A 115,343-nucleotide genomic window follows, 5' to 3' on the forward strand; every position below is an offset into this window, starting at 1 on the left:
TTCGGTAGACAACAGTTTTCCGTGCGTTTCGAGTAACGACATGGTTAGCAGTTCGGCATTGCTGAACTCTGAACTTACGTTCTGCCGGCGCAACTGGCGGGTTAAACGCGTAACGGTGCTTCTTAATTTGGCTGCAATCTCTTGTGTTTGAGTAGGCATATTAATGGTAAATAAACTTTACAAATATAAGCTTTTATTTTTATTTGTTATTTGCTGATTTTTTATGAATTGTGTTTTTTATGATTTTAAAGTGATAAAAGCAAGTGTTTTGAGTTTTTTCATTTAAGCTAATTTTTCTAATTTTGTAAAGTTACTTTACTAATTTTAAACACATGAGTATTTTTAGGTCACTAAGGCATTATAATTACAGGTTATTTTTTACAGGTCAGGCTATTTCGCTAATCGGCACATGGATGCAGCGTGTAGCCATCAGCTGGTTGGTTTATCGTTTAACAGGATCTGCTTTTTTGTTGGGTTTAATCACTTTTTTAAGTTTAATCCCTTCTTTGGTGCTGGCGCCGTATGCCGGGAGCTACGTAGACAGGCATAACAAGTATAAAATTTTGTTGATCACCCAGGTAATACTCATGTTGCAGGCTGGTGCACTGGCTTTGATGATTTGGTTTAAAGTGTACGATATGTTCTGGATTGCAGCACTTTCGTTAGTACAGGGACTGGTCAATGCTTTTGATGTAACCGCCCGCCAATCGTTAATGGTAAATTTAATTGATGATAAAGAAGATCTGCCTAATGCCATTGCACTTAACTCTTCGATGTTTAATGCCGCAAGGTTAATAGGGCCTGCCTTGGCCGGTGTAATTTTGAGTGCCTGGGGCGAGGATATCTGTTTCCTGATTAATTTTATAAGCTTTATTGCCGTATTGGGCTGCTTGTTAATGATGAAACTTAAGCTCACTGCGCATGAAAAAGCCACAGAAAATATCTGGACTGACCTGAAAAAAGGGTACGATTACCTTAAATCATCGCCAGATTTAGCTTCTATGGTTTTAATGATGGCTGCTTCGAGTTTATTGGTTATCCCTTTTACCACTTTATTACCCGTTTTTGCGAAAGATATATTTAATGGAAATGCCACAACCTTTGGCTGGTTCGAAAGTGCAGCAGGCTTTGGTGCTTTCCTGGGCGCAATTTATATGGCAACTTTAAAAGCAGACCGTAACCTGCAAAAGATTGTAATGTCTGCTGGTATTTTATTGGCCCTTTCAGTTGTGGCATTGGCCATATCACCATCACTTATTGTGGCTTTATTCTGTACAGGGCTTGCTGCCCTGGGTTTAATGGCCCAAACATCTTCTATCAATACCTATTTACAAACGCATGCCGATGATGTAATGAGGGGAAGAACCTTAAGTTATTACATTATGGCTTATCAGGGGGTATTACCAATAGGAAGTTTGTTGATGGGCTATCTGGCACATCTTTTCGGAACGCAGGTGGTAGTGGCTTTTGAAGGGGTGGCAGGCTTATTGATTGTGGCCGCCTTTGTATACCATGAAAAACACAGAAATCAATTGAAAAATAAGTTTTCCCTGTTTGGAAATTAGGTGATAAATGATTGTTAATTGCCTTTACTTCTTAATGCAGGATAATGATCATTGGTTACCATTAAGGCGTTAAGGAATATTAAGGTTTAGTGCAATTTGTTTCCTGCAGATTGCAGATGATAAACACAGATTTTAGTGTAAAAATGCCAGCTGCTAAATGCCAGCCATTACCCGTGCACAATCAGCTTACAATCTACCATTATCTTCTGGTAGTTCCTGATGTCAATTTCCCGATTGATTAACTGAAGCAATAATTTTATTGCATTTGTGCCTACCGATTCCGGATTTTCTTCAATAGAGGCAATAGGAGGGCTACTGAGATAACTGATAAATGAGTTATTTCCAAATCCTATGCACTCAATTTCGTTAACATTTGGGTAGTTTATCGATTTCAGGTATTTTATGGCATCAAACAGGATTGGCTCTTTAAAAGCCACAAGTGCCGTAGGTACATTTTCCGTATCGGTAAATAATTTCTTGATTGCCGAGATGGTATTTTCGGGATCAAAATCGGTATAAGCAACCAGTTGCGATGAAAAAGGCAATTGGTTATCTTTTAATGCATTGATGTAACCATTAAAGCGATCGTGGGTAAAATTAATCATTTTTGGCCCACCTAAATAAGCGATCTTTTGATGTCCCCTGTCTATTAAAAATTTTGTCGCCTGATAACAGCCCTGAAAAGTATTGCCCAAAACTTTATGGCAGTTTAAATTAAAACTCGGGTTCCGGGTATAATATACCACCGGAATGCCCATGTTTTCGAACTGGTTTAAATGTGCAAAATCTTGGGTGTTTTTTGAAATAGCCACAATTAAACCATCAACGCGGTTACGCAGTAACCTATTTGCCGATTGAATTTCTCTTTCTAGGTCGTCGTGCGATTGGCTAATGATGACATTGTATCCGTTCTGTGTGGCAAATTGCTCTACGCCATAAATACTGCGCGTAAAAAAGTGATCTAACAGGTTGGGTAAAATAATGCCGATCAGGTGCGATTTCTTTTCCTTTAAATTAATGGCCGATTTATTGGGCAAGAAGTGCAGCTCGCGGGCCAGTTCCTGAACACGTTGTTTCGTGTATTCGTTTATAGTTGGATAATTATTAAGGGCTTTTGATACTGTTGAAACGGACATCTTTAACTTTTCAGCCAAGAATTTTAGTGTAACAGGGGTGTTGTTCATCATCTTTTCCAATCTCCATGCATAGTTAAGAAAAAAACGTAATTATTTCAAACGTTTGAAATGGAGTTGAAGTGTATTTTGCATCGTTTTGATTTATTTAAAACGTTTTAATGTTTGAAGCTTTTCTAAATTCGTTATACCAATATAAACTAACCAAATAAAATATGATGAAATCATTACTCACTTCCTTCGGCTTTAAAAGGGTATTTACAGAAGTATCAGGCCTAGTTGCGGGCACTAACCTCATTTTGTCTCAAAAGTATTACGTTTTAAAGACAGAATCATACCATTCTCAAGACGCTTAAACGCAACGTTCAGGCATTTTCCTGACCGCTTGATTTAGCACATGGCGGGCAATTTTTATACTGAATTAGCTGGATTTGTCTCATGCAAATCTATTTAATAAGGACCGGCTGCGCACTGAATTTTAACAATATAGATAATATTTATTGTAATTATGGATAAACTTTACAATTTAAAAAGCACTTTACCATCTGTTGGCTTTGAAAAAATCCAATGGTTAAAAACGCTTTATACCTTCACTTTTCTTTTCCTGATCAGTTACTCTTTTACAGCCTTCGCACAAACTTCGGTAACCGGTACGGTAAAAGATAACAAAGGCATTACTTTACCGGGAGTAAGTGTGCGGATAAAAGGAACACAGATTGGTACAGTGACCGATGATAATGGAAAATACACTATTAAAGGTACTAATGGAAATTCTGTACTGGTTTTTGTTTATGTAGGGTATGCTACAAAAGAAATAGCAGTTGCCGGTAAAACCGTAATCAATGTTACCATAGAAGACGATGCGCAGGGGTTAGACGAAGTAATGGTGGTGGGTTATGGCACACAGAAAAAATCAACATTAACAGGCGCGGTTGCACAGATCAATTCGGAAGATATTATGAAATCGCCAACGCCAAACCCAACCAATAGTTTAATTGGCAGGTTACCAGGTTTGCAGGCCGTTCAAACCAGCGGGCAACCAGGGGCCGATGCTTCTACACTTAAAGTACGCGGCGTAGCAACTTACAATAATTCTTCGGCTATTGTTGTGGTAGACGGAATTGAAAGACCAAGTTTTGCCGATGTAGATCCAAATGAAATTGAAACAGTAACCGTGTTGAAAGATGCTGCTTCTACCTCAATTTACGGTATCAGGGGAGCAAATGGTGTAATTGTAATTACCACGAAGCAGGGAAAAATTGGTAAACCACGCATTACCTATACCGGTAACGTGGCTTTACAGACTTATACAGGTTTGGCCGTTGGCTTAAATGCTTATGACAATGCACGTTTGCTCAACCAGGCTTATAAGAACGATGGCCAGGCAGCACCTTTCGCCGACGACGAATTACAAAAGTTTAAAGACGGTTCTGATCCGATCGGTTATCCGGATGTGCAGTGGTTTGATTATTTGACACGCAAATTTTATCCTCAAACTGCTCACAATATCAATATTAGTGGCGGAACAAAAATTGCCAAATATTTTGTTTCTGCTGGCTATTCCTTTCAGGATGGAATTTTTAAAAAATTCGACTCACCTTATGGCATCAATACGGTGCCTAATTTTAGCCGTTACAATTTTCGTTCTAATGTTGATTTACAGTTGAATAAAGATTTTACAGTCGGGATTAAGCTGGGCGGGCGTTTCTCTAACCGCTATCAGCCGTCTGGCCTGTTGTCGTCGTCAGCATTCTCTTACGACACAATTGAAGGGATGATCTCGCGTATCCTGCAGGTTCCGGCTTATGCCTATCCGGTTACCTTACCTGATGGCAGGATTACGGCAAACCCAAACGTGGGTACCAACATCTGGAATCCTTATGCCATTTTAACCCGTTACGGAACACGTAATGATGATAGTAATACTATTGAAAGTACTTTTAACCTCGAATATAAATTAGGGTTTATTACCAAAGGTTTATCTTTTAAAACCAATTTTGGTTACGATTCTTATTTTGTAAACCAGCAGCGTAGAAATGCCAACTGGGCAGCTTATGTTTACGACCGTAAATCGGGCGCGGTTACGCTTTCTACTGATACCAGGAACCGTGATGAACCTTTAAGTTCCATTATCAGTGTAACGCAGGGAAGTACGAATTATAACCTGCAAACAGGTTTTTATTACGACCGCGATTTCGGTAAAAGCAATGTATCCGGTTTAATTTTGGGTACCCGCCAACTGGTGCGTACCAATGGTGGCGATATTTATACTGCGCCGCCAAGAGCCGCACAGGGCTTGGTTGGCAGGGTTACCTATAACTATGCACAACGGTATTTTGCAGAATTTAATGCCGCTTATAATGGATCCGAAAACTTTGCCTTTGACGGTTTCTTAGGTTTTCCAAGTCAGCAGTATGGGTTTTTCCCGTCATTTTCTGCCGGATGGACCGTTTCTAACGAGCCCTTCTGGAAAAAGAACAATGCCATCACTTATTTAAAATTCAGGGGAAGTTATGGTTTGGTAGGTAACGATCAGGGAATTGGCAGGTTTTTATTCCTAACCAGTTATACCTCCATTCCAACAAGTGTTTTTCCGGCACTTCAATTTGGTTCACCCAATTCGCCAACCACTTATCCAACCATCTATATCCCCGATAATGGTTTGGGTAACCCGAAAATTACCTGGGAAACCGGAACAAAACGGAATCTGGGTATGGAGGCCCGTTTCTTAAAAGATGCCTTAAAATTAAATGTAGATGTATTTGATGAAACCCGTAAGGATATTTTAACCTCTCCAAAAGATCAGTTTTTATCATTTGGCCATATCTATCCATCATTAAATGTTGGTGTGGTTTACAATAAAGGTTATGAAGTGGAGCTGGATTACCAGGGTAAAATCGATCAGTTTTCTTTCGGATTGAACGGGCAGTTGAGTTATGCTAAGAATATAGTTAAAAACGCATCAGAACCAGCCGGAACACCTGATGCCCAAAAAACGGAAGGGAAACCAGTAGGCCAGTTTATTGGTTATCTGAATGATGGTTTTTACACTTCAGCGGCTGATGTTGCAGCTTCTGTTAAACCGCAGGGGGTTACACCGATTCCGGGCGACCTGAAATTTAAAGATTTAAACGGGGATGGGGTGATCACGCCCGATGATCGGACCTCGATCGGCTATTCGCCAAATCCTGAATATATTTTTAGCCTTACGCCTAGGCTGGCCTATAAAGGTATCACGCTATCGGTAATGTTCCAGGGAGTGGCCCATGTAAGTTCGAACGTTATTTTAACCGAACAAAATAACGGGCAGCAGATGTATCCGTTCATGCTCAATGCCTGGACACCTGAAAATGCTGCTACTGCAACATGGCCTGCGCTACACGCAAGGGGATATACCGGGTTAAATTACTCGCTTAACGATTTCATCCTTCAAAATGCAGCCTACATTAAATTAAGGAACGTAGAGCTGGCCTGGACTTTACCGCAAGCCTGGACAAGTGCTTTGAAAATCGGAAGCATCAGGGTGTTTGCCAACGGACAAAATTTATATACATGGACGAAGTTTAAAATGTACGTAGATCCTGAAAACTTAAACACCGTAAACCAAACTTTCCCGCTGCAATCACTTTATCCATCATCTAAAGTTTTCAATCTTGGTGTTAACGTTAATTTTTAATCAGATGAAAAATTATAAAATATACTCTTTAGTTTTTTTACTCACACTCCTTATAATTTCCTGTAAAAAAGATTTCTTAAACAGGACCCCTGAAATTGCTTTAGATGATAATGGGGTATTTGCCGATCCGCTTAGGGCAGCAAGTTATGCTGATGCGGCATACAATTATATGATTAATGATTATGCGAGGTTTAATGATCACCGCGGATCGACTGCCCAGGCTTCTGATGAGGCGGTATCAGGCAACTCCGAATCCAGTGTTACCACATTAAACAGGGGATTATACCACGATCATTCCAATTCGGCATCTTTAAACGATATGCGCGATGTCTGGACCAGGTGTTATGCCGGTATCGCTATTAATAATAAAGTATTAGCCAGAATGGCCGGCGTACCCGCTGCCGCAGTTTTTCCAAAACAGCGAATTGAAGGTGAAATGCGGTTTTTACGTGCTTTTTCTTATTTCGAACTCATCAAAAGATTTGGAGGTGTACCGATAATGGATAAGGAATATGGCGTAAACGATGATATTAATTTTCCAAGAGCCTCTTATCAGGCCTGTGTCGATTTTATTATTGCCGATTTAGATAAAGCCGTTACCTTACTCAACAACGATGCCGATAATGGCGCTTCAAATTATGGAAGAGCAACTAAAGGCGGCGCATTAGCCCTTAAATCGCGGGTGCTTTTATATGCAGCAAGTCCGCTTAATAATCCCAATAACGACAAAGCCAAATGGCAACTGGCAGCAGATGCGGCCAGTAAGTTAATGGATGGTATCAGTGCCGGTCAGACTTATGCTTTGCAGCCCACTTATGCTGACATATTAAATATGGCTTCCTCTTCTGAATACATTATGATCAAAATCAGGGGCCCAAGGGCAATTGACGGAATTTTGGCAGATTATGCCATGTCTCCGGGCTCTGGTGGGGCACAGGGCCAGATGAATCCCACCCAGAATCATGTGAATATGTACGAAATGGCAAATGGCAAAGCGATTACAGATGCAACTTCCGGCTATAATCCTCAGCAACCATACCTCAACAGAGATCCCCGTTTTTACGCCAATATTCTGTATAATGATCAGGCCTGGCAAGGTAAAAAGATCGAAATGTGGTCTTCCACTTCATCAACGGGTGTAGTTACTTATGGTAAAGATTGGAACCCAACCAACATTATCTATACCGCTACCCGGTATTACTGCAAAAAATACTGGCCTGAAACCTATGTGCGTTTGGGTGGTACTTCGGGTACAGCTTTAATTAATTATATTTTCTTTCGTTATGCCGAGATCATGTTAAACTATGCCGAAGCCCAGAATGAAGCAAATGGTCCGGATGCCTCAGTTTACAAACAATTGACGGATATCCGTGCCCGCGCAGGAATTGCTGCTGGTGCCGACAATCTGTATGGTTTAAAAGCCAATATGACCCAGGACGAGATGAGGGCAGCCATCCGCCACGAACGTGCGGTAGAACTGGCTTTCGAAGATCACCGCTGGTACGACATTATGCGCTGGAAAATCGGTCCTGAAGTTATTGCTACCCCAATGTATGGAATGAACGTAGTTAAAAACAGCAATGGTTCATTTACTTACACACCGGTGGTGCTGGGGCCAAATTTTCAAAAAACATATACTGCTAAACAAGATCGTTACCCTATTCCAAGATCTGAGATTTATAAGAGTAATGGGGTGTTAATTCAAAATCCGGGATGGGAATAAACCATATGTTTAATATCACGCAAAACAGATTTTATTCAGTTATGAAATTATCAAAATCAAAATATATAGTTTGCTTTCTTTTTTTGTTGATGGCAGTACTAAAAGTTAGTGGTCAAACACCCGATGAGGCGCTGACTGTTACCAGCAAGGTTTTAGACCAGAATAAAGCACCACTTCCGGGAGTGGTAATTACCATACAGGAAGATAAAAGCAAGCGGTCGGTAACAACCGGTATGGATGGGTCTTTTACCCTTCAAACTACATCAAGTGATGTGCTTGTTTTTAAAATGATCGGTTATGGTTTGGTACTTAGACCTGCATTGGAAGTAAACCAGGCACCGGTTATCTTAAGCAAAACACTCGTAGATGCCGGAGATGACGACAATGTGTACATTCCGTTTGGTGTAAGGAAAAGAAGAGAGATTACCGCAACCATCAGTACCTTAAAAGCTGATGATCTTCCCCAGATTCCTTCATCTTCCTTGAACAATGTATTTTCGGGCCGCTTATCAGGCTTGGCCATTATTCCAAATGGTTCACAGCAGCCTGGTTATGATGTATCGAGTTTTCTGATCCGTGGACGTTCATCCTACAACAATAACCAGGAGCCATTGGTATTGGTTGATGGTGTGGAGCGCGATTTTAAATCGATGGACTTGGGCGAAATTGAAAGTATAAGCGTATTAAAAGATGCCGGAACCATCGCCTGGTATGGCATGTATGGTGCAAACGGCGTTATTTATGTAAAAACCCGCCGGGGTAGTGCCACTTCAACCAAAGTTACTTTTGATGCACAGGCCGGTATACAACAGCCGCTGAATATTGCCAGTCCGCTTGATGCCTATTCTTATGCAACACTTTATAACGAAGCGCTCGTAAACGGAGGTGCCGCACCAGCCTATAATGCTACGGCCTTACAGGCTTATCAAACCGGTTCTGATCCTTACCGGTACCCAAACAATAATTTTGTTAAAGATTATATCAGGCAGGTGGCGCCTACACAACGTTATGTAGCCACAGTTACGGGCGGTAACGCTTTTATTAAATATTATACACTGGTAAGTGCTTACAATCAGTCTGGTATCTATAAAGGTGGTAATAACCCTACTTATGATGGCAATACCAATTTTAACCGTTATAACCTGCGCACCAATATCGATCTGCATGTAAGCAAATCATTGGATGTATCTCTTGATATTGGCGGGCGTATTACCAATCTACGCTTTCCGAATATTGGAACAGGCACCTTCTTAAACACGGTGTACGGTACTCCGGCAAATGCTTTTCCGGTGCTGAATGCCGATGGAAGTTATGGCGGAAATTCGATCTTTCCGGCCAATAACCCTTTGGCAATGTTGGAATCGAGAGGGGTAAGTACCGATTTAACCAGGAATTTATTGGCTACGATAACTGCAACCCAGAAACTGGAAAGCATTACCAAAGGCTTATCTTTCAATGTATTTTATTCTTATGATGTAGCCGGAACATACCGTTATGGCTTTAACCAGACTTACGCTACTGTTGATCCATTTGCTCCGGGTGGTCCTGCTACCTACGGCACGGCGTCTATTGTGAGTTATGCTGCTAACTCTTTTATGGGTAATCTGCGCAGGAACGAGTTATGGTTAGGTTTCGATTACGATCGTACTTTTGGTAAACATGGCATCAAGTTTACTACACGTGGCTCCAGAGCTAATTATTCAACCTTTACTGCTTTAGATCAGCGGAGAGAAGGCTGGTCTAACCGCCTGTCGTATAACTATAACCAACGTTATTACCTGGACCTGATCGGAACGGTTTCTGGTTCTGAAAGTTTTGCCCCAGGAAAACGTTACGGTTTCTTTCCGGCGGCTTCGGCAGGGTGGATATTGTCTGACGAAAGTTTTATGAAGGGTGCCTCAGGATTTCTTGATCTGTTAAAAATAAGGGGTTCATATGGCTTGGTTGGTAACGATGCTACCGATAATTTACGCCGTTTCGCTTTTAACGATTATTTTAACAGAAGTGGTGCCGGGTACAATTTCGGCACCAGTTACACCGGGGTAGGCGGTACCGAGCAAAGGCCTTTGGCCAACCCTAATTTAACCTGGGAAAAGGCTTATAAAGGCAGCATAGGTTTTGATGCAAAATTGTTTAAACAAACGCTTTCAGTCAGTGCTGATTATTTCTCTGAAGATCGTAAAAATTTGTTAACCAATTCATTACTTCCAAATGTGCTTGGCCAAACACTCCTGCAGGTAAATGAAGGGGAGGCATCTTACAAAGGTTTTGAAACCAACCTTAATTTTTACAAAAAAATCGGTGCTGTAGATCTGAATCTGTTTGCAAACTATACCTATACCAAAAGTAAAATCATCTCGATAAACGAAGGCGCCGGTATTCCGGCTTATCAATCGAGGGTTGGCCACGAAGTTTCCAGTGTGATTCAGGGTACAGGTTATGTAAGCAGCATGTTAGAAGCTATCGGAATTTTCCAGTCGCAGGCAGAAGTAGATGCCTCACCCATACAACGTTTTTCAAGAACAGTTGGGCCTGGCGATATTAAATATAAGGACCAGAACAATGACGGTGTAATCGACAACCTCGACTTTGTAAACACCGATTTTAACTTCGTTCCAAAATCTTTCTACGGTTTTGGTGCAAGTGTGGCCATGAAAGGTTTTGACCTGAACTTCCTTTTTCAGGGTATGGGTGGCCGAAGCATCAGCATTCACGATTTGGTTATATCAGGTAACTCTACAACAGGTTATATTAACCAGTTTAGTGTAGACAGGTGGACCCCAACCAACCCTGATGCAAGCTATCCAAGGTTATTGGTGGCCGATCGCGGTAACAATACGCAGAATTCTGATTTCTGGGTGCGCTCCGGCGATTACCTGAGGCTGAAAAATATTGAGTTAGGTTATTCCCTTCCTGCATCGTTTGTGAAGCGGTTAAAACTATCTCAGTTAAGGTTTTATGTAAGCGGATTAAACTTGTTGACGTTTGATAAACTCGGTAACTTACCCATCGATCCGGAATTACCTGAATCTGGTTATGCTTACGGAACAGCATCATCGGGAGCTTACTACCCTTATATGAAAATCTATTCATTTGGATTGAACTTGAAATTTTAACTAAACTGTAATCTTAACAAGATGAAAAAAAATATATGCTACGTACTTCTTGCCGCATCAGCAATTTATCTGGCAGGTTGTAAAAAAGATGGTTTTTTGCAAGATGGTGCAGTTACGCCAAACGGCGATGTTTCAGAAGCCCAGGTTTGGGCAAATCCTGATTTTGCCCGGAACTTTTTAAACAATATTTATGCTACACTTTCTGATCGCTATAGTCTCGATAATGATGGGGCTATGTTGGCTTCCGGTAGTGATGAGGCAGTAAATTCCAATCTTAATTCAAACATTAATATTTTGAATAACGGTACCTGGGGCCCTGTTAGGGTAGTAGATGATGTGTACACCGCAATGTATACCGGCATCCGTAAAACCAATATGTTTTTGGTTAATGCGCCAAAAAGTGCCATTATCCCTTCTGATGGTTTAACCTTTGCCCAGGATATTGCGCGATTGCGTGGCGAAGCGTTCTTTTTAAGGGCATTCTTTCACTTCGAACTGGTAAAACGCTATGGTAGTGCCGTATTGGTTACCAGGGTTTTAAATGCCGATGAGAATTTAGATTTGCCACGAAACACTTTTGATGAGTGTGTGGCGCAGATTTCTTCAGATTGCGATTCGGCAATTGCCCGGCTACCATTAGGACCAACTGATTGGGCGGTGGCCAGCAGGGGCAGGGCAACTCAAACGGCCGCAATGGCGTTAAAAGCGAGGTTGTTACTGTATGCGGCAAGCCCACAATACAACCCCAATGGCGATGCAGCTAAATGGCAGGCTGCTGCCGATGCCGCCAAGCGGGTAATGGATACGGGCAAACATGCCATTTATTCTTCTTATCCGAATATCTGGTTGTGGAACGTATCAGGAGCGGCCTATAATACCGAAGTTATTTTTGCTACACAAACCCTTAATACCAATAGCATCGAAACCAATAATGCACCCATTAGTTATGATGGGGCAAACGGTCGCACCAACCCTACGCAGGAACTGGTTGATGCCTTTGAAATGAAAACAACCGGGCGTCCAATTAGCGACGCTGCTTCGGGTTATAATGCATCAAATCCGTATGCAAACAGAGATCCGCGATTGAATTTTGCCATTATGTATAATGGCTCTACTTTTAAAAGTAAACCCGTTGAAACATTTGTTGGCGGTAAAGATGGTTTGGGTTTAAATGTGAACGCCACAAAAACCGGATACTATTTACGTAAGTTTTTAAGTGAAAGCGCCGTATGGAATAACTCTTCCAATACCAATGTGCGCAGGCCGTGGATTTTCTTCCGCTATGCCGAAGTGTTGTTAAACTATGCCGAAGCACTAAACGAAGCACAGGGTACAGCAGCCTTACCACAGATTTTATCCAGTTTAAATGCACTGCGTAACCGGTCAGGGGTAGCCATGCCAGCTTTACAAACAACCAATCCGGCCGGAAACGGTTACGTGGCGCCAACAAAAGAAGAACTCCGTAAGCGGATCCGTAACGAACGCAGGGTAGAGTTATGTTTCGAAGAACACCGTTTTTACGATGTGAGAAGATGGAAAGAAGGCGAAACAAGTTTCAACAAAAATGTAACCGGTATGCGAATCAGCCTGGTTTCTCCAGGCGTTTATAGCTACCAGCCCTTTGTGGTCGAAAACAGGGTTTTCACCGCAAAAAATTATCTGTATCCAATTTCACAAAACGAATTAAACAGGGCGCCATCGCTCAAACAAAATGCAGGATATTAATAAAAAACTAAATTCCACAAATTTAGGCCGATGGTGGGAACATCGTCCGTTAATTAATTGTTAGTTTTGGGAACGATCAATTAATTTATTAAAACTTAAGTTATGCTGAAAACAACCTATAGCGCATTTTTAATCTGCTTTTCGCTTCTTTCATCAATCAGTTACGGTCAGGTTACCGCTATACAAAACATTCAGGGCCGGAAAATCCAGAGCCTTAATGGTAAATGGAATTATATTATAGATCCTTACGAAAATGGGTATTACGATTACCGTCATGATCCGTTTGATCAATCGAAAACGGGAACAGGGGGGTATTTTGACGATAGGGTTCAGAAAGATAAATCGGAGCTGATCGAATACGATTTTGACCATTCACCCCAAATGAATGTTCCGGGAGATTGGAACTCGCAATCCGAAAAATTAGAACTTTACGAAGGCAATGTCTGGCTCCGCAAAAAGTTCGATGCCAAACCCGAAAAGGGGAAAAGGTATTTCGTATATTTCGGTGCGGTAAATTACGAAGCGCACGTTTACCTGAACGGTAAAAAATTAGGGGTGCACAAAGGTGGTTTTACCCCCTTCCAGTTCGAAGTAACCAATAACTTAAAAGCTGGCGAAAACTCCATTGTACTTAAAGTAGATAATATTCGCAAACAGGATGAAATTCCAACGGTAAACACTGATTGGTGGAATTACGGGGGCATTACGCGCGACGTTTTTTTAGCCGAATTTCCTGAGCATTTTATCAGCGATTATAAACTTCAACTGGTTAAAGGCAACAATAACCTGTTAAATTTTTCGGTAAAACTTGCAGATGCCACCGCCGGACAGGAAATAACGCTTTCTATTCCTGAGCTGAAGCTGGAAAAGAAATACAAAACAGATGGCGAGGGTAAAGTTGCAGATGAGTTTATCTGGAATAATTTAAGCCTGTGGTCGCCGGAAACGCCAAAATTATATGCCGTAAATATTAAAACCGATAAGGAAAATATTAACGATAAAATTGGTTTCAGAACCATCCGTGTTGAAGGCGATAGCATCCTGTTAAATGGTAAATCTGTTTTTTTAAGGGGAATATCGCTACATGATGAGAACCCTCTTTTGGCTGGCCGTTTACGTGGCGAGGGCGATATGCGCATGATGTTGCAATGGGCAAAAGACATGAACTGTAACTACGTTCGCCTGGCGCATTATCCGCACAACGAAGAAATGATTCGCCTTGCTGATGAAATGGGGTTATTGGTTTGGGCCGAAGTACCGGTTTACTGGACCATCAGCTGGACCAACCCGGCAACCTATGCCAATGCAAAACAGCAATTAACTGATTTAATTGTACGCGATAAAAACAGGGCAAGTGTAATAGTTTGGTCAATCGGCAATGAGACCCCGCTTAGCGATGCCCGTTTGAGTTTTATGAGCAACCTGGCCGAAACCGCCCGCTCACTGGATGATACCCGTTTGGTAGCCGCCGCTTTAGAGGTACACCGCGAAGGGAACAACATCATTTTAAACGATCCACTGGGCGAAAAAATTGACCTGGTTAGTTTTAATGAATATGCCGGCTGGTACTGGGGTGGCAATCCATCCGAAATTACCAAGTACAATTTCGACATCAAATATAAAAAACCAGTGGTGATTACCGAGTTTGGCGGCGATGCGCTGGGAGGTTTCCATGCTGATGAAAATACCCGCTGGAGTGAAGAGTACCAGGAAGCATTGTATAAAAACCAGATTACCATGCTCACCAAAATTGGCGCTTTACGCGGCATGACGCCATGGATCTTAACCGATTTCAGGTCGCCAAGAAGACAACACCCCATTTACCAGAATTTCTGGAACCGTAAAGGCTTAATCAGCGAAACAGGCAAGAAAAAGAAGGCTTTTTATGTGCTGAAAGACTTTTACGACCAAATGCAGCTTAAATACAAATAATGATGAACAGATTAAAGAAAATTAGTTTCGCTTCGAAAGTCGTGATTCCGGTGGCGCTGTTAGCCATTTCCTGTGCCAAATACAAAAGCACCAGTATCGATCCCGGAACGGTAACACCAACGCAATCAACAGCAGAAGTTACGTTAAAAAGTATGCCTTTCCCTATGGGCGCTGCTGTTAATGTAAGTCTGTTAAAAAGCAATACTAATTACCGCAATCTGGTTATTAAAGAGTTTAATAGTGTTACGGCAGAAAATGCCATGAAATTTGCATCCGTACATCCGTCAAAAGATACCTACACCTGGAGCGATGCCGATTACCTGGTTGATTTTGCCGTAGCCAATGGCAAAAGAGTACATGGCCACACGTTGAACTGGTATAAATCATTACCAGATTGGGTAAATAATTTCCAGGGTACCACGGCCGAATGGGAAAATCTCTTAAAAACCCATATCCAAACCGTTGTAGGGCATTTTAAAGGTAAAGTAGCCTCATGGGATGTGGTAAACGAAGCCGTTAACGAAGATGGCACCATGCGGCCAAGCATCTGGTTACAAAAATTAGGTGTCGATTATATTGGCAGGGCATTTCAATACGCACATGAAGCCGATCCAAACGCGCTACTGTTTTACAATGATTATGGTCACGAATTTGGCCCTACCAAACGTACCGCAATCCTGAACCTGGTTACAGATTTGAAAAATAAGGGCATTCCCATTGATGGTATCGGCCTCCAGATGCATACCCGCGTTACGCAGAGCGATGCCAATCTAAGTGCCGCTATTACTACAGCAGCGGCAACAGGTTTAAAAATCCACATTTCAGAGATCGATATTTCTTTAAATCCTGATAACCTGCAATCCATGACCTATACCACTGCATTGGGCGAGCAACAGGCCGCAAAATATAAAACCATTGTTAAAGCCTATAATGCCATCCCTAAAAGTCAGCAATATGGCATTACGCAATGGAATGTTACCGATGCCGATAGCTGGATCCCATCAAATTATAACCGTCCTGATTGGCCATTGCCTTTTGATGCGCAATACCAGCGAAAGGCAGCTTATCAGGGAATTTTAGACGGCGTTAAATAAGGCGAACAGGAAAATTTTCCGTGGCCTCCGTGTCTCCGTGACAAAAAAAGGGATTTAGCCAAGGAGAAATAAACCACAACAACCTGGCGCCTTTGTGGTCAAAAAAAACATAGTAACACGAGCCCAATAAAGCGAATTGAAAAACTAAACGAATGTTAAAAGCGAAATCACTTTTTTTACTACTTATTGCAGCAACTACAGGCTTAACGGGTTTTGCCCAGGATGGTGGACGGAAAATTATCAGTTTAAACGATCAGTGGGAGTTTAACAAAGAGAACGGGCCGGTAGAGCGGGTAGATCTTCCTCATACCTGGAACGATAAAGATGTATTAGATGATGTGCCTGGTTATTACCGTGGCTTGGGCATTTATAAACGCAAACTAAAGCTCGATGAAAGCGTAAAAGGCAAAGCTGTATTTTTGGTTTTTAACGGTGTGGCGCAGGAAGCAGAAGTTTTGGTAAATGGCCGTTCTGCAGCCAAACACATCGGCAGTTACACCCGTTTTATCGTACCCATTTCTGCCTATCTCAATTATAAGGATGATGTAATCGAAGTAAGGGCCAATAACCGTTTCAACGAAGACATTCCCCCTTTAACGGCCGATTTCACTTTTTTTGGTGGTTTATACCGTAACGTAAGCTTATTAATAGCCAATCCGGTGCATTTTTCACAGAAAGACCATGGAAGCAGTGGTGTTTTTATCACTACGCCACAGGTTTCGGCTTTAACTGCAAATGTACAGGTTAAAAGCACTATTGATAACACTTTGGCTGTTGTACAAAAGGTACAGGTTACAACCACTATTTTTGATGCAAAAGGCAGTGTAGTTAACAAGCAAACCAGTGCGGTAACGATCAATAAAAACGAAAATAAAACGGTCATTCAGGACATTAAATCGGTTCAAAAGCCCGAATTATGGTCGCCGGAAAACCCTTACTTATACCGCGTGGTTACCCAAATTATAGATGTTAAAACCAAAGCTGTAATCGATCAGGTAGCTAATCCACTCGGTTTCCGCTGGTTTAGATTTGATGCCGAGCAAGGATTTTTCTTAAATGATAAACCCCTGAAAATCATCGGTGCAAGTCGTCATCAGGATTACGAAAACCGGGGTAATGCCACACCCGATGCGTTGCAGATCAGGGATATTGAGCTGCTTAAGGCCATGGGCGGGAATTTTTTAAGGGTAGCGCATTATCCGCATGATCCACAGATTTTAGAAGCCTGCGACCGCCTGGGCATTTTGGCCTCTGTAGAAATTCCGGTGGTAAATACCATTACCGAAACAGAAGCTTTTACAAGCAACTGTTTAAATATGCAAACGGAAATGATCAGGCAGCATTTCAACCACCCCAGTGTGATCATTTGGGCATACATGAACGAGATTTTGCTTCGCTTAAAGTTTTCGAATGATAAAGCCCGTCAGCAGGTTTATTTTACACACGTACGCGAGCTTGCACAAAAACTCGACAGTTTAACCCGTAAGCTGGACCCATCACGTTATACCCTTTTGGTTAACCACGGCGCCTGGGATATTTATAATAAAGTAGGTTTAACTAAAATCCCAATGATTGTGGGCTGGAACCTGTATTCTGGCTGGTATTCGGGTATTCCGGAAGATTTCGGCAAATTTTTAGACCGCCACCATAAAGAGTTGCCCAATACCCCCTTTATGGTAACCGAATACGGGGCTGATGCCGATCCGAGGATCCGGTCTTTTTCGCCCATCCGTTTCGATAAAAGTGTAGAGTATGGCCTCAAATTTAACCAGGTATATTTAAATGCCATGCTGAGCCGGCCTTTTGTAGCGGGCGGAATAGCCTGGAACCTGGCCGACTTTAACTCCGAAACACGCGAAGAAACGATGCCGCACATCAACAATAAAGGTTTGTTAATGATTGGGCGGCAACCAAAAGATACGTATTTCCTATATCAGGCTTATCTATTGGGCCAGCCTTACCTTAAAATTACCTCTGCGGCATGGCAAGACCGCACAGGTATAGCCGATTCAGCTGCTTTAACCAGCACCCAGCCAGTTCAAATCGCTACGAACTTAAAATCTGCCGAACTTTTCGTTAATGGTAAAAGTTTGGGTATAAAAGATGCTGTTGATCACCTGATCGACTGGCAGGTACCTTTTACCAACGGGAAAAATCAACTACGCGTGGTTTCGGGCGATCAGAACGATCAGGCAGAGATTTATTTCCAGCTGCAGCCTTTTACCTTTAACGATAACCGGGTTCCTTTTAAAAACATCAACATCCTTTTAGGAGCCAAACGCTTTTATATCGACGAGAAAGAACATCAGGTTTGGATACCCGGCCAAACTTATAAACCGGGTGCCTGGGGTTGGATAGGGGGCGAGCCTTACAAAGGAACCAATAACCGGATTACCTATGGCAGCGATAAAAATATTTTGGGTACCGGTAACGATCCGGTTTATCAAACGCAGCAGGTAAACATTAAACAGTTTAAATTCGATGTGCCTGATGGCGAGTACGACCTTGCACTTCATTTTGCCGAATTGGTTGGTGGCGAAACCAAAGAAGCCTTGGCTTACAATTTAGATAATAACCACAAAAAAGAGGTGGAGGAGCAACGTGTTTTTGATGTTTCCATTAATGGAACGGCATTTTTGCCCAAACTAAACCTGGCCGCAGATTTTGGTTATACCACAGCAGTGAAGAAAACCACCCGGATTACCGTACAAAATGGAAAAGGCATTTCGATTGATTTTAAACCCATAGCCGGTAAACCCGTGTTAAATGCCATTCAGCTTAGAAAAATCTATTAATCCATAAAATAATGAACCCTTTTTTATCGATTGACGTTTAAAAATTTAATATCCATCCCACATGTTAAAGCAAATTGCCCGTATATCTTTATTCATTACGCTCTTCACCGGTCAGTTGTTGTTTGCGCAGCAATCAGTTCGTTTAAATAACAATTGGGAATTTTTAAAGCAGGATTTGGGCGGAATCTGGGAAGCCGTTCGCCCTGTTGGTATGGGCAATCCGGAGGCGGTACCCCTTTGGCAGAAAGTAAGTTTGCCACATTGTGTAAATGCAGAAGATGCGGTCGATCCTGATGTAAACTATTACCAGGGGCCGGCCTGGTACCGTACACAACTTAACATCTCTAACCCCTATCAAAACGGCAGAACGATCCTGCATTTTGAAGGTGCAGGGCAAAAAACAGAGGTTTATGTGTATACCACCAAAGTGGCTACGCATGTTGGAGGCTACGACGAATGGAAGGTTGATATTACCGATGCGGTAACTGCTTTTAAAAAGACCGATGTTTATCAGAAACAGTTTAAAGGCAAGGTTCCGGTCTCAGTAAGGACTGATAATTCCAGAGACCTCGAAATGATCCCTTCCAACCTGTCTGATTTTAATGTTTACGGCGGTATTTACCGCTACCTTAACCTGGTTTACACACCGCCGCTTTCAGTTGATCAGCTATTTGCAAAAGCAGAGGTAGATGGGCAGGGCAAATTGGGTAAGTTAAGTGTTAAAGCCAGGTTTTATAATCCCGGTCATGTTGGCAGTGCAGGTATTAAATTAAAATTGGTTGCGCCGAATGGCAAAGTTGTAAAGGAAACAGATAAAAAAATAGAAATTTCCAATGATTTAACACTCTGGGATATCGAAATTAAAAAGCCTGTTTTATGGAGTACTGATGAGCCACTGCAGTATACCTTGCAATATGAAGTAACCGCCACAGCAGGCAATTACAAAGGAGAAGAAAAAATCGGTTTCCGTCATATCGAATTTGTAGAGAAAGGACCTTTTAAGCTGAACGGAAAACGTTTATTGTTGCGTGGCACACACCGCCATGAAGATCATGCAGGTGTGGCAGCAGCCATGACTGAGGGGATGATCCGCCAGGAAATGCAGATGATGAAAGATATGGGGGTTAATTTTATCCGTTTGGGCCATTACCAGCAATCGCGCATTGTATTAAACCTTTGCGATAGCTTGGGGATTGTGGTCTGGGAAGAAATCCCCTGGTGCCGTGGCGGTTTAGGTGGCGATATTTACAAACAACAGGCCAAAAGAATGCTCACCAATATGGTAGAGCAACACTATAACCATCCGGCCATTATTATCTGGGGCATGGGCAACGAAAACGACTGGCCGGGCGATTTTCCTGAATTTGATAAGGAAAAAATCAGGGCTTTTATGAAAGAACTGAACGACCTTTCACACCAGCTCGATCCATCCCGTTACACAGCCATCCGCCGTTGCGATTTTTGCAGCGATATTGTAGACGTGTATTCGCCTTCCATTTGGGCCGGTTGGTACCGTGGTGCTTATACTGATTATAAAAAAGCTTCGGAAGACGAGTTTGCCAAGGTGAAACGTTTTTTACATGTAGAGTGGGGTGGCGATAGTCATGCACTGCGTCATTCCGAAAATCCTGATAAAGCCTTAAGTAAAATAAAGACCGGAGGCAGTGCCGATGAAAGGGCTGGCGATGCCTCGTTATACGGTGGTGCCGCCAGGGTTTCCAAAGATGGCGACTGGAGCGAATCCTACATCACCAACTTAATCGACTGGCATTTAAAAGAACAGGAAAATATGCCCTGGTTAAGTGGAACTGCCTACTGGCCCTTTAAAGATTTTTCTACGCCTGTACGTCCTGATAACCCTGTGCCCTACGTCAATCAGAAAGGGGTAGTAGAGCGCGATTTCACCAAAAAAGAAGCCTATTATGTTTTCCAATCCTACTGGACAGAAAAACCGATGGCACACATTTACGGGCATACCTGGCCGGTACGCTGGGGTAATGAAGGAGAGCAAAAAATGGTTAAGGTTTATTCGAACTGTAGCGAAGCAGAGATCTTCTTAAATGGTAAAAGCTATGGCATCAAAAAACGCAACAGCCAGGATTTTCCTGCTGCCGGCCTGCGCTGGAACCTGCCTTTCGCTAAAGGCGAAAATACGGTAAAAGTCATTGCCAAAAAAGGTAAAGAGACGGTCACTGATGAAATTAATTTTACTTATCAGACCGAAAAATGGACCAAACCGGCTGCATTGGTGTTGAAGAAAATCGAACAGCAAGGTGATGTGGCCACCGTTGAAGTGAAGCTTTTTGATGAGCAAGGCCGGTTATGTTCAGATGCCATCAACTGGATAACATTTGGTTTAACTGGCGATGGTAAATTAATTGATAATCAGGGAACTTCTTCAGGGTCACGGAAAGTACAGGCTTATAATGGCAGGGCCATAATCAAGGTGAAATTAAACCAGGGGCAGAGTGTGGTAGCCGTACATGCCGAAGGATTGAAAACTGTTTTTACAACATTATAATCGTTAACCCATGAAAAAACTTATCCCATATACGTTCATCGCACTGCTCTTTTTCACCGGAACGGTATATGCCTCCCAAAAGCCAGATCCGAAAGGAACTGAATTCGAAAAAAAGGCGGCGGCACTGCTAAAAAAGCAGATCCTGGCCGAGGCTGCCTGGGCCATGCAACAAAAGCCAATAACGGTAACCGCTTCATCTTCCGCACGAAGTGCAGGCGGGAAACATGATTTTTTCTCCGAAGCCGATTATTTCTGGCCCGATCCTCAAAACCCTAACGGACCCTACATCAACAGGGACGGATTAACCAATCCCGATAACTTTCTTGACCACCGTAAAGCCATGGTGCGTTTCAGCAAGATTATCGGCGCTTTGGCTTCTGCCTATAAAATTACCGGCGATGAAAAATATGTTCGGGTAGCAGTTAAACATTTTCAGGCCTGGTTTATCAATGCCGAAACGTTAATGAACCCCAACCTGCTTTTTGCGCAGGCCGTAAAAGGTAAATTTACCGGCCGTAATTATGGCATTATCGATACCATTCATTTAATGGAAGTGGCGCAAGGTGCTTATGTGATGCAAAAAGCTAAAGCTTTTGACCCAAATACGGCCAGGGGTGTTAAAAAATGGTTTGCCGATTACACCTTATGGTTAAATACGAGTAAACCGGGCATCCAGGAGAAAACCGTCAAAAACAACCATGCTACCTGTTGGGCCATGCAGGTGGCCTCATTTGCCAAACTTTGTGGCGACGAAAATATGCTCGATTCCTTACGTAACCGTTATAAAACCATTTTGCTGCCCAGCCAGATGGAAACTGACGGCAGTTTTCCGTTGGAAATGGCCAGAACAAAGCCTTATGGTTATTCAATCTTTAACCTCGATGCCATGACCATGCTCTGCCAAATCCTGTCAAGCCCAAAAGATAACCTTTGGAACTTTGAAACTGCCGATGGCAAGTCAATCAAAAAAGGAATCAATTACCTGTATCCATTTATCGCTGATAAAAGCAAGTGGACCTTAAAGCCTGATGTGATGTACTGGAATAACTGGCCGGTTGCACAACCTTTTTTATTGTTTGGTGCGGTAGAGTTTAATCAGTCCAGCTGGTACCAAACCTGGGCAAAATTAGACCACCAGCCACAGGTAGAAGAAGTCATCAGGAATTTACCCATCCGCAACCCATTAATCTGGTTATAATATGAAGCTAAAATTAATAATAACAGCCTTAAGTATATTGTCTTTCAGTACGGTAAAGGCACAACAGGTAAATGTGGCCAGGGCTTTTGCATCGGCCGCTCAACAAACCGAGGTATTGATCAAAAATGTAGATTCGGCAAGAAAAATTAAACCTAACCTGGTTTCGCCGCGTACTGTTGAAAACGGACAGTTTAAAATGGTGGCCTCAAAAGACTGGACCAGTGGATTTTTCCCGGCAGAGCTTTGGTATTTCTATCAATATACTAAAGATAAAAAATGGCTCAACCTGGCTAAAAAATATACCGAAGACATTAAAAAAGAGCAGTTTAACAGAGGAACGCACGATCTGGGTTTTATGATTTACTGCCCCTTCGGTAACGGATACCGCTTAACCGGCGATACTGCTTATAAAACCGTCATTATACAGGCAGCAAAATCACTCTCCACCAGGTTTAATGCCACGGCAGGTGTAATCAAATCGTGGGACCACAATGGCGATAAATGGAAATACCCTGTAATTATCGATAACATGATGAATCTTGAACTCCTGTTCGAAACCACCCGCTTAACCGGCGATTCATCTTTTTATAAAATTGCGGTAAAACATGCCAATACCACCATGAAAAACCATTTCAGGCCCGATTACAGTTCTTATCATGTGGTCGATTACGATACTTTAACCGGTAATGTGCGCCAGAAAGTAACCGCACAGGGTTATGCAAGCGAATCGGCCTGGGCAAGGGGGCAGGCCTGGGCGTTATATGGGTATACCATGTGTTACCGCGAAACTAAAAATAAAGCATATCTGGCTCAGGCCGATGGTATTGCAAGCTTTATCTTAAACAATAAAATTACCCCGGCCGATGGGATCCCTTACTGGGATTACAACGATCCAAAAATCCCCGATGCCTCAAGAGATGCCTCTGCAGCATCCATTACGGCTTCTGCACTTTACGAACTGGCAAAATACAGTAGCCATGGTCAAAAATATAAAGCTGCGGCCAACAAGATCTTAAATTCGCTCAGTACCAACTATACCAGTAAAATTGGTACAAACTACGGCTTCATCTTAGAACATAGCACCGGGCACCGTCCGGCGAAATCCGAAATCGATGTGCCCATCAATTATGCTGATTATTATTACCTGGAAGCTTTACTTAGAAGTAAAAAGTAAAAGTGCAGCCCGGGAAGCAAATACGCGTCCCGGTGGCAAAAATTAAATCAATACCTCATCATGAAACGAAGTTTAAGCATTCTGTTCATTTTGGCCACGGCATTTAATGTGTCGGCCCAGAAGAAAAAAACGATAAAGCCCCTGCAGCCTTATACTGTTGCCAATAAAAAGGTAACGGTTTACACCACGGCAGAAAAATCGGCCTACCGCATCAGTAAAACCGAAACCTTAAGTTTTACTGAAAATAAGCAACCATTTGAAACCGAGCCCTGTATTTTTGTAGATCCCACCATCACCTATCAAACCATAGTGGGTATTGGGGGTGCCTTAACCGATGCTTCGGCAGAAACATTTGCAAAGTTATCAAAGAAAAACCAGCAGGAGCTTTTAACAGCTTATTATAACCGTGACAAAGGTATCGGCTATACTTTGGCACGCACCAATATTGCCAGTTGCGATTTTTCCAGTGGAAGTTATTCCTATGTGCAGGAACACGATCAAGATCTTAAAACTTTCAGCGTAGCGCACGATGAGCAATATAAAATTCCGTTAATTAAACAGGCCATTGCGGCATCAGGCGGCAAACTGCCTTTGTTTGTAAGCCCGTGGTCGCCACCGGCATGGATGAAAGATAACAACAGTTTAATCCAGGGCGGACATTTATTGCCTGCCTACCGCCAAAGCTGGGCCAACCACTATGTAAAATTCATTAAAACTTACGAAGCAATGGGGATTCCGGTTTGGGGCTTAAGTGTGCAGAACGAGCCCATGGCCAAACAGAAATGGGAATCGTGTGTGTTCACTGCCGAAGAGGAACGCGATTTTATCAAAAATTTCCTGGGCCCAACCTTACAAAAATCGGGGCTCGCATCAAAAAAACTAATTGCCTGGGATCATAACCGCGACCAGATTTTCCAAAGGGCCAGCACCATTTTAAACGATAAAGATGCTGCTAAATATGTTTGGGGCATTGGCTTTCACTGGTACGAAACCTGGACAGGCAGTGGCATGCAGTTTGGCAATGTGAAGCAAACACACGAAGCTTATCCCGATAAAGCGCTCATTTTTACCGAAGGATGTAAAGAAAAATACGATGTAAATAAACTAGACGACTGGAGCTTGGGCGAGCGCTACGGCTACTCCATGATTAACGATTTTAATGCCGGAACGGCCGCATGGACAGACTGGAATATCCTGCTGGATGAAAAAGGTGGCCCCAATCATGTCGGTAACTTCTGTTTTGCGCCCGTACATGCCGATACGAAAAATGATAAATTGATTTATACCAATGCCTATTATTATATGGGACATTTTTCTAAATTTATCCGCCCGGGAGCCAAAAGAATAGGAACAGCATCCAGCCGCGATCAATTGCAGGCAACGGCATTTTTAAATGCAGATGGAAAGGTGGTTGTAGTGGTTATGAATCAATCTGATAATCAATTAAAATACAGTTTATGGGTAAAGGGCGAGGCTGCAACAACAACCAGTTTGCCGCACTCCATTACCACACTGGTAGTAGAATAAAATAAATAGAATAAAAAAATGTTAAAAGAAGTAGAAAGCTTATTTTCGCTAAAAAACAAGGTAGTGGCAGTTACCGGTGCCACGGGTGTTTTGGGCGAGGCTTTTATTAAGGGCTTGTGCGCCGCAGGTGCTACAATCGTTGTTATCGGGCGGAACGAAGAAATAGCTAAACAAAGGGTTGCCGAAGTGGCTGAGGCCGGCGGCAAAGCCATTTACATTATTGCCGATGTATTAAATGAAGAAGACCTGGTTGCAGCAAATGCCACCATTATTGAGGAATTTGGGCGGATTGATGGCTTGGTCAATGCTGCAGGCGGAAATGTGGCCGAAGCAGTAATCCAGCCAGGTAGCGATATTTTCGACCTCAATGTTCCGGCTTTAAAACAGGCTTTTGATTTAAACCTCTTCGGAACCATTATGCCCACGCAGATTTTTGGTGCAGCAATAGCCAAAAATGGGGGTAGTATTGTTAATATCTCGTCTGTTTCGGCTACGCAGGCGCTCACCCGCGTACTGGGTTATTCGCTGGCCAAAGCAGCTATTGATAGTTATACCAAATGGATGGCTGTTGAACTGGCCAACCGTTACCAGGATAAAATCAGGATGAATGCCATTGTGCCGGGCTTTTTTATCACCAACCAGAACCGGGCCTTATTAACCAACCAGGATGGTTCTTTAACAGCAAGGGGGCAGGCCATTATTGCCAAAACACCATTTAAACGGTTTGGTGCGCCTGAGGAATTAATTGGGGCTTTGGTGTATTTGTTAAGTGATGCCTCTAAATTTGTAAACGGAGAATCGGTTAAAGTAGATGGTGGATTTACGGCCTTCTCGGGCGTCTAAAAATTATCCATATTAGCATAATCAATTTGTACAATCATATATAATGAAATATAAAAAATTAGAACAAACCTGGCGTTGGTATGGCCCGAACGATCCGGTAAGCTTACAAGATGTTAAACAGGCAGGTGCAACCGGCATTGTAACGGCACTGCATCATATCCCACACGGCGAAGTATGGCCATTGCACGATATCCAGGAAAGAAAAGCCATTATAGAGGCTGCCGGTTTAACCTGGTCGGTAGTAGAAAGCGTTCCTGTACACGAAGCCATTAAAACCCGCCGGGCAGATGCCGGGCAGTACATCGAAAATTATAAAACCTCTCTGCGTAACCTGTCGGCATGCGGCATTAAGACGGTATGTTATAATTTTATGCCGGTTTTAGACTGGACACGCACACAACTCGACCTGGAAATGACCGATGGATCGAAAGCGCTTTATTTTAACTGGATCGACCTGGCCATTTTTGACCTTTATATCCTGAAGCGAGAAGGTGCAGAAGCCGATTATTCGCAATCGGTTCTGGATAGGGCCGTGGCTAAATATGCTACGCTAACCGAACAGGATTTAACTGATCTCCGCATTAATGTGCTCATGGGCATCCCGAATGAAAAGGAAATAGAACTGGAAACCTTGCGCAACAGCATTAACGAATACAAAGCCATCGGAACGCAGGGCTTAAAAGAAAACCTTAAATTTTTTCTTTTATCGATCGCTGAGGTTTGTACCGAAGAAGGCATTAAAATGACCATTCACCCAGACGATCCGCCTTATGCCATTTTAGGCTTGCCAAGGATAGCCAGCACACTAGAAGATTTTAATTATATCATCAAAGAAGTAGACCAGGCTTTTAATGGGGTTTGTTTCTGTACAGGCTCTTTAGGTGCGGGTATGGGCAATAATACCTTAGAAATTTTTAATGCAGTTAAAGAGCGTGTGTATTTTGCTCATTTGCGTAACGTTAAAAAAGATGAAGACGGCAGTTTTTACGAAGCAGACCATTTAGGTGGCGATGTGAACATGTACGAAATCATGAAAGCCCTATCCGAAGAAAATGCACTGCGCTATCAGTCCATTCCTTTCCGTCCTGATCATGGCCACCAAATGCTGGATGATTTAGCCAAAGTAACCAACCCGGGTTATTCAGCCATTGGCCGGTTAAGGGGCTTAGCCGAATTAAGAGGCTTAGAAATAGGGGTAACGGGAAATTACTAAACACTTTGGTTTTTGTTGCCCGGAGCGTAATATGTTTCCTGCGCCTAGTCATATTATGCTGAGCGTAGTTAATGTCATCCTGAGCGTAGCCGAAGGATATTTCCATAATTAATTTACCACAGATACGCACAAATAAACACTGGTTTATTTGTGCGTTTTTATTCACAGATTCATAGTTAATGAGAAAGGTTATCTTGCATTTCCTTTCTTATATGTTATCCTGAGCATAGTCGAAAGACCTTTCCATAGTTAATTTACCACAAACGCACACAGGTGGTTTATTGTGCACTTTTTCCTGTCGCTAACCGCTAAACACTCATCGCTAACCGACACAACCGATCCGGAATTTAACTCACCTCTACTTGTGGCTTGAAATTTGAGCCGCTTAACATTATGGAGAACAGTACAAATCAAACCAAAAAAATCTTAACCCCCTCAGTGGTACACGATGATTTACCGGAGGTTAAAAAGCCCGAGCATTTAAGGAAAGTGTCTGCAGATCAAGACAGTGCCCTGCCCGAAAATCCTGAACGAAATTACCATCATGATGAATTAAAGAGTGTAAGCGCTATCCGCGGGGAGATTAGGCAGGCGGATGACGATATCTGGAACGGGGAAGACGCTTAATCTTGTATTTAAGTCTGTTTTTTTGATTTGCTATTATGCCTGGTGCATAAGAGCGAACAAGCTTTTTTATACCTAAAAACCGGAGAGGTGCGGCTGATATCCATTTTAAGGGCTTCGTTCTTAAATACTTATTTAAAATGGAAAAATTACGTTCTAAATAGTTTGAAATATATTTTTACATATTAAATAGAACTTCTATATTTGCAGCTCATTAAAAAATGGGCCTCGGTAGCTCAGTTGGATAGAGCAACGGTTTTCTAAACCGTGGGTCAGGGGTTCGAATCCCTTCCGGGGTACAACCGCACTTTGAATATTTTAAAGTGCGGTTTTTTTATGTCAAAACTTTTTTTTAACACATCCCAGCCTTGTTTAAAATATTGCTGCTCTTGGTTCAGGCCAGTACGAGGGAATAACAGATGAGTTTAGAACTGTTTTTCGATAGCCCCTTTGACTTTAATTTATTTCGTGTGTGCCTCTCTTTATATATAAATTGGTTCGATTGGTGCAAAAATTAGCCATAATTACTTATAGCACCTTCTCCTGCTTTTAATTAATTACCAAATCAATAGTAAAAGATAGCATTTATATAATATTTTTTTATGCTAGTTCGCGAATAGTGTAATAAATTCCATAATGAGTACAGCAGACTTGTTGTCTGCTTTGGCGCTAAATGGATACCATTGAGCTAACAGATACGGTAAAAAGCATGCTGCAAAGTATAACTTACCCATCGTCAATTTTTTACTCGTTATTTATCAATAGATTTGAAAATTGTAATTCAATGGCAAAGGTATTGTAACGATAGCCGTACTTCAAGATAAATAAAGAACTATTGAATAAAACATGCATCACCGAACATATATAAAATTGAGATCTGTTAATGAATACCACCATTAAAACCTTAGTATACCTTTATGTTCTTCTTACTCCGGTTCTAGTTTTTTCACAAAGTCTGCTTAGTCTGAATGGTGAAATTACAGATACCGTAAAATCTCCGATTCTGCATAAAGATCAGCAAATTATTGTCAGGTTACCCAAGAGCTACGATAAGCATTCAGCTCCATGTCCGGTGGTTTACTACTTTGATGCCCAGTATGAAACCTTAAGAAACCTGGTATCTGCCAATGTAGATCGGTTGATGTGGACAAAAGATATCCCCGATGTAATTACGGTTGGAATTGTGCAATGGGACAGGGCGCACCTAAGTATCGAACGTGAAGGAGAGAAAGCAAAACTCTTTCTTAATTATATAGTTGATGAATTGATACCGTATATAAAACAGAAATATCAAACAGCAGATTACCGTGTTTTTATCGGTCATTCGCTTGGAGGCCAGTTTGTAACTTATGGCATGACACAATTCCCAAATCTATTTAATGGAGTAATTGCGATAAGCCCGGCATTGTTTTACCCAGAATCAGAAAAGTGGTTTAAAAACGCAACCCTGAAAGCGGTCGAAAATTTTAGGAAAAGCACATTATCGAAACCGATTCGTTTTTATTATTGTGTTGGAGATTCAGGATTTCAGGATAATCAATTCAAAACAGGTTCTTTCAATTTACAGGCTCTTTTTAAACAAAACTCCCAACAGAATTTTTTCTGGCATTTCGATTATCTCAACAGGTTTTCCCATAGTAATAGCCCCAATGCAGGTATCCCTATGGGTTGGGTCGATATCTTCAATGATTGGCACTTTCCGGAATTGACAGCTGTTGATATTCTTCTCCATAATAAAGGAAATGCCCTAAGAGCACTTTCAGAGCATAAACTGAAGATTAAAAACAGCTATGGGACCACCGATTTGCTTATCCCCAAACAGTTTTTTTGGCAGTCCGGAAAATACTGCCTTGAAAAAAGAAATGATGAAGATGCCGGAACCATCATCCAAAAATTTATCAAAAGAGACCCCAAAGATCCGATGCCCTACAGCATGATGGGCGATCTGCCGGGAAAACCAGCACAACTTTAACAAATCGATTGAATATTACGAAATGGCCCTGGCCAGGTTGGGAGAAGATGATGCAAAAAAGGAACAGGATTACATAAATAAAATCAAATCGCTCCGGGAAAAATTTTTAAAAAAATGATTTACCTGTAATAATTCCCGAAATATTATACACTGAAATTTCTGAAAGAATAAATAAAAAATAACCTGTATATGATGAACTATATTGTTAAATCTTTTTCATTGATTTTGTTAAGCCTTGGCTTTGCTAATTTATCTTTTGCACAAAAGTTTGAACAGCCTTTTGTTTCAAAAGATATTGATCACTTTTGGGCTGCGTATGACCGGATTGTGTTAACCAAAGACAGTACGGAACAATACAGGCTTTTAAAAGACCTCTATATCAATAAGGGAACAGAAGGATTAAAAAGCCTGATCGAGGTCCGTCACTACTCTGAAAAAGAATTTATGGGCTGGATATTGAAATATCCAAAATTCTGGAATTCCATAAGACCTAATACGTATAAAGTAAAAGATCTTTATCCCAAAATAAGCGCAAATATCCGTAAGCTGAAAAAAGCCTATCCCGAACTTAAGCCCGCAACGATCTATTTTGCTGTCGGGGCCTTCAGAACAGGTGGCACCACACAGGGAAATAAAGTACTCATCGGGAGTGAATTATCTTTGGCTGACCAAAATACAGTAACCGATGAACTACCGGATTGGAGAAAAGCTTTCTACCAAACACAGCACCCATATCAGGAACTTCCGCTGTTATGTACCCACGAATATGTGCATACTCAACAAAAGGAGTTGGTAGAAAACCTGCTTACCATGTGCTTATACGAAGGCGTTGCCGAGTTTATTTCCTGCAAGGTTACCGCTACAAAATCAAACACCCCTGCCATTGAATTTGGTAAGGCTAATGAAAAAAAGGTTATTGATAAATTTGTGTCCGACCTGTTTATCATCAGCAATAACTACAACTGGCTTTGGGGTGAAAACAGGAACGAGCTGAAAGTGAGAGATTTGGGGTATTACATCGGCTATGAGATCTGCGAACGTTATTACAATCTTTCAAAAAACAAGACAAAGGCCATAAAAGAACTCGTTGAACTTGATTATACCAATGAAAAAGAAGTGCAACGTATTGTTGATCTCACCAGGCTGTTACCGAAAACAGTGCAGGAACTCAATAATGATTACGAGAAGCAGAGACCAGCGGTAGTGAAGCTGGCTCCGTTTGAGAATGGCAGCCAGACTGTAAAACCCGGACTTACAAAAATTACGGTTCAATTTTCCGAACCGCTGGTAAAAAACAGGGCCGGTTTGGATTTTGGTCCGCTGGGAAAAGACTTTTGCCCTCAGATTAAACCAGAAAGATCCTTTAGTGAAGATGGCAGGTCGTGGACATTTGAAGCAGACCTGAAACCTGGCCAGCACTACCAGATAGTGGTCTCAAGCAACTTCAGAACGGAACATGGAATAAGACTAAAGCCCTATCTGATTGATTTTAAAACAACAGACTAAAAAGTTTCAAATACAAGTAATTATATAGTCAATAAGCTTTTAGAATTATAATTATACCTTGAGTCATAATAAAAAGAGTATTAAATAGTATTCCCATCTTTAAGACAAATTGCATTTTCAAACAAATGAAAATAAAACTTCAATTCATTTTGACCTTCATGATAACCTGTGGTTTAAATGCTCAAACTATTTCAGATAAGATTGACGGTATCAGAATTAGATATCAAATTCCTGCTTTAGAAATTGCTGTAATATCTTCTAATTCAATCTTAAAAATGAAGGCTTTTGGAACAAATAAAATTAATTCAATCGCCCAGCTGATAGATGATCATTACCACAGCAGCGGCCGTCATTAATAAAAATGTAAGTACACCGAGAATATTCGATTTGAGATTGTTTGTGAATTTTCCCATGATTTTTTTGTTGTTCGAGATCAGCAATATAAGGATAATTAATACCGGAGCAGTTAGACCATACAATACGGCCGAATAGATCAAAGCATCAATTGGCGATACCCCAATGTAGCTCATCGCCAGGCCGATGAGTAGCGAAAGGATAATAATGAGATAAAATGCCTTTGCCTCTTGAAACTTGTTGTCCAGTCCTTCTTTCCAGCCGAAAGTTTCACAGATAATGTAGGATAATGAACCACTTAAAACGGGTATGGCGAGCATTCCGGTTCCGATAACACCCAACGAAAAAAGCCAATATGCCTGTCTTCCTGCTAACGGACGCAGTGCTTCTGCGGCTTCTTCAACGGTATTGATCTGATGTATCCCTCCGTTAAATAAAACAGTTCCTGCGGTTAAGATGATGAACCACATAACCACGTTTGAAAAAAACATGCCGAGGTTAACATCCTGCTTCATCCCGTGAATGAGATTTTTGTTGACCATGAGATGGCTCTTGCGGTGCTTCATTTCCTCTACTTCCATGTTAGCCTGCCAAAAAAACAGGTAAGGAGAAATTGTAGTGCCCAGGAGGGCGACGAGTATCGTAATAAAGCTTTTATTAAACCTGATGGCTGGGATAAAGGTATGATATAGGATCGACCCGAAATCCTGCTTTACCAAAAAAGGTACAATCAGGTAGACCAGTAAGCCAATGCAGAGGTAACGAAGTATTTTTGCGATGTTCGCGTATGGAAGATAAATGATCAGTACGAGTAGCAGCCCCGTAAACAGTACAGAAAAAAAGGAGGAGAGGATGTTTGGAAATAAAAGGTTTGCAACGGCCCCCATGCCTGCTATATCTGCCCCGATATTCAGAACAATTGCAGGGAAGCTGAAGATCAGCATCATGTATACGATTGATTTGGGATAGTGCAATTTCAATGTGGTTGTGATTCCTGTTCCGGTAACTATTCCAATCCTGGCGCACATCTCCTGGATGGCCGCCATAAGCGGAAATGTAAGCAGGGCAGTCCAGAGTGTAAGCATACCGAACTGTGCTCCGGCCTGTGAGTAAGTTGCAATTCCGGAAGGGTCATCATCACTGGCACCGGTTACGATACCGGGGCCAAATGAATACCAAAATGATTTTTTACCTGCCATGGTGTTTAGAAGATTTATTGAGGCCTGCATTCCGATACATGGCCCTTGCCGCCCAGGTGGTGGTTTGGCGATAAAAACGGGATTCCAAGCTCGGCAGCACGCAAGATGAACATTGCTCCGAGAAAGAACACCAGCCACGGGACCAGTTTATTTGGCCTGAAGTGAATATATTTACCCAGGTAGATCCCTCCCAATGATATAAGCATCATTAACGGGGCAGTACCCAGGCCAAACAAGAACATAAAGCTCGCTGCTGCTCTTATGGAGTTTGAATTGAGGGCAGTGGCCATAGCGAGGTATACCATTCCACAGGGAATGAGGCCGTTTAGCATACCAGCAAAGAAACCCCATAACGGCCTGCCGTGTATCCGTCCCATTAATTTACTGATCGGCTGTATTAACATTTTTTGGAAGCCATCAAAATAGGGTAGGAATCGGCCGGAAAAATGCATGAGCGTAAAACCTATTAGCATAATACCTACAATAAAGCTTAAGGTCTCCTGGCTGGTAAATAGGGCTATACTGCTTCCTATGGCTCCAACCAGGCCCCCAAGGAGCGTATACACCAATATCCTGCCTGATTGGTAAAGCAATAATTGAACCGCAGACTTTAAATAGTTTTTACCGGGTGCCTGTAAGCCCAGCATTAGTGGTCCGCACATTACTGCACAGTGCAGGCTGCCGAGCAGGCCCATTAAAAAAGCAAGAGGTAGGTTACTCACAATAAAATTGTTTGGTTGTACAGATACTCTTTGTTATTACTGGTCCACCTGAGTTCAAGAAGCCACAAACCCCTCTGCATGTTTGTTGAATTTAGCCGGATGAACTTGCCCGATGTTTTTGCCCTGATCTGGAAATCATCTTTTGCTGTTGAAGGGCGCTGGAGTTTCAATTCATACGCAGCACTATCTTTCAGTTCGATAATCAGCATTGATTTGCTGATGCTGATTGCCGGCTGTGCATTTTCTTCTTCAACATTTTGCTTGGCCTTGTACTGCTGGTCATAGTTGATCCCTTTTTGATAGTAATCTTCATCAACAAGTGCATCATTACCATGTGTGCTAAACATGTATATGACCATTGTAATAATAAACAGCATGAATGCGGTCATGCCTGTAACTATTTTTGCTCCCCAGTTCATAAAACTATTTTATTGTTACTGTCTTTAATTGTCTAAGGTTGAGAAAAAAAAGAAGAGGATGCGGTGCTGATCACCTTTCCATTAGCGCTCACCTCAAACACGACTTCTGATTTAAAATCTCTGAGTTGATCCTTTTTTCGGACAAGGAAAAAGGTAAGATGCGTTGTGCCTTCCTGTGGCAAAATTTCCGGTTTTTGGATAAAATTAATCACATCTCCTTTATTTTGGGAACGAAACGTGAACCTGATTGGCTGATTGGTCTTATTGATCAGTTCTGCATTATAAAGGTTGCTCACCGTACCGTCGTTACCCAATTGGTACAAGGTTCCACTGGCCCTTAATACGGTTGTTTCTACATCCTGCCTTTTATAAATCAGGCTGGAAAAGACAAGCATCACGATTAACAGTACCGCTGTATAGCCATAAGCTTTTAAGCCCAGTTTAAAAGGTTTTTTTTGCTGTATAAAATCCTGGGTGTAGAAGCCGATTAAGTTTGCAGGACGTTTAATTTTTGCCATCACTTCGTTACAACCATCAATACATGCTGTACAGTTTACACATTCTAGCTGTGTCCCATTTCTGATATCAATGCCAGTAGGGCATACCTGTACACATAAGCCACAGTCTATACAATCGCCCCTTACAGGGGCCACATTGCTTTTCTGGAGGAATGCCCTGGGCTCGCCCCTTTGTTCATTATAGGCAACAATCAGGCTCTGGTTATCCAATAGTACGCCCTGCAGGCGGCCATAAGGACAGATAACTGTGCAGACCACCTCCCTTACATAAGCAAACACTGCGTAGAAGATCAGGGTAAAAAGCCATATGGATAAAAATCCGCTAATGTGTTGATCAACCGGTTCGGTTATGATATGGTAAAGTACATCAGACCCAATCAAATAGGCTAAAAATGTATTGGCGATGCCAAAGGATATCAACAGAAAAAGAAAGTGCTTGCTGCCTTTTTTGAGTATTTTCTCTTTGTTCCATGGCTGTTGATCCAGTTTTTTCTGATGGTTTGCGTCTCCTTCGATCCAAAACTCTATTCTTCTAAACACCATCTCCATAAAAATTGTCTGAGGGCAGGCCCAACCACACCAAAGTCTTCCAAATATGACGGTAAAACATATCACGAAGATGATAAAGATCAGCATCGCCAGCGCAAAGAGATAAAAATCCTGGGGGGTAAAGATCAGCCCAAAGAAGACAAACTTCCTTTCCAGAAAATTGAGCAATAGCAGTTGCTCACCTCCGAGTTTAATAAATGGAAATGAAAACAGGCCTATCAATAGTACATAGCTGAACCATTTTCGGTAGGAATAAAGCTTCCCCGCAGGTTTTTTGGGGTAGATAAATGCCCTGCCAAAAATTTTTAGCTTTTTATTTTTTTGTGATGCTTTCATGGGTCAAGGTATCTTTTGCACTTTTAGGCTCGTACTTTTCTCCTTGTGGTGCCTTCGCATTGGCTGGCCTGGTTCCTTGTAACGACATGATGAAATTGACCACCTCGGCAATATTTTTGGCACTCAGGGTTTTCTCCCAGCTCGCCATTCCCTTGGCAGGTACTCCATATTTTACCGTTTTGAAGACATCGTTGATACTACCTCCATGAAGCCAGAATTCGTCGGTGAGATTGGGCCCAACAATGCCTTGTCCGTGTTCCCCATGGCAGGCAATGCAGTTGGCCATAAATATGGTTTTTCCCTTTGCGATCAGTGAAGGGTCAGGCTTAATCGAATTCTCGTCAAATTTTTCTGCAGCAGTAGCAAGAAAAGCCTTTTTATCTGCTGCCGCCCTGGTCATTTCGGCAATGTATTCTTCGTCCTGTCCGGGCCCGTCACTGATGTGATAATAATAGAGATAACATGCAGCAAAGATCATTGTTCCGTAAAACAATACATTGAACCACCTGGGCACCGGGTTATTCAGCTCATGGATTCCGTCATAAGCATGTGGAATAACCAGGGCCTCCTCTTCTTCAATCGGTTTCAGGCTCAATAATTTGCTCCAAATATTTGGCTTTTGCTTTTTTTGCTGCTGCCAGGTTTCATAATCAAGTGGTTTTGGAGCTTCATATTTTATAAAAGGCTTTGGATGGAGGCGTTCGTTAACGATCACTTTTAGGGCCTTTAGCATTACAACCGTGGCAAATAGTGCCACAAGGGCCAGCAGAAATGCTGCCAGCACCAGTAGTTCGGAGGTACTTAAGCCAATAGTTGGTGTTGCTGAGTCAGTTGGAACAGCTTCTGCCGGAGCAGCCAGAACTTTAAAACTAAGTATTGGCGAGAAAAGGAATAGGCTAAATTTCTTCATGGCTTTGGGTTTCTTGGTCTTCGATTGGCATATTGCTCATCAGTGTAATATGACCTTTGTTAAGCTTCAGCAGGTATACCCCAACGAGGATAAAAAATACCATAAATATCAGCAGGGAAGTAATGAGGTACATTTCGCCTCCTGCAAGGTCTTTGATCTGTTTAAACATGATTAGTTTTGATTTGGAGGAATTGTTGATTTATTGGCTTTTATATCGGTACCCAGACGCTGCAGGTAGGCGATAATGGCAATGATTTCCCTATTGCTGGTTACTCTGATATTGTCTTTGGCCAGATTTTTTGCAATGGAGTTGGCCTGTAGCATCAGATCTGCATTGGCCTTCCGATCATATCCGGCCTCATATGGTACGCCCAAACGCTGCATTGCCCTGATCTTGCTAGCCGTTGTAGAGGTGTCTAGTTTTTGGCTGATAAGCCATTTATAGGATGGCATAATACTACCTGGCGACATAGAAGTTGGATCTAACAAATGGTTGAAGTGCCATGCATTGCTGTACTTTCCGCCTACGCGGTGCAGGTCTGGTCCGGTACGCTTGCTGCCCCATAAAAAAGGATGATCATATACAAACTCTCCGGCCTTACTGTATTCCCCATACCGCTCTGTCTCCGAACGGAAAGGCCTTACCGTTTGGGAGTGGCAGTTTACACAGCCTTCGCGGATATATAAGTCTCTTCCCTGAAGCTCTAGTGCCGAGTATGGTTTTACGCTTTTTATTGTTGGCACATTGGATTGGATAGTAAAGGTTGGCATCATTTCCACCATCCCGCCGATCAAAATGATGATGAGGGCAAAAACCATGAACTTAATCGGTTTGCGCTCCAGCCTGCGGTGCCATTTTTTATCAGCAGCATCCTCAACAATAACATCTTGCAAGGGCATTGCTTCTGCAGATTCATTGGCCACCAGCCTGGCACGCATCATGGTTTTGGCCAAATTAATCGTCATCACGATTACACCGGCCAGGTAAAAGGTTCCGCCAATGGCACGAAGTACATGCATGGGGATAATCTGCAGGGTGGTAGACAAAAAGTTCGGGTATTTCAACAGTCCTTCCGGAGTGAATTCTTTCCACATTAACCCCTGCGTAAATCCTGCCCAATACATTGGAACTGCGTAAAAAAGGATACCAAGTGTACCGATCCAGAAATGGAACGAGGCCATCTTTTTAGAATAAAGCTCTGTTTTATAAATTCTCGGGATTAACCAATATAAAATTCCAAAGGTTAAGAAACCGTTCCATCCCAATGCGCCAACATGTACGTGTGCAACAATCCAGTCAGTAAAATGTGCCACGCCGTTGATCTGTTTTAGTGATAACATCGGCCCCTCAAAGGTGGCCATTCCGTAGGCTGTCAGTGCAACGACCATAAATTTGAGGGTCACATCTTCACGTACCTTATCCCAGGCGCCACGCAGGGTTAAAAGGCCATTGATCATCCCGCCCCAGCTCGGCGCGATTAACATGATTGAAAAGGCCACCCCCAAAGACTGGGCCCATCCGGGTAAGGAAGTGTACAACAAGTGGTGCGGCCCGGCCCAGATATAGATAAAAATTAACGACCAAAAGTGAAGGATACTCAGCTTGTAAGAGTATACTGGCCTGCCAGCCATTTTGGGCAGAAAATAATACATCATTCCCAGATATGGTGTAGTGAGGAAAAATGCCACGGCATTGTGGCCGTACCACCACTGTACAAGTGCATCCTGAACTCCGGCATACAAGTAATAACTCTTTAAAAATGAGACCGGAAGCTCAAAAGAGTTTACGATATGCAGTACGGCAATGGTTACGAAAGTGGCAATATAAAACCAAATGGCAACATATAAATGCCTTTCCCTACGTTTAATAATTGTTCCGAACATATTGATACCGAACACCACCCAGATCAAAGTAATGGCAATATCTATCGGCCATTCCAGTTCTGCATATTCATGTGATGTGGTAAAGCCCAGTGGTAAGGTAGCCACCGCCGAAACGATAATCAGTTGCCAGCCCCAAAAGTGAATCTTGCTCAAAACATCACTGAACATCCTGGCCTTGAGCAGGCGCTGGAGAGAGTAATAAACACCCATAAATATGGCATTGCCTACAAAGGCAAAAATGACTGCATTGGTGTGCAAAGGTCTGATCCTGCCGAAAGTAGTGTACTGGTTGCCCAGGTTCATGGCCGGTTTGAACAACTGCATGGCAACGAGTAGCCCAACGGTCATCCCAATAATGCCCCAGATAAGTGTTGCGAGACCAAAATTGCGTACAATCTTATTGTCGTAAGTAAATTTTTCCAACTGCATAAATAAATAGAATTGTTGTTGTTAATAGTCCAAAAGTATTTACAGGACACTGATTGTTGGCTGATGCTTGTTAGCTAAAAAAGTGATCCTTATCACTATTCATCTTTTCCCTCTTCATCATCGAAAAGAACCCTTATGCCGGGTGTCACGACGTCATCATGCTGCCCATTTCTAAGCGACCACACAAATGCAGCTAAAAAAATGAGTGCCATTACTACGCTGCATCCAATTAAAAAATAAAGGATGTTCATAGCAGGTTATTTTTACGGGCAAAAAATCTGGTGGCTACCGAAGTAAAGCTGATAATAGTGATTGTACTGACCGGCATCAGGACGGCCGCAACAAGCGGATAAAGGGTTCCCTGAACAGCATAGTATAAACCGATACAGTTGTAGGCAATGGCAATGCCAAAGCTAATGCTAATGATTTTTAACCCGTCTTTACTCAACTGGTGGAAGTTGGGCAGGTAGGCAAGCGAATTTCCTTTCAGTATCGCATCGCAGCCGGGTGTGAAATTATTGATGTTGTCTGTGATCGCAATTCCAAAATCACTCTGTTTTAATGCACCTGCATCATTGAGGCCATCGCCAATCATCATCACTTTTTCACCATTTTTCTGTTTCGTTAAAATGGCTTTAAGTTTATCATGCGGACTTTGCTCAAAGTTAATACCTGCTTTTTCCTGAAAGATTCTTTTTAGTGCTTCCTGATCACCTGCTGTATCCCCTGATAGTACAGTTAATAGAAAATTATGCTGAAGTATTGAAACCAGCTCCTTCAATCCTTTACGCCATTGCTGTTCGATTATAAAAGTCCCCTTATAGGCAGTATCAATTACAATATGTACACCGCTTTGTTGATTGCTTTTAAGATCAATAGGAAGGATAGATTTATTGCCGGCATATACCATCTGGTTGCACACCTGGCCGCTGATGCCTTTACCTGGTATCTCTTTATATTTTGAAATGGGATAGAAGCTGCCATACCCCAGGCTTTTAAGTATCTGCCTGCTCAGCGGGTGGGGAGAATTTGTTAAAAGTGAGGCCACAAGTTTATGATCTTCATCACCCAGCGTACCGGTGAATGTGAGCTTTGCCTGCTCAGTTGTCGTCAATGTTCCTGTTTTATCAAAAACAATAGAATTGCACGAGGCCATGTCTTCAACCGCATCTGTGTTTTTTACATAAAAACCTTTTTTATCGAATACGGATAAAATGGCCGATAAAGTGAAGGGGGTACTGAGCGTAAGCACGCAGGGGCAGGCCACAATGATTACGGCCGTAAATGCGGCCCATGCTTTGTTACTGTTACCGTAGCTGAGCCAATAACCCATTGCCGAAAAAGCAATTACAAATACGGCAATGGTAAAATATTTGGCTACCCTGTCGTTAAAATGGTGTTTGACATCATGGCTATAGTGTTCCTTGTTCCACAATCCAGTAAGGTAGCTTTGCGATGGTAATTTTACTACTTCGAGCTCTATTCCTTCTCCCATCTGCCTGCCGCCCGCATAGGCAATTTCTCCGAGCACCTTTTCTTGCGGTTCGGTTTCACCGGTAACAAAACTCATGTCGAGCCATGCATTGCCTTTCATCACTATCGAGTCTGCGGGTATCAGTTCACCATTTCGTATCCATAGCCGGTCACCAACTAATAGCTCATTAATGGCCTTTGGTGTTTGCCTGCCCCCTATGAGGGTGGTAACAGCAATTGGAAAGTAGGAACGGTAATCCCGGTCGAACGAAATATGATGGTAGGTTCGTTGTTTAACCCATTTACCCATCAGAAGCAGGAATACCAGCCCGGTTAAGGTATCTGCAAAACCAGGACCAGAGCTGAATACTACAGCATAACTGGTACGAAGGAAGAGCACAGCAATGATCAATGCCAGTGGCGTATCCAAATTAATATGTTTATGTTTCAGGCTATTCCATGCTGATACAAAATATTCGCGGCCACAATAAAAAACTACCGGAATGGAGAGGGTAAGATTTAACCAGCCGAAGAGGGCCTGAAACTGGCTTTCCAAACCGGAAAGACCAAAATATTCCGGAAAGCTGAAAAGCATTACATTGCCCATGCAGAAGCCAGCAACTGCAATTTTTAAGATGAGACTTTTGTTTACCGAATGGCTTTTTTCTTTAACAACATCTTGTAAGTTGATAGCAGGTTCATATCCAATCTCCACTAATGTCTCAACAAGGCGCCTTAAGCTCATTTCTTTATGTTGATAGCTTATGGTAACCTGTTTCTTCAGGAAATCAATCCTTGAATTATAGATGGCCGGGTTAATCTTATACAGGTGTTCCAAAAGCCAGATACAGGAACTGCAGTGTATAGCGGGGATGTAAAATGTTACAATCGTACTTTTATCATCCTGATAATCGATCAGTTGCTTGATTATAGTGGGTTCATCAAGGTATTCGAAATGAGCATTTGATACGGATCTTTTGCCGGGAGCAGGGTTGTATGAGTAATAGGCACACAGGTGGTTCGATGATAAGATCTGGTATACCCCAAGGCATCCTGCACAGCAGAAATGTTTGCCGTCTAAAATGCGGTCTGTTCCCACAATCTCTTCGCCACAATGGTAGCAAAGGCTGATATCCAGAATTTTTTGCGTTCTCATCGTTATACGGATTGACTGAATAAAGTTGTGCTTGGCTCTTTTTGCCATAAACGTTCATCAAAAGCCATGCACACATTTCTTAAAAAGGCTCTGCCATCTTTGGTAATCTGTAATTGTAAACCATCAATTTCAACCAAATGATCTTCAAGCATAGCGGCTAATCGTTTATAAATTAACCCTGGTATAGCAGAGGTAAAGCGTGTAACGCCTTTGCACATCAGGTTTAGGATATGTTCGCGTACATACAGGTCTCTGTCACTCGAAATATGCCCCCTAAAAGTTGGGAGTTCTCCATTATTCACTTTTTCAAGGTATTCTTCTACCGTTTTGCTGTTCTGGGCAAAGGCTGTTTTACAGTCGCTGATTGCTGAAACACCTAAGCCAATCAGTACTTCGGTGCGTTTGTCTGTGTAGCCCATAAAATTACGGTGGAGCCGGTAACTTTCACTCGCTTTGAAAAGGCTGTCTTTCTTTAAAGCAAAATGGTCCATGCCAATTTCCTGGTAGCCGGCATTTAGCAATATTTCCCTGCCTTGTTGGTAAAGTGCAAACTTTTCTTCTCCCTGCGGGATGTCTTTTTCAGCATAATGCCGTTGTCCTGGCTTCGTCCAAGGAACGTGAGCATAGCCGTAAAATGCAATGCGTTCGGGCCGCATGATGAGTACTTCATTCAATGTTTGGGTTAAGCCACCCGGAGTTTGTCCCGGAAGCCCGTAAATAAGATCAAAGTTGATGGAGTTGTAACCGATCTCCCTGGCCTCGGTCATGATCCTGAATACCTGTTCGGGAGTTTGGAAACGGTTGATCATCATTTGTACTTTCGGATCAAAATCCTGTATGCCCAGGCTCATCCGTTTAAAGCCCAAACGGTATAGAACTGCCAGGTGTTCGAACGTTGTATTGTCTGGGTGCGCCTCAAACGAACAGCTGGCCTCATTACCTAATGCTGTAGAAATTGAATTCATCAGTCTGTAGAGATTTTCCGGGCTAAAAAAAGTTGGCGTACCTCCACCCAGATGTAATTCTTTTATTTTTGGCGTTTCCCCGAGCAGATCGCAATACATACGCCATTCTTTCAAAAGGGCTTCGATGTATGGGCGCTCAACCCCATGGTTTTTTGTAATGCGGGTATTACAGCCGCAGTAGGTACAAAGGCTTTCGCAAAACGGCAGGTGGATATAAAGGCTTACCCCCTGATTTCGGTATTTATTGTAGGCCTCTATCAAAGAAAGTTTCCATTTATCTACGTTAAAAGATTCAGTTTCCCAATAAGGAACCGTTGGATAGCTGGTATAACGTGGTGCAGCTATATTGTATTTTTTAAGCAAGGCTGATGTATCCATATCATTTTGATTCTTTTATTTTGATGGTACAATCCTTTTGGCAACAACAGGCATTGCCCACGCATTTTCCCGCTGCCCAATTGTCGAGATTGGAAATCACCTGGTGCATATTTTCCAAAGTGCCGCCATCTTTGAATGGAATGTTGGCTATTTTTATTCCTGCAGATTTTGCAGCATTTAAATCGATATTATCGTAACTAAACGTGGAGGTGGCAATATATTTTACCCCAAGGGATTTTAGCCCTTCGATGATCCTGGCATCCACCGGGTCTCCGTTGAAAACGATCAGGGCTTCTTTACCGGCTACAAAATTCAGCGTATCTGGTGTCAGCTGGTTTGCAATTACGGTAATGTCGTGTTTTTTATAATTGGCCAGGATAAGGCATTCTTTCTCCCTGGTATCGATGTTATAGACAATAGCTTTCATATATAATTTTTCTTCAGGCAAAACTATAGCATGCGATGTACCCAATCGTGATCTTGATTAGGCGAAAAAATGATATTCGTCAGAAGTTGAGGCTTTAGGTAGGCCAGGTACAATCTTGTTGAAAAGTGAGGGCAATCAGCGTAATGTGGATTGAAAATCTGAAACTTTGGAGCTGATTAAAAAAGATATCACGGTACTGCTGATAATACAAGGTTAATGGCCTTTACGGCCACCTGATTGACCTGCCGGATGATATATTACGGGAACTTATGGTAACCTGCATCATTATGATGAGAGACTAAATGTAATTATGCAGTGGGAGACCGGTGGAAGAATATGCTTCGGTTATACCGATTGATGATGTAGGGTAAAAAAATTATTGTTTTACATTCTTAAGCTTTTCTATCGAAAGGATTTGGATGGCATTCCCATTCTTTTCGATCAGTTTTTCGTCTTTAAAGTCGGCCAGCATACGGCTAACGGTTTCGCTGGCTGTACCTACCAGGGCGGCCAGATCGTCGCGTGAAATCTTTATTGTACAGCTATCTGAGTCAGGTTCGCCAAATTTGCCTGCCACCCTTACCAGGGCATCTGCTACGCGTTTACGGACAGAGAAATATGCCAGCCTGAGCATTTGTTCTTCTTTGTCCTGAACGCTTCCCGAAAGCATTCCTAAAAATGTATTGGCTATTTCCTGATGGTTGAGGAGATCATCCATGAAATCGGATTTTGCAATCAAAATCAGTTCACTGTCGCATAGTGTGGCTGCATTATCTGAATATGGTGCTGCCCGGCAAAGGCTCTCGTAGCCAAAAAAATCTCCTTCCTTATATAGGGTAGAGGAGAGTTCACGCCCATCTTTCGCCCTTTTATAGGTTTTTACCTGGCCTTTTTTAACGAAATAGAGGTGTGCAGGTTCATCCAGTTCAACATAAATAATCTGTTTGCCTGCAAACGACCTGGTTTTTCCTTTGGCCCTCATTGATTCGAGAAGCGATACGCTATCTCCACCTGTAGTTCTGAAACCTGTTGGTTTTGAACGTTTTTTTAGCCTGCTTTCTATCGCATTGAATAGTTCAACATCATCAAAGGGCTTGGTAAGATAATCGTCGGCACCCATTTCCATCCCTTTGCGCATATCTGCGCGTTCTGCCTTTGCCGTCATAAATATAAAAGGGATGGTTGCGGTAAGGGCGTTTTTCTGCAGCAGGTACAACACGCTATAGCCATCCAGTTCGGGCATCATAATATCGCATAAGATAATATCAGGGAGCTGCTTCATGGCCAGCTCAACACCTACCTTGCCATTCTTTGCAGAGCATGTTTCATAACCTGCCAGGTCCAGCATTTCTACAATACCTTCCCTGATATCGTCGCTGTCTTCAATGATCAAAGCTTTCTTCATATCATTCAAAATTTAAAGTTAAGTTTGAAAGTAGTACCAACATTCTGCTCGCTATCGCAGGTACAGGTACCATCCATCAAGCCTACATAGCGTTTTACAATATTGAGCCCCAGACCTGTACCGGGGATATCGCCTGTATTATGTGCCCTGAAAAACGGCTCAAACAGGCTTTTCATTTCAGTAGAAGGGATACCAATACCATTATCTTTCACTTCTAACATAAGTTCATGTTCGCTGACTATACTTTTAAATTGGATCATGGTATCTTCCCCCGAGTATTTTATTGCATTTGAAATCAGGTTGATGATGCAATTTTTCAAAAGGTTCTGGTCCAGAAATACCTTTCCGGTAGTGCCCTGGTGCTCATATACAATGGTCTGCTTTTGTTTGGTCATCAGTTGCATTTCTTCAGCAATCTCTTCGGCAAATGTGAAAATATCAAACCATTGTGGTGTAGCCATAACTTTGCCCGCTTCCAATTTTTCGAGCGAAAGGAAATCGTTGAGTATAGTGGTTAGGTTGTTTATCGCATTCTTGATCTTTGAAGTATGTTTTTCAACGCTTTCGATATCGTGTTTTTCGACATATTTACTGATCAGTGATGCCGATAGCTGAATAGCACTTAAGGGCGTCCTAAACTCATGTGAAGCCATTGAAACGAACCTGGTCTTTAACTGGTTCAGTTCCCTTTCTTTTTGGAACAAGGCGCTCATGTGCTCTTTAGCTGATTCGAGCTCATTTATTGACTTGAGCAACTCCCGTGTACGTTCTTTGATCTTCTCTTCCAGTTCTTCAGTATAACTCCTGATCTTGATCTCATCTTCTTTTTGCCTGCTCATGTCGTGGATAAATCCGGTATATATTCTCCGATCGCTGAACCTGATCTCGCTTACGCCCAACCTGAACGGAAAAATACTGCCATCCTTACGTTGTCCGTTTACTTCCCGCCCAATTCCAATAATCTTTTGCCTGCCGGTACGCTCATAGTTTGCGAGGTAGCCATCATGATGCGACCTGTCGGGTTCTGGCATGAGTACGGAAACATTCTTGCCCAGAAGTACGTCTCTGCTCGGGTAACCAAACAGTTCAAGTGCTGCAGGGTTGATATTTTCGATCAGGCCGCGATCATCAATCGTAATGATGCCATCGATTGCGTTTTCGATAATGGCAGCCAGTAATTTTTCTCTTTCCATTGTTGAGTATCCCATCCAAATATAGGTTAAAAATATCAGATGGATAACTGCCTCAACCTAGACTCGGCACCTAACAAGGTTTGGTAGAACCTGCTTCCAAAACGCTGTGGCTTCCGGGTAAATTCCTCGAAGAGAAATTTGTAATAATCGATTCCTTGGAAAATTTCTTCCTTGAATTTGATGAGCTGGTTTCTTTTCTTTTCTGTATATTCTTCCATTAGCAGATTGATTTCAGTTGCCAGGTAATTTACGTACAGCTCAAGCTCTTTGATAAAAAAGTTGGGCCGCTTAACTTTTTCTAAAAGGTTGGTCCTGCCGTAAATGTGGCCGATCATCTCATCCATGGAATAGATGCCCGAAAAGTAGGCAAGGTTTGGTCCGGGACAGATTGCTACCGCCTTGCTTTCCTTTGGTTTAAGAATGCCAACTTTTTGGTATACTGAACTACATAACCCCTCGCAGAGACAAATCTTCTCGGTTACCTTGAGCAGCTGCTTCTCGAATTCAGCAACCGGAAGTTTTTCCTTTTTTAGGTGTTCTATTTTTAACTGTTGATATGCCCTGGATGCAGTGCAGATCGGAGTCTCGGTAAACTCTGTATTGGCGCACAGGTATTTTTTTTTACAGGGGCTGCCCGGACGTCCTTGTTCTATTCTCATTTTACGTTCGGTTTCTATACTGCTGTTCTTGAAATTGTTGAACAATACTCCCAATGGCGAGGAGTTGCTCAGGAAAAATGAATCTTCGCCGGCGTTAGCCAGCTCACCAAGCGTATCGTCGTCAACATTGGTCACTTCCGGTACCAGTAAAAACGGGCTTCCCCACCCGGTTGAGTCCAGCTGGTAATGTTCCAGCAGAAACTCGTTTTCTGCCGCTGTACCTATTCCCCCCTGAACACTAATGCGCTGCTCCATCAATGGAACCCTGTTGATGCCCTTTTTTTGAAGTCCTTTGGTGTATAATACAAAAAGTTCTTCTTTCATTTGGATTTTCATCTGCTTAAACTCTTCAAGTATAGGGCCCATCAGGTGTCCGCTGGTAGCAAAGGCGTGCCCCCCGCAGTTTAGACCGCTTTCTATCCTGAACTCGGCTACCCATAGCCCTTTTTTTGCCAAAAATTTTGCCTGGATAAATGCCGACCTGAAATCGCTCACCTTGAGGATGATCCTTTTCTTCGGGAGATTGTTCTCGCCGGGGAAAAAATCTTCGAAATGTTCCAGGTAACTGTATAGCCTTGGGTTCATTCCGGCAGAAAGCACCACTGATGAGGTTAACCTGCTTTTGGCAAAGCCCCTTAAAGCAGCCAATGCATCACTATCCTCATCAACGGTAACACCATTCTTTTTTTCGTATTTGATCCTGTCGACTTTAGCCATGATATTGACATCAATTTTGCCAAGTTCCATCCGCTCCCGCAAGATTCTTTGGAAAATTTCTTTTCTTGCTCCATCCGGATATTCCAGCATGAGCTCATATCCCTGCTTTAGTTGTGAATCATCTGGTAGCAGCTCGAAGTACCTGCAAAGATCATTGCCCGCTTCAAAGGGAAGCTGTTTTAATTGCTCAAAGTCGTCTTTTATGGTTAAGTCTAAAAAATTAAGGTAACAGTTAATTCTTCTGGCCCTGCTGTCGTGGCTGTTTTTAGGAATGGGTATGTAGATCATATTACGTTTTTGGGTGTGATATGCCCTCATGCGTTCAATCAGTTCATCATCTACGATGGAAACTACGGATGAGATGCCATATTTGGCAACTTTTAAAGGAGTATCTATTGAAAAACCAAGACCAAGAACGGGGATGTGAAATTTATGTGCCATGCATTCGATAATTATATCATCCAAAAATATCCTGATGCCAGGGTTATAATTAATGCCAGCATCACCTGAAAAAATGATCCTGATCACATTTTTTAATAAATGATTTAAAATAAGGTGCTTATGGGGGATTTATAAGATGCGGGATATCATTTTTAGATCTGACCGGCATCAGTATTTCCGGGCCGGTGTAATGCGAGCTTTACATTGTTAAAACTGAATAACATGAAACCTCATAACCGGGCACAATCGACACCAGAAAGATATTTTAATAAAACCATACTGGCTATCGGGTTTATAATTATCCTGTTGCAACTGGCTTTTCTTTTTGCGGTTAGCGCTAATGCTGCGGGGCAGTTATATGTACAAGGTAAAGATTCTTTGAGGACCGAACTTGACAAACAGCTTAGTGACCCGGAAATGCAAAAACGCTTGAATTTCCCTAAAACCGTAAAGCGTTTTTACGATTATGGAAACCTGCAAACAAACTGGCTCCGGAGTGAAGAGAATTCTGGACCAACTGTAATGGCGATGCTCTTGCTGGATTGCGTTAAGCAATATGGCCTGCAGCCACGCGATTACCATCCTGAAATATTAACCTATGAAAAAATGCATAGTGTGTTCGGCGCTGAAATGCAGCTGTCAGCCGGGCAAAAGATCGAATTCGAACTTATGCTTACTGATGCGATGGTTAGCATCATCAACAACCTCCACTTTGGAGCATACAATCCAAGGTTAACCAGGACAGCTATAGATAATGGGTTAAGGGATGAGCTACGTGCCGAAATTTTTCTTCATTCGGCCACAGCTAGCGGCGATCTCATGCAGGCGGTATTAACCGTGCAGCCTAAAATTAACCAGTACGTACAGCTACAAGGCTATATGAAACTTATTGCCGGACAATATACCTGCGATTCTTATGAAACACCCGAAGAGGACATCAGATTGATTGCTATAAATATGGAACGCCTGCGCTGGCTGACGGTTGAAACTAACAGTTACCTGCACATTAACATTCCATCCTTTCGGCTAACCTATTATACCCCATTTAAAACATCCGAATATAAAGTGGTTGTTGGCAAGCCCTCAACTCCAACGCCTACACTGGAAAGTACGATCGGATTTTTGGAAACTGGTGCTGATTGGGTGATTCCACAAAATATTTTCATAAAAGAATTGCTGCCGCGTGCGCTGAAGGATATTACCTATTTTGAAAACAACCATATGGCGGTTTATGATCTGCAGGAAAATTTTATTCCGATAACCAACCAAAGCCTGTTGCTGATCAGGCAAAACCCGCTGAAGTACCATGCGAGGCAAACCTCTGGTTGTGACAATGCCTTAGGAAAAGTGGTTTTCAGGTTCAGGAATAGATATGATATATATTTACATGATAGCCCCGAACAGCAGTATTTTAACCGTGAGAAAAGGGCATTCAGCCATGGGTGTGTAAGGATTTCTGATGCTGAACAGCTGGCCATATCATTAATTAAGAACGATCAGCAGGGTGACCGTATTTCCCTGTTAAAAAAAGCTTTACGCAGTTACAGCAAGCAAAAATTTATACTTAAAACGCCCCTTCCCATTATCATAACCTACCTCACCATCACTGTTGAAGATGAACTTTTGGTTAAACATGCCGATATCTATTTACAGGATAAGGTTTTGGAAGATAAAATGTATGGGCAACAAAATCAAATCACAAAGGCATCAACTAAATAAACAGCTATGAAAAAAATTCTTGTACCAATAGATTATTCATCGCATTCGGATAATGCGGTGGTATATGCACTAGAGATGGCAAAAACGATACATGCAGATATCCATCTCTTCCACGGGATAGAAACCCCCGAATTTGTTGCCATGCCAGGTTTTATGGTTTGGCCTTCTGAAGATTTTACCGACCTCAAAGCGGAAGCAGATAATGATATGGAAAAATACGTTACAAACATCAGGAGAAATCCGTCGTTCCAGTATCCCTATCTGCGCAATATCGGTTTCAGTACGGCCATAGGCAGTACAAACCTGGTGATTGGGCAGGCCATTTTAGATCAGAAACCCGATCTCGTTGTAATGGGGATGGAAGATAAGGGAAGAATCAATCGTTTTTTCCTTGGCAGTACAAGCCGGGCAATGATCGAAAAAACAACCGTACCGATCCTGTTGGTTCCTGCTAAAGCCAGGTACCGGCCAATAGAGAAGATCGCTTTTGCCACAGACCTTTCAGAAAACGACCTGAATTCAATCCATGATCTGGCAAGACTCTTCTCTCTTTATAATCCTGAGATCTTATTGGTGCATGTTGATGACCAGCTTTCTGATTTTCATGATCCCAGAACCCCGTCAAATCAATTTCTTAACAGGGTTACCTGTAATATCAATTACAATAAGATCTACTACCGGCACATCAGCGAGACTGATATTGGCAAGGGACTAAAATGGCTGACCGAAAATGGCCAGGTTGATATCCTTTCCATGATTCATCGCCATCCCAGTATTTTCTCGAGAATATTGGATGGGAGCCATACACAGAAACTGGCAAAGTCTATCCATCTCCCTTTATTGGTGATGCCTGAGGATAAGACACCTATAGGATAGTAAATAAATAATCAAATGAAAAAACTGATCATACTTACCGACTTTTCAAAAACAGCCAACAATGCAGCAAATATTGCATTGGAAATAGCTATTAAGCTACATTTAGACGTACAACAGAGGTTGCCGATGCTTATTTTTCCAGCCAATCTTTAGCCAACGTATCATGGTAAGCTTGAAAACACATTTTTCTCAGGAACTAAGACGGGCCTGCACACTGGTTAAAAGGATTTACACAGGAAAACGTAAGCCTGAAGCGCTTCCAGATGCCCTTCAGGATAGATCGGCAACATTACAATTAACCCCTAAACATGGATAAGATAGAGGCTACAGGCCCTGCGCAGGCAATTCTGCCCGAAACAAGAATTCCGGCAAAGCAAAAAGATAGTGAAAAGATATTCCTTGAAGGGCCGAGGTCGCGCATTAAGGAACTTATGTTTACTATAAAGATATGGATAGAGTTTATTTCGGGCTTTAGGGTGCTTCACTTTCTTGGTCCGTGCGTAGCCGTATTCGGATCAGCCCGCGTTGCCGAAGGTTCTCCGTACTACGAAAGTGCCAGAAAAATTGGCGCTGGTTTGGCACGCCAGGGTTTTACCACCATAACCGGAGGCGGCCCAGGTATTATGGAAGCTGCTAACCGGGGAGCAAAGGAAAATTTCGGACAATCAGTAGGTTGTAACATCAGGTTGCCTAAAGAACAGCAGCCCAATCCCTATCTTGATAAATGGTTCATCTGTAAATATTTTTTTGTAAGAAAGGTACTGATGTTCAAATATTCAGATGCGTTTATTATTATGCCGGGAGGGATTGGCACCCTTGACGAGTTCTTTGAGGCGCTTACGCTGATCCAGACCAAAAAAATTATCGATTTCCCCATCATTCTCTTCGGAAAGGAGTTTTGGAGCCCACTTCAGCCCTTGTTTAACTCGATGCTAACGGCTGAAATGATTGGAGGCGAAGATCTCAAGCTCATCCTGTTCACTGATTCGGTGGAGGAAACATTGGAACATATCCGGAAAGTAGCCTTGGCAAAACATGCTGAGAAACGGAGGCAAACATTTAGGAGAATACGTATTTTGGGAGAATAGGTGTTTTTCCTGATTCCTTTAAACGTAGCCACGCTCGGTACGTAGAGAACCGGAAATTCTGCCACATCGATCATCCTCTTGCTATTACTTCCAAGTGCCCATTGTATTAATTGCCCGGCGCCCGCCATTCCCATTACCACCAGCCCAACATCTTTTTGGTGCGCCAATTCCTGTATTACCTGGCAAACTTCTCCCTTTTCACTTTTGAAAGTAACTTGCGGACCAAAACTATTGCCATCGCAGTCTTTATGGTTTAATTTTTCGATTAACTGGATAAGCTTATGATCACTTTCTTATTCGATTTCTTCTTCGCTAACTAATGGCCAGGCAACCTGCACAGCCATGGGCGCATTATCGGGAACTTTATAGGTGTTACAAAGCAGCACATTAGCGCTGATTTCTTTTGCAATCCCAATAGCAAAGTGTGCCGCATTTTCTGCGGGTACCGAGAAGTCGGTTGCTACTAATATGGTTTTCATGACTTGGTTACTATAATGGATTGGAAATCTTGAGTACTATTCTGCCCTCAATTTCTCCATTCCGCATCTGATCAAACACCTGATTAATATCTTCCAGTTGCGCTGCATGTACGGTAGCCTTCACTTTTCCTTCAACCGCAAATCCGATGGCTTCCTGCATATCTTTCCTTGTGCCTACAATAGAACCTCTTATCGTAAACCTGTTTAACACGGTTTCGAAAATTGGAAGGTTAAAGCTACCAGACGGAAGGCCATTTAGAGAAACTGTTCCTTTTCTCCTTAATGCGGTTAATGCCTGATTGAATGCGATGGGTGAAACGGCTGTTACCAAAACTCCATGCATCCCACCAGTATGTTTCTTCAGGAAAAGACCAGGATCATTATCCATCGCGTTCACGGTAAGGTCTGCACCATGTTTTTTGGCAAGGGCAAGCTTATCGTCAGATACATCAATAGCGGCAACATGGAGTCCCATTGCTTTTGCATACTGTACCGCAAGATGGCCAAGTCCGCCAATTCCGGAAATGGCCACCCACTCGCCAGGCTTAGCTTCGGTTTCTTTTAATCCCTTGTAAACCGTTACTCCGGCACAGGTAATTGGCGCCATTTCAAGAAAATCTATTCCCTGCGGAAACCTGGCAACATACCTGGCATCTGCAACTACATATTCGGCATAACCTCCATCAACACTATAGCCACCATTTTTTTGGCTTTCACACAGCGTTTCCCAACCCGTAATACAATATTCGCAGCATCCACAGGCACTAAAAAGCCAGGGGGCACCAACCACATCACCTTCTTTAATATGTTCAACACCTTTGCCAAGGGCTACAACATAGCCAACAGCTTCGTGCCCGGGGATAAGCGGTAATTTCGGCTTAACCGGCCAATCGCCCATACAGGCGTGTAAATCGGTATGGCAAACACCACTTGAAACCACTTTGACCAAGACCTGGTTTTCGGCAGGCATCTTTACTTTAACCTGCTCAATACTGAGTGGCTTGCCGAATTCATGGAGTACGGCAGCCTTCATTGTTTTTGGGATCATTGTTTTAGGATTATTTTTTTGAAAGCATGATATCATGCCTGTATAAATTGTTTTCAAGCTCCTTATCCTTATTGTAAGGGTCAGAATACCTTACCAACAGACCATCCTTAATCGCACAGGTCTGGTAACCGATCAGCAGGGGGAGGGGTTTTTTCAATATGAAATTCTTGGTTTGGTAATTATCAGTTGCCTGCAAAAGCTCATTGATCTGTCCTTCCTGTCCGTCATATTTCAACATTAGTGAAGCAAGCCTGCTGGCATTTTCGACGCTTATGCATCCATTGGTCAAAGCCCGTTCGTTTTTCAAAAAAATCTCTTTTTGCGGGCCATCATGCAGGTAAATGCCATTTTCATTTGGAAAGTGGAAAGCCATTGTTCCAAGTGAAAGTTCGCATTCTGAAGATTGCCTGGCCACGAAGCCTGTCGGATTTTTTTGGATGCTGATGAGCAATGCAGGAGTCGCGTTTATAAAATATCCTTTGTTGTCATAAATCGTATAATGCTTCTGTTCCAGGTAGCCGATATCTTTCAATGCTTTAGGCAATATGTCGTTTATAAATATGTTATTGGGAACTTTCCAGTCTGGTGCGGTACCGATGTAGGATATTGCGCTCATGAGTTCCGGAGTTGGTTTTTCCGATGTGCCAACCGCAACTTTAAAGGTGAGGGAAGTATCAGGCAAATGATAGGTCAGTGTATAGGATGGAATATTCACCTCCACATAAGCCCTTGCAGAAACAGTATTCCATTTTGCCCTTTCCATGTTAATGGCTACCTTTCTGACTTCTTCTTCGGGTACGGTGTAGCAGTCATCCAGATATTGCCCCCTGATTAAGAACATGTATTTCTGCAAGTCTGTATAAGTTTGCGATTTGGGTTGTACATCTGAAATGGCAACTAAAAAATCTTTTGCTCCCAGCGCATTTTTAAGTACCGCTTCAGCACTAAAGCCAGAGATGTTTCCTTCGTCAATTACTCTTCGTGGCAGTAGAGGATTGGCTTTCCCAAAATGCAGATCATTGATCAACGTTAGCAAGGCATCAGTTAAATAAATTTCGAATGTTGCCCTTTCTTCTGCCGTTCCGTTTCGCTGGTCTTTTAAAATTTCCCTTAACTTAGGGTATAATAGCTTTTCCGGATGATAGTCTTCATGCGATAATCCATACTGAAGTACACAGTCAAGAAGTAACATGGAAGACCAGGTTTTAGTTGGCTTTTCAACTGATTGTACCCAAATGGATTGGAAATCATTGTTCTTATAGAAACGTTTGACAGACATTGGATAATTTAGTTCTGTTAAACGCTCAAGCTGAGTTTCAATTTCCCTGCTTACTGCCTTATCATTACAACGGAGAATCGTAAGGGTAAAAAGCAGGGTGGCTAAATTGACAATTGTTTTCATGATCCAATTATTTGCTATATCAAACTTATTGGTTATGAATGGCTTAAATTGTGATGCCGGTAAGCTTTAACTGTGATTGATTACATAAACCTTCAGGTATTGCAGTCTCTATCTACACCTGTAAAACTGCGTTTCTCGATCTCTTTCTAGGAAATTAAAGACCATTGCTGCTTTTCTAAGTGTATCTTAATTAAAACTTCCAGCTGAGTCAATTCAGCAGCTATTTTTGCCGTTTCAGCCATATTAGTTTAGCATTGGGTTTAATATTTCGCTTTCTTTGTACCAATGAACAAGAATGAGAGAAAGCTATACTTTTACAGTGCCTTTCTGATTACACTGGTAGTGAATTCTGCAAAACTGATGGCCCTTAACAGCGATGGGATTATTGCCCGTTACTGGCAGTTTAATATAGGTGAATATGGTTTCCAGTTTTTGTATAATATGGTGTTCTGCCTTTTATTGCTGTACCTCAATCTTTCTGAGGGTAGGTATCTGAGTGTATTACGGGCAAGCAAACAATACTGGAAACTTTACGGATTAAATGCCCTGGTGGTTGTGGCAGCCATGGTGTTGGGAAGCATAATCCATTCTATGCTTTTTGGAACGCTCCAGCTTCCGGGCGGAAGAATAAGGGGCTATTTTGCCCGGTTTTTACTCAGCAGTGTCATGATTGCTGTGGTAATCCGCCTCGTTCTGCTGATACGCGAAAGCCGAAATAAAGACCTCATTAACGAACAGCTTAATTCGGCTTATCTTAAGGCGCAGCTGCAACTGCTTCAGGAGCAGTTAAACCCACATTTTCTTTTTAATACGTTGAGCAGCCTTTCGGCTATAGTGAGAGAAAATCCAAGCCTGGCTCAAAACTATATTCTCCATCTTTCCAAAATATTCCGGTATACGCTGGTTGGTTCGGGTAACAGCCTGGTAACGCTTGAGAAAGAGCTTGAACATTTGAAGTCTTACGTTCAGCTGTTGAAAATGCGGCTGGAGCATACGGTTCTGGTCCATATTAATATCAGCCAGGACCTGATGAGCTGGCAGGTACTTCATTTATCGTTACAACCCCTGGTCGAAAATGCAGTTAAACATAACAGGGCTACACGCTCAGAACCTTTAACGGTAGAGATTTATGAAGAAGATAAATGGCTTATTATCCGAAACAACCTGCAACCTGCTACCCGTGAAGCTGAAGGGACCGGGATTGGCCTTGCCAACCTGAACGAACGCTATAAACTGCAACTCCATAAGGAAATCGAGATCCAGCAGACCACAGCATATTTCACCGTAAAGCTGCCATTAATATGAAAAGAAATTTGCATCTGGTAATTATTGAGGATGAAGCGGCAACGGCAAGAAATCTGGAGTATATCCTGCAGGAAATCAGTCCTGGTATTAAGGTTATTGCAACCCTGCAAAGCATAACCGAAGCAATAGATTGGTTTACCTCGACGAACAATGCTTACGATCTGATATTTTCAGACATAAGGCTTTCTGATGGGGTATCGTTTGAAATCTTCAAACAGGTAAGCATTATAAAACCTGTTATTTTTGTTACGGCATATCATGACTATGCTATTGAGGCCTTTCGTAACAATGGCATTGATTATGTTTTAAAACCTTTTGACCGGGAAGAAATACAGCGGACTTTACATAAATACAATACTCTTATTGCAGCTGGTATTAAAAGTGAACAAGCTAAAACAGCACCTCTGCTGCAGGAGTTCCACTATAACACGAAGCCATATAAAAAATCCTTTCTTATTCATTATTGTGGCAGGCTGATCCCGGTAGAAGCGGTTAAAATTAACTGGTTCCATACCGAACACGAGATTGTGTATGCACACACCGCTGATGGAAAGCAATATGTAGTAGAATTTACATTGGAACAACTGGAGCAAGAATTGGACCCTGCTTTATTTTTCAGGGCTAACCGTCAATTTGTGATCAATAAAAATGCGGTACAAGCCGTAGAGTATTTTTTTAATGGCAGGTTGCTTGTCAACATTCAGCCGGCAGCCCAAGAGCAGGTACTGGTTAGTAAAGCAAAAGCGATGCATTTTAGAAAGTGGCTGGATCGGTAATGAATTTCACCCCTGAATTTAGCAGGTTCACCCTTTTTTATCTTAAAGGAAATAATCGGTCTTATTACATTTGTTTCATTAAATTAAAATTTCACAGGATGCTTTTAAAATCAAAACAATGGCCACTTTTTGTCGCTGTATTTTTATGTTTAACTTTTACCCAGGTAAGGGCACAGGTAAATAAATTAAAGGACAGTACTCCTGAACAGCGTGCCAGGATGCTGACGGAGTGGATGACAAGCCAATTAACATTAAATGCCACACAGGTTGAGCAGGTTTCTGCCCTTAACCTTCAGTATGCCGTAAAGAATGATCCCATTCTGCAAAGTAATGAAAGTAAACTTGCTAAATTCAAAAAACTGGCAGCTTTGCAGAAAGAAAAATCTAAGGCTTTAAGCCAAATTCTGGATGCAGGACAATACAAAAAATACCAGGAAATTAAAGGCCAGATGATTCAAAATATTAAAGAGAAAAGAAAATGAGAAAACTATTGTACCCTTGGGGAGTGGTAATGATTATGTTTATGACCACTTCGGCATGCTCTGAAAGTAAGTATGATACTGATGAAATCGCTTCTCCGCCATCAACCATAAACAACAGTCTTCAGGGCCCCATTCAAAAGCCTGCATCAGGGTATGGTGCAGACGGAAGTTACGAAGTGGCAGAAATTGACTTCAGTAATCCACAATATAGCGGAACACAGGTCTCCATTTTCTACCCTAAGGGGATTACTTCTCCAAAGCCAACCATATTCTTTTCGCACCCGTTTGGCGGGGAGGATAAAGATTACAATATAGGGTTGTATAATTTTATTGCAAGGAAAGGCTTTGTAGTGGTATTTGTTCCTTACCGCACGATTGATGTCAGTATCGATCACCGCTACCAAACTTTATGGGAGGGATTTATAAAAGCTGCAACAGATTATCCAAACATTATCGATACTCAGAAAGTAGGTTTTATGGGGCATTCTTTTGGTGGTGGAGCAAGTATCGACCTTGCCTATAAGGCATTTACAGAAAAAGGCTGGGGGCAGAACGGGCGTTTTCTTTTCACGATGGCTCCCTGGTATTCTTTTAACTGGAACAGCCCATTAAGCACCCAACAGCAATTGCAGAGTTTCCCGGCCAATACCAAAATGATTACCCAGGTTTATGATGAAGACGATGTGAACGATCACCGGTTGGCCATTGATATCTTTAAAAACATCAATATTTCTAATGCTGAAAAAGATTTTATTTACTTCAGATCATCTACCGTTAACGGATACAATTATGTAACCAACCATGCGATGCCAAGTTCGCGCAAAGCTTTTGATGCGTTGGACTATTACGGTGTATACCGCCTTTTGGATGCTATGATGGATTACAGCTTTAATGGAAACAGCAATGCCAAAAATGTTGCTTTGGGTAACGGTTCTGCTGCGCAAATTACGATGCCTTCTTATAAGGGGGAATCGATGGCTCCGCTTGAGGTTACAGATAACCCCGTACCGAAATATCCGCAAGGCAAATACCAGTTTCAATGCGGAGACAGTACCAATCCGCGAATTTCTTATTGTAATTGATTAAAAAAGCAGGCGATTTGCCGGAAATGCTAAACTCAGGGCGTCAGAAACAATAACGGCAAAGTAGTACTACTTAATTTTCAAAAACCTGACACTTAAGGGGTAATAAATATTCTTTCTTTTCAATACACGGACCATATTGTATGCGGCCAATAATATGGCCATTAGGTAGCAGCTCATCAGTAAAGGGAAGCCTATTGGAAAATAAAGCACCATGATAATGATAGCCAGGCCTGCCACTATTGAGATGGTGATTTGAAAGTTTAAAATAATACGGCCCTGCCGATCAAAAATCTCTTCCTGGTCTTTCTTTAAAAGCCAGAAAGCTGCCGATGTAAGCACATTTGCCAGGGGAATAAAAATACCGATAAGCGGTAAAATGTGCATAGCGGCCAAAATTCCGTTAGGTGCCTGTTGTGGCTTGTCGGTTGTTACCATATCAGTATCAGGGATGCTCACAATTTTTTCGGGTTCAATGTTTAAGCATTGAGCCAGTAATTTGAGTGTATGCGTTTGGGGCATTACCTGGCCGCTCTCAATCCGCTGAATGGTTCGGGAAGTAAGCCCTGAAAGTTCAGCCAATTCATCCTGTGTCATTCCTTTTAGTTTGCGGTATTTTGCTAAGTGACTTGAAATGACAGGCTTCATGAAATAAATATACGGTATTTACAAGGCAATAACGGATGTTTTATTGAAAAATGGGGAGAGAAGCTGAAAAGTCTGGCCGTAGAACCATTTGTCTGTTAGATGTCGTGCAGATGTCGTTGTAACCTTTAGAAGTTCGCCTGATATTTATATCCAAAACTACGCGATATGAAAATCTCTGCATCTAAAAAAACATTCAGCCCATTAAGGGTATTTATTTTGCTAAGCCTTATGCTCATGGGCATGTATGGCTATGGGCAAACCAAACACATTAGCAGGTTAGATGGAAGCAAAATAACAACGGCCCAGATTGATACATTTATCAAAAGCGCAATGAAAGCTGCCAAGGTACAGGGCGTTAATGTGGCCATATTAAACCACAACAAGATTGCTTACGTGCAATCGTACGGTTTTAGGAATAAGCCCATAAATGCACTGGCAGATACGGCAACTATTGTGTATGGTGCCTCTTTTAGTAAAGCTGTGTTTGGTTACCTGATCATGAAGCTGGTAGATGAGCAGGTACTGGAATTGGATACACCACTTTACCGCTATCTGAAACAGCCGATTGCCAGCTATAAGTATTTTGCCGATTTAAAAGACGATGATCGCTGGAAACAAATAACCGCAAGAATGTGCCTGAGCCACACAACCGGCTTGCCCAATGTGAGGTATTTTAACCCGATTACCAATGCCGAGGATTCTGTAGGGGTAATGAAAATTTATTTTACACCCGGAAGTAAGTACGCTTATTCGGGAGAGGGCTTTCGGTTACTGCAAATGGTTGTAGAAGAGATAACAAATATGAAAATTCATCAGCTGGCAAAGGAGAAAATATTTGAACCCTTAAATATGAACCGGACCGGCTATATCTGGTATGAATCGTTTGGGGATGATAATGTGGCAGTTGGCCACCTGAATGATGGCAGCATTGATGTAAAGAGAAAGCGAAAGGAGGCAGTAGCAGGTGGAAGCCTGGTGACCACGATAGCTGATTATGCTAAATTTATACAACAGGTAATGCAGCGTAAAGGACTGAGTAAAAAAAGTTACGATACGATGTTATCGCCACAGATTGCCATTCATTCAATCACCCAGTTTCCGCCAATTACCTTCGAAACCACCACCGAAAATGATGCTATTCAACTATCTTATGGTTTAGGCTGGGGATTAATTAATTGTCAGCCGTATGGCAAGGCCTTTTTTAAAGAAGGAAACGGTGGCTCCTGGCGGAATTACAACATCAATTTTCAAGACAAAGGCATTTCGATTATTTTGACGACCAATAGCGAAAATGGAGAAAAGATCTTCCAGCCGGTAATAGAGAAGCTGTTAGGGAAAACCTGTATTCCCTGGAAATGGAACGGGTATCAGCCTTATTAATTCCGGGTTATACATACAGTAAACATTATGGCGGAAGTAGAAAATTTAGGCTTGCCTTGCTGAAAACAGCCGCTACACAATATTGTCACGTAATTCATTTAGTTATTCTTTATTTTTGCCGGTAGTACCAGCTAATGGTTGATTAAGAAATGGATAATGGATTTTCGGATAACAGGCAGGTTGAGGTAGTTTCTACTTTTTCTCATCTTTTAGATACAGCTTTTAAGGAAGATATGAATGCGGTTTGCTGGCAAAGAGACCTGTTGGGAGATTTTGAGGAAATTGTATCAAAACTTGAACTGAAAGCAGACCTGACAGAAGTTTCTGTCGAAGATCTCCGGGCGCTCAGGTTATCCGAAAAGGGCAGTAGGGCAAGGGCAACCATCTTAAGCGATTTTCAGCTGTTATCAGATGCCGGGGCATCGCCTTCTCTCAATTTAATTAAAAGTTACGAACGGGATGAAGAATTCGGTTTTATTTCAACAGATGTATATTCTTTTCACGTAGACCGCTCGCCCATTGGTACCGATACTTTTTTATGTACCTATTATGGTGCAGCCAGTGAAATCCTGGCTAATGATCAGGCTGAACAAAAGGTGAGGGTGCCGGAGATCAGGCAAAAGCTTAAAGAATTGCACAACGGCAGCGAAGAGGAATTTGAAAGCTTTTTAACGGAAAATTATTTTGATTTGCATTACCAGGCTAAACCAAGTGCCACACCGATAAATCTGGGGGTAGGCCATTTATGGAGACTTGCTGTAGATCATCCCGGAAAACAGTGTTTGCCTTGCGTACACCGGGCACCCATCGAAAAAGATGGGGAGTATAGACTGTTGCTGATTTGCTAAAAGGTTGGGATGCCAGTGTTGTGATCTGAACCTAAATTTGTCAATCTTGTTTTGTGGCCAATATCCAAATAATTTTCGATGCTTATTCTGAATGGCCGGATCTGCGACGTTTTCTGACGAAGCATTGTGAACTTAAATCCTGTTTATAGAACCACCTCCTTATTTGTTGAATTCTGTTTATCCATACCTGTAATGGAGCAGATGAGAACTATGGATTTTATCTCTCTTTTACCGGTACCTGGTATGGGCTTCAATTTATCCTGATTAATGAAAAATGAAAGGGAATCATCTTTTTGGGTGATCAGATTTTAGTAGGGCATGTTAACATAAGTTCTCTTCTCTTTATCATTTGAAGCATCCCCTGGGCTAGCTGGATGCCTATATTTGACTTTCCCAATTTCAATCTGCCAATCAAACTTGGCCATTCCAGTGAAAAAAGTTTTGAGCTAAAGGAAGATTGGATCAGCGGAAAAGACCGAATATAAACCAAATTTAAACAAAGATGAACCAAACAATTTTTATCAGAAAATTGCCGGCTTTTACGCTACTGGTAATTTTCTTAATGCTCCTACATTTAAGAGGATTTGCCCAGGACCGGTTAATTACCGGAAAGGTAGCGGCCAACGAAGATTCTTCCCCTTTATCAGGAGCAACTGTGCTGTTAAAAGGAAGGAATAAATCGACAGCTACAAACGAACAGGGACTGTTTTCTATACTGGCAAAAAAAGGTGATGTGCTTATCTTCAGGGTTGTTGGATTTAAGCCACAGGAGATCACAGTGGGCGATGCGAACATCATCAATGTCGTTTTAAAGGGCGAACGTACTAATTTGGATGATGTGGTTGTTATCGGTTATGCAAAAATTGCAAGAAAAGATGCCACAGGTTCAATAGGTTCAATATCAGGTGATGAATTGCGCCAAACACAGCCAACTACTTTCGATCAGGCCCTGCAAGGTAAAGTTGCCGGGGTAGTGGTGCAACAGGTATCGGGCCAGCCCGGCGGTGGTGTTTCTATCCAGATTAGGGGGGTATCATCAATAAGCGGGTCCAATTCACCATTATTCGTTATTGATGGTGTGATTATCCCGCCGGTAAACGATCCTGGTAATGGGTCCAATCCTTTAAATGCCATCAACCCTGCCGAAATCGAATCAATAGATGTATTAAAAGATGCGTCGGCTACTGCTATTTACGGTTCGCAGGCAACCAATGGTGTAGTGGTAATTACCACGAAAAGAGGTAAAGTAGGGGCGCCAAGCATCAGTTATGACGTTTATGGAGGTTACCAGGAAATACCTGGACGATTACCTACAATAGACCTGCAACAACTTGCAACATTTATTAATGCCAGGGCTGCAGTTTGGGGTTTCGACGTAAGACCGGAATTTGCCAACCCGCAATATTTAGGTAAAGGTACCGACTGGCAAAAGGAATTGTTCCGTAGAGCTCCAATGCAGAATCATACCATTACATTAAAAGGAGGCGATACAAGAACACAATATTTACTGTCAACCTCTTATTTCGATCAGGAAGGTATAGCCCTTGGATCTGATTTTCAAAGGTATTCGGTAAGGTTGAATTTGGATAATAAAACAACAAACTGGTTAAAAATAGGAACCAGCCTTCAATTGGCCCATGTTGATGAAAACGTAGCGGCAACGGGCAGCAGTGTAATTCTCACCGCGCTGAACAATACACCGGATATACCGGTAACCAACTCTGATGGCTCATGGGGCGCGGTTACCAACAACAGTGGCTGGGTACAGCCGTCGGCAAATCCGGTTGCATTGGCCACCATTATTAAAAACCTGAGAAAGCGAAATCAGATTTTTGGAAACGTGTATGCCGAAATACAAATAGCTAAAGGATTATCATTAAGAAATGAACTATCGGGTAATTTTGATTTTACCACAGAAGATTATTTCTCTCCGAGTTACACTTTTGGTAAAGGTACGCCAAGTCAGAATAGTGGTTCTACATCAGCCGGCCAGAATTTTTATACTGTAATACGTAATTTTCTGAATTACGGGCATGCTTTCGGGAAAATGAGGTTGGATGCCTTGGCGGGGCATGAATCGCAGGAAAGCACATTTCATAATGTTAGCGCCGGCCGTATCAATTTCCCTTCAAACAATGTACAGGCCATTAATGCCGGCGATCCAACAACGGCCACTAACGGAGGCGATAATTCATTATCAAACCCTAAAGGTGGTAGTGCACAGGAATCATATTTCGGCCGTATCAACCTTTCATGGGATGATAAATACCTGTTAACGGGTAATATACGTAGAGATGGTTCCTCTAATTTTCCTGCTTACAACCGGTGGGTAACTACCTATTCGGGTGGATTTGCCTGGAAAATTAAAAGTGAGAAATTTTTGAAAGATGTTGAAAGTATTAATGACCTGAAACTGAGGTTAGGATATGGATTGACCAACAACCAGGGTATACAGGGAAATACTTTTATTACTCAGCTTACTTCAGTGCCTAATGGCCTGTCGGGTACAGCACAATTCCAGAGCAATTTGGCTAACCCGAATGTAACCTGGGAAAAAACAGATTATTACAGTGCAGGAATCGACGCTTCATTTTTTAATGGCCGCTTAAGTTTTGTACTGGATGTTTATAACCGCCAAACTGACGGACTTTTATTAAAGGTACCTCTTCCTTTATATAGCGGAACGGCGGCAGGTTATTCGCCTGGAAGTATGGCGGCACCTTATGTGAATGTTGGTAAGGTAAGTAATAAGGGATTCGATTTCCAGATCAGTTCTACCAATATCAGTACTGAAAAATTCAATTGGAAAACTAATTTTACCATCTCCAGAAATATCAACAAAATCATCTACTTAGGTTCTGGTGGCGACCAGGCTAACTTAAGCACATCATTTAATAACGATATCATTCAGACAACAGTGGTAGGTCAGCCTATAGGTCAGTTTTATGGCTATCTGTTTGATGGGATTTTTGCAACTCCGTACGATTTACAAACACATGCCAGGCCAGTTAATTCAACCGGTAATCCTTATCCGGTATCTGCAGCGGGCGGAGGAATCTGGTACGGCGACCGTATGTTTAAAGATTTGAACGGCGACGGTATTATAGACAGTAAAGACAAAACTTTTCTGGGTTCTCCATTGCCAAAATTCCAGTTTGGTTTCAATAATACATTTACCTACAAAAATTTTGACCTGAATGTTTTCTTCAGCGGAAACTATGGCAACAAAATATTCAATCAGTTAAAGGTATCTCAAACCGATCCAGGAAACAATTCGAGCTATTTTTCATCCATATTGGATTATGCCAGGTTGGGTTTAGTAGATCCAAACGGTTCTGCAACAGATGTTAATAATGTGTATGTTACCAATCCGAACACCACTATTGTAGGCTTGAGAAACGATAATACCAACGGTAATAACCGTCCGAACAGTTTGTTTATTGAGGATGGTTCATTCATAAAATGTAAAAACATCACCTTGGGTTACCGCTTGTCTGAAAAACTTTTGTCGAAAATACACATCCGTTCAGTTCGCGTATACGGCACCGTAACCAATGCATTTATCATTACGAAATACTCAGGCATAGATCCTGAAATAGGTTCATGGAATCCGCTTGCGGCAGGATGGGATAACGGTTACTATGCTCAGCCAAGAGTATTTACCCTTGGTGCTAATATAACCTTAAATTAATAAAACGATTACCGATTTAAATATAGGTTCATGAAATCATTTAACAAAACGATTATAACCATCCTGTTATTTGCAGTAGCAATTGCCGGGTGTAAAAAGAGTTTCTTAGACCGTCCGTCTAACTCGCAGATCAGTTCTAATAACTTTTATAAATCAACTTCCGATTTACGGCTTGCCACTGCTAGCTTATATGCCGGTGCACAATGGTCGAGGTGGAACAGGAGTGGCATGATGCCGTTTGGCGATGTACTGGCAGGTACCGGTAGTTTCGCATATAGCCAGGATCTGGTTCAGCTTTTTACGCGTACCATTACTGCCCAGAACACCTACGTTTCGGAGGCCTGGATTAGCCTGTACAATGTTATAGGGCAATGCAATACGGTTATTAACGCCATAAAGGAGCAGGCAGATGCATCTATCCCGCAGGCAGATAAAAATGCAGCCATAGCCGAGGCAAAATTTATCCGTGCCATGGCTTATTATTATTTGGCCATTTATTACGGTGCTGTGCCTATTATTGAAGATAACAGGAAATTGATAGACAACCCGTTGCTTAACCGCAATATCATGTCGGATGTTTACAAATTTGCAACCAACGACCTGACTTATGCGGCGCAATACCTGCCTAAAACAGATCAAAAAGGCAGGCTAACCACCTGGTCGGCACAGGGCATGCTGGGTAAAGTATATTTAACCATGGCAGGTGTAGGCAGAAATGGTGGTATGCGCAGTCAATCTTTATTAGACAGTGCTAAAAAATATGCAGGTAATGTATGTAAAAATAGTGGATTGACCTTGTTTCCAAGCTACTATGATTTGTTTAAAGCACAGAATAACGATAGTCCGGAATCACTGTTTGCGCTTCAATGGACTGCGGGCGTTGGTTATGCTACTGGTAACGATTTGCAAACATGGTATGCACCAACCGGCGAAGTACTTCCTCAAAAAACCGGTGGATGGCAATCTTTAGCACCAACTTACGATTTATACCGGATGTATTCGCCTAAGGATACGGTAAGGCGAAAAGCGACCATTATGCTCAACGGAGATTTTTATCCTGAATTGAATCAAGCCGCTGGTGGCTATAAGGCCACTGGTACAGGCATGAAAAAACACATTATTGGTAACGAAAAAGACAACAATGCACCAACTATGGGATCATGGTCATCTATAGAGCACAACTCGCTACTGAGGCTGGCCGATGTGTACCTGGTTTATGCCGAAGCCATTTTGGGTAATAATACCAGCACAAGTGATGCTGATGCGCTATTGTATTTTAATAAAGTACGTACAAGGGCAGGCGTAGATCCGGTAACTTCAATAAACCCAACTATGCTGCGGATTGAACGTAGAGTTGAACTGGCTTACGAAGGACAATATTGGATAGACCTTGTGAGGTTTTCTTATTATGATCCAACCAATGCGGTAAAATGGCTTAACGATCAGGACGCCACACATGGACGGATTGGGTTTACTTATGATCCTGTAACGAAAATAGCGACAAGGGATACTACAGCATTACCATCTACACTTCCGGCCACTATAAGCTCATTTACGTTGCCAATTCCGGCATCAGAAATGACCAGTTCGCCGAAACTTGCAGAGCCACCTGTACCATATTATTAATCAGACATTAAAAATAAAATATTATGAAAAAGATAATATACCAAATCTTTTCTTTGCTGGCGCTTTGCCTTATGGTTGCGACCTTACTGCCGGCCTGTAAAAAAGATGCAAGAGATAAGGGCGCCCCTGTTATTACCAATATCAGGAGTTACGTAGCCTCGCCTAATGATACGGTTTTGAAGAGCGCCGTGGCGAATGGCCAATACGTAGTGATAACCGGCGAAAACCTGAGGTATGCCACCCGGATAAGCTTTAACGGGGTTGATGCCACCTTTAATACTGCGCTATTTGCCTCTAACAGTGCAGTGGTGCAGATACCTGCTATGGAATATTCAAAACTTGATACCACTAAACTTTATACGGTAGATTATGTAACGACAAGTGGTTCTACTACATTTTCGTTTAAACTGGGGCCTGCCGCGCCTAAAGTTACAGGCGTATCTAACCTGTTTGCCAATCCGGGCGATTCAGTATATGTTTTTGGTACCGACTTCTTTTTTGTGAAGCGCTTTTCGTATAGGGGCACAACTATTCAATCGTTTAAATTGGATCCACTCGGAACTTCCATTGGTTTTATTATGCCGTCTACAACTAGCAACGACATCATATCGGTAAGCACTAAAAGCGGCGACGTGAATTTCAAAATAGTGGCAACACCGATTATCGCCAGTGTTTCGAATGAAAATGCCAACCCGGGCGATTCAGTATATATTTATGGTACTTACCTAAAAAATATCCAAACGCTAAACTATGCCGGTACCGCAATTACTTCTTATAAATCAGCAGCTAACGGAAGTTGGGTAGGGTTTATTTTGCCTACACTTACGCATAGCGGAACGATATCACTTACCACACCGTTTGGCTCAACCAGTACAATATACAATGTAAACGATACAGAAACAGGATCTATTTCAAATTGGGACAGCAATTTCAACTGGCAATATTGGGGCGCTGGAAAAGTGACTCAAGGAGACTCACATTTCGCTGGAAATTCAAGTACCTATATGGCCATGGATATTAGCGGGCTATCTCAGGGTGATGGCATGCCATGGACAACCAATATACCAATGAACGGCGCACAATGGGTACCGGCAGCGAATATTGCCGATTCGGTTAGTCACTGGGCATTTAAATTCGAAACCAATATCCCACGAGCCTGGAATGGCACTTCAGTGAATATTGTAACGGGAGTGGGTGGCTTTATAGCTCGATGGGAGCCATGGCAAAAAACAGCTACTACCACCGCCCCTTATACCACTAAGGGTTGGGTAACGGTAACCATTCCGTTAACATCATTCCGTAAATCAGATCCAACGCTTGGTGAGGGTAAAGGCGATTCCATCGCTAAAATCGCCGATTTAACAGGGCCATCAGGAAATACCTCATGCATCTTGTACATACACAACTATGGAACTGCTGTAGGGAGCTTCTATGGCGCTTTCGATAATTTGAGGGTGGTAAGAATTAAATAAATTAATGAAGCTGTATCATAAGTATGAATTGTCATCCTTGAACTTCCCCGAAGTTTCGGGTCAAGTAATCGAAGGGCCTCTTTTAAATATATTAAGGCATTTCGACAGGCTCAATGTGACAGATTTGGTGGGAAACTACAACTTATGATACGGCCTCTTGTAAGCAATAATGGTGTACTTGTTTAAACATAACATATGAAAATAATAAAGACGCAGAATATATATAAGGTTTTAGGAGTATTTCTCGGGATTTTACTGGTAACATCCTGTAAGAAATCGCAAACAGAATCTGCACAATTAACTCTTTCTAATATAACACAGGCGATCTCAGAAGAAGGCGGTACGGTGGGGTTGAGCTTTACAAGTGACGCCGAATGGAGCGCTACAAAAGAAGGTGCTGAATGGTTAAGCTTAAGTCAAACTTCGGGCGGTAGCGGAGCAGGTACCATAAATTTAACCGCTTCATCAAACTCAACAGGGGCTAGCCGTTCAGTAGTGCTAATCATAAATTCAACCAATGGGCAAAGAAGACGGATTACAGTAACACAAAATGCCAAAATTTATCCATCATATAATATATCCCCTAAAGCGGCAGATGCAGTTGGTATGAATAGTACAGCGATGGAATTGTGTAATAAAATGACTATGGGATGGAATATTTATAACACTTTGGATGCGCCAGGATGGGAAACCGGGTGGGGACAGCCGCCGGTTACCCAGCAACTGATTGATCTGGTAAAATCAACCGGTATGAATGCAGTAAGGATTCCTGTTACTTGGAGTAATCACATCATAAATAAGCAGACTCAGGAAATAGACCCGCTTTGGCTCGCCCGGGTAAAAGAAGTAGTTCAATATTGTTTCAATGCCAAGATGTATGTGATACTTAATACCCATCACGATGGATATATAGATTGCAAAGTTACAGGTGCTAAACAGGATACTGTTAATGCCAAGCATAAGGCGATCTGGCAGCAGATAGCCACAACTATGCGCGATTTTGACGAGCATTTGATATTTGCCAGCGCCAATGAGCCTGAAGCAACAACCGACCAGGAAACCGCCACTTTAATGCGTTATCATCAGTCATTTATTAATGCAGTACGTTCTACCGGTGGTAAAAATGCCTATCGTGCGTTGGTGCTTCAGGCGCCTAATACATCACTTACGTTGATGAACGAACAACTTAATCCGGCTAACGTGTATAAAAGAGCGACATTGCCTAGCGATGCTGTTCCTCAAAAAATGATATTGGAATTCCACTATTACAGTCCGCCAAATTTTTGCATTATATCTGAAGACGCAACCTGGGGAAAAGCATGGTATTTCTGGGGAGCCGGCTTCCATACCAAAAATCCGCTCTTCCTGGATCGTAACTCTTCGCCTGCATCAGAAGAAGCTTCTGTTAACGCTGCAATGCGCTCTGTGAAAACAAATTTTACGGATAAGGGTATACCGGTTATTATGGGCGAATATGATGTATCGTACCACGCTGATAAATTAAAAGGGTATCCGGCCGATTCATTACTGGCATTAAAATCCGGTTGGCATTTCTATGCCCATGTTACAAAACAAGCTAAAGTAAATGGTATAGTACCATTTTTATGGGCCAGCGGTATCTTCCAACGTCCATTTAAAAATGGTGTAGCCGCACCAGCGTATATAGGAGACCAGGTAGCGTTAGATTCGCTGAAAAAGGGCGCAGGATTTTAGTAGAAACGTGATAAATTACCTCTCAACGATCCAGGTTCGGTTTTATCGTACAAAGAAGCAAAAGCTTAAGTGCGATAAAAACTGAACTTGGTTTATAGCTCGAAGCTATTAACATGATCCTATTGTACCACCGTAATTTTTTGTTGATGTGCCGATCCTGTAATTTAAAATAATAACACACACACACCTATGAACCATTTTAAGAAAATAAATATGAAAAGGCCATGGCCCATTTTAGTATTTATAATTTTAGCTAACCTTTTTACTGCATCGTGCAAAAAGAAAGATAATGTTGAGCCACAGCTTAGTATTTCTTCATCCGAAATTGCTTTTCAGCCTGAGGGCAGCGTCTCAACCGTAACAGTTGCCAGCAATGCCAAATGGAGTACTAAAAACCCTGCCGACTCCTGGTTGCAGTTAAACCAGATGGTTGGAAATGAAGGAAATACAGAGCTGAAATTAACTGCGGTACCTAATACCACTGGTTCTTCCCGTTCCGTTATACTGACGGTTACTGCTGATAATGGCCAGGTCAGGAGGCTTACCCTCACGCAGGCCAGCCTGTTGTATCCTTCGTATAATACCTCACCTAAGGCCCCTGATCAAACGGGCATGGGCAGTAATGCGGTGCAATTGGCAGCCAAAATGAAATTGGGATGGAATATCGGCAATACAATGGAATCGCCAGGTAGCGAAAGCGGCTGGGGTAACCCGCAGATTACCGAATCGTATGTTAAATTTTTAAAGCAGACTGGCTTTAACGCGGTAAGGCTTCCATGTTCGTGGGATTGGTACCACTTAAGCGACCGCTCAAAGGCTGCAATAGATCCTGCGTGGCTTAACCGCGTTAAGGAAGTGGTTAAATACTGTGTCGATAATGATATGTATGTATTGCTCAACATCCACTGGGATGGTGGCTGGCTCGATCATAATATTAATGCGGCTAAAAAAGACTCGGTTAATGCCAAACAAAAAGCCTATTGGGAGCAGATTGCCACCACGATGAGAGATTTTGATGAGCATTTAATGTTTGCAAGTGCAAACGAGCCACCTGCTGAAAATGTTGAACAGATGGCGATACTGAACAGTTATCATCAAACCTTTATTAACGCCGTTCGCTCTACAGGAGGCAGAAACAGTTACCGTGTACTGGTTGTTCAGGGGCCTGGTACCGATATAGATAAAACCAACAATTTAATGAATAGCCTGCCTACTGATCAGGTTCCGAACCGCTTAATGGTAGAAGTGCATAATTATACGCCTTCGCAATTCACCATTTTGGATAGTGATGCAAGTTGGGGTAAGATGTTCTATTACTGGGGCACAGGGCACCATTCTACCATTCAGCCCGACCGTAACGCCACCTGGGGCGAGGAGAGTGAACATACCCGGATATTCGGTTTGATGAAATCTAAATTTATAGATAAAGGAATCCCGGTAATATTGGGTGAGTACGGTGCTTATAAAAGGGGAGGCAGCAGAAACGTTCCTTTAGACCTGGCTGCACATAATGCTTCGGTAGATTATTGGAATAACTATGTAACCAAACAGGCTATTCAGTTTGGTTTGAAGCCTTTCTTCTGGGATACCGGTGGTGCATTAGACCGCAGAAACAATACAGTGCTCGATCAAGGTACCATAAATGCCCTTATAACAGCAGGTAAATAGAAATATAATACTGTAATGTAAGGCCCGGATAAAAGAAGCGGTGCCCGATCAGTGGCAGTTTAACAAAAAATAAATTTTCTGGAGATACGGAAGCTCAACTGCTGATGAAAATCAGGGTTTAGGGCCTCCACCTTTGCGGAAATAACAATACACATAAACACACAAATGCAAAAAAATCTTTGGTTATTGGTCTTTGTACTTTTTTCGTTTTCGGGTAGATTAATCGCCCAGAATTCTAAAAAAAACAGGCCGATTATTCAGGAACGGATCATAAATGCCGATTTCGGCCAGGCGGCCGGCAAATTGAACACCATGTTTAATGAGTGCGTGGGAGCAGGGCGCGCAAATGAAGGCCTTAGGGCAGATTGGCAGCAACAGCTTGCCTATGTTAAAAAAGAGTGCGGTTTTAGGTACATCCGCATGCACGGCCTGTTAACAGATGATATGGCGGTATACACCGAAGACAATAAAGGTAATCCACAATACAATTATATGTATGTAGATGCCTTATTTGATTTTTTACATAGTATAGGCATTAAACCTTTTGTTGAACTTGGCTTTATGCCCGGAAGGCTTGCCAGTGACAATGCCACCATTTTCTGGTGGAGAGGAAATGTAACCCCACCAAAAGATTACGACAAATGGGCTGCTTTGGTAAAAAATCTTACAGCACATTTTACAGAACGTTATGGTGCAGATGAAGTGAAAGCCTGGTATTTTGAGGTGTGGAATGAACCCAACCTTTCTCCCGGATTCTGGACCGGAACACAGGAAGATTATTTTAAATTATACAAATATGCTGCCCAGGCAGTTAAAAGTGTAAATAAAGCCTATCGCGTTGGCGGTCCGGGAACTGCGGGTGCAGCCTGGGAGCCTGAAATGATCGAATATTGTCATAAAAACAACGTGCCCATAGATTTCATCAGCACCCATGCCTATGGTGTGGGGCAAGGCTTCCTGGATGAATACGGACAGGGAGGCACTGTACTCGATAAAAATCCGATGAGCGTGAGCAAAGAGGTACTGCAATCCAGAAAGGAGATAAAAGAATCGGTAATGCCGAATTTGGAATTGCACTATACAGAGTGGAGTTCATCGTACACACCAGCCGATGCCATTCATGATAGCTACCACAGCGCGGCATACGTGTTGCAAAAACTAAAGCAGGTGGGAAACGCTGCCAATTCTATGTCTTACTGGGTTTTTACAGATATTTTTGAAGAACCAGGCCCACGTTACACCCCATTTCATGGTGGTTTCGGAATGTTAAATACCCAGGGCATTAACAAACCGGTATTTTATTCCTACCAGTTTTTAAACCGTTTGGGGAATATCGAACTGGTAAATAAAGATCAGGCTTCTTGGATCTGCAAAGATTCATCAGGAAACATACAGGGGCTTGTATGGGATTATACCTATACGCTTCCAGATTCAACCAACAATCAACAATATTATAACCGCGATCTTCCATCAAAGCCGAAAGGAAAGCTGAAGATCAATATTGCGAATGTGCCCGATGGTAATTATGCGCTTGAAATGTATAAGGTAGGTTACCGGGATAACGATGCCTATTCAACCTATCTTTCCATTGGAAAACCCTCGCAACTTTCGAAACAGCAGGTAGAACAAATAAAGAGACAGAATGATGGTTCGCCATTTTCTAAAGAAATCATTACCATAAAAGATGGACATGCTTTTTCGAAAGCATTGGATCTCCGTGAAAATGATGTGTTTTTCCTCAATATGATTAAGCTTTAAACCGGAAAATCCATGAAAAAAATAATGAGAACAGGGATACTCAGATTTTTTACATTTTTTGTACTGCTCTTCTCCGTTCAGGTTCAAGGTTATGCTCACATTACATTACCAAAAATGTTTGGCGATAACATGGTATTGCAAAGAGGGATTAAAATTCCCATCTGGGGAAAATCGGTACCGGGAGCAAATATAAATGCAATGCTTGGAGAAATCAGGGTGAAAGCCATTGCAAACAGACAAGGAGAATGGAAAGTGTTTTTTCCTGCCTTTAAGGCCGGCGGGCCATATAAGTTCAGCATTTCTGAATCAGGAAGGCCGGGATCGGGAGTCGAACTACAGGGAATCCTCATTGGCGATGTCTGGCTGGCTTCAGGCCAGTCTAATATGGAGTGGTCTGTACAACAGGCAAAAGATGCCATTAATGAAATTGCCAAAGCAGATTTTCCAAAAATACGCTTATTTCAAGTCGAACATGTTAAGAAATTAAGCGCTCAACAGGATGTAGCAGGTGGAAAATGGAAAATTTGTAACCCTGAAAATGTGGCTCAGTTCTCGGCAGTAGCTTATTCTTTTGCAAAAAAAATACACACCGACCAGGGTGTTCCGATCGGTATTATACAAAGTACCTGGGGTGGAACACCGATCGAAGCATGGACAAGCCGCGAAAAATTGCTTTCTTCTCCAATTACCAAAGCAAAAACGTTGGCAAATGATACCCTGGCTGAGCGGCATTTTGTAAAAGATAGCCTCGACCAGGCACGTTCATGGGATATTCTTTATCACCCGTATCAAAATGCCGATAAAATAATTCCGCAGCCCGGTTACAATGATGCTGGATGGCCGGTTATCGAAATGCCTAAATTGATCAAAGATTTTGGGATAGGGCCATATGAAGGAATGATTTGGATGCGTAAAAAGATCATTTTACCGGAAACTTTTTTAAAGGCCGACCTGACACTTTACATTGGCAGGCCGGATGTAAATTATTCTCTTTATTTAAACGGTACTGAAATTTGTAAAACAGTATGGAACACCAACCCTGGTCAGCACTATACCATTCCGGCCAGAATCCTGAAAAAAGGGGAGAATACGGTTACGCTAAGGTTGGCCATGTTATGGGGAATTGGTGGATTAAACCCACCTGCGGATGAAATGTATATCACAAATGGCAAGGCAAGAATATCATTGGCCGGTACCTGGAAATATCAAAAAGATTTAGAGCCGGCTATGGCCAAAAACCGCAATTACCAATATTATCCTTCGTTACTTTTCAATTCGATGATCAACCCGCTTGTTCCATACAGAATTAAAGGATTTTTATGGTACCAGGGTGAAGCGAATGATACCGCGGCCTACAATTACCGTAAGTTATTTCCAATGCTGATTAAAGATTGGCGCGAACGCTGGAAACAGGGAGATTTACCCTTTCTGTATGTGCAGTTGCCAAATTTTAAACAAACACAGCCCCTTCCTTCTGAAAGTGAATGGGCCGAGCTGAGAGAAGCCCAGGCGCTAACCTTATCGCTACCCAACACCGCTATGGCCTGTACCATCGATATAGGGGAGGCTGATAATATTCACCCGGGCAATAAACAGGAGGTTGGACGCAGGCTTGCCCTTGCAGCCAATAAATTAGTGTATAAACAGGATAATATAGCTACAGGACCATTATTAAAAAGTTTTTCTAAAGAAGGTAATCGTATCCGTATCCATTTTACAAATGCCGGTAATGGACTCATATCAAAAGATGCCAAAGCGTTAACCGGCTTTGCCGTTGCCGGAGAAGACAGGCACTTTCATTGGGCCGAGGCTAAAATCGAAGGAAATGATGTGATGGTTTACAATGAGAAAGTGCCCCATCCTGTAGCTGTGCGTTACGCCTGGGCAGATCATCCATCCTGTAACCTGGTGAATTCAGACGGGCTACCCGCTAATCCATTTAGAACAGACAACTGGAAAGGGATTACTCAGAAATAGTTGCCCGGATTTAGTGTTAAATGAAATTGGCTAACGATTTAAGACTGCAGACTATATTGATAATATATAGAAGTAAAGGGTTTAAATGCTTAATAAATAATTATTGAAATAATGATCACTGTTAGAATAAAGAAAATACTGATATCCTTTGTGCTTTTAACGTCCTGGATGTTTGTGCATGCGCAAAGTAAACCAGGTAATGAACGCAGGCAGCTGTTTGATTATAACTGGAAATTTAACCAGGCGGATAATGCTACTGCCAAATCGCGTGATTTTGACGACAGGGACTGGCGCAGCCTGGATTTGCCTCACGATTGGAGCATTGAAGGAAAAATAAACCCTAAAAACCCAACCGGGGGTGGCGGCGGATATTTTCCTGCCGGAATTGGCTGGTACAGAAAAACTTTTAAAACCCCTGCTGATTGGAAAGGCAAAAAGATTTCCGTTTATTTTGAAGGGGTTTACATGAATGCCGAGGTTTTTATTAATGGAAAATCGCTTGGGATATATCCTTACGGTTATTCGTCATTCAGTCATGATCTTTCACCTTATCTGGATTTTGACCACGAAAATGTAATCGCAGTGCGCGTAGATAATTCGCAGCAAATGAACAGCAGGTGGTACAGTGGTTCGGGGATTTACCGCCATGTTTGGCTAACGGTTACCAATGCAGTGCATATTGCCAACTGGGGAGTTTCCATTACAAGCCCTGAGGTGTCTGCAAAAAAAGCAACCGTTCTGGTGAAAACGCTGGTGAAAAACGAAACCGGTCAGGCTCAAAGTCTCGTCGTAAATACTCGGTTATTGGGTACAGCGGCTAAAAATGCAGGCAATGGTCAAATCAAGGTTAATCTGGCCGCCAATAGCGAGAAAGAAATTACACAAACGATTACTGTTGCCAATCCTTCGTTATGGACACCTGAAACACCTCATTTATACAAGGCAGAAATAGAGATTACAGGAAATAAAAATGTAATCGATAAAACGGTGACCAGTTTTGGCATCCGTTCTATAAAATTTACCCCCGAAAACGGATTTCAGCTTAACGGGAAAACAGTAAAGCTAAATGGCGGATGCGTGCACCACGATAATGGTTGTCTGGGTGCAGCCGCTTTTGACAGGGCCGAGGAGCGTAAGGTTGAACTGCTTAAAAAGGCCGGATTTAATGCGGTAAGAACTTCCCATAATCCGCCTTCAGAAGCTTTTTTAGCTGCTTGCGACAGGTTAGGTTTGCTGGTAATTGATGAAGCATTTGATTGCTGGAAAGTTGGGAAAAACAAACAGGATTATGCAAAATATTTTAACGAATGGTGGCAACGCGATTTAGACGCAATGGTTTTGCGCGATCGCAATCACCCTTCCATTATCATGTGGAGCATTGGTAACGAAATTGTGGAAAGAGGTACTCCCGGGGCAGTAGAAACAGCAAAAATGCTTTCTGATGCCATCAAAAAAATAGATACTACCCGTCCGGTTACATCAGCCATTGTAGATAATGGAAAAGATTGGACCGTGATGGATTCATTGATGGCTGCGCATGATGTGACCGGTTATAACTATCATTTGTCGAGTGCACCTGCCGATCATAGACGGGTGCCGTCGCGGATCATCTTCCAATCAGAGTCGTATCCTAAAGATGCGTTTTTAAATTGGCAGCTGGTTAATAACAATCCGTTTGTGATTGGTGATTTTGTTTGGACCGCCATAGATTATCTGGGAGAATCGGGGATAGGCCGTTATTATTATTCGGGTGATGTGCCAGGCGAACACTGGGAAAATGATTTTTTTCCGTGGCATGGTGCCTATTGTGGCGATATTGACCTTTTGGGCTGGAGAAAGCCGATTTCCCATTACCGCAACCTGCTGTACAATAATACCGAAAAACTGTACATGGCAGTTCGCGAACCCAAACCCGAGCCACTCGAAATTAAAACAACCTGGTGGGCTGTATGGCCAACCTGGGAAAGCTGGAACTGGCCCGGCTATGAAGGGAAAAATATCGAGGTAGAAGTATATTCAAAATATAAAAAGGTAAGGCTATACCTTGACAATAAACTGCTTGGAGAAAAATCTACCGAACTTGAACAAGAGTTTAAGGCTACCTTTTCGGTTCCATATGCTCCGGGAACACTTAAAGCCGTTGGTGTAGAAAATGATAAGGAAGTAGAATCTTCTGTTCTGCAAACTTCGGGAAATGCCACACAGCTTAAATTGACGGCCGATCGTAAAGAAATTTTATCAAACGGACAGGATTTAGCTTATATAAGCATCGAAGTAACAGATAAAAACGGGATTATTCAACCCAATGCTGCCAATCGTTTGAATTTCAAAATTGAAGGTCAGGGTGTTATCGCCGGAGTAGATAATGCTGATATTAAAGATGTTGATCAATATACCGGAAACTCGCGCAAGGCATGGCATGGACGGGCGTTGGTGGTTATTAAAAGTACGCATAACGCAGGCGAAATTAAGCTTACGGTCACTTCAAATGAACTGGAACAGAAAAGTATCATCATCAAATCAATACAAAGTAATTTATAGTGGTTTAAGTGCTCATTTTTGAAAAACTGGAATAGCTACCAAAACACTCAGATAATAATTTTAACAACCAATATCACTAATGAATAAATTCTTTTTTCGTGTAATCATTTTTACGGTTTTATGGCCAGCTCTTGGAAATGCCCAAACATTGCACCTTAAATCTCCTAACGGAAAAATTGAAATGGCTTTGGAAAACGGAGCGAAAATATTATGGTCAGTAAAACATGAAAATACAGAAGTTATTGCCCCTTCAGTTATTTCACTAACACTGGGTAACGGACTGGTTTTAGGAAATAACGCAAAAGTCACAGATACTAAAAAATCAAGTGTTAATACCGTTTTTGATACACCTGTTTATAAAAAGAAGAGGGTGATTGATGAGTACAACCAGCTAGTAATAAACTTTAAGGACGATTTTGGTTTGATTTTAAGGGCTTATAACGATGGTGTGGCCTATCGTTTTTTTACCAGGAAAAAAGGAGAAATTATTGTTGAGCGCGAAGAGGCTAATTTTAACTTCAGTAAAGATCATAAAGCCTTTATTCCCTACGTACGCGATTTAAGGGAAAATAATCAATACATATCTGCTTTTGAATCTACCTACGATGAAATCCCGCTTTCGAAAATTGTGAAAGATTCGCTGGCCATTTCTCCGCTTCTTGTTGATTTGGAAAATGGAAAAAAAGCAGCTATAGTAGAAGCAGAGCTGGTTGATTATCCTGGTATGTTTCTTACCCGGAACAAGCAGGTAGCGCACAGTTTACACGGAACTTTTGCCCATTACCCTAAAACAGAACGTTTAGGCGGATTTAATAAAATGAATTACATGGTAACAGAGAGGGAAGCTTACCTTGCCAAAACCAGTGGTAACCGTAATTTTCCGTGGAGGGCCGTTATCATAAGTGAAAATGACAGAGACCTTTTAAATAATGATATGGTGCAAAAACTCTCTGCGTCTTCACAAATTGCCGACATAAGCTGGATAAAGCCAGGCAAGGTGGCCTGGGACTGGTGGAATGACTGGAACATATCAGGAGTGGATTTTAAGGCCGGAATTAATACAGAAACCTATAAATATTATATAGATTTTGCTGCTAAAAACCACATTGAGTATGTAGTGCTGGATGAAGGATGGAGTGAAGAAACCGACCTGTTAAAAATTTCTCCCCACATAAATGTCAAAGAACTGATCAGTTACGGGAAGCAGAAAAATGTGGGCATTATACTTTGGGCGTCGTGGTACGCTATAAATAATGTTTTAGATGATGCTTTTACCCAATATTCGAAAATGGGTATTAAAGGTTTTAAAATAGATTTTATGGACCGTGATGATCAGAAAATGGTAAGTTCTATCTATAACATCGCTAAAAAAGCCGCAGATTATAAACTGCTTATTGACTATCATGGCATATATAAACCCACAGGGATACAGCGTACCTATCCTAATGTTATCAATTTTGAAGGGGTAAAAGGATTGGAAAATGCCAAATGGACACCAAATGACGATATGCCTCATTATGAAACCACCATCCCTTTCATCAGGATGCTGGCCGGCCCCATGGATTATACGCCGGGAGCGATGCGTAATGCCACAAAAGCAGATTTTCGTCCAAGTAATTCCATGCCAATGAGCCAGGGGACAAGATCACATCAGTTAGCCATGTATGTGGTATATGAAGCACCCTTACAAATGCTGGCCGATAGCCCAACAGCATACATGAAAGAACAGGAGAGTACCAGTTTTATTTCAAAAATACCGACCACCTTTGATGAAACAGTTGCCTTAGACGGAAAAGTGGGGCAATATGTAGCTATAGCCAGGAAAAAGGAAGATAAATGGTATATAGGCGGATTGACAAACTGGTCTGCAAGGGTAACAACAATCGACTTATCATTTCTTGGTACGGGAAAATATTCAGCAGAAATTTTTAAAGATGGCGTTAACGCAGATAAGGATGCCACCGACTATAAACGCGAAATAATTAAAGTAACCAGCGCTGATAAGCTTACCATTAATATGGCGAATGGCGGAGGCTTTGCAATCATCATTAATCCTGAAAAATAGTTAACACCTAACTATCTGGCAGGCAGGATGCTGAAAGATTAGCCATCAGGCTTTAAAAAAATAGAAAAATATGAAAAGAATCATTACCCTTTTAATCATTGTTTTGGGTTGCTATCGCAGCGCAGATGCCCAGGGATATAAAAACCCGGTGATTTCCGGTTTTCATCCCGATCCGAGTGTGTGCCGGGTTGGCGACGATTATTATCTGGTAACCAGCAGTTTTGAATACTTTCCCGGAGTTCCGGTTTTTCACAGCAAAGACTTGATCAACTGGACAAAAATTGGCCATTGCCTCACCCGTCCTTCGCAGCTTAAACTAGATAAATGCGCTCCTTCGGCAGGTATTTATGCACCTACAATCCGTTATCACGAAGGGCGTTTTTACATGGTAACCACCAATGTATCTGGCGGCGGAAATTTTTATGTACATACAGATAATCCAGCAGGCGAGTGGTCTGAACCTGTTTTTGTAGAACAGGGTGGTATTGACCCTACTTTATACTTCGACGGAGGTAAAAATTATTTCATTTCGAATGGCGAAGGCATTACCATCTGCGAAATAGATCTTAAAACAGGAAAAAGACTTACCGAAAGCAAAATTGTATGGAAGGGTACGGGGGGGCGGTATCCGGAATCTCCGCATCTTTACAAAAAAGATGGTTGGTACTACCTGCTTATTTCAGAAGGAGGTACCGAATATGGGCATAAAATGACCATCGCCCGGAGCAGATCGATCTATGGACCTTATGATCCAAATCCTTCTAACCCTATTTTAACCCATATTAATGAAAATGCACAAAGTAATCCCATCCAGGGTACGGGGCATGGCGATTTTGTGCAGGCTCATGATGGTTCGTGGTGGGTCGTATTCCTGGGCTTTCGCCCTCAAAGTTTACTCCACCATGTATTAGGGCGCGAAACTTTTTTAGCCCCGGTAAGATGGGATGTAAATGCCTGGCCCGTTATAAATGGTAATGGTACGGTAGATATCGATATGAATGTGCCTACCTTACCCTTAAAACCTGTTAAGCAACCGGATTATTCAACAAATTTTAACGAAAATAAATTAGGTGTTAATTGGAACTACCTGCGAAACCCATTTATGGAGAATTATTCCCTTACCGAAAAAAAAGGTTCATTGAGGCTCAAGGCAAGCCCCGTTTCTTTAGATGATCATGATTCGCCCACCTTTGTTGGCCGAAGACAGGAACATATTAATTTTTCAGCTACAACTTTACTTTCGTTAAATGATGCAACAGAAGATGATCAGGCCGGAATGACGGCCTATTATTCGCCTCAGGCACATTACGATGTTTTTTTAACAAAATCGAAAAATGGCAAATATAAAGTGTCCTTAAATTATAAAATGGGCATACTGAACCACGTTGCACAAGAAGTCGAAATTCCTGGCGATCATGTTTATTTACAAATAAAAGGAGATAAAGACTTTTACTCGTTTTACTACTCGGTAGATGGTAAAGAATTTAAATTTTTAAATAAGATAAACATATGGTACCTGAGTTCTGAAACGAATGGCGGTTTTACTGGTGTTCTGATTGGGTTATATGCCCAATCTAAAAATAAAAATACGAAAGCCTATGGCGATTTTGATGAGTTTATATACAAACCGGCGCTTTAAATCAGTGCGGGCGCAATACTATTTTGCCAGTGCAATGATATAATAGGGTTTAAACCAGGATGGATAAAAGAATAGAGATCATATTATTTAAAGATTGGGCATGGATTGTTTTATCCATGCTGCTCGTAGCCGGTACAGCACATGCGCAAACCGCAATGATTAATGCGCAATCCAGAAACGCTACCAGCTTAAACGGCGAATGGAATGTTATTCTTGATCCTACCGGTATTGGCGAATGGAGGCAGATATGGCAGGAAAAAAAGCCCTTATTAAAAACCGATTTTGTAGAATATGCTTTTGAAGGTAGCCCACGATTGACAGTACCAGGTGATTTTAATTCTCAAATGTGCGAATTAACCTACTATGAGGGTGTTGTATGGTATAAGAAAGAATTTAGTTATTCGACAGGTAAAAATAAAAGACTTTTCGTCCATTTTGGCGCAGTAAATTACCTGGCCGATATTTACCTGAACGGGGAAAAGCTTGGAAGCCACGAAGGCGGTTTTACCCCATTTCAATTCGAGGTAACCCACAAAATTAAACCGGGTACAAACGCACTGATTGTTAAGGTTGATAACAAAAGGCTTAAAAACGGACTTCCGGGATTAGGCTATGACTGGCTAAACTACGGTGGCATTACCCGCGATGTGAACCTCATTGAAACGGGTAATACTTACATTGAAGATTACAGCATTCAGCTCCGGAAAGGAAGCCAAAAAGAAGTATCGGGATGGGTAAAATTGAATGGAGTAGATAAACAAAAACGTATTAAAATTAAAATTCCAGAACTAAAAACCGAGCTTTCAGTAAGGTCAGATAGCAATGGAGTTGCCAGGCTACAATTTTCTTCATCTTTTAACTTATGGTCGCCAGCTTACCCCAAACTTTACAAAGTGGTTATAGAAACCGAAACCGATACTGTTGAAGATGAGATCGGTTTCAGAACCATAGAAGTAAAGGGAAATAAAGTTGTGCTGAATGGCAAGGAAATTTTTCTTAAAGGAATAAATATTCATGAAGAAAATCCGGTTAAAGGGGCAAGAGCATTTTCTAAAGAGGATGCAATATTGCTGTTAGGCCACGCAAAACAGTTGGGCTGTAATTTGGTCAGGCTGGCACATTATCCCCATAACGAGAATATGGTAAAACAGGCTGAACGCATGGGATTAATGGTGTGGAGCGAATTGCCAATATACCAGCATATTGAATTTTCGGATGCCACTGTTCCTTTAAAAATGGAAATGATGCTCAAAGAAATGATACGGAGAGACAGAAACCGGTGCAATGTTGTTATCTGGAGCCTTTCTAATGAAACCTACGATGGTACACCAAACCGTACCAAGGCGCTTGCTGCATTAACCCAGGTTTGCAGACAACTCGATTCTACCAGATTAGTAACGCATGTAACCAATAGTCAATCCTATAATAATAATTCTTTTAAAGTATGGGATCCACTCTACAACTACGCCGATATCGTGTCATTGAACGAGTACCTCGGTTGGTATGTGCCCTGGCAGGGTAAACCACGGGATGTAAAATGGACAGTGGCCTATCCCGATAAACCGGTTTTTATTTCAGAATTTGGGGGCGAAGCACTTTTCGGCAGTAAATACGGGCCGGGTGATGAAGCCGCTTTTTGGACCGAAGCCTATCAGGAAAAAATATATAGAGATCAATTAGAAATGTTTAATACAGTACCAGGCTTGATTGGAGTATCTCCGTGGTTATTGTTTGATTATCGCTCATTGGGCAGAATGCACCCCCTTTATCAGAAAGGGTATAACAGAAAAGGTTTATTATCTGAAAAAGGAGAAAGAAAAAAAGCCTGGTTTATTATGGAACAATATTATAACAGAAAATGAAAGCTATAAGTTTAAGACAAGTCGTACTGACTTTAGGCTGTTTGATGGCCACCGTTAATGTTTTTAGTCAAACTAAGTCAATCTATCTATGGGATGGAGAAGCACCCGGTGCCATTGCCGATGCCAACTACAAACTGCAGGTAGATTCGGGCAGTAGCTGGATGAGTTTGGTCTCAAAACCCTTGCTTGATGTTTATCCTGCCCCAAGTGAAACAGCTAACGGAACGGCAGTAATTATATGTCCGGGAGGCAGCTATGCAGGACTGGCTATTGCCCACGAGGGAAAGGAAGTGGCTAAATGGTTAAACAGCCTCGGAATAACGGCTTTCGTATTAAAATACCGCTTGCCAAATAATGCTATTATGACTGATAAAGCAATCGGTCCTTTAATGGATGGACAACAGGCTGTGCGACTGGTGAGGCGTAACGCTAAAGAGTGGGGAATCAATCCCGGAAAAATCGGGATAATGGGATTTTCAGCAGGTGGGCATCTCGCCGCTTCGATATCTACTCATTTTAAGGACAAGGCATCTTCTGCCAATGATACCACCAGTGTAAAGCCAAACTTCTCGATATTGATTTATCCGGTAATATCCATGCAGGAAAATATTACCCATAAAGGTTCAAAAGTAAATTTATTGGGCGAAAATCCGGCTGCAGAAAGGGTTACCTATTTTTCAAATGAATTGCAGGTAAATGGCGAAACTCCACCTGCGTTTTTGGTACATTCTATTGATGATAAAGCTGTTCCGGTACAAAACAGTGTGGCCTATGCACTTGCTATGGAGAAAAACAATGTTCCCTGCGAACTGCATATTTATCAGACAGGCGGGCATGGCTATGGACTTGCGCATTCTAAAAATACCGAATCATTATGGCCCGAAGCCTGCCGGAAATGGATGGAGGTGAGGGGATACATCAAAGGGCAGGAAGCAGAAAAACCCATTTTTGACAGGACTGTAAAACTCGCCCCGGACGACAAACCTGCGTTTAACGATCCACCGGTAGGTTTTAGAACTAAACGCGACAACATACCCCATGGTACAGTCAGTCCAGTTCAATATACCGCTAAAGCATTAGGGCAATCGCGCGAAATGTTGGTTTACACGCCACCGGGCTACTCGCCCGCTAAGCGTTACCCGGTAATTTACCTGTTGCACGGACTTAATTCAGGTAACGGCCAATGGCCATACTGGATTAATGCCAATACCATTATCGATAACCTGATCAGTGAGGGTAAAATTAAGCCAATGATAATTGTTTTTCCTAACTGCAATACCAACGTAACCGTAAATAACCCAAAACCAGATGAGCAGGAGGAAAGAAAAGGCGGTTATAAAGGCTACGGCCTGGCTTTCCAGAATGATTTGCTCCATGAAATTATTCCTTTTATAGAATCTCATTATTCGGTTTATACAGACCGTGGGCACCGTGCACTTGCCGGCCTGTCAATGGGAGGCGGTCAATCACTGAACATAGGGCTCTCACACATCAATACTTTTGCCTATGTGGGTGGTTTCTCTTCGGCACCCAATACCAATCAGTTCGGCGGTCTTTCTGATGCTAAGCTCTTACCCGATCCGTTGGCTGCAAAGCAAAAGCTGAAAGTTTTATGGCTGGCCTGTGGCACTAAAGATGGCCTGTTTAATGTTAGCCAGCGTGTACACCAATACTTAAAACAAGAAGGGGTGCCGCACATATGGCATGTAGATTCGAATGCACACGATGATACGGAGTGGGCTAACAACCTGTATCTTTTTGCCCAGCACCTCTTTAAATAAGGATACTACCGCATATAAAGAGAATAAACACATTAACAATTAAGTAGATATTGCAATAAATGATGAAGAAGTATTTAATAGCGCTCCTGTTATCAACGCTCTGTGGAGCCACGGTAAAATCGCAGACTGCAAGTGCCTATTTTCCGGAAAAAGATTTAATTACCACAGGAATATATTATTACCCCGAACATTGGAAAGAAAATCAGTGGGAACGCGATATTAAAAAGATTGCAGACATGGGCTATGAGTTTGTCCACCTTGCCGAGTTTGCCTGGTTTAAAATGGAACCAGAAGAAGGGCATTTTGATTTTGCCTGGTTGGATAAGGTAGTTGATCTCTGCACAAAATATAAGCTTAAAGTGGTAATGTGTACCCCATCGGCAACTACACCGGCCTGGATGCGCGTAAATTATCCCGAAACTTTTATCATGGATGGGCATTATATCCGTGCTGAACACGGGACAAGGGGGCTGGGTTCAATCGTTAATTCCAGGTACCGCTCGTTTGTCAAAAAAATAGTGCTTGAAATGGCAAAGCGTTACGGTAAGAATAAGAATATAACCGGCTGGCAACTTGATAATGAGCCAGATGCCAAACCCGATTACAGCCCGTCTTCACAGGAAGCTTTCAGGCAATGGCTAAAAACCAGGTATAAAACCATTGATGCCTTAAATGAGGCCTGGGGAACTGCTTTCTGGAGTCAGTGGTATAACAGTTTTGAACAGATTATGATCCATAATACCAATCTGGTGGGATGGTGGGGAAATAACCCACATGCCTTGCTCGATTTTAAACGTTATTGTGCTGATGCGCAGGCCGAGTTCCTTGATTTTCAGGCCGGGCTGCTAAGAGATCACATTGCTAAAACCCAATACATTACCACCAATTATACCGCTGTTTGTACCGGCGCTGATCCTGGCAGAACAAAGAAAGTCGATTTTGCAGCCTACACGGCCTATCCTAATGGCGGCAGCGATAATATCGGCGAACTTGGCTTCAGGCTGGGCGATAGCAGGGCATTATTATTCGCATCTTCATACTATCAGCAATTGGGAGGATTATCAGGTGTGATGGAAATTCAACCCGGTCCGGTAAACTGGGGAAGCTATAACCCGCTGCTTTTACCCGGAACCGTACGCATGTGGTTATACCATTCATTTGCAGCAGGCGGAAAACTAGCCTGCTCTTACCGTTTCAGACAGATATTGTATGGTGCCGAACAATACCATTCAGGGGTGATAAAAACCGATGGTACAACACCTTCGCCAGGAGGAGAGGAGTATATTCAGTTTAATAAAGAAATAAAACAGTTACGAAAATTGTACAAACCGGGCAAAGCAATGCCCGAAAAACTGGCTGCGAGATCTACCGCTATTCTCTGGAACCTGGAAAACTACTGGACAATAGACCGGCAAAAACAAACCAATCAGTGGGATACCTGGGGGTACCCGGTTAAATTTATGGAAATTGCAAAATCGCTTGGCGCACCCGTAGATATTATTAATGAAACGACCGATTTTTCTAAATATAGTGTTGTTATTGTGCCTGCTTACGAAATGGCTGATGCTGCACTGATTAAAAAATGGGAGAAATATGTTGCTGACGGGGGGCACTTAATAATCACCTGCCGCACTGCAACCAAAAACAGGATGGGGCATTTCTGGGAGGGCAAAACTGCTGCGCCAATATCTGGCCTGATAGGGGCCGAAATCCTGGCTACAGATATGCTTTCCGGGCGCTCCAGGGGCGATGTTCAGATCGGTTTAAAACATTATGGCTGGAATAGTTGGGCAGATTTGCTCCAGGCCGGACAAAATTCGGAGGTTGTTGGCATTTACCAGGACCAGTTCTATAAAGGGAAATCAGCTGTGGTAAAGCGTAAAATTGGCAAGGGTGAGGTAACTTATATAGGTGTAGCTACTGCCGATTTTGAACTGGAAAAAGATATTTTAGCCAATACCTACACTGGTACAGGAGCTACAACCGAAAACTACCCTAAAGGCATTTACGTATATTGGAGAGATGGATTTTACATGGCTGTAAACTATTCTTCAACCGATTATACGTTTAATCTTCCTAAAACTGCAGAAGTCGTTATCGGAAAGAAAACCCTTGAACCCGCCGGCGTATTGGTTTGGACAGAATAGACCTAAACTATAAACTTGGAGCATTGCAGAGCGTATATCCGGATTTTATTGTAAATTAGCAGTATTAACGTTAACCAAACGATTATAAATTTTGCCTTTTTGATAATTAGTGATTTCCTCTGAACGGATACATCCGTTATTTAATAAAAAAATATGTTTCGGTTTTTAGCCCTGATCTGTGCCCTGGTATGGTGTGATTTACTCTATGCCCAAGAAGATACTTTTCGTTTTTCCCGTATTGATATCACTAATGGTTTATCAGATAATCAAACCAATGCCATATATAAAGACCACAAGGGGTTTATGTGGTTTGGAACCATGGCCGGACTGAGTAGATTTGATGGGCACGATTTTAAGATTTTCAGGCATAATTCAAAAGACAGTTCAAGCCTTCCAAATGGCTATGTGATCGGCATATTTGAGGGCCCGGAGCAGGAGCTGTGGGTTAAATCAAACCAGGGTTTCAGTATTTACGATTCGGCAAGCGAAAAGTTTGAGAACTTTCAGCAAAAACATTTTGCGAAGTATAAAATTCCGGGTGGATACCTCAGGGAGGTAAAAACAGATGGTCGAGGAAAGTTATATTTTAACATCGAAAACCAGGGTATTTATGGTTATGATTCGAAAACCGGTAAATCGAAAAAATATTTTTTGAAAGGTGAACTGATAAATGAACTGAAGAATACGCAGATAAGTGATTTTATTGATGATTTAAAGGGGAACTTATGGGTAGTTTATTATAATGGCATAATTGATAAATTTAATTTAAAAGAACAGCGGGTAACTAATCGTTATAATACTGTATATGAGTATTTTGCTGGTCAGGCAAGTTGGTGTAGTTTCAGCAGTGACGCTGATGGTGATATCTATATTTTTAGTGGGACCAATCCTTTTGGCCTGTTTTATCTTCATGCAGCAAGCGGGAAGTTTCATTATTTCGGCAAAAAAACAGACCATACAGGTTTAAGCTCCAAAAATGTAAGCCGTGTAATTGAAGGCGATGACGGAAATATCTGGATTGGTACCGATCACGGTGGAATTAATATCCTGGATAAAAAAACCAGGAAATTAACCTATATCTTAAATAAAGAGAACGATCCGCGAAGCTTAAGCGATAACAGTATTTCATCACTATATAAGGATAACAATAATATTATCTGGATAGGTACCTTTAAAAAAGGAATTTGCTTCTATCATAAAAGTGTTTATAAGTTTCCGGCCAATCCTTACCTGGCTGGTAAAAGCCCAATAAAAAAAGATGTTAATTGTTTTGCAGAAGATAACAACAACAATTTATGGATTGGTACCAACGGAGAAGGCTTATTGCGTTTAAATAAAATAACCGGCGCGATCACCACTTACCGCAATAATCCCGATAATAATAATTCTTTAAGTAGCGACATTGTGGTAAGTCTTGAAATTGACCATGAAGGCGTATTATGGATTGGCACTTATTTGGGCGGTCTTGATGCTTTTGACGGAAAATATTTCAGGCATTTTAAGCCTGGTCAGGGACCTGCAAAACTATCAGATAACCGCGTTTATGCCTTGCTGAATGATTCTTACAACCGGCTTTGGGTAGGTACTTTAAATGGCGGACTCAACTTATTTGATCGTCAGACCGGAACATTTAAACATTTTAATCCTGATATTAAAAATACAATAAACTCTTTTGTGGTTTCCTGTTTATACGAAGACAAGAATAAAAATATCTGGATTGGCACCACAGGGGGTGTTAATATTTTTGATCACAAAAGCGCTACCTTCAAATACCTGAAAAATAACCCTGCAGACAGCAACAGTTTGATCCAGAACGATGTAAACTCTATTTTGCAGGATGCACGTGGATGGATGTGGATCGGTACAAAAGAAGGAATCAGTATATACGATCCGGTTAAGGGTACATTTAAAAACCTGAATGAAGCGGTAGGGCTGCCTGAAGATATGGTGTTCGAACTCCTGGAGGATGAACATCACGATATCTGGTATAGTTCGCGAAAAGGTCTTTTTAAGATTTCGATTAGCCATAACGGAAAAAATTACCATTTCAGATATAGCAAATACAACCAGTTAGATGGGCTTGAAAGTACACAGTTTAATATCAATGCTGCGGGTAAAACCAAAGCGGGTGAACTGATTTTTGGAGGCCCAAGTGGATTTAATATATTCAGGGCCAGCGAAATCAAAAACAGCAGTGTCTCTGCTGCCTTGGTAATGACCGACCTGGAAGTATTTTACCATAAAGTTCGTGTAGGCGAGCGTATAAACGGGCATATTGTTTTACCCGAAACCATAACCTCGCTCAGCAATTTAAATCTCACCTACAAAGAAAATATCTTTTCAATACAGTTCGCGTTGCTCAATTATTTAAATCCCGATAAAATAATCTATAAATATAATCTCGAAGGTTTTGATAAACGCTGGCTTACCGTTTCATCCGAACTGCGTAAGGCTACTTTTACCAACCTCGACCCCGGAAATTATACCCTTCATGTAAGGGCTTTTAACGAAAACGATCCGCTTCCAATAGCAGAATCACACCTCAATATTACCGTTTCTCCTCCTTTTTGGAGAACCACCTGGGCGTATATCCTTTATTTGGCATTGATAGGATTTGCGTTGCTATATATACGCAGCAGGGGCATTCTTAAGCTTAAACGGGAGTTTGCCCTGGCACAGGAAAGGGCTGAAGCAAGGCAACTGAGGGAGCAAGACCGTAAGGAGGCAGAACGATTGCGGGAATTGGATTTACTTAAGATTAAATTTTTAACCAACCTGAGCCATGAATTCAGGACACCAATTTCATTAATTCTTGCCCCGGTTGATAAGCTGTTGATTTCGGCGAAAGAAAATGAACGGTATGGGCAGCTGGCAATGATTAAAAGAAATGCAAGGCGTTTACTGAACCTGGTAAATCAGTTGCTCGATTTTCGTAAAATGGAGGAACAGGAACTGCGGTTAAATAATACCGAAGGCGAAGTGGTATCTTTTATTAAGGATGCCACAGATTCTTTTTATGATCTGGCAGAACGTAAACAGATAAAACTGACTTTTGCCAGTCCGATTGAAAGTCTGTATGCCTATTTCGATCAGGATAAAGTTGAGCGTATAGTCTTTAATCTGCTCTCCAATGCATTTAAGTTTACTCCGCCCGGCGGAAAAGTAGAGGTTATGCTGCATAAGCGGTTAAATAAAACCGAAGATGGCAAAATCCTGTTAGAACTGAAGATACAGGATTCAGGAATCGGCATTCCGGCCGATAAACAAGCGCAAATTTTTGAACGTTTTTTTCAGCATGAAACCTCGGCATCTATTCTTAATCAGGGATCCGGCATAGGCCTTTCCATTACCAAAGAATTTGTGAAAATGCAGGGCGGTGAAATAACCGTAGAAAGTGAACCCGGACAGGGTACCTGTTTTACGCTACAGCTCCTCTTGACGCCTGTAGTAAAAGAACAGCAGATTCATGATAGTGAAACTGAAGACCTGCCTGCTCCATATAATACCGACGACAAAGAAAAAGCAGAAAAAGGGCCAACAGATAAACCTGTGTCGGCAAAAAATGCCCCGGTAATTTTGTTGGTAGAAGATAACGAGGATTTTAGATTTTACCTTAAAGATAACCTAAGTATTTATTATAAGATAATAGAGGCCTCAAATGGCAAAGAAGGCTGGCAAAAAGCACTTGCATTGCATCCGCATTTAATCGTTTCTGATATCAGTATGCCAGAAATGAGTGGTACAGAACTCTGTGCGAAATTAAAATCAGACGAGCGGACAAAACACATCCCAATTATCCTGTTAACGGCTTTAACAGCTGAAGAAGAGCAATTGAAAGGATTGGAAACCGGGGCAAACGATTATATGACCAAGCCCTTTAATTTCGAAATTCTGCATTCGAAGATCAAGAACCTCCTTACACTGCATCAAACCTTTAAAAAAACTTATTCCAGACAGGTCAGCATGTCATCGCCAGAAATGGAGATCGAATCAGATGATGTGAAATTTTTAAATGCAGCATTGCTGTACATCGAAGAGAACCTCCATAACCCACAATTATCTGTAGAAGATCTGAGCAGCCACATGGCAATGAGCAGGGTTTCACTGTATAAAAAATGCCTCAGGGTTACCGGTAAAACCCCTGTTGACTTTATCAGGTCGGTTAAACTCGAAAAAGCAGCCGTTTTACTGGAAAAAAGCACTAAAACCATATCCGAAATATGCTATATGGTTGGTTTTAGTACGCCAAATTATTTTGCAAAAGCATTTAAGGCCAAATACAATGTGCTCCCGTCAGAATATATAGCAGAAAAAAGGAATTTAAATTAAATTAAAGCAATAAGCTTTTTCATGATGCACAGCTAAAAAGCCTGTTTCTGGCCTGGCTAAGTATGGTATGTGTCTTACTGTCAGTGAAATATGTTTTTCTTATAAAACGTATTTAAATGGTGCTGTGTTAACATTTCTACTTACATATTTAACATTACTGCTCTGTGTGCAAAATGTGGTATTGTAGTTTTGAAACATAAAAATCAGACAACATTATTCTAACCATTTAATACATTATCCCTTTTATGAGAAGATTCTCTTTTTTTGTACTGTTGTTGTTTGTTACAACACAACTACTTGCGGTAGATATTGTTGAAACAGTACAAGATGGTATAAAAGTACACCCAAAAACAGGAGCGGCCAGGACCATTGAAATAAACGTTATAAACAGCCGGATCATCCGGGTGCAGGCATCTCCCGAAAATGCTATTCCTCAGGTTGCCAGCCTTTGCGTGTTGCCTGGGCTTAAAACGGCAGTTCCTTTTAAGCTAATAAAAAATGCTTCATTTGCACAATTGTCTACTAAAGATATTACTGTAAAAATCTCCCTGATTTCGGGTAAGATTTCTTTTACTGATCAGGCAGGAAAGGTATTGCTCCAGGAGGCTAAGAGAACTTTCAGTCCTTTAACCGTAGAAAATGATAAGGGCTACACCTTCCAGCAGGTTTTTACGGGCACGCCTGGCGAGGCTATATATGGCCTTGGGCAGCACCAGTCTGATGATTTTAACTATAAACATAAAAGCGAAGATCTTTTTCAATACAACACCAAAGTTTCAGTGCCTTTTATAATGTCTACAAAAAACTATGGCATTTTATGGGATAACTATTCGCAGAGTAAATATGGTGATCCCAGAGATTACAAAGACCTGAACCAGTTTAGCCTTTTTAATAAAGACGGTAAGGAAGGTACGTTGACGGCAACCTATACCAGCAAAGGCAGTGCAACTATTGTTCGCCAGGAATCGGCAATTGACTATGAAAACCTTACAACGGTTAAGAAATTTCCTGCAGATTTTAATTTTAACAATGGTTCAGTAACCTGGGAAGGAGAAATTCTTGCCAGCCAAACCGATGTTTACAAATTCAGTCTTTACTATGCTGGTTACACCAAAGTATGGCTGGATGGGAAATTGGTGGTACCCGAACGTTGGAGAACTTCGTGGAACCCGAATACATTTAGGTTTTCTTTCCCGCTAACTAAGGGGAAACGCACCAGGATTAAACTGGAATGGAAACCCGATGGGGGCGTTTCTTATGTGGGCCTTAAAGCGCTTTCTTCCTCACCGATAGAGAAAAATGGAAATATATCTTTTTGGTCGGAAATGGGCGATAAAATGGATTATTATTTCGTTTCGGGTAAAAATATGGATGAGGTAATCAGTGGTTACCGAACGTTAACTGGCAAGGCGAGTATTATGCCCAAATGGGCCATGGGCTTTTGGCAGAGCCGTGAGCGTTACAAAACCCAGGATGAACTGTTAAAGGTGGTAGATGAATACCGCAAGCGTAAAATCCCGTTGGACAATATTGTGCTCGACTGGAGTTATTGGCCTGAAAATGCCTGGGGAAGCCATCAGTTCGACCTGAGCAGGTTTCCTGACGCTAAAGGTATGGTAGACTCGGTACATAAAGAAAATGCACATATCATGATATCGGTATGGCCCAAATTTTATGTTACAACAGATCATTTTAAACAGTTTAGCCAAAAAGGATGGATGTATATGCAGGCGGTACAGGATAGTATACGCGATTGGATAGGCAAGGGCTATGTTGGGTCTTTCTATGATGCCTATAACCCCGATGCACAAAAACTATTTTGGAAACAGATGAAAGAGAACCTGTATGTAAAGGGGTTCGATGCCTGGTGGATGGATGCTTCGGAACCCAACATTCGCGATTGTACCGATATGGAATACCGTAAAAAATTGTGTGGCCCCACTGCCTTGGGTTCTTCTACAAAATATTTTAATGCTTACGCCCTGATGAATGCCAATGCCATTTATAATGGCCAGCGTGAAGAGGATAATAACAAGCGTGTATTTTTGTTAACACGATCTGGTTTCGCAGGTTTACAAAGGTATTCTACCGCTACCTGGAGCGGCGATATTGCATCAAGATGGGAGGACCTGAAAGCACAGATTCCTGCCGGTCTGAATTTTGCCATGTCGGGTATTCCGTTCTGGACAATGGATATTGGCGGCTTTTGTGTCGAAAAACGCTATGTTGAAGGACAAAATGCTTTTGATGCAACAGGCGTTGAAAATGCCGATTTGAAAGAATGGCGCGAACTGAACCTGCGCTGGTTCCAATTTGGGGCATTCAGTCCGCTTTTCCGGAGCCATGGCCAGTTCCCTTACCGCGAAATTTACAACCTGGCCCCGGAAGGTCACCCGGTTTACAAAAGTTTGGTTTATTACGATGAACTACGCTACCGATTAATGCCCTACATCTACTCTTTAGCCGGAATGGCATACCATAAAGATTATACCCTAATGAGATCGCTTGCAATGGATTATACTGCTGATCAGAAAACCTTTGGCGTGAGCGACCAGTTTCTTTTAGGTTCAGGCTTAATGGTATGCCCGGTTTATAGTTACAAAGCGCGTAACCGGGAAGTTTATTTCCCTTCAGGAACCAAATGGTATGATTTCTACACCCACAAACAAATTGAAGGTGGCCAGAAGTTAACTGTTGAAGCCCCGCTTGAGCGTATCCCTCTTTTTGTTCCTGCGGGTACTATTTTGCCTGTTGGCGAGGTAATGCAATATACATCAGAAAAGAAAGCCAATGATATCGAGATCAGGGTTTATAAAGGTAAAGATGGCAAGTTTAGTTTATACGAAGACGAAGGAAGCAACTATAATTATGAAAAAGGCGCTTTTTCTACCATTGACTTTGAATATTCAAACGATAAAAATGTACTGGTAATCAATAAACGTAAAGGTAATTTCCAGGGCATGTTAACGAACAGAACTTTCCGGGTAGTGATTGTTGGTAAAACAGATGTAGCGCCGAAGATCGTTCGTTATGATGGTGCCAAAACAATAGTAAATTTTTAATAGATAATTGCTTTAAACATACACACAATTAATGAAATCAATAGTAGTAACGGTAACAGTGCTGTGCGTCTCTTTATGGGCGGGCGCACAGCAAAAACAGCCGGTTTATCTCGATCTGAACCAGCCGCTTGAAAAGCGGGTTGAAAATGCGCTTTCACTGATGACCACTGAAGAAAAAGTGTCTCTCTGTTATGCACAATCAAAATTCAGTTCAAAAGGCGTACCCCGTTTGGGTATACCTGAAGTTTGGACGGACGATGGGCCTCATGGAATACGTGAAGAAGTTTTATGGGATGAGTGGGGCGGTGCCAACTGGACGAACGATTCTTGTACCGCATTTCCGGCACTTACCTGCCTGGCCGCTTCTTTTAACCCTAAATTATCTTTGCTTTATGGTAAGTCTATTGGCGAGGAAGCCCGTTACCGCAATAAAACGGTATTGTTGGGGCCGGGAGTAAATATTTACCGCACTCCCTTAAACGGAAGGAATTTTGAATACATGGGTGAAGACCCTTACCTCAGTTCGCACATGGTAGTGCCCTATATCCAGGGGGTCCAATCTATCGGCGTGGCAGCATGCGTAAAACACTTTGCGTTGAACAACCAGGAAGAGTGGCGCGGGCATATCAATGTTGATCTTAGTGACCGTGCTTTATACGAAATTTACCTGCCGGCATTTAAGGCTGCAGTACAAGAAGCAAAAGTATGGTCTATTATGGGCGCCTACAATCAGTTTAGGGGAGAACATTGTTGTCACAACGATCTGCTGTTGAATAAGATCCTGAAAAATGACTGGAAATTTGATGGGGTGGTAATTAGCGATTGGGGAGGCGTCCACAGTACAGATCAGGCGGTTAAAAACGGATTGGATCTAGAAATGGGCACCTACACCGATGGGTTAACAACCAACGGAAAGTTTCCTTATTCTGATTATTATCTGGCCAAGCCTTTCCTTATGGGGATTAAAGAAGGCAAATACGATGTGGCTTTACTTGACGATAAAGCGCGCCGTATATTACGTTTGATTTTCCGTACCACCATGAGCGCCAACAGGCCTTATGGTCGTTTCGTTTCTCCTGAACACAGTGAGGCAGCACGTAAAATTGCTGAAGAAGGAATAGTGCTTTTAAAAAATGATAAACAATTTTTTCCGGTTACCAGTGGTAAATTCAAAAAGATCGCAGTTATTGGCGAAAATGCCGATAGGAGCCTCGTAATCGGTGGCGGTTCATCATCACTTAAGGTAGCTTATGAAAAATCACCACTGGATGGATTGATCGCTAAATATGGAAAGGACCACATTACATACAGTCTTGGCTATGCTTCAGGGCCTGCATTATACGGGCGTGAAGAGCCATCGAAATTAAACGCCGATTCCTTGATTAATGCAGCAGTAGAAGTGGCTAAGCAAGCTGATGTTGTTTTTTTTATCGGCGGACTAAACAAAAATCACTTTCAGGATTGTGAAGGTGGCGACCGAAAGTCTTTAAGTCTTCCTTTTGGCCAGGATAAATTAATTGATGCTTTATTGAAAGTAAATAAAAACACGGCTGTAGTATTGCTCAGTGGTAATGCAGTGTCAATGCCCTGGATAAACAAAGTACCGGCCATTATACAGGGATGGTATCTCGGCTCCGAAGCCGGAAGTGCATTGGCCGAAGTAATTTCTGGCGAAGTAAACCCTTCGGGTAAACTGCCGTTCTCTTTTCCAAAAAAACTGGAAGATAATGCTGCACATTTTTATGGTAAAATTTCTTATCCTGGCGACAGTATTAATCAATATTACAAGGAAGATATTTTGGTAGGGTACCGTTGGTTTGACACTAAAAAAATAGCACCACAATACCCTTTTGGGTACGGTCTTTCTTATACCAGTTTTAATTTAGGTACGCTTTCTACTGATAAACCCGTTTATAGTAAGGAAGATGTTATCAAAGTAAGATTCACGGTTAAAAATACGGGAGCACGCTATGGTGCTGAGGTTGCCCAGTTATATGTGAACGATCCGGTTTGTAGTGTTTCGCGTCCGTTAAAAGAGCTGAAAGCCTTTGAAAAAGTGTTCCTGCAGCCAGGGGAAACAAAAGTTGTTGAAATGGATGTGAAAGTATCTGATTTTGCCTTTTATGATGAAAGTAAAAAAGATTGGAATGTTGAAGCAGGAGATTTTGTACTCCAGCTTGGAAATTCATCCGGTAATATCTCCCAAAAACTTAAAATAACAGTTAAATAAGCTATACAGAAATTAACAACCGATGCGGTTTCCGGAGAAGGGTATAGAAGCCCCATAACCAGACCATTCGGATATAAAAAGGGTAATTTTCAATTAGAAAATTACCCTTTTTTGTTTAATGAAACACTAGTTTAAATTTTCTTAAATCACTTTTACACTCTCCGCTCTCCGCTAACCGCTACATCTACTTCGCTATTTATCTAAATATTTAATTTGATATATATAAATTTAAATTTAGATTTGTCTAAAATTAAATTTAGACAAATCGATTCATTCATGAAGTCACTGTTATTATACTGTTTTTGCTTTTTGGTGTCGCTAAACGTAATGGCGCAAAAATTAACCCTTAAAGGTTCGGTTACCTCTCAAAACGGACCTGTAGAAAACATCACCGTAAAAATTTTGGGATTCAATAGAACTACCAAATCTGATATCTCTGGCAATTACCAGTTTAATAACCTTTCTTCAGGAAATTACGATCTTGTTTTTTCGGGCATTGGTTACCAGTCGAAAAGGATCAAAGTTGCTTTGCAGAGAGATACCGCTATTATTCGTACAGAGCTGTTAAGTTTGTCGTCGAACCTGAATGATGTTGTGATTACCGGCGTTAACCGGGCCACCGAATTACGCAAAAGTCCTGTGCCTATTGCCGTAATTTCGCGGAAATTAATGGATCAGAATGTAAATACCAATTTAATCGAGGCCATTGTTAAGGGAGTTCCGGGGGTTACTGCCGTTACTACAGGGCCAAATGTTTCCAAACCCTTTATACGTGGCTTAGGATATAACCGGGTATTAACCCTGTATGATGGGTTAAGGCAGGAAGGGCAGCAATGGGGCGATGAACATGGAATAGAAGTGGATGAATATGCCATAACCAGGGCCGAAGTAGTAAAAGGTCCGGCCAGCTTAACATACGGCTCAGATGCCCTGGCTGGGGTGATTAACATGATTCCTTATACGCCTAATATCGGAAACGGAGAACTAAAAGGCGATTTTACCGCAAACTATCAGAGTAACAACGGTATGGTTGGTTCATCAATCGGGCTTGCTTACCATAAAAACGATTGGAAGTATACGTTTAGGGCAACCGGAAAAACAGCCCATAATTATAAAAATAAAGTTGATGGTTTGGTTTATGGAACGGCTTTCAGGGAATATAATTTATCGGCCGGTGCAAGGGTAGATAAAACCTGGGGATTTTCTAAAACAGCCATTACCTATTATGATAATTTAATGGAAATACCTGATGGCAGTAGAGACTCTATATCCAGAAAATTTACGCGACAGGTGTTAGATGATGGCGACGATATTAAAAATAGACCTATTGTACCCGAAAGCGACCTGAACAGTTATGCTATTAACCCTTTGCACCAGCACATTCAGCATTTCCGTTTCTACAATACCAGCCAGTTTAAATTTGGTACAAGCGACTTGAATATATTAATTGGCGGGCAGCAAAGTGTAAGAAGGGAATATAATCACCCCACACTACCAAGTCAGGCTGGCCTTTACGTGGTACTCAATACCTTTAATTACGATTTTAAATATAACCTGCCCGATTTTGCAGGTATCGAAAGTACACTTGGCATAAATGGAATGTATCAGGGCAACAGGAGTAAGGCGGCTACAGATTTTCCCATTCCTGATTATGATCTTTTTGATGTTGGGGCTTTTTATTTTGCAAAGAAATCATTGGGGAAAATTGATATTTCCGGCGGATTAAGATTAGATAGAAGAAACATCAAATGGGACGATTTTTATGTGGGTGCCGATCCTAAAACGGGTTTTGGTAAACAGGTAAGTGCTAGCGATGGTACAGGGAAATTGCAGTTTCCTTCTTTCAACAAAAATTACTACGGCTTATCCGGAAGTTTGGGCTTTACCTATAACCTCTCCGAAAAATTATTAATTAAGGCGAATATTGCCAGGGGATACCGTGCACCAAATATTACCGAAATCGGTTCAAATGGTTTAGATCCCGGTGCACACATTGTTTACCTGGGCAACCGCACTTTTAAACCCGAATTTAACCTGCAGGAAGATATTGGCATTATTGCTTATTTGAAAGATGCTGATATCAGCATGGAACTTTTTAATAACAACATTCAGAATTATATCTATCAATCGCGTTTAACAGATGCCAGTGGAAATCCGGTTGTGATTGTTCCTGGTAATCTGACTTATCAGTATCAGCAATCAAAAGCAAGGCTGTATGGAGCAGAGGTTGCTGTTAACCTCCATCCCCGAACCATAAAATGGTTAAGTTTTAATAATAGTTTAGCTTATATTGTAGGTTTGAACCAAAACCAGGAATTATTGAATAAATATGGCCATGAGGCTAAATATTTGCCATTTATTCCACCTTTACAGGTAAGAACAGAAATCAAGGCCACAGCACAGAAACCTATTGGTATTTTTACTCAACCCTATATCAAAATCGATGCTGCCTTTTTTGGCGATCAGGATAAGTTTTATGCTTTAGACAACACAGAGACTTTTACTGCCGGTTATACACTGGTTAATGGAGGGATTGGTTCAACCTTAAAATCCAAGAAAGGAAAAACATTCTGCGATATTTTTCTACAGGCCGATAATATTTTCAATGTGGCGTACCAATCTAATTTGAACAGGCTTAAATATTTCGAATATTATAATCAATCGCCCAATGGCCGGTCTGGAATTTATAACATGGGCAGAAATTTTAGCTTCAAAGTGATTGTACCGATTTAGAATGGAATTGGAATATATGTAAGATGGGGGGATATAGGATCTAAAAGGGAGAATTGACCATGGAAAAGGTAAGATAGAAAAGGGAGTATGGGAACAGCAAATGGCTACTGATAGCTCCATCATCCATTTCATTAAACCTTTCAACTCCCAGTCTTTCTAACCCTAAACCCTAAACCCTAAACCCTAAACTATAAACCATTTTCCCTATTTTTACCTCATCCATCTTACATTATAACATTTTACATCTACATGGAGTTATCTTTAAGCGAACAGCGTCTCAATTTTTTAAAGCAATCGATCGGCAAGGTCATTACTGATTCACCATCTAATTTCATGAACTGGCTGGCCCCGGTATTGGTAAAGGCAGAACATGGTGTTTTGGTTTGCAAGTATACCATACGTAAAGAAATGACCAATCCCTATCAGATTTTACATGGTGGTGTAACCGCAGGAATTATTGACGATCTGATCGGTGCTACGGTTTTTACCATGGGATTAAACGAACGTTATACCACGGTAAGTAATTACATCGATTATTTTGCAACAGCAAGTGAAGGGGACGAGGTGCTTGCTGAAACTTCAATTGTTAAAAGAGGGCGAACGATATTAAATCTTCAGTGCGAAATATATTTACCTTCAAAAAAGCGTTTAATAGCTAAAGGCTACTCGAACATGTTAAACATAGGTTAAGCTGTATCGCATTGTTTAAGAATTAATTATTAATTCCTTTAAATTAACGAAACATTCTCATTTATAATTTGTTGTAGATTAACCAAAAATATAATGAGCCATGTTAGAAAATTATTCAACCCTGCAATTCATAGTGAGAGGCAAAATTTTTAAGGGATTTTGCATGCGTATCCAAGATGATTTTCATGAAACCTATGCCGTTGTTTTAGATGGTTACCATTCTTTTTGTATCTGGTTGGATAACAAAAGTAAAAAATGGTGCGCTTCAAAAAATGCGGCGATAGATCCGGATGCTATTGACGAAATCATCAGTAGGATTTCCCTTCCTGTTTCGTAATTTATTGTACATTTATATAATGCTCATAAAAAATCTCCATTTGGTTCTATCAAATGGAGATTTTTTGTGCTGCTATTTTAATCCTGGCCAAAAGAGGTAAGCCATACTTATTGCAGTGATTACACCTATTAAATCTGCCAGTAACATTGAACCAATAGCATAACGGGTATTCCTGATGCCAACAGCACCGAAATAAACAGCCACGACATAAAAAGTGGTATCAGATGCTCCCTGAAACACACCCGATAATCTGCTTGCAAATGAATCAGGTCCGTTGGCAATCATGGTACTCACCATCATGCCCCGGGCAGCTCCGCCACTCAATGGCCTGATCAGTGCAGTAGGCAATGCATCAACAAAACGGGTATCTGCGCCTAAAAAAATAAAGGCATGTTTAATCCCATTCATAATCACATCAAAGGTTCCGCTGGTTCTTAACATGCATACGGCAACCAAAATTCCAACTAAATAGGGAATAATTTTAATAGCCGTTTCAAATCCGCCTTTGGCCCCTTCAACAAAAGAGTCAAATATGTTTATTTTCTTATATAATGCTCCAAGAACGATAAGTAAAAAGATCAGTAAAATAAGTCCTCCACTAAGCAAACCCGAAAAAGAAGTAACACCTGCAGTATTTAAGCGGCTTACATACCATACAATTGCTGCAATTACTGCCGAAATTCCCAGTACCCAGGTTAATATTACAGGTTGCAGGAGGTTTATTTTCTGCTTAAAAGAAACAATCAGCATTGCGGCCATAGTACCTACAAAGGTTACAATCATGCAGGGAATAAATATGTCGGTAGGATCCTGCGCATTCTGAGTAGAGCGGATGGCAATTACACTTACCGGGATTAAACACAAACCCGCGGCATGGAGGCATAAAAACATAATCTGCGAATTGCTGGCTACATCTTTATTTGGATTCAATTCCTGTAAACTTTCCATGGCTTTGATCCCAAATGGGGTGGCAGCATTATCTAAACCCAATAAATTTGCCGAAAAATTCATGATCATGTGCCCCATAGAAGGGTGACCTTTGGGCACTTCAGGAAAAAGCTTTGAAAAAAAAGGACTGATAATCCTCGATAATAAACGGATGCCGCCTGCTTTTTCTGCAATAGACATGAAACCCATAAACAGGGCCAGTGTACCCACCAGCTCGATACAAAGTTTTACAGCAATGGAACAGGTTTGAATAATCCCGTCCAGTTTAAGTGGATTTGCCGGATCATCAGATTTCCCGATAACCATCCAGTTAAAAATGTCGCTTTGCCCAAAGAAAAAGCATTTAACACAAGCTACAAGAATAGCTACAATAATAAAACCCGACCATATCCTGCTTAATGCCATTAGTTTGTTTGTTTTTTGATGCGTGAAAATAGCTTTTTAAACCCAAATTTCATAGAGTTGGTTTAGGGGGGTAGTGTTTAGCGTTACGATAATGATTATATGTTATTAGGTATGTTAATGAAATTAAATTTATTTATTGAACAAAAAAATCCATGGTACAAAGCAATCATGTTACTTGTGCCATGGATTTGAATTTTAGTTGTCAGCTTTGAACTATCACTTATGATATTATCGGCGCTAACCCCTTAACGCTAACCTTTAAACCCAACTAAGGTTTCTCATCAGTTAACTCAAAGCCCCAGGTTTTTCCTTTTTCGGTTGCAGGTATTCCACTTGTCATCCAAACGGGCGCTTTTGCCCCTTTTAAATAATAATCGAAGAACTGTTGTTCGCGAATCTGGATATCCTTGCGGTTTTGGCGCTGAACCAGGTTGTGTGCTTCACCATTATAGTTTAACATCCAAACCGGTTTACCTAAACGACGCAGGGCGGTAAACATTTCTATCCCCTGGTACCATGGCACCGCGCCATCAGCATCGTTTGCCATTACTACAACTGGTGTATTTACTTTCGGGAACATAAACAAAGGAGAGTTTTCAATATACAACTCAGGTTTTTCCCAAAGGGTAGCACCGATACGGCTTTGTGTCTTTTCATATTGGAACTGGCGGTTTACACCACTTTCCCAACGAATACCGCCATAAGCAGAAGTCATATTGGCAACTGGTGCACCCGCCCATGCTGCTGCATACATGTTGTTTTGGGTAATAAGATAAGCCACCTGGTAACCGCCCCAGCTTTGACCCTGGATGCCGATTTTAGTGCCATCAACCCAACTGTTTTTCTTCAGGTTTTCTACACCTGAATTGATAAATTCAACCGCAGATTTACCCGGATGACCAACTTCATAGCTAATGTCTGGTGCGAAAACCAAATAACCGTTACTTACAAAATAAGAGATATTTAAACGTGAAGGAGTAGGAGCAGGTGCCTGGTAAGTATATAAACCATCGCTAAGTTTCTCATAGAAATAAGCAATCATCGGGTATTTCTTATTCGGATCGAAATTTTCAGGTTTATACAGGATACCCTCTGCTTTATAACCCTTTGGAGTAGTCCATTTTACCAATTCGGCAGTTCCCCAGTTATAATTCTGCTGTTGAGGATTGGTATTGCTTAATTTAGTTTCTGTTTTAAAATCTGTAGTAACATAAACATTCGGCGATTGTACATAATTCGCCTTATCATATATGTAAACATCAGCATCTTTAGCCTTAATCAGGTTCGAATATTTAAATTTGGCCATTACTACCAGTTCCGGTGCTTTAACTGAACCTACATTGGTACGGTAAAAACCATTTTCTTTGGTAACATTGTTAAAACCATCTAACCAAACCAGTTCATTTGATTTTACAAATTTACTGTCTGCATTGCGCTCAAACCTGTTTTCTGGCTGAACCCTTTCGTAACGGAAAGTTAGGTTATTGGCCCTTCCAAAGCCTGCAGTAATATTTTTTGGTGCGGTTTTTCCATCAGGAGAGAACGACCAGATATCGTATTTATCGTAAATTAATACCGCTTTATCGCCTTCAGTCCAGGTAGCTAAACCATAAGCAGAAGGCAAATCAGGTACATCATTTTCTTCATCAACAAATTTTTCTGTCAGCCCGGCTGTTAGTACGGTTACTTTGCCTGTGGCTATGCTATAGGTATTCCAGCTGCCTGCTTTTCTATCAAAATACAAAATATAGTTACCGCCCGGAGAAGCCATTGCATAACCGCTTAAATTATCAATGATTTTCTTTTTCTGGCCATTCTTAGTATCAACCAAATAATAATCTTTGGTAGTTGAACCGCTCCATTGCGATTCGATCCTGCGGCCAAAGTCTGTAGATGCCAATACTAAATTTGCATCACCTTCTGCAATCAGATTGGCATCAGGTAGTTTTAAATCTGTTAATGGAATTACTTTCGGGTCGCTGCTGTACACGTCTATAACAGATAGATAGCTTTTTTTGCTGTCTCTGTCTGCATTTTTAAGCTGCATTGGCTGTAAATAATCATCTTTGTAGTTCCAAACATCAACCTTTGCCACTTCGAAATCTACAATCGTGGTATCTTTTGGCTTTTTAATGGGAGAGATACCAAAAAATAATTTCTTGCCATCTTTGCTGAAAGTGATTTTTCCATCGCCATTAACTGACCATTTTGCAGGCAAGCCGGGCATATCGAAATCAACTAAAATCTGTGCGGTATCAAGCGTTAGCGAATTATAATAAATATTATAATCTTTTATTTCCTGTTTCTCAGGGCTTTGTTCACCTACAAAAGCCAGGTGCTCACTTTCCTCATCAAAGGTAAAGTTTTTGAAACTCCCTTTACCTCTGATCAGAGTTTTAAGTGTGCCTTTATCAGTATTTAATAAAAATACACCGTGGGGTGCAGTTTTATCTTTTTTAGATCCGCTGCAGGCAAAAACCAATTGTTTACCATCCTTACTGAAATAATAATCGGTTACGAATTTATAGGTTTTTTCAGTACCGGTTAAAAGGTTTCTGACAACTAAATCGGTTCCTTCATCGGTTTTATTTTTTGCGGCAGGCTCATCATCTGCAAAATCAGATTCACTATCTTTTTTCTCGGCAGGTTTTGTTGCTTTTTTCGCTGTGTCGGGTTTTTCAGTTAAATAGGCGATAAAACCTGAACCTTCCTCGGGAAGTTTAAAAGATTTTACCCTCGCTACCTTAGTAACTGAATTGGTAGTGAGATTGGCAATACCCAACGAATCTTTTGGCAATTCATCAGCTTTTTTCCTTTTTATTTTAGCCTGGCGTAAATCTTTATTCAAAGGGCGGATATTAAAGGCCGCAAATTTAGAGTCGTTGCTGAACTGCGCATTCATCCCTCTCGGAATGTTCAGTTTTGCATTGGTTTTGATATTGGTAAGGTAAAGTTGTGCATCGCCTTCTTGCTGCAGGATGCTGTACATGGCCCAAACGCCATTATTTGATAATTGCTTTGAACCTACCGATTCCCAGGTATCATATACCGTATGATCTAATGGTTTTTTTTGTGCGTAGGCAAAGCTGACAACGAAAAACAGAATAATTGTTAGTCTCTTTTGCATTTTGAAATGTTAAGTAATTTGTTGGTTCAGATTTAATCACCTAAAATTGGAATTTTTTGGCTTATTCGGAAACTTGTATGCCAAATATTACAATTAAAAGCGTTTTACAGTGATTTTTTAAAGAATATAATACGCTCGGCAAAGCCCTCATTTCGAGCGAAGTGCAACCGAAGTCGAGAACCCGCAGGCTCAGCGAAGCTAAATCTATTTTAATGGATCTCTCTCCCGACTTAACGTCGGGACTGCGCTTCAGCAGAGATGACTACTGTTTATTTTGCTCCAGGCTTTCCCAAACTAAAAATCCCCGATCACGCTAAGTAACCGGGGATTCTATCATTTAAAAGCAAAATTACTTTTTAGCCTGTTGTTGCTGCTGACGCATATAATCATCTAAACGTTGTTGAAATTTAGATTTTTTCTTTTTCTCGTCAACTGGCCTGGCTTTATTCTGCTGAATTAAAGCATGTATCTTTTCATCATCCACCATTTTACGGATCAGGAACTGCTGTCCAAAAGTCATTAAGTTGGCCAGGAAGTAATAATAGTTCAATCCGGCAGGATAGCTATTTAATACCCCTAAGAAAATGATCGGCATAATGTAACCAATGTATTTCATCTGACCGGTAGCACCCGAAACCTGGTTATTAAAATAAGTCATGATCAGGGTCGAAACAGTCATCAGTACACACATTAAGCTTAAGTGATCGCCAATGAACGGAATTTTAACACCGAATCTGATAAACTCATCGTAAGTAGATAAATCTTTCATCCAAAGGAAACTCTCTCCGCGTAGCTCAAACAAGTTAGGGAAGAAGAAGAAAAAGGCCATAACCAAAGGCAATTGTAATACCATGGGTAAACATCCTCCCAATGGGTTTACTCCTGCTTTCTTATATAACTTTAAATATTCCTGCTGAACCAATGTTGGGTTATCTTCACCTACCTTAGCTTTAATTTCGTCCATTTCAGGCTTTAAAACCCTCATTTTAGCCATAGATAAATATGACTTGTAGGTAAGTGGCGATAAAGCAAGCTTTAATAAGATGGTTAGCACCAGGATAATTAGGCCATAGTTCCAGTTAAAACTGTTTAAAAAGTTAAATACAGGCAATACAATAAAACGGTTAATGTATTTTAATGGCCAGTAACCCAAATCTACCTGTTTTTCTAAATCGTAGCCCTGTGCTTTTAAAGCAGAGAATTTATTGGTACCGAAATAGAATTCCATTTCATAAGCCTGGTTTGCAGTGTGCGTATAAGGCAATTGCATGTTGGCATCATAAAATTTCACCTGGCCTGGAGCTGTAGGAATTTTAACTTCTAAGCTGCCTTTTTCGAAAGCCTGTTTCGAAATTAAAGAAGCCGAGAAAAAGTGTTGTTTAAAAGAGAACCATTGAATTTTACCTTTTGATAACTCTTCTTTTTCATCCTTGGCAACACTTAAGTGGTTAACATCGCCATCTAAATATTTGTAATACGGTGCAGAATAACGGTGTTCACTATCGATCGATTTTTCTTGTTGCAATAGTATAGTCGACCAGTTTAAGCCAATCGTATTACCAGCTATAACCTGTTGTAAACCCACTAAGTTAACATTAAAGGCTACTTTGTTGCTTAAAGGTTTTAGATCGTAAACATATTCTACATAGGCATTGGCGTCATAATTGGCGCGCATGGTAACCGTGTTGCCTGTTTTGGTTGATGTAAAATATAAATCGTTGGTATTGATTACTTTACCGGCAGCATTTAAATTTAAACCAAATTTGTTCTCACTGCCTGCAAATAAAATAAGCGGTTTGCCAGAAAAGGTTTTCTGTCCTTTAACCTCTACTGAAGTAATTTTACCACCTTTATTACTTAAGGTAATCAATAAATTTTCGTTTTCTAAAACAGTATTTGCTTCAGCGCCTGTTAATGCAGTACCAAAAGGCCCTTTTAGAGCTGAAGAATCAACAGCTGAATTGGCAATTGTGGCAGCTTTGGTGGTGTCTTTTGGTACTGGTGTTACACCGGCTTTTTTCAAAGAATCCAGGCGCTCTGTTTCTTTGGCTTTTTTAATTTCAGCCTCACTCGGCCTAAAAAAGTAGAACGATCCTGCCAAAATGATCATGATCAGGAACAGTCCTGTAAAGGTATTTCTATCCATTATTTATGTTTAATACTGCTTTTAATTCGTTTTCTTTTTCGCAAACTCCATTGCAGCGGCGACAAATTTAACAAAAAGTGGGTGAGGATTAGCAACTGTTGATTTTAATTCTGGGTGAAATTGTCCGCCAACAAAAAAAGGATGGTTTTTAAGCTCTACAATTTCAACTAAATTGGTCTGTGGATTCATGCCCGAGGCAATCATGCCGGCGTCTTCATATTGCTTTAAATAAGCGTTGTTAAATTCGTAACGGTGACGGTGGCGCTCATTAATATGCGATTTTCCATAAATAGAAAAAGCTTTTGTACCTTTTTTAATATCGCATGGATAAGATCCTAAGCGCATGGTTCCGCCCTTATTGGTTACTTTTTTCTGCTCTTCCATCATATTGATTACCGGATTTGCCGAATTTTCTTCAATTTCTGTAGTGTGCGCATCCTTTAAGCCTAAAACATTACGGCCAAATTCTATAACTGCACATTGCATACCCAGACAGATTCCGAAGAAAGGAACATTGTTTTCGCGAACATACTTAATGGCATCAATTTTACCTTCAATGCCGCGGCTACCAAAACCAGGTGCAACTAAGACCCCTTGTAAATGGCCTAATTTCTCTTTTACATTATCTGGGAAAATACCTTCAGAGTGGATATATTCTACCTTAACCTTACATTCATTTTTCGAACCTGCGTGTACAAAAGATTCGATAATCGATTTATAGGCATCCGGCAACTCTACATATTTACCAATCAAGCCAATTCTTACTTCTGCAGTAGGGTTTTTTAAACGGCCTAAGAAATCTTTCCAGCTTTCCATATCCGGATCGTTTTTGGTAGGCAGTTTTAATTTAGATAAAACAGTTTTATCCAGTTGTTCTTTTAACATCAGCAATGGCACATCGTAAATAGTAGATGCATCCATCGATTCGATTACCGCATTGATGTTAACGTTACAGAATAACGCAATTTTTTTTCTTAAGTCAGCACTTAAATGGTGCTCGGTACGGCAAACCAATATATCTGGTTGTATTCCGTATTCCAATAAAGCTTTAACGGAGTGCTGGGTCGGCTTGGTTTTTAACTCACCTGCGGCAGCTAAATAAGGAACCAGGGTTAAGTGAATTACAATAGCATTGGTGCTGCCTTCTTCCCACTTAAACTGACGAACAGCTTCTATAAATGGTAAAGATTCAATATCGCCAACCGTTCCACCAAGTTCAGTAATTACAATATCGTATTCACCGCTTTCGCCCAAAATACGCATGTTGCGTTTAATCTCATCAGTAATGTGTGGCACAACCTGTACCGTTTTGCCTAAATATTCACCTTTACGTTCTTTGTTAATTACATTTTGGTAAATGCGGCCGGTGGTAATGTTATTTGCCTGCGAAGTTGGAACGTTAAGGAAACGCTCATAATGACCAAGATCCAGGTCGGTTTCAGCACCATCTTCCGTAACAAAGCATTCGCCATGTTCGTATGGGTTTAAAGTTCCTGGATCGATATTAATGTACGGATCGAATTTTTGAATGGTTACACGGTAGCCACGTGCCTGTAAAAGTTTAGCTAAAGATGCGGAAATGATGCCCTTACCCAAAGAGGAAGTAACACCGCCCGTAACAAAAATATACTTTGTCATGATTGATAATTTGTGAAATTAAGCAGGCTTTCTAGACCTGTTTAATTGTTTTTGTACGGGATACAAAGATACAAAAAAATATCGCTCGTTTAAGCTACTCGTCCGAATATTTTTTAATTGAATTATAACTCTGATATTGACTGTTTTAGGGGGAAATGTTGCTTTAAAGTATCAACGTATAAAGTTCTTTTTTAATATCTTCTATCTTTCTGGGATTCTTTTTATCATCATAACGCGTATAAAGATCAAGCATTTTTTTGAAATCCTTTTCTGTATCCGTTCTTTTTCCTTTTGCGGGGGGAGCAATGTTTAAGATCGGAACATTTTTCGCTTCAACCTTGGTAGCAAACCAGGTGGTGTTATAACGTGGTATAGCCAAACCCAATATCATTCCTGGTAAACCGGTAAACCCTTCCGGACCACCTTTTAATAAAATCTCATCGGTATAAAAAGCCACTACAGTAACAGAATCGTTTATTACCGTTATGGCTTTGCGGCATTCGTAACCTGCAATTTGGCGCACATCGTTCATGATTTTCCAACGGAGATGGGGGATGGTGTCTTTTAAGATAAAATCTTCACCCGATATCGGTTTTCTTATGACTCTTGTTTTTTTGCTGAAATCAGTATATAACTCATTCGTATTCTCACCTGCAATAAAGAAGAAATTATTGTCGTTTAGGGTTTCTTTTGGTTTGATTTTGTAAATGGATGTACTATCGTTAAAATTATAATCCCAGTTAGAAATCCTGTATTTACTCATTTTATCCTTTGCATCGTCTGATATCCAGGTATTAGAGGCCAATTGCTGCTTTTGATTGATCTTTTTCTCGAACGTTATTTTAGCACTTTTGATGAAAACAGTTTGCGCTTTTGTTATTGTAACTGCAAGAAATAGCATTATTGTTAATCCTAAATGTTTCATCTTCTGTTATTTTTTGTCTTGTTTAATGAAGTTTCCCGTTAAATTATAGGTGATTCCAATGAGCACATACCTTGGAATAAAACTGTTCGTATATTCGCTGATGTTATTGCCACCAACGTAACGGTTGTAGCCGATTTTTTGAGCCAGAATATCTGAAATGGCTATTTTTAATTCTAATTCCTGTGCTTTAAGCATCTTTTTTGATAAGTAGGCGTTCCACAGTGCGATATTTACCGGTGTACTAAACGAAGCATTTGCAGGCTGATAGGATAAAGAAATAGTGGTGTTAAATTCAGTGTTGTAGGGAAGTTCTATATTACCTGAAATTTCGTGGTTGTGGCTAAAGTTTCTGCCATTATTAATAGAACCGATTGATGAACGGCTGTTTGAAAAAGTAGCGGATGGATTATATTGAATTTGAACTTTATCACTATAGTAGCTAAAACGGGGGCGTATATTAATACTGTTGTTTACATTCTCATTTAACTTATTGTTTAAGATCGAAACTGAGTTAGAATGGTTAAAACTGGCATTTAAACCCGCATTAAAATGAATTTTACTGAAGCCTTTATTAAAGCTCACACCCCCGTAAAAGTTATTGTTGCCGTTTAAATTGATATAACTACTTGTGGTTTTGTTCACATCATCAACTGTTCTGGAGCTTACAACAGCATTTTTGGTAAAGCTGTAACCGCCATAAAAATAGGCATACATCTGCGATTTTTGTTGATAGGTATTGAAATTAAAGCTGAAATTATTGTTAAATGATGGTTTTAAATTTGGATTACCTTTAATTTCGTAAAGTGGATTGTTTATTTGCCTGATGGGCTGTAATTGATCTAAACTAGGCTGCCGGGTATATCCGCTATAGCTTAAGGATGCACTTGTACTTTTACCAAGTTTATAATTAAGATTACTCTGTGGTGCCCAGTTTAAATAGTTGCGGTTAAATTTACTGTTGCGGTCTAAATCATTCAGTTCGAATGTTGTTTCGGTAGCTTCTGCACCACCAGATAAGGTGAATTTCTTTGCCCTGTATTGCAATACCACCTTACCTATATTAGAAAAGTTATTGAAATCGAAATTATTGCTTAGCGAATCAATTCGCCTGTTATTTAACGATTTATCGAACACCAGTTTATGGCTATTGGAGTTAACCGTTTTAAAACTATAAGCGGTTTGCAGCGAAAATTGTTTGCCCAGTGGTTCAGTGTATGCTATTCTTGCGCCAAGAGAGCTTTCACTGCCAGAGTTGTCGTTAAGGAAATCTTGATTGATGGTTCGGTTAATTGCGCCACTATCGTCATAATAATGGGTAACACTTAAACTGTTGCCCAAACTGGTGCTATTTTTGGTTTCAGGCTGTAAATCAATCGAGAGTGTTCTCCCTTTCTTTATAAACTTTTTGGAGTAATTGATATTGCCGTTAAACAGGTCATTGTTTCCATTACTATCATTAGTTTGATCACTGTTATTTACAAATATCCCTGCATCATTTTTAGTTTCGTTAGTGCTTACATATTGATTGTAGTTTTTTCGTTTACTGCCTGCAAACGATATTTTTAAGGTAGAAAGCGAATCTAATTTAATATCAACGCTACCTTTTAAACTCTGTCCGGTGTTCCTGGTTTCGCTGTTTGCGCTACTTGAACTAAAGAAGTTTGTTCCGTTAGGCAGTAACGACTGGTTTTTGGATGTTGTTCTGTCTAATATGTTTCTGTCGCTGCCTTTATAGTTAAGTTTTAAACCAACTTTGTTCTCGTTCCATTTATTAGAGAAATGCGCACCATAGCCTGTTACATCCGGTAGCCCACTTGATGGCGAAAAATCATCCTCATCACGACTTCCATAACTGATCATCATTGTACTGCCGTCATCGCCAACTTCGATTATATCATAATCATTGCCTTTAAGTTTGCTCATGGCAGCACTCGCTTTCGAATCCTGATTGGTATTGGAGTTAGAACCAAACACTGCCGCTTTTAATTTATTTTTGTAGATACCAGCCATGCCACCCATGTTTTTGTAGTGCTTAAGGTCGCTGTTAGCATCTAATGTGCTCAAATAGCCATTTTTTGCATTTTCCTTGAGCTTAATATTCATGACCTTTTCCTTGGATTCGCCTTCCTTAATGCCCGATAGTTCTTCTGTCTTTGTTTTTTTATCGTAAACCTGGACTTCGCTAACGGCATTGGCTTTCAGGTATTTCTGGGCCAGAAGCGGATCGTCGCCAAAAAATTCTTCCCCATCAACCAACAGCGTATTTACATCTTTTCCGCCTGCTTTTATTGCACCATCCTTATCAACCTCTATTCCAGGTAATCGCCTTAACAGATCCTGCAGGTTAGCATGTGGCTTTACTGCAAAACTATCTGCCTGGTAGGTTATGGTATCACCTTTCATGCTAATGGCTTGTTTTTGTGCTTTAATTACAACTTCATTTAAAAGTGTGGCTTTACTATCCATCGGGATATTGCCAAGGTTAAACCGGCTGGAATCAGAAAGCTGGATATCGCGGATATAATCGGCCATTTTGGGGTAGGTGATCACCAGTGTATAGGTGCCTTTTTTTAAACCCGACAATTCAAATTCGCCATTGGCTTTTGCCCTGACATCTTTAACCAGGATAGAATCTTTGTTATTAATGAGCAGTATGGAGCTGTTGGCCAGGTTCTTTTTTTCTACTGTATCAACTACTATACCTTTAATGCTGGCTTTTTGGGCCAGGGCAGGGAGAAACAGTGCCGAAAAAACAAAAACGGCGAGAAAATTCTTGAGCATTACTGAGAAACGTTAGTAAACAGTTGTTTGGTTATCTATTGTGAAAGTACAACTATTTTCTTAGTTATTAAAAATATTTTAAATATTTTTTATCATTCGAAAATTATTATTGTAAAACATCTCCATCTGATTGCTGGATTAATTTCCTAATCAATACCAGCTGTCCTAAATGGTAATAACTGTGTTCAGTTACAGCTTCTATATTACGTAGATAGGTGCCATATTTTTCATCAACAAAAACTTCATCAAGTCTTTCTTCGGGCATTTCTGCCACTTCCTGAATAAAATCTGTTGAATTGGCCAGAAAACTTGCTATCAGCTGTTTCCAGTCTTGGGCAGAGCGGAGAGGAGGTAAATCAAAGCTATATTTGTCTTTGATGGTTAATGGCCCACCCCTGAATACCTGTAAAAGTCCGGCTAAATAATAATTAATGTGGTAGGTTAGGGCTGCAATGGTATTTAGATCTGCTACCTGATGGATAGCCTGTTCATAGCTGATGTTTTCCAGTTGATCTTTATAATTGGTGTTGGCAATCCAATATCCATCTAATAAAACAGCTCTTAACCGGCTTGCAATAAGTTCAGTTTTTTTCATGCAGACATACTTTGAGAGGCGCATTATTGCGACTTAAGTACTTTAAATTACATGTAATAGCTGAATTTACAATGATTTACTCTTTATTTTCATAAATCTATATGTCTTTTTAGCTGATATACAGGCTGATTCAATCCGACAAGGCAGGGATTAGCTGGTGGATTTTTAAAATTTTAAATTCCGAATTATACGGGCAATTTTATAAAACCTAAAGCTAAAATGATACACGCTGCAAATAACATTATTGCCGAATCGTCAATTGGGCATTCCGTAACGGTAACTGTCCTGATGATTCCGCACTGGCCATTCACTGAGCAATTTCTGTAGTTCGGATCCCCATTGCCTGCACTTTCACTTGCAGCATTGGCTAGTGGTGGTGTAATAGAGCAATAACTATCTAAACTTTTAGAATCAGTTGTACTGCTATAAAAAGTCACCGTATAACCATTGCAACTTCCTGATCCACCCGAAACATTGGTGTATATAGGATCACTTGTACGGGGCAAACCTGTATTATGCTGGTATATAACGCAGCCCGTATACGTTGTAGATTGTGCATACGTATTTAATGCAGTTAAGGATAAAATAAATATCCATGCAAACTGAAGACGTTTCATTAATGTAATCAATAAAATACCATATGAACCAATTGTTAATCGGCTCGTTTGATAATATTAGACAGGAATAGACATTTCAAATTTTATTATTAGCCTTCGCCCATAATAGAATTTGAGTGCAAATATAAGTGTTATATTAACGATTAAAAAGTTTAATGTTGAGGTTTTAAGTCTTAATTGGTTTATCGCACTCCAATTAAGAATGTATCAGTCTGTTTTCTTGGCCTGAAATTATCAAGGCTAAAATAAATTACATAGAGTATAATGCCTTGAACGGCCTGTCGTAATGAATAGAAATTAGCAACAGTTATAGTAAATCTTTACTTTCTGTTCTTTCTCGCTCCAGGCGATGTAAATATTATTTTCTTTACCTAAACGATATTTGAAACCATTTAAGCCTGTTTTTTTCAATTCTTCGTAAAGTGGTTTATCAGGAACGTAATTGTCGGCCTTATCTTCAGGCATTACTGCAGGTTCCAGAAAGTTTTCATCGCTAAAAAAATCATCAGCAATGGTTTTTATGAAAACAATCTGGTCTTTCTCTTTTCTCAAATCAATATTGGGGTCAGTACTCCCTAATAATTCTGTACCCTTTATTTTGACGTTATAGATCTCTTTTCCGTCAGCTTTTTTTATGGTAAAAGTCAATACCATTTCTTCAGGTTTTCTACCGGTAAGTTCGATTTTAAAAGTATCAAGTGTTTTTAAATCAGAGAATGACTTGGTTATACTTTGGTTAACGTTTTTAAATTCGATAGCATGGGGTTCCTTTTTATCTCTCGAATTGCAGGCGACAAGCGCAAACAGACAGGTAATAACGAAGAGCAGTATATTTCTCATATCCAAAATTACAAATTTTATGTTTCTTTTTATATAAGACAAAAATACCAAGCCCGGTAATTAAAATATTGCAAGTTCCACATTAGTTTTTATATTTGCGTAACTGATTACGTAATTAATTGTTGTTATGAATTTTTTTGAAGAAACCGGTAAAGTAGCTATAGGCAGCAGGTTAAGGATGCTTACTGATAAGGTAACTGAAGATGCCGCACAGATTTATAAGCTGTATAATATAGATATGCAACCTAAGTGGTTTCCTGTATTTTACACTTTGGCCCAGGACAAAGAAAAAACGATTACTGAACTGGCTAAAGATATTGGCCATTCTCATCCATCGGTAAGCAAAATTATTAGCGAGATGCTGAAAAAAGGTTATATTAAAGAAAGTAAAGACAAGACCGATGGGCGTAGAAATGTGGTGAGCCTTTCTAAAAAAGGAGTGGAAATTTCAGAAAAAATAAAAGACCAGTTAATTGATGTAAATGCTGCCATTGAAGAGATTTCGGCACAGACACAAAACAAACTTTGGGAAGCGATAGGTGAGTGGGAGTTTTTATTGGAACAAAAAAACTTATTGAGAAGGGTAATGGAAAAGAAAAAAGAAAGAGACAGTTTAAAGATTGAAATTGTAGATTATCAGCCTAAATACCAAGAAATATTCAGATCGCTAAATGTAGAATGGATTTCAAAATATTTTACCATGGAAGAATCTGATTATAAAGCTTTGGATAATCCACAGGGCTATATTTTAGATAAAGGTGGGGTAATATTAATTGCACGCTACGAAGGTGAACCATTAGGTGTTTGTGCGTTAATTAAAATGAATAACGGCGAATATGATTTTGAGCTGGCCAAAATGGCCGTATCACCAAAAGCCCAGGGAAAAAATGTAGGTTTTTTATTGGCAAATGCTATTATTGAAAAAGCGAGGTCGTTAGGTGCATCTAAACTTTATTTAGAAAGTAATACCATCCTAAAACCAGCGATAAACCTTTATCACAAATTAGGCTTTCAGAAAGTGGCAGGTAAGCCCACACCGTACACACGATGTAATATTCAGATGGAACTGGTTTTGAAATAGTCCGGAGTCAGCAGTCGGGAGTCCGGAGACAATTAGCCTGTTAAAAAAAAAATCAACGAATGAACCAATGACCAATAAACTAATAAACCTTACCCGTATTTCTGCGTCTTCAATAGATTACTTAGCTTCAATAAATCTTCAGGTGTATCTATAGCCACTGTTTCTAAGTCAGTTACTTTTGTTTGGATATAAAATCCATTTTCGATCCAGCGGAGCTGTTCCAGGCTTTCGGCAATTTCTAAAGAAGAGGGCGGAAGTTTGGTAATGGCTTTTAATGATTCGGTACGGTAACCATAAATACCAATGTGTTTGTAA

The 115,343-nt window shown here is 41.2% G+C and carries 75 protein-coding genes, 1 tRNA gene and 1 pseudogene (2 of these 77 cut by a window edge); 47 read left to right on the forward strand and 30 right to left on the reverse strand.

Features of this window, described 5'->3' with window-relative positions; translation table 11 throughout:
* Positions 1 to 159 carry the 5' end (the start) of a MarR family winged helix-turn-helix transcriptional regulator gene (locus tag ACFSR6_RS21570; protein WP_379082862.1) on the reverse strand. Its footprint begins 285 nt before the window's first position, so 159 of the gene's 444 nt are visible here — the first part of the coding sequence; its start codon is at positions 157 to 159; its stop codon lies beyond the left edge, outside the window.
* A gap of 173 nt (positions 160 to 332) precedes the next feature.
* Here ACFSR6_RS21570 and ACFSR6_RS21575 point away from each other — a divergent pair, with 173 nt between their 5' ends.
* Positions 333 to 1,565, forward strand: a complete 1,233-nt coding sequence (locus ACFSR6_RS21575) for an MFS transporter (RefSeq protein ID WP_379082864.1) — start codon at positions 333 to 335, stop codon at positions 1,563 to 1,565.
* A 167-nt stretch (positions 1,566 to 1,732) separates the two neighbouring features.
* Here the strand turns inward: ACFSR6_RS21575 and ACFSR6_RS21580 are convergent, their stop codons facing one another.
* Positions 1,733 to 2,752, reverse strand: a complete 1,020-nt coding sequence (locus tag ACFSR6_RS21580; protein WP_379082866.1) for a LacI family DNA-binding transcriptional regulator — start codon at positions 2,750 to 2,752, stop codon at positions 1,733 to 1,735.
* A gap of 454 nt (positions 2,753 to 3,206) precedes the next feature.
* Between ACFSR6_RS21580 and ACFSR6_RS21585 the strand changes: the two genes are divergently transcribed.
* From ACFSR6_RS21585 to ACFSR6_RS21665, 17 genes are all read left to right on the forward strand, one after another.
* Positions 3,207 to 6,374, forward strand: a complete 3,168-nt coding sequence (locus ACFSR6_RS21585) for a SusC/RagA family TonB-linked outer membrane protein (RefSeq protein ID WP_379082868.1) — start codon at positions 3,207 to 3,209, stop codon at positions 6,372 to 6,374.
* Positions 6,375 to 6,378: 4 nt separating this feature from the next.
* Positions 6,379 to 8,097: a RagB/SusD family nutrient uptake outer membrane protein gene (locus ACFSR6_RS21590; RefSeq protein ID WP_379082871.1), complete on the forward strand. Its 1,719-nt coding sequence runs from the start codon at positions 6,379 to 6,381 to the stop codon at positions 8,095 to 8,097.
* Between the two features lie 89 nt (positions 8,098 to 8,186).
* A complete protein-coding gene (locus ACFSR6_RS21595) occupies positions 8,187 to 11,213 on the forward strand; it encodes a SusC/RagA family TonB-linked outer membrane protein (RefSeq protein WP_379082873.1) in 3,027 nt (1,008 codons plus the stop codon).
* A 21-nt stretch (positions 11,214 to 11,234) separates the two neighbouring features.
* On the forward strand, positions 11,235 to 12,938 hold the full coding sequence (locus ACFSR6_RS21600) for a RagB/SusD family nutrient uptake outer membrane protein (RefSeq protein WP_379082875.1): 1,704 nt from the start codon (positions 11,235 to 11,237) through the stop codon (positions 12,936 to 12,938).
* Positions 12,939 to 13,040: 102 nt separating this feature from the next.
* Complete coding sequence (locus ACFSR6_RS21605; RefSeq protein WP_379082877.1) at positions 13,041 to 14,870, forward strand: glycoside hydrolase family 2 protein; 1,830 nt, start codon at positions 13,041 to 13,043, stop codon at positions 14,868 to 14,870.
* A complete protein-coding gene (locus ACFSR6_RS21610; RefSeq protein ID WP_379082879.1) occupies positions 14,870 to 15,964 on the forward strand; it encodes an endo-1,4-beta-xylanase in 1,095 nt (364 codons plus the stop codon). Before ACFSR6_RS21605 ends, ACFSR6_RS21610 begins: the two co-directional genes overlap by 1 nt.
* A gap of 152 nt (positions 15,965 to 16,116) precedes the next feature.
* Positions 16,117 to 18,759, forward strand: coding sequence for a glycoside hydrolase family 2 TIM barrel-domain containing protein (locus tag ACFSR6_RS21615; protein WP_379082881.1), 2,643 nt, complete (start codon positions 16,117 to 16,119; stop codon positions 18,757 to 18,759).
* Positions 18,760 to 18,820: 61 nt separating this feature from the next.
* Positions 18,821 to 21,280, forward strand: a complete 2,460-nt coding sequence (locus ACFSR6_RS21620; protein WP_379082883.1) for a glycoside hydrolase family 2 TIM barrel-domain containing protein — start codon at positions 18,821 to 18,823, stop codon at positions 21,278 to 21,280.
* Between the two features lie 10 nt (positions 21,281 to 21,290).
* Positions 21,291 to 22,478 (forward strand): alginate lyase family protein, encoded by a 1,188-nt coding sequence (locus ACFSR6_RS21625; RefSeq protein WP_379082886.1) that lies wholly within the window; start codon positions 21,291 to 21,293, stop codon positions 22,476 to 22,478.
* 1 nt (position 22,479) lies between these two features.
* Positions 22,480 to 23,652: a glycoside hydrolase family 88 protein gene (locus ACFSR6_RS21630; protein ID WP_379082887.1), complete on the forward strand. Its 1,173-nt coding sequence runs from the start codon at positions 22,480 to 22,482 to the stop codon at positions 23,650 to 23,652.
* Between the two features lie 60 nt (positions 23,653 to 23,712).
* Positions 23,713 to 25,179, forward strand: a complete 1,467-nt coding sequence (locus ACFSR6_RS21635) for a glycoside hydrolase family 30 protein (protein ID WP_379082890.1) — start codon at positions 23,713 to 23,715, stop codon at positions 25,177 to 25,179.
* An 18-nt stretch (positions 25,180 to 25,197) separates the two neighbouring features.
* A complete protein-coding gene (locus ACFSR6_RS21640) occupies positions 25,198 to 26,022 on the forward strand; it encodes an SDR family oxidoreductase (protein ID WP_379082892.1) in 825 nt (274 codons plus the stop codon).
* A 43-nt stretch (positions 26,023 to 26,065) separates the two neighbouring features.
* Positions 26,066 to 27,235 carry a mannonate dehydratase gene (gene uxuA / locus ACFSR6_RS21645; RefSeq protein ID WP_379082895.1) on the forward strand — a complete coding sequence of 390 codons (1,170 nt, stop codon included), beginning with the start codon at positions 26,066 to 26,068 and terminating at the stop codon, positions 27,233 to 27,235.
* Between the two features lie 393 nt (positions 27,236 to 27,628).
* A complete protein-coding gene (locus ACFSR6_RS21650) occupies positions 27,629 to 27,862 on the forward strand; it encodes a hypothetical protein (protein ID WP_379082897.1) in 234 nt (77 codons plus the stop codon).
* Positions 27,863 to 28,084: 222 nt separating this feature from the next.
* Positions 28,085 to 28,158 (forward strand) — tRNA-Arg (locus ACFSR6_RS21655).
* 584 nt (positions 28,159 to 28,742) lie between these two features.
* Positions 28,743 to 29,831: an alpha/beta hydrolase gene (locus tag ACFSR6_RS21660; protein WP_379082900.1), complete on the forward strand. Its 1,089-nt coding sequence runs from the start codon at positions 28,743 to 28,745 to the stop codon at positions 29,829 to 29,831.
* Between the two features lie 189 nt (positions 29,832 to 30,020).
* A complete protein-coding gene (locus tag ACFSR6_RS21665) occupies positions 30,021 to 31,337 on the forward strand; it encodes a DUF2268 domain-containing putative Zn-dependent protease (protein WP_379082903.1) in 1,317 nt (438 codons plus the stop codon).
* A 305-nt stretch (positions 31,338 to 31,642) separates the two neighbouring features.
* Here the strand turns inward: ACFSR6_RS21665 and ACFSR6_RS21670 are convergent, their stop codons facing one another.
* The 14 genes from ACFSR6_RS21670 to ACFSR6_RS21735 form a co-directional block, all read right to left on the reverse strand.
* A complete protein-coding gene (locus tag ACFSR6_RS21670) occupies positions 31,643 to 32,890 on the reverse strand; it encodes an NRAMP family divalent metal transporter (protein WP_379082905.1) in 1,248 nt (415 codons plus the stop codon).
* A 14-nt stretch (positions 32,891 to 32,904) separates the two neighbouring features.
* Positions 32,905 to 33,612 (reverse strand): sulfite exporter TauE/SafE family protein, encoded by a 708-nt coding sequence (locus tag ACFSR6_RS21675; RefSeq protein WP_379082907.1) that lies wholly within the window; start codon positions 33,610 to 33,612, stop codon positions 32,905 to 32,907.
* A complete protein-coding gene (locus tag ACFSR6_RS21680; RefSeq protein ID WP_379082909.1) occupies positions 33,609 to 34,031 on the reverse strand; it encodes a FixH family protein in 423 nt (140 codons plus the stop codon). The genes ACFSR6_RS21675 and ACFSR6_RS21680 overlap by 4 nt, the downstream gene beginning before the upstream one ends.
* 32 nt (positions 34,032 to 34,063) lie before the next feature.
* Entirely contained in the window at positions 34,064 to 35,434 is a 1,371-nt protein-coding gene (ccoG, locus tag ACFSR6_RS21685; protein ID WP_379082912.1) for a cytochrome c oxidase accessory protein CcoG, read from the reverse strand.
* Positions 35,412 to 36,344 (reverse strand): cbb3-type cytochrome c oxidase N-terminal domain-containing protein, encoded by a 933-nt coding sequence (locus tag ACFSR6_RS21690; protein WP_379082914.1) that lies wholly within the window; start codon positions 36,342 to 36,344, stop codon positions 35,412 to 35,414. Before ACFSR6_RS21690 ends, ccoG begins: the two co-directional genes overlap by 23 nt.
* Positions 36,331 to 36,513, reverse strand: a complete 183-nt coding sequence (locus tag ACFSR6_RS21695) for a hypothetical protein (RefSeq protein ID WP_379082916.1) — start codon at positions 36,511 to 36,513, stop codon at positions 36,331 to 36,333. The genes ACFSR6_RS21690 and ACFSR6_RS21695 overlap by 14 nt, the downstream gene beginning before the upstream one ends.
* Before the next feature lie 2 nt (positions 36,514 to 36,515).
* Positions 36,516 to 38,657: a cytochrome-c oxidase, cbb3-type subunit I gene (ccoN, locus tag ACFSR6_RS21700; RefSeq protein ID WP_379082919.1), complete on the reverse strand. Its 2,142-nt coding sequence runs from the start codon at positions 38,655 to 38,657 to the stop codon at positions 36,516 to 36,518.
* 95 nt (positions 38,658 to 38,752) lie between these two features.
* Positions 38,753 to 38,908, reverse strand: a complete 156-nt coding sequence (ccoS, locus tag ACFSR6_RS21705) for a cbb3-type cytochrome oxidase assembly protein CcoS (RefSeq protein WP_379082922.1) — start codon at positions 38,906 to 38,908, stop codon at positions 38,753 to 38,755.
* Entirely contained in the window at positions 38,905 to 41,286 is a 2,382-nt protein-coding gene (locus ACFSR6_RS21710; RefSeq protein WP_379082925.1) for a heavy metal translocating P-type ATPase, read from the reverse strand. Before ACFSR6_RS21710 ends, ccoS begins: the two co-directional genes overlap by 4 nt.
* 2 nt (positions 41,287 to 41,288) lie before the next feature.
* Entirely contained in the window at positions 41,289 to 42,629 is a 1,341-nt protein-coding gene (hemN, locus tag ACFSR6_RS21715) for an oxygen-independent coproporphyrinogen III oxidase (protein WP_379082927.1), read from the reverse strand.
* A gap of 1 nt (position 42,630) precedes the next feature.
* Complete coding sequence (locus ACFSR6_RS21720; RefSeq protein WP_343523583.1) at positions 42,631 to 43,056, reverse strand: Rossmann-fold NAD(P)-binding domain-containing protein; 426 nt, start codon at positions 43,054 to 43,056, stop codon at positions 42,631 to 42,633.
* Between the two features lie 376 nt (positions 43,057 to 43,432).
* On the reverse strand, positions 43,433 to 44,461 hold the full coding sequence (locus tag ACFSR6_RS21725) for a response regulator (RefSeq protein ID WP_379082929.1): 1,029 nt from the start codon (positions 44,459 to 44,461) through the stop codon (positions 43,433 to 43,435).
* A gap of 5 nt (positions 44,462 to 44,466) precedes the next feature.
* On the reverse strand, positions 44,467 to 45,654 hold the full coding sequence (locus tag ACFSR6_RS21730) for a PAS domain-containing sensor histidine kinase (RefSeq protein ID WP_379083266.1): 1,188 nt from the start codon (positions 45,652 to 45,654) through the stop codon (positions 44,467 to 44,469).
* A gap of 35 nt (positions 45,655 to 45,689) precedes the next feature.
* On the reverse strand, positions 45,690 to 47,471 hold the full coding sequence (locus ACFSR6_RS21735; protein WP_379082931.1) for a hypothetical protein: 1,782 nt from the start codon (positions 47,469 to 47,471) through the stop codon (positions 45,690 to 45,692).
* A 222-nt stretch (positions 47,472 to 47,693) separates the two neighbouring features.
* Between ACFSR6_RS21735 and ACFSR6_RS21740 the strand changes: the two genes are divergently transcribed.
* The 3 genes from ACFSR6_RS21740 to ACFSR6_RS21750 all read left to right on the forward strand — a co-directional run bounded on the left by ACFSR6_RS21740 (position 47,694) and on the right by ACFSR6_RS21750 (position 51,154).
* Complete coding sequence (locus ACFSR6_RS21740) at positions 47,694 to 49,190, forward strand: L,D-transpeptidase family protein (RefSeq protein WP_379082933.1); 1,497 nt, start codon at positions 47,694 to 47,696, stop codon at positions 49,188 to 49,190.
* A 6-nt stretch (positions 49,191 to 49,196) separates the two neighbouring features.
* Positions 49,197 to 50,066, forward strand: a complete 870-nt coding sequence (locus ACFSR6_RS21745) for a universal stress protein (RefSeq protein ID WP_379082935.1) — start codon at positions 49,197 to 49,199, stop codon at positions 50,064 to 50,066.
* Between the two features lie 308 nt (positions 50,067 to 50,374).
* Positions 50,375 to 51,154, forward strand: a complete 780-nt coding sequence (locus tag ACFSR6_RS21750; RefSeq protein WP_379082938.1) for an LOG family protein — start codon at positions 50,375 to 50,377, stop codon at positions 51,152 to 51,154.
* 47 nt (positions 51,155 to 51,201) lie between these two features.
* Here ACFSR6_RS21750 and ACFSR6_RS21755 read toward each other — a convergent pair.
* The 3 genes and pseudogenes from ACFSR6_RS21755 to ACFSR6_RS21765 form a co-directional block, all read right to left on the reverse strand.
* Positions 51,202 to 51,633: pseudogene (locus ACFSR6_RS21755) on the reverse strand (universal stress protein); the annotation flags it as partial.
* A gap of 10 nt (positions 51,634 to 51,643) precedes the next feature.
* Positions 51,644 to 52,681, reverse strand: a complete 1,038-nt coding sequence (gene adhP, locus ACFSR6_RS21760; RefSeq protein WP_379082940.1) for an alcohol dehydrogenase AdhP — start codon at positions 52,679 to 52,681, stop codon at positions 51,644 to 51,646.
* A 10-nt stretch (positions 52,682 to 52,691) separates the two neighbouring features.
* A complete protein-coding gene (locus ACFSR6_RS21765) occupies positions 52,692 to 54,083 on the reverse strand; it encodes a L,D-transpeptidase scaffold domain-containing protein (protein WP_379082942.1) in 1,392 nt (463 codons plus the stop codon).
* Positions 54,084 to 54,368: 285 nt separating this feature from the next.
* On the opposite strand from ACFSR6_RS21765, the gene ACFSR6_RS21770 reads away from it, so the two are divergent.
* From ACFSR6_RS21770 to ACFSR6_RS21785, 4 genes are all read left to right on the forward strand, one after another.
* Positions 54,369 to 55,388: a sensor histidine kinase gene (locus ACFSR6_RS21770; RefSeq protein WP_379082944.1), complete on the forward strand. Its 1,020-nt coding sequence runs from the start codon at positions 54,369 to 54,371 to the stop codon at positions 55,386 to 55,388.
* Positions 55,385 to 56,164: a LytR/AlgR family response regulator transcription factor gene (locus ACFSR6_RS21775; RefSeq protein ID WP_379082947.1), complete on the forward strand. Its 780-nt coding sequence runs from the start codon at positions 55,385 to 55,387 to the stop codon at positions 56,162 to 56,164. Before ACFSR6_RS21770 ends, ACFSR6_RS21775 begins: the two co-directional genes overlap by 4 nt.
* A gap of 98 nt (positions 56,165 to 56,262) precedes the next feature.
* Positions 56,263 to 56,646: a hypothetical protein gene (locus ACFSR6_RS21780; RefSeq protein ID WP_379082949.1), complete on the forward strand. Its 384-nt coding sequence runs from the start codon at positions 56,263 to 56,265 to the stop codon at positions 56,644 to 56,646.
* A complete protein-coding gene (locus ACFSR6_RS21785) occupies positions 56,643 to 57,728 on the forward strand; it encodes an alpha/beta hydrolase (protein ID WP_379082952.1) in 1,086 nt (361 codons plus the stop codon). Before ACFSR6_RS21780 ends, ACFSR6_RS21785 begins: the two co-directional genes overlap by 4 nt.
* Positions 57,729 to 57,797: 69 nt before the next feature.
* On the opposite strand, the gene ACFSR6_RS21790 is transcribed toward ACFSR6_RS21785, so the two are convergent.
* Positions 57,798 to 58,376 (reverse strand): DUF4870 domain-containing protein, encoded by a 579-nt coding sequence (locus ACFSR6_RS21790; RefSeq protein ID WP_379082954.1) that lies wholly within the window; start codon positions 58,374 to 58,376, stop codon positions 57,798 to 57,800.
* 165 nt (positions 58,377 to 58,541) lie between these two features.
* Here ACFSR6_RS21790 and ACFSR6_RS21795 point away from each other — a divergent pair, with 165 nt between their 5' ends.
* The 21 genes from ACFSR6_RS21795 to ACFSR6_RS21895 all read left to right on the forward strand — a co-directional run bounded on the left by ACFSR6_RS21795 (position 58,542) and on the right by ACFSR6_RS21895 (position 99,925).
* A complete protein-coding gene (locus ACFSR6_RS21795; protein WP_379082956.1) occupies positions 58,542 to 59,756 on the forward strand; it encodes a serine hydrolase domain-containing protein in 1,215 nt (404 codons plus the stop codon).
* 149 nt (positions 59,757 to 59,905) lie between these two features.
* Positions 59,906 to 60,604: a DUF1826 domain-containing protein gene (locus tag ACFSR6_RS21800; protein WP_379082958.1), complete on the forward strand. Its 699-nt coding sequence runs from the start codon at positions 59,906 to 59,908 to the stop codon at positions 60,602 to 60,604.
* A gap of 502 nt (positions 60,605 to 61,106) precedes the next feature.
* Positions 61,107 to 64,295: a SusC/RagA family TonB-linked outer membrane protein gene (locus tag ACFSR6_RS21805; RefSeq protein WP_379082960.1), complete on the forward strand. Its 3,189-nt coding sequence runs from the start codon at positions 61,107 to 61,109 to the stop codon at positions 64,293 to 64,295.
* Positions 64,296 to 64,325: 30 nt separating this feature from the next.
* Entirely contained in the window at positions 64,326 to 65,921 is a 1,596-nt protein-coding gene (locus ACFSR6_RS21810) for a RagB/SusD family nutrient uptake outer membrane protein (protein WP_379082962.1), read from the forward strand.
* A 23-nt stretch (positions 65,922 to 65,944) separates the two neighbouring features.
* On the forward strand, positions 65,945 to 67,393 hold the full coding sequence (locus ACFSR6_RS21815; RefSeq protein ID WP_379082964.1) for a glycan-binding surface protein: 1,449 nt from the start codon (positions 65,945 to 65,947) through the stop codon (positions 67,391 to 67,393).
* A gap of 195 nt (positions 67,394 to 67,588) precedes the next feature.
* Entirely contained in the window at positions 67,589 to 69,106 is a 1,518-nt protein-coding gene (locus ACFSR6_RS21820) for a cellulase family glycosylhydrolase (protein WP_379082967.1), read from the forward strand.
* A gap of 213 nt (positions 69,107 to 69,319) precedes the next feature.
* Positions 69,320 to 70,774 carry a cellulase family glycosylhydrolase gene (locus ACFSR6_RS21825; RefSeq protein WP_379082970.1) on the forward strand — a complete coding sequence of 485 codons (1,455 nt, stop codon included), beginning with the start codon at positions 69,320 to 69,322 and terminating at the stop codon, positions 70,772 to 70,774.
* 165 nt (positions 70,775 to 70,939) lie between these two features.
* A complete protein-coding gene (locus ACFSR6_RS21830) occupies positions 70,940 to 72,532 on the forward strand; it encodes a GH39 family glycosyl hydrolase (protein WP_379082972.1) in 1,593 nt (530 codons plus the stop codon).
* A gap of 12 nt (positions 72,533 to 72,544) precedes the next feature.
* Complete coding sequence (locus ACFSR6_RS21835; protein WP_379082974.1) at positions 72,545 to 74,509, forward strand: sialate O-acetylesterase; 1,965 nt, start codon at positions 72,545 to 72,547, stop codon at positions 74,507 to 74,509.
* A 111-nt stretch (positions 74,510 to 74,620) separates the two neighbouring features.
* The gene (locus ACFSR6_RS21840) at positions 74,621 to 77,050 is read left to right on the forward strand and encodes a glycoside hydrolase family 2 TIM barrel-domain containing protein (RefSeq protein ID WP_379082976.1); all 2,430 of its coding nucleotides are present in this window, start codon (positions 74,621 to 74,623) and stop codon (positions 77,048 to 77,050) included.
* A gap of 79 nt (positions 77,051 to 77,129) precedes the next feature.
* A complete protein-coding gene (locus ACFSR6_RS21845) occupies positions 77,130 to 79,115 on the forward strand; it encodes a glycoside hydrolase family 97 protein (protein ID WP_379082979.1) in 1,986 nt (661 codons plus the stop codon).
* 70 nt (positions 79,116 to 79,185) lie between these two features.
* Entirely contained in the window at positions 79,186 to 80,754 is a 1,569-nt protein-coding gene (locus ACFSR6_RS21850; protein ID WP_379082981.1) for a glycoside hydrolase family 43 protein, read from the forward strand.
* Between the two features lie 59 nt (positions 80,755 to 80,813).
* A complete protein-coding gene (locus ACFSR6_RS21855; RefSeq protein WP_379082983.1) occupies positions 80,814 to 82,616 on the forward strand; it encodes a glycoside hydrolase family 2 protein in 1,803 nt (600 codons plus the stop codon).
* Positions 82,613 to 84,397 carry an alpha/beta hydrolase-fold protein gene (locus ACFSR6_RS21860; RefSeq protein ID WP_379082985.1) on the forward strand — a complete coding sequence of 595 codons (1,785 nt, stop codon included), beginning with the start codon at positions 82,613 to 82,615 and terminating at the stop codon, positions 84,395 to 84,397. The genes ACFSR6_RS21855 and ACFSR6_RS21860 overlap by 4 nt, the downstream gene beginning before the upstream one ends.
* A 59-nt stretch (positions 84,398 to 84,456) precedes the next feature.
* The gene (locus ACFSR6_RS21865) at positions 84,457 to 86,544 is read left to right on the forward strand and encodes a beta-galactosidase (protein ID WP_379082988.1); all 2,088 of its coding nucleotides are present in this window, start codon (positions 84,457 to 84,459) and stop codon (positions 86,542 to 86,544) included.
* Positions 86,545 to 86,697: 153 nt separating this feature from the next.
* Positions 86,698 to 90,873 carry a two-component regulator propeller domain-containing protein gene (locus ACFSR6_RS21870; protein ID WP_379082990.1) on the forward strand — a complete coding sequence of 1,392 codons (4,176 nt, stop codon included), beginning with the start codon at positions 86,698 to 86,700 and terminating at the stop codon, positions 90,871 to 90,873.
* Between the two features lie 245 nt (positions 90,874 to 91,118).
* Positions 91,119 to 93,935, forward strand: a complete 2,817-nt coding sequence (locus ACFSR6_RS21875) for a glycoside hydrolase family 31 protein (RefSeq protein WP_379082992.1) — start codon at positions 91,119 to 91,121, stop codon at positions 93,933 to 93,935.
* Positions 93,936 to 93,966: 31 nt separating this feature from the next.
* A complete protein-coding gene (locus ACFSR6_RS21880) occupies positions 93,967 to 96,165 on the forward strand; it encodes a beta-glucosidase family protein (RefSeq protein WP_379082995.1) in 2,199 nt (732 codons plus the stop codon).
* A 327-nt stretch (positions 96,166 to 96,492) separates the two neighbouring features.
* Entirely contained in the window at positions 96,493 to 98,898 is a 2,406-nt protein-coding gene (locus ACFSR6_RS21885; RefSeq protein ID WP_379082997.1) for a TonB-dependent receptor, read from the forward strand.
* Positions 98,899 to 99,147: 249 nt separating this feature from the next.
* A complete protein-coding gene (locus ACFSR6_RS21890; protein ID WP_379082999.1) occupies positions 99,148 to 99,588 on the forward strand; it encodes a PaaI family thioesterase in 441 nt (146 codons plus the stop codon).
* 163 nt (positions 99,589 to 99,751) lie between these two features.
* Complete coding sequence (locus ACFSR6_RS21895; protein ID WP_343521936.1) at positions 99,752 to 99,925, forward strand: hypothetical protein; 174 nt, start codon at positions 99,752 to 99,754, stop codon at positions 99,923 to 99,925.
* Positions 99,926 to 99,997: 72 nt separating this feature from the next.
* Here the strand turns inward: ACFSR6_RS21895 and ACFSR6_RS21900 are convergent, their stop codons facing one another.
* From ACFSR6_RS21900 to ACFSR6_RS21940, 9 genes are all read right to left on the reverse strand, one after another.
* Positions 99,998 to 101,278 (reverse strand): nucleoside recognition domain-containing protein, encoded by a 1,281-nt coding sequence (locus ACFSR6_RS21900; RefSeq protein ID WP_379083001.1) that lies wholly within the window; start codon positions 101,276 to 101,278, stop codon positions 99,998 to 100,000.
* 268 nt (positions 101,279 to 101,546) lie between these two features.
* Positions 101,547 to 104,405, reverse strand: a complete 2,859-nt coding sequence (locus ACFSR6_RS21905) for a S9 family peptidase (protein ID WP_379083003.1) — start codon at positions 104,403 to 104,405, stop codon at positions 101,547 to 101,549.
* Between the two features lie 349 nt (positions 104,406 to 104,754).
* Positions 104,755 to 106,551: a membrane protein insertase YidC gene (gene yidC / locus ACFSR6_RS21910; RefSeq protein ID WP_379083005.1), complete on the reverse strand. Its 1,797-nt coding sequence runs from the start codon at positions 106,549 to 106,551 to the stop codon at positions 104,755 to 104,757.
* Positions 106,552 to 106,572: 21 nt separating this feature from the next.
* Positions 106,573 to 108,189: a CTP synthase gene (locus ACFSR6_RS21915; RefSeq protein ID WP_379083008.1), complete on the reverse strand. Its 1,617-nt coding sequence runs from the start codon at positions 108,187 to 108,189 to the stop codon at positions 106,573 to 106,575.
* Between the two features lie 163 nt (positions 108,190 to 108,352).
* Positions 108,353 to 109,114, reverse strand: a complete 762-nt coding sequence (locus tag ACFSR6_RS21920) for a GLPGLI family protein (protein ID WP_379083010.1) — start codon at positions 109,112 to 109,114, stop codon at positions 108,353 to 108,355.
* A gap of 6 nt (positions 109,115 to 109,120) precedes the next feature.
* A complete protein-coding gene (locus ACFSR6_RS21925) occupies positions 109,121 to 111,895 on the reverse strand; it encodes an outer membrane beta-barrel protein (protein ID WP_379083013.1) in 2,775 nt (924 codons plus the stop codon).
* Positions 111,896 to 112,001: 106 nt separating this feature from the next.
* Positions 112,002 to 112,490 (reverse strand): DinB family protein, encoded by a 489-nt coding sequence (locus ACFSR6_RS21930; protein ID WP_379083016.1) that lies wholly within the window; start codon positions 112,488 to 112,490, stop codon positions 112,002 to 112,004.
* Between the two features lie 185 nt (positions 112,491 to 112,675).
* Positions 112,676 to 113,107, reverse strand: coding sequence for a hypothetical protein (locus ACFSR6_RS21935; protein ID WP_379083018.1), 432 nt, complete (start codon positions 113,105 to 113,107; stop codon positions 112,676 to 112,678).
* A gap of 297 nt (positions 113,108 to 113,404) precedes the next feature.
* Positions 113,405 to 113,947: a hypothetical protein gene (locus tag ACFSR6_RS21940; protein ID WP_379083020.1), complete on the reverse strand. Its 543-nt coding sequence runs from the start codon at positions 113,945 to 113,947 to the stop codon at positions 113,405 to 113,407.
* A 127-nt stretch (positions 113,948 to 114,074) separates the two neighbouring features.
* On the opposite strand from ACFSR6_RS21940, the gene ACFSR6_RS21945 reads away from it, so the two are divergent.
* The gene (locus tag ACFSR6_RS21945) at positions 114,075 to 115,028 is read left to right on the forward strand and encodes a bifunctional helix-turn-helix transcriptional regulator/GNAT family N-acetyltransferase (protein ID WP_379083022.1); all 954 of its coding nucleotides are present in this window, start codon (positions 114,075 to 114,077) and stop codon (positions 115,026 to 115,028) included.
* Positions 115,029 to 115,117: 89 nt separating this feature from the next.
* On the opposite strand, the gene kdsB is transcribed toward ACFSR6_RS21945, so the two are convergent.
* Positions 115,118 to 115,343, reverse strand: partial view of a 3-deoxy-manno-octulosonate cytidylyltransferase gene (kdsB, locus tag ACFSR6_RS21950; protein WP_379083024.1) — the 3' end only. Its footprint extends 563 nt past the window's final position; 226 of the gene's 789 nt are visible here — the last part of the coding sequence; its start codon lies off the right edge, out of view; the stop codon is at positions 115,118 to 115,120.

Source organism: Pedobacter vanadiisoli (genome assembly GCF_042684385.1).
GTDB classification, from domain to species: domain Bacteria; phylum Bacteroidota; class Bacteroidia; order Sphingobacteriales; family Sphingobacteriaceae; genus Pedobacter; species Pedobacter vanadiisoli.

What these genes read in the sequence shown, in the direction of transcription:
- ACFSR6_RS21765 (WP_379082942.1), bottom strand. Translation starts at nt 54,083, where the DNA reads ATGAAAACAATTGTCAATTTAGCCACCCTGCTTTTTACCCTTACGATT.
- ACFSR6_RS21610 (WP_379082879.1), top strand. Translation starts at nt 14,870, where the DNA reads ATGATGAACAGATTAAAGAAAATTAGTTTCGCTTCGAAAGTCGTGATT.
- ACFSR6_RS21665 (WP_379082903.1), top strand. Translation starts at nt 30,021, where the DNA reads ATGATGAACTATATTGTTAAATCTTTTTCATTGATTTTGTTAAGCCTT.
- ACFSR6_RS21580 (WP_379082866.1), bottom strand. Translation starts at nt 2,752, where the DNA reads ATGATGAACAACACCCCTGTTACACTAAAATTCTTGGCTGAAAAGTTA.
- ACFSR6_RS21930 (WP_379083016.1), bottom strand. Translation starts at nt 112,490, where the DNA reads ATGAAAAAAACTGAACTTATTGCAAGCCGGTTAAGAGCTGTTTTATTA.
- ACFSR6_RS21745 (WP_379082935.1), top strand. Translation starts at nt 49,197, where the DNA reads ATGAAAAAAATTCTTGTACCAATAGATTATTCATCGCATTCGGATAAT.
- ACFSR6_RS21770 (WP_379082944.1), top strand. Translation starts at nt 54,369, where the DNA reads ATGAACAAGAATGAGAGAAAGCTATACTTTTACAGTGCCTTTCTGATT.
- ACFSR6_RS21710 (WP_379082925.1), bottom strand. Translation starts at nt 41,286, where the DNA reads ATGAGAACGCAAAAAATTCTGGATATCAGCCTTTGCTACCATTGTGGC.
- ACFSR6_RS21885 (WP_379082997.1), top strand. Translation starts at nt 96,493, where the DNA reads ATGGCGCAAAAATTAACCCTTAAAGGTTCGGTTACCTCTCAAAACGGA.
- ACFSR6_RS21865 (WP_379082988.1), top strand. Translation starts at nt 84,457, where the DNA reads ATGATGAAGAAGTATTTAATAGCGCTCCTGTTATCAACGCTCTGTGGA.
- ACFSR6_RS21905 (WP_379083003.1), bottom strand. Translation starts at nt 104,405, where the DNA reads ATGCAAAAGAGACTAACAATTATTCTGTTTTTCGTTGTCAGCTTTGCC.
- adhP (WP_379082940.1), bottom strand. Translation starts at nt 52,681, where the DNA reads ATGATCCCAAAAACAATGAAGGCTGCCGTACTCCATGAATTCGGCAAG.
- ACFSR6_RS21575 (WP_379082864.1), top strand. Translation starts at nt 333, where the DNA reads ATGAGTATTTTTAGGTCACTAAGGCATTATAATTACAGGTTATTTTTT.
- ACFSR6_RS21695 (WP_379082916.1), bottom strand. Translation starts at nt 36,513, where the DNA reads ATGTTTAAACAGATCAAAGACCTTGCAGGAGGCGAAATGTACCTCATT.
- ACFSR6_RS21595 (WP_379082873.1), top strand. Translation starts at nt 8,187, where the DNA reads ATGGCAGTACTAAAAGTTAGTGGTCAAACACCCGATGAGGCGCTGACT.
- ACFSR6_RS21625 (WP_379082886.1), top strand. Translation starts at nt 21,291, where the DNA reads ATGAAAAAACTTATCCCATATACGTTCATCGCACTGCTCTTTTTCACC.
- ACFSR6_RS21720 (WP_343523583.1), bottom strand. Translation starts at nt 43,056, where the DNA reads ATGAAAGCTATTGTCTATAACATCGATACCAGGGAGAAAGAATGCCTT.
- ACFSR6_RS21875 (WP_379082992.1), top strand. Translation starts at nt 91,119, where the DNA reads ATGAGAAGATTCTCTTTTTTTGTACTGTTGTTGTTTGTTACAACACAA.
- ACFSR6_RS21660 (WP_379082900.1), top strand. Translation starts at nt 28,743, where the DNA reads ATGAATACCACCATTAAAACCTTAGTATACCTTTATGTTCTTCTTACT.
- ACFSR6_RS21740 (WP_379082933.1), top strand. Translation starts at nt 47,694, where the DNA reads ATGAAACCTCATAACCGGGCACAATCGACACCAGAAAGATATTTTAAT.
- ACFSR6_RS21895 (WP_343521936.1), top strand. Translation starts at nt 99,752, where the DNA reads ATGCGTATCCAAGATGATTTTCATGAAACCTATGCCGTTGTTTTAGAT.
- ACFSR6_RS21630 (WP_379082887.1), top strand. Translation starts at nt 22,480, where the DNA reads ATGAAGCTAAAATTAATAATAACAGCCTTAAGTATATTGTCTTTCAGT.
- ACFSR6_RS21840 (WP_379082976.1), top strand. Translation starts at nt 74,621, where the DNA reads ATGATCACTGTTAGAATAAAGAAAATACTGATATCCTTTGTGCTTTTA.
- ACFSR6_RS21690 (WP_379082914.1), bottom strand. Translation starts at nt 36,344, where the DNA reads ATGAAGAAATTTAGCCTATTCCTTTTCTCGCCAATACTTAGTTTTAAA.
- ACFSR6_RS21920 (WP_379083010.1), bottom strand. Translation starts at nt 109,114, where the DNA reads ATGAAACATTTAGGATTAACAATAATGCTATTTCTTGCAGTTACAATA.
- ACFSR6_RS21815 (WP_379082964.1), top strand. Translation starts at nt 65,945, where the DNA reads ATGAAAAAGATAATATACCAAATCTTTTCTTTGCTGGCGCTTTGCCTT.
- ACFSR6_RS21615 (WP_379082881.1), top strand. Translation starts at nt 16,117, where the DNA reads ATGTTAAAAGCGAAATCACTTTTTTTACTACTTATTGCAGCAACTACA.
- ACFSR6_RS21915 (WP_379083008.1), bottom strand. Translation starts at nt 108,189, where the DNA reads ATGACAAAGTATATTTTTGTTACGGGCGGTGTTACTTCCTCTTTGGGT.
- yidC (WP_379083005.1), bottom strand. Translation starts at nt 106,551, where the DNA reads ATGGATAGAAATACCTTTACAGGACTGTTCCTGATCATGATCATTTTG.
- hemN (WP_379082927.1), bottom strand. Translation starts at nt 42,629, where the DNA reads ATGGATACATCAGCCTTGCTTAAAAAATACAATATAGCTGCACCACGT.
- ACFSR6_RS21750 (WP_379082938.1), top strand. Translation starts at nt 50,375, where the DNA reads ATGGATAAGATAGAGGCTACAGGCCCTGCGCAGGCAATTCTGCCCGAA.
- ACFSR6_RS21785 (WP_379082952.1), top strand. Translation starts at nt 56,643, where the DNA reads ATGAGAAAACTATTGTACCCTTGGGGAGTGGTAATGATTATGTTTATG.
- ccoN (WP_379082919.1), bottom strand. Translation starts at nt 38,657, where the DNA reads ATGCAGTTGGAAAAATTTACTTACGACAATAAGATTGTACGCAATTTT.
- ACFSR6_RS21735 (WP_379082931.1), bottom strand. Translation starts at nt 47,471, where the DNA reads ATGGCACATAAATTTCACATCCCCGTTCTTGGTCTTGGTTTTTCAATA.
- ACFSR6_RS21855 (WP_379082983.1), top strand. Translation starts at nt 80,814, where the DNA reads ATGGATAAAAGAATAGAGATCATATTATTTAAAGATTGGGCATGGATT.
- ACFSR6_RS21850 (WP_379082981.1), top strand. Translation starts at nt 79,186, where the DNA reads ATGAAAAGAATCATTACCCTTTTAATCATTGTTTTGGGTTGCTATCGC.
- ACFSR6_RS21680 (WP_379082909.1), bottom strand. Translation starts at nt 34,031, where the DNA reads ATGAACTGGGGAGCAAAAATAGTTACAGGCATGACCGCATTCATGCTG.
- ACFSR6_RS21925 (WP_379083013.1), bottom strand. Translation starts at nt 111,895, where the DNA reads ATGCTCAAGAATTTTCTCGCCGTTTTTGTTTTTTCGGCACTGTTTCTC.
- ACFSR6_RS21900 (WP_379083001.1), bottom strand. Translation starts at nt 101,278, where the DNA reads ATGGCATTAAGCAGGATATGGTCGGGTTTTATTATTGTAGCTATTCTT.
- ccoG (WP_379082912.1), bottom strand. Translation starts at nt 35,434, where the DNA reads ATGAAAGCATCACAAAAAAATAAAAAGCTAAAAATTTTTGGCAGGGCA.
- ACFSR6_RS21795 (WP_379082956.1), top strand. Translation starts at nt 58,542, where the DNA reads ATGAAAATCTCTGCATCTAAAAAAACATTCAGCCCATTAAGGGTATTT.
- ACFSR6_RS21860 (WP_379082985.1), top strand. Translation starts at nt 82,613, where the DNA reads ATGAAAGCTATAAGTTTAAGACAAGTCGTACTGACTTTAGGCTGTTTG.
- ACFSR6_RS21805 (WP_379082960.1), top strand. Translation starts at nt 61,107, where the DNA reads ATGAACCAAACAATTTTTATCAGAAAATTGCCGGCTTTTACGCTACTG.
- ACFSR6_RS21810 (WP_379082962.1), top strand. Translation starts at nt 64,326, where the DNA reads ATGAAATCATTTAACAAAACGATTATAACCATCCTGTTATTTGCAGTA.
- ACFSR6_RS21605 (WP_379082877.1), top strand. Translation starts at nt 13,041, where the DNA reads ATGCTGAAAACAACCTATAGCGCATTTTTAATCTGCTTTTCGCTTCTT.
- ACFSR6_RS21585 (WP_379082868.1), top strand. Translation starts at nt 3,207, where the DNA reads ATGGATAAACTTTACAATTTAAAAAGCACTTTACCATCTGTTGGCTTT.
- ACFSR6_RS21650 (WP_379082897.1), top strand. Translation starts at nt 27,629, where the DNA reads ATGGAGAACAGTACAAATCAAACCAAAAAAATCTTAACCCCCTCAGTG.
- ACFSR6_RS21820 (WP_379082967.1), top strand. Translation starts at nt 67,589, where the DNA reads ATGAAAATAATAAAGACGCAGAATATATATAAGGTTTTAGGAGTATTT.
- ACFSR6_RS21845 (WP_379082979.1), top strand. Translation starts at nt 77,130, where the DNA reads ATGAATAAATTCTTTTTTCGTGTAATCATTTTTACGGTTTTATGGCCA.
- ACFSR6_RS21800 (WP_379082958.1), top strand. Translation starts at nt 59,906, where the DNA reads ATGGATAATGGATTTTCGGATAACAGGCAGGTTGAGGTAGTTTCTACT.
- ACFSR6_RS21780 (WP_379082949.1), top strand. Translation starts at nt 56,263, where the DNA reads ATGCTTTTAAAATCAAAACAATGGCCACTTTTTGTCGCTGTATTTTTA.
- uxuA (WP_379082895.1), top strand. Translation starts at nt 26,066, where the DNA reads ATGAAATATAAAAAATTAGAACAAACCTGGCGTTGGTATGGCCCGAAC.
- ACFSR6_RS21790 (WP_379082954.1), bottom strand. Translation starts at nt 58,376, where the DNA reads ATGAAGCCTGTCATTTCAAGTCACTTAGCAAAATACCGCAAACTAAAA.
- ACFSR6_RS21870 (WP_379082990.1), top strand. Translation starts at nt 86,698, where the DNA reads ATGTTTCGGTTTTTAGCCCTGATCTGTGCCCTGGTATGGTGTGATTTA.
- ACFSR6_RS21620 (WP_379082883.1), top strand. Translation starts at nt 18,821, where the DNA reads ATGTTAAAGCAAATTGCCCGTATATCTTTATTCATTACGCTCTTCACC.
- ACFSR6_RS21775 (WP_379082947.1), top strand. Translation starts at nt 55,385, where the DNA reads ATGAAAAGAAATTTGCATCTGGTAATTATTGAGGATGAAGCGGCAACG.
- ACFSR6_RS21940 (WP_379083020.1), bottom strand. Translation starts at nt 113,947, where the DNA reads ATGAGAAATATACTGCTCTTCGTTATTACCTGTCTGTTTGCGCTTGTC.
- ACFSR6_RS21935 (WP_379083018.1), bottom strand. Translation starts at nt 113,107, where the DNA reads ATGAAACGTCTTCAGTTTGCATGGATATTTATTTTATCCTTAACTGCA.
- ACFSR6_RS21640 (WP_379082892.1), top strand. Translation starts at nt 25,198, where the DNA reads ATGTTAAAAGAAGTAGAAAGCTTATTTTCGCTAAAAAACAAGGTAGTG.
- ACFSR6_RS21600 (WP_379082875.1), top strand. Translation starts at nt 11,235, where the DNA reads ATGAAAAAAAATATATGCTACGTACTTCTTGCCGCATCAGCAATTTAT.
- ACFSR6_RS21825 (WP_379082970.1), top strand. Translation starts at nt 69,320, where the DNA reads ATGAAAAGGCCATGGCCCATTTTAGTATTTATAATTTTAGCTAACCTT.
- ACFSR6_RS21635 (WP_379082890.1), top strand. Translation starts at nt 23,713, where the DNA reads ATGAAACGAAGTTTAAGCATTCTGTTCATTTTGGCCACGGCATTTAAT.
- ACFSR6_RS21670 (WP_379082905.1), bottom strand. Translation starts at nt 32,890, where the DNA reads ATGGCAGGTAAAAAATCATTTTGGTATTCATTTGGCCCCGGTATCGTA.
- ACFSR6_RS21730 (WP_379083266.1), bottom strand. Translation starts at nt 45,654, where the DNA reads ATGGAAAGAGAAAAATTACTGGCTGCCATTATCGAAAACGCAATCGAT.
- ACFSR6_RS21835 (WP_379082974.1), top strand. Translation starts at nt 72,545, where the DNA reads ATGAAAAAAATAATGAGAACAGGGATACTCAGATTTTTTACATTTTTT.
- ACFSR6_RS21830 (WP_379082972.1), top strand. Translation starts at nt 70,940, where the DNA reads ATGCAAAAAAATCTTTGGTTATTGGTCTTTGTACTTTTTTCGTTTTCG.
- ACFSR6_RS21725 (WP_379082929.1), bottom strand. Translation starts at nt 44,461, where the DNA reads ATGAAGAAAGCTTTGATCATTGAAGACAGCGACGATATCAGGGAAGGT.
- ACFSR6_RS21590 (WP_379082871.1), top strand. Translation starts at nt 6,379, where the DNA reads ATGAAAAATTATAAAATATACTCTTTAGTTTTTTTACTCACACTCCTT.
- ACFSR6_RS21880 (WP_379082995.1), top strand. Translation starts at nt 93,967, where the DNA reads ATGAAATCAATAGTAGTAACGGTAACAGTGCTGTGCGTCTCTTTATGG.
- ACFSR6_RS21890 (WP_379082999.1), top strand. Translation starts at nt 99,148, where the DNA reads ATGGAGTTATCTTTAAGCGAACAGCGTCTCAATTTTTTAAAGCAATCG.
- ccoS (WP_379082922.1), bottom strand. Translation starts at nt 38,908, where the DNA reads ATGAACATCCTTTATTTTTTAATTGGATGCAGCGTAGTAATGGCACTC.
- ACFSR6_RS21945 (WP_379083022.1), top strand. Translation starts at nt 114,075, where the DNA reads ATGAATTTTTTTGAAGAAACCGGTAAAGTAGCTATAGGCAGCAGGTTA.